Below are 84,617 nucleotides of genomic sequence, written 5' to 3'. Positions count from 1 at the left end.
CGCTGCTTGCCGATCCCGCCGCGCTTTTGCTGGATGAGCCCTTCTCGCGGCTGGACACCGGGTTGCGGGCTGAAATGCGCGCCTTCACCTTCGCCCATATCGCTGAACGGGGTATTCCGGCGCTGATGGTGACGCATGATCCCGAAGATGCGACCGCAGCAGCGGGGCCGGTGCTGCGATTATCTGCCAAAGGGGCTTGAAAATCTGAACAGTTCGGTTCACTTTCGCAAAGTGAACCGAGTCGTTCAGTTTGTGGAGCCCCTGATGCGCCTGACCCTTGCCGCCATCTGCCTTGCCGCCTTGCCCACCCTCGCCGCTGCGGGGGGCGCGCCTTTCGACCTGCCGCGCCTGACCTTCCCCGACCCGGCGCCGCCCGTCACACAATCCTGCACCGATCCGGTGGCCATCGGCGGCGCGACCTGCTCGCAGGGTCTGTGAGCGCCGGTGCTTGCGGGCGCCCGGTCGGCTCGTCTACTCTGGTGTGATGGAAAGCCAGGTAATGCCGCGCGCCCGTAAGGGCCGGAAGTTCGATCAGGTGCTGGAAGGCGCCCGAAACGTGTTTCTTCAACACGGATTCGAGGGTGCCTCGGTCGATGACATCGCCCGCGAGGCGGGGGTTAGCAAGGCGACGCTTTACAGCTATTTCCCCGACAAGCGTCTGCTGTTCATGGAGGTGGCTCAAAGCGAGTGCCGCCGTCAGGCCGATGAGGCGGTGGAGCTGATCGACCAGAACGCCCCTGTCGACAAGGTGCTGACCGAGGCGGCGCGGCGCATGGTCGCCTTCCTCATGTCCGATTTCGCACAGAAGGTGTTCCGCATCTGCGTGGCGGAAAGCGAGCGCTTCCCCGAACTGGGGCATCAGTTCTACCATTCCGGCCCTGTGCTGGTGCGGGAGCGGCTGATGGAATACCTCGCCAAGGCGGTGGAGCGTGGCGAGTTGCAGATCGACGATCTGGCCTTCGCCGCCGACCAGTTCGCGGCGCTGTGCAAGGTGACACTGCACGAACAGACGATCTTCGGCGTCGCCGCCTGCTGTCCGCCGCAGGAGGCCGACAAGGTGGTCTCGGGCGCGGTCGAGATGTTTCTGGCGCGCTACGGGGGGCGTTAGAGCAGCCGGACGCTGCCGCCGGGCGTGGACTTGTCCAGCCTGAAGCGGTCGGAATGGGCAGACAGAAACTTGCCCCAGCTTGCGTGCCCCGTGGCCTTCAATCTGCCCTTCAGCTCCTGCCCGATTTTGGTCAGTGGCAAGGCACCACCCGATGCGCTGTCACGCAGCAAGTTTTCTACATCCTTCAGCAGGGTGGCTTCAGGAATGTTGGCCGGCAGGACATGCGCTGGCTTGGGCGCGGGTGTTTGTGTCGGTCCCGGCGCAGATTTCAACTCCACAAACCCCGTGCAGCTTTTGCGCCAGTTTTCTGGTGCTGTAGCCTCGCCCATGCCATAGACCGGAATGCCGCGCTCGCGCAGGTGGCTGGCGATATGGCTGAAGTCGCCGTCATTGCTTGCCAGAACGATCACATCCGCCAGCCGGTCATGCACCAGCGCCAGGGCCTCGATACACAAAAGCAGATCGGCCGCGTTCTTGCCCCGCCCGGCATGGATCAGCCGGTAACCCGGCGCCGCGTCCCAGCGCGGCAGCCTGGCCGCATCGCCATAGACCCGCTTAACCGTCACCGCACCATGTTTTGCTGCCTGAATGATCAATGGTCCGGCATGGCGGTCGCCAAGATTCTCGCCATCGACCAGCAGAGCAACACGGGCGCGACCGGAGGTATGGGTCGCCATGAGTTCGGGGGACAAGGCATTCATCGGAGACTCGCACTGGTTTCAGCCAGTCAAGTCGCCGATTATGGCCCTGTCATGGCGATGGATCAGGAGCGGTCGCGCGCCAGCAGTTGACCACCCGGACCCGGTTTCACCTCGAACCGGCTGGAGATCTTGCGGATCAGGTCCGACAGTTTGGCGCTGCCATAGGTGCGGGTGTCGAAATCGGGATTGGCCTGCGTGATATACTGGCCGATCTGGCCAAGCGAATACCATTCGCCTTCGGGGTCGATGGCGCGCATCGCGGCAGCGATCAGCGGGATGGCCTTTTGCGGCGATTCCGTCTCGCGCCTGCCGCGCGGAGCGCGCGGTTCGGCCGGCGTATCGGTGGGCGTGGTATCCACAGGCTCCGGCGCGCGGTCTATCCGTGGCTCGGGCGTGTTGTCATCGCTTTCCTCGGCCCCGAGGTTCTCCACATAGATGAACCGCTTGCAGGCCATGCGGAAGGCTTCGGGCGTTTTCTTCTCGCCGATGCCGTAAACATCCAGACCCTGTTCGCGGATGCGCGCGGCCAGACGGGTGAAATCGCTGTCAGAGCTGACCAGCACGAACCCGTCAAACAGGCCCGAATGCAGGAAATCCATCGCCGCGATCACCAGCCCGATATCCGAGGCATTCTTGCCCTTGGTGTTGGAAAACTGCTGATCCGCCACCATGCCCAGCCGCGCGACCTTCTTTGCCCAGCCGCCAAGACGCTGCGCCGACCAGTCGCCATAGATGCGGCGCACGCTGGCTTCGCCCAGGGCGGCGATTTCCTCGAAAATCGCTTCGGCATAGCCGGCGGGCACGTTGTCGGCGTCGATCAGCACACACAGGCGGGGAGTTCTGGTTTCGGGCATCATGGTCCTCTTGTTCTTTTGCAACCATTGTCACAGGTTCGGCGCCTCAGGGGAAGCGGATTTGCCGGTTTCCCTTGCCCAAGGTCGCCATCAGGCGGGAAACACACGGAAAATCCCGCGACCCTGCACCGGGCGAGGGCAGGAGGACAGGATGGAGCAGGGACGCGGAACGCTGGCCGGGATCGGGCTGATGCTGGCGGCAATGGCGGTGCTGCCGTTTCTGGATGTGGTGGCCAAGACACTGGGTCAGCAGGGCATGCCGATCCTGCAAATCGTCTGGGCGCGCATGGCAATGGGCACGCTGATGACCGCGCCCTTCGCCGCGCGGATCGGCGGGATGCGGGGGCTCTGGCCCTCGCGGCCGGGGATGCATGCGCTGCGCACGGCTTTCCTCATCGGGGCGACCTTCTGTTTCTTCTTCGCGCTGAAGTTTCTGCCGATTGCCGATGCGCTGGCCATCTTCTTCGTGCAGCCGCTGGTGGTCACCGCCCTGTCGCCGCTGGTGCTGGGCGAAAGGGTCGGGCCGCGCCGCTGGGCTGCGGTCGCCGTGGGTTTCATCGGTACGCTGGTCATCATCCGTCCCGGCTTTCAGGCGGTCAATCCGGGCATGTTGCTGGCACTTGCCGCAGGGACGAGCCTTGCGCTCTACATGCTGATCACCCGGCGCATGGCGGGGCGCGATCACGCGATGGTCACCACGTTCCAGACCAGCCTGATCGGCGCCATTGCCGTCAGCCTTGCGGTGATCCCGGTCTGGCAGGCGCCCACGCCTGCGCAATGGGCGCTGTTCCTCGCCCTCGGCTTCGTGGCGACCTTCGGCCATTACCTGATCGTCATGGCCTATGACCGGGCTGAGGCGAGCCTGCTGGCCCCCCTGGCCTATACCGAGATGATCATGGCCGTTGCCGTGGGCTGGTGGTTCTTCGGCGATTTCCCGGATCTGTGGACCTTCGTGGGCGTCGGCATCCTGATGGCCTGCGCGCTTTACATCTCGGCCCGCGAGCGTGCCGTGACTAAACCTGCGGAATAAAGACCGGATTTCAACCCCCTGCCGACTTGCCCTGCGGGCTTTGCCTGCCCAGCCTCTGCCCGCGACAGGCAAGGGAAACAGATATGCGCGCAGCGATATGTCGGGACTATGGCGGCCCCGGAGTGGTGAGGATTGAGGATCGGCCCGTGCCGGTGCCCGGACCGGGGCAGGTGCTGATCCGTGTTCTGGCGACGACCGTCAGCGCCGGGGATGCGCGCATCCGCGCGATGCGGATGCCACCGGGGATGGGGGTGCTGGGCCGGGTGCTGTTCGGCCTGCGCCGCCCGCGTCAGCCGGTGCTGGGGGCCGAGTTCTGCGGCAGGGTCGAGACGCTGGGGCCGGGCGCCACGGGCTTTGCGCCAGGCGATCTGGTGGTCGGCATGGCGCGCGGCGGTGTTCATGCCGATTATGCCGTGCTGCCGGCCAACGGCCCGCTGATCCGCAAACCCGGGGCGCTGAGCCTGCATGAGGCCGCTGCGATGGCCTTCGGGGGCACCACGGCGCTGACGTTTCTGCGGGGTGTAACGCGGCTGCGGGCGGGGGAGCGACTGCTGGTGATTGGTGGCGCCGGGGCTGTCGGCACAGCGGCCGTGCAGATCGGTCGCGCGCTGGGGGCCGGGGTCGCGGCCCTGACCCGGCCCGGAAATACCGCGCTGCTGGCCGGGCTGGGGGCCGAGCCGCTGCCGTTTCACCCGGCCGCCCTGATGCACGAGGCACGGCGCTGGGATGTGGTACTGGATACGATGGACCTGCCGCGCCCCACTGCCCGCGCGTTGCTGGAACCAGACGGGCGGCTGCTGATGGTGGCAGCCGGGCTGGGCGGCATGCTGGCGCCCGTGGGCAATGCGCTGCGGCGACAAAAGCTGCATGTCGGGATGGCCGGTGAAACCCGCGCCGATCTGGAAGCCCTGGCCGATCTTGTTGCGCGCGGGCACTTCCGCCCCGTCATCGACTGCGTTCTGCCGTTCGAACGTATCGCCGAGGCACACGCGATTGCGGACAGCGGCGCGAAACGCGGCAGCGTGGTGCTGGATCTGACCATCTGAGCAGGGTGGTTGCCGGAAGGTCACGCTGCGGTTTTCCTCGCCCGGCCCCCTTTTCCCGTGCGCCGGGAAGGTTATCTTGCGCCGGGAAGGGACGGCCCTTCCAGGGAACTACATCGCGGGACGGCCCGCCCGAAAGGAAAGGGCCGCAAGATGCGCAGCTTCCGTGACCGTTTGCGCCATGCGCTGAGTTTCGAAATCCTCGGGCTTCTGATCGTCACGCCACTGGCGATCCTGCTGCTGGACATGCCCGCCGCGCATGTGGGCGTGGTGACGGTGGGCAGCGCCACGCTGGCCGTGATCTGGACCTGGGCTTACAACTGGGGGTTCGACCTGATCCTGCACCACCGGCGCGGCGATACCCGCAAGGGGCCGGGTCTGCGCATCCTGCATGCGGTGCTGTTCGAACTGGGGCTGCTGGCGGTGCTGGCGCCCTTCATCGCCTGGTGGCTGGGCGTCAGCCTGACCGAGGCGCTGCTGCTCGATCTGGGCTTCGCTTTGTTCTACATGGTCTACGCTTGGGCGTTTAACTGGGGCTATGACCGGCTGTTCCCGCTGCCGGAATGGGCCGAGGGGCACTGACCCCTCAGCCCTTCAGCTCGGCGATCAGGCGGATCGGGCCGGGGCTGCCGCGCAGGCGGGCGCGATAGACAGTCAGCGATTCCGCGACCCGCATCACATAGGCGCGGGTCTCGGTGAAGGGGATCATCTCCACCCAGTCCACAACATCCACCGCATCGCTGCGCGGGTCGCCAAATTCGGTGATCCAGCGGCGCGGACGCCCCGGCCCGGCATTGTAGCCCGAGGCGACCAGCGCGATGGATGGCCCGAATTCCTCGACCAGCTTTGCCAGATAGGCCGATCCCAGCGTGGCGTTATAGGCCGGGTCGGAGGTCAGCCGCGCCAGTTCGTAGGGCTGCCCGATCTCGGCTGCCGTGCGTCTGGCGGTTTCCGGCATCAGCTGCATCAGCCCGCGCGCGCCCACCGGGCTTTGCGCCGCCGGGTCAAACTCGCTTTCCCGCCGCGCGATGGCCAGCGCGAAGGCGCGTGATACCGCCAGCCCTTCGGCCGGAACCAGATCAGGTACGGGGAAATAGGCGGCGGGCAGGATCACACCCCGCTCGGCCGCCTGCTTGGCGATCAGCACGGCGACATGCGGTTCGTGGATGGTCAGCGCCAGATCGGCGAGGCTGGCGGTATCCTGCGGGCCCAGACTTTCGGCCAGATGCAGGATGAACCGCTTCCCCAGCGTCCGGTCGCCTGCGTTGAACAGCAGAAGCGCCGCTTCCAGCACGCTGGAGCGGGCAAAGGTCCGGTTGCGCCAGTCGGGTGCTTGCAGGGGCGCCAGAAGCGCCGGGTCGAGCGGTTGGCCGATGCGTTCGGCGGCAAGCTGCCCGTAATAGGCGGTCTGCATCGTGGCCGCACGGGAATAGGCGGTTTTCGAGGCGGGATCGCCCAAAGCCTCCAGCGCGCGGCCCTGCCAGTAAAGCGCGCGTGAGACCGAGATGGGTGTGGCGACATTCTGTTCCAGATGTCGGAAATGCCCCAGGGCGGTCTGTGCATCCCCCAGCCTGCGCAGGGCGATGAAACCCGCGAGGAACTCCAGATCCGCATAATCGCCGCCCGAGGTAAGATAATGCCGGGCCGCGATGCGATAGGCCGATTTCGCATCGCCATCGCGCAGAAGCTTCCGCGCGAGTTGGGCGCGGCGCTTGCCCCAGGCCTCGGGGCGGCCCAGCGTCTCGGCCTTGGCGGATGCGTCGAGCATCAGCGCCGTCGCCTCGGGCCAGAGATCGCGCGCGATGCGCCAGTCCATGCGGGCATGGGCGATCAGCGGATGGGCCGCCATGGCCGGGGGCAGGGCCGCCAGCCGGGCATCGACGCCAGTGTCGCGCGCCATCAGGGCCAGCCGCGCCTCGGCCAGCGCGCGCCAGTCCGGCGAAAGGCGCGGCAACAGCCGCTTTGCTTCGGCGGCGCGGCCGTCCCACAGCAGGCGTTCCAGCCGTTGCGCGTTCAAAGTCGTCAGACCGGGGTAAAGACCCAGCAGCGCCGCCTCGTCCTCGGGCGTCAGCGGCAGGTCGGTCCAGGCACGGCGGGCCTCGGCCTCAGCCTCGGGTGCACGGCCGCTGGCGCGCAACGCGCTGATGACGGCCAGACTGCCGGTGCCGGTTTCGGGCAGGTGGCTGCCGAACCAGGCCAGAACCCGGCCGGGCGTGGTGGACCGCGCCACTGCCTCTTCTCCTTTTTCGCGCAGATAGGGCAGGCCGGGCCAGTCTGGGCGACGGGCGAGAAAGTCCTCATATTCCGTCAGCGTGCCATCCCCGGAGCGCAACCGCTGCCATTCGATGATGTCGCGACCCACGGGGGAGGTACTGGCAGCCAGCCGCATGGCCTCGGGCCAGTTGCGGCGCCCGGCTTCGTTCAGCGCCAGACGCAGGGCGCCGGGCGTGTCGGCTTGCGCCACGGCGGGGGGGGTGGCGACGGGCAGGGCAAGGGCGAGGCTGGCGGCAAGGAGAAGGCGCTTCATGCCCCGAACCTGCCGCAAGCGCGCGGCAGGGGCAATTCACTTCGACGCCAGCGGCGGCGACCGGCGCCCCGGCGCCGCCCAAAATTCTTCGCAAGAATTTTGCCGCCCGCAGGCGGGCGGGGCGCTGCGCTTTGCCTTGGCAATTGCCGCAGGGATCGCTAGAGGAAAGGCGTTCAACCGGGCGAGTCTGCCCCAGCTTCAGGAGATGCGTGTCATGTTCAAAGGGTCCATGCCTGCCCTTGTCACGCCGTTCAAGAACGGCGAGCTGGATGTGGAAACGCTCAAGAAGCTGGTCGAATGGCATATCGCCGAAGGCTCCAACGCGCTGGTTCCGGTGGGGACCACGGGCGAAAGCCCGACGCTGAGCCACGAGGAACATGGCCGGGTCATCGAGATCGTGGTGGAAACCGTTGCGGGCCGCATTCCGGTCATCGCCGGGGCAGGGTCGAATGCAACGGCCGAAGGGATCGGCCTGATCCAGCATGCCGAACGCGCGGGCGCCGATGCGGCGCTGGTGGTGACGCCCTATTACAACAAGCCGACCCAGGCCGGGATGATCGCGCATTTCACCGCGCTGCATGATGCCTCGGCGCTACCGATCATCATCTACAACATTCCGGGCCGCTCCGTCGTGGACATGACCCCCGAGACGATGGGCACGCTTGCCAAACTGCCGCGCATCGTCGGCGTGAAGGATGCCACCGGCAAGATTGAGCGGGTGAGCCAGCAGCGCGCAAGCTGCGGTGCCGATTTCATTCAGCTTTCGGGCGAGGATGCGACGGCACTGGGCTTCAACGCCCATGGCGGCGTGGGCTGCATCTCGGTCACGGCGAACGTGGCGCCGCGTCTGTGCGCGGAGTTCCAGGCAGCGACGCTGGCCGGTGATTATGCCAGGGCCCTGGAGTATCAGGACCGTCTGATGCCGCTGCATGAGGCGATCTTCATCGAGCCGGGTCTGGTGGGGGCCAAATACGGTCTTTCGCTGCTGGGTCTGTGCAGCGAGGAGGTGCGTCTGCCGCTGGTCGGGCTCACCGATGGTACCAAGGCGCGCATCCGTGCGGCGATGGAGCACGCGGGGCTGCTCTAAGAGGGGCTCTGCCCCCGCGCCTGCGGCGCGCCCCCGGGATATTTGGACCAGGATAAAGGCCCTGCACCTGCGGGGCCTTTTTGACGCGAGGGGACACGGATGACCGACAATCTGCGCGGCAGTCTGTTCATGGTGGCGGCCATGCTGGGATTTGCCATTGAGGACATGCTGCTCAAGCGCGTTGCCGGGGCAGGGGTGCCGGTGGGCGAGGTGCTGATGCTGTTCGGTACCGGCGGGATGCTGGCTTTTGCCGCCCTGACCGCGCGGGCCGGGCAGGCGCTGTGGCATCCTGCCGTGGTCGCGCCGCGCATGTTGTGGAAGGCGGGCTTCGAGGTCGGCGGGCGGCTGTTCTATACGCTGGCCATCGCGCTGACGCCACTGTCCAGCGCCAGTGCCATCCTTCAGGCGACGCCGCTGGTGGTGGTGGCCGGGGCCGCGCTGATCTTTGGCGAGCGGGTGGGCTGGCGCCGCTGGTCGGCCATTCTTGTCGGGCTGGCCGGCGTTCTGCTGATCCTGCGGCCGGGGCTGGAGGGGTTCAGCGCCGCCTCGCTTCTTGCGGTTGCCGGGCTTCTGGGCTTTGCCGGGCGCGATCTGGCGACGCGGGCGGCGCCGAAGGTGCTGAGCAATCTGCAACTCGGGATCTACGGCTTTGCCGCCATGGTGCCGACCGGCGCGGGATTGTTGCTGTGGGAGGGCGGCGCGGTGGTTCCGGCCGCGCTGCAATGGGTTGAACTGGCGGGCGCGGTATGCGTAGGGGTCTTTGCCTACTGGGCGCTGACCGTGGCGATGCGCACGGGCGAGGTAAGTGTGGTGACGCCGTTCCGCTATACCCGCCTGCTGTTCGCGCTGGTGCTGGGGATGGTGGTGTTCCACGAGCGTCCCGATGCGGCGACACTGATCGGTTCCGCGATTGTGGTGGCCGCCGGGGTCTTTACCCTGTTGCGCGGCAGGGCCTCCGCGCGTGGCTGATCCGGGGTGTGACCGGGGGTGATCTGGACTTTCATTCCCGGCTCGCCTATCTGATGCCGACCATGGCCCAGAAATCCGATCCCAATTCCAAGCTGATTGCCGAAAACCGCCGGGCGCGTTTCGATTACTTCATCGAGAGCGATCTGGAGGCAGGTATCATGCTGCTGGGGTCCGAGGTGAAATCGCTGCGTCAGGGCGGATCGAACCTTGGCGAAAGCTATGCCTCGGTGGAGGAGGGTGAACTGTGGCTGATCAACAGCTATGTCGCCCCGTATCGCGAGGCAAAGACCTGGGGCCATGAGGAACGCCGCAAGCGCAAGCTGCTGGTGTCGCGGCGCGAACTGGCGCGGCTGTGGAATGCGACCGCGCGCGAGGGTATGACCATCGTGCCGCTCAAATGGTATTTCAACGAACGCGGGCTGGTGAAGGTGAAGCTGGGCATCGCCAAGGGCAAGAAGATGGCCGACAAGCGCGCCACCGAAGCCAAGCGCGACTGGGACCGCCAGAAGCAACGCCTGCTGCGGCACGGCTGAAATTCCCCCTCGATTCCGGTGGCCGCGGTGATTGGCAAGCGGCGGCGGCAGGTGCAGGCTTGCCGCATCGGGCCGCTGTGGCCCGGCTGTAAGGGAACGAGTTCATGGAACTGATCATCAGTCTGATCGCGGGGGCGCTGGGCGGCAATGGCGCGGGCGCCGTGCTGAAGAACCTCAGCCTTGGTCCGCTGGGCAATTCGATCGTGGGGATTCTGGGCGGTGGCCTGGGCAGCCAGCTTCTCGCCGTGCTGGGGGCGGGCGGCATGGCCGGAGCGGGCGGCACTGATCTGGCCTCGATCATCGGCAGCATCGCTTCAGGCGGTGTCGGCGGCGGGGTGCTGCTGGCCATTGTCGGGGCGATCCGCAGCGCGATGGCAAAGTAAGCCCGGCAGCGCCGGGCCGTGGCTTGGCGCTTGCCTCGGAAGGCGGCAATCGGTAAGCCGGTCCTGATTAGACGAGGAGCCGCGCATGACTTCCGCCTTCCGCGACGACCCGAAAACGCTGGTCTCGACCGACTGGCTGGCCGCGCATCTGAAAGACCCCGATCTGCGGGTGCTGGATGCAAGCTGGTATATGCCCGACGCCGGGCGCGATGCGAAAGCCGAATATGACGCCGGTCATATCCCCGGCGCGCGTTTCTTCGATATTGACGAGATTTCCGACCAGCGCTCTGCCCTGCCGCATATGGCGCCGCCGGTCGAGAAATTCATCAGCCGCATGCGCGCCATGGGCGTGGGTGACGGGCATCAGGTTGTGATCTACGACGGCGCCGGGCTGTTTTCGGCCGCGCGCGTCTGGTGGACCTTCCGCCTGATGGGCAAGACAGATGTCGCGGTGCTGGACGGCGGCCTGCCGAAATGGAAGGCCGAGGGGCGCGAGATTGAGGACATGCCGCCGGTGCTGCGCGACCGCCATATCACCGTCAGCCGTCAGGCCGGGCTGGTGAAGGATGTGACGCAGGTGGCCCATGCCAGCAAGCTGGGTGAGGCCGAGATCATCGACGCCCGCTCCGCCCCGCGCTTCCGGGGCGAGGTGGCCGAGCCGCGGCCGGGTCTGCGCTCGGGGCATATCCCCGGATCGAAGAACCTGCCGTTCGGCGAGCTGTTCAATGCCGATGGCACCATGAAGAATGACGCCGATCTGCGGGCGGCTTTCACAGCGGCGGGGGTAGATCTGTCCAAACCGGCGATCACCACCTGCGGCTCCGGGGTGACTGCCGCCATCCTCGCGTTGGGGCTGGAACGGATGGGCCATCGCAACTGGGCGCTCTATGACGGCTCTTGGGCCGAATGGGGCATGTACGACGACCTGCGGGTCGCCAAAGGCTGAGCCCTGCCCGGTTTCCACGGGGCTCTACTTCTCTGGAAGGTGAACGGGATGTTTGACGCATTGAAGGCGCAGCCACAGGACAAGATCCTGCAACTGATCGCCATGTTCCGCGAAGACACGCGGGCGGACAAGATCGACCTTGGCGTCGGGGTCTACAAAGACCCGACCGGGCTGACCCCGGTGATGCGGGCGGTCAAGGCCGCCGAGAAGAAGCTCTGGGAAGCCGAGACGACAAAGACCTATACCGCGCTGGCTGGTGAGCCCGCCTATAACATGGCGATGCGCCGCATGATCCTTGATGGCGTGGTGGCGGAGGATCGTCTGGCTTCGGTCGCGACGCCCGGCGGGACGGGGGCCATCCGGCAGGCGCTGGAACTGGTGAAGCTGGCCGATCCGAAGGCGACGGTCTGGCTGTCGGCGCCGACCTGGCCGAACCATCCGTCGATCATCAAATATCTCGGCATTCCGATGGCCGAATACCGCTATTTCGACGCGGCCAGCGGCGGTGTCGATTTCGCAGGGATGATGGAGGATCTGGGCCGGGTGAAGCCGGGTGATGTGGTGCTGCTGCATGGCTGCTGCCACAACCCGACCGGCGCCAACCTGAGCGCCGATCAATGGGCCGAGGCGGTGGAGCTTCTCGCCGGGCGCGGCGCGCTGCCGCTGGTCGATCTGGCCTATCAGGGCTTCGGCGACGGGCTGGAGGCCGACGCGGCCGCGACGCGGCTGGTGGCCGAAAGCTTCCCCGAGGTGCTGATCGCTGCTTCGTGCAGCAAGAATTTCGGGATCTACCGCGAACGCACCGGCATCCTGATCGCCGTATCGAAGGATGCGGAGGCCACGAAGATCACGCAGGGCAATCTCGCCTTCCTGAACCGCCAGAACTACAGCTTCCCGCCGGATCATGGCGCGCGGGTGGTGACGGTGATCCTTGAGGATGCCGTGCTGACCGCCGACTGGAAGGCCGAGCTGGAGGAGGTGCGGCTGAACATGCTGGGCCTGCGCGAGCAACTGGCGGAAGAACTGCGCAAGGCGACCAATTCCGACCGCTTCGATTTCGTGGCCCACCATCGTGGCATGTTCTCGCGGCTGGGGCTGACCGAGGCGCAGGTGAACCGGCTGCGTGAGGAGCATGGCATCTACATGGTGGGCGACTCGCGCATCAACATCGCAGGGCTGAACGCGAAAACCGTGCCGGTGCTGGCGCGGGCCGTGGCTTCGGTCCTGTGACGGCGGGGGTGACGCAAAAGTTTTCCTGAAAACTTTTGCAAATTTCTTTGCAAGAAATTTGAAAGGCCCGGAGCTTGCTCCGGGCCTTTTCCTTTGCCCGAGGTCGGGCTGGGTGTGGCGGGCCGGGGAGGAGGTCGGCCCGCCGGGACGCTTAGCCGTGATAGGCGCTTTCACCATGCGAGGTGAGGTCGAGGCCCTGACGCTCGCTGTCATTATCCACGCGCAGGCCGACAACCATGTCCACCAGCTTGTAGAGGATGAACGAGATCACGCCGCTCCAGACGATGGTGATGACGACCGACTGGAACTGCACCCAGGTCTGCGCCGCGATCGAGTAGTCATCGCCGTTCACGCCGCCCAGCGTCGCCGCCGAGAAGATGCCGGTGCCGATGGCGCCGACGATACCGCCCACACCGTGAATGCCGAACACGTCAAGGCTGTCATCGTAGCCGAGTTTGATCTTCACCACGGTGACGAAGTAGTAGCAGATGGCAGCAGCGATCACGCCGAGCAGGATGGCGCCCATCGGGCCGACGGTGCCGCAGGCCGGGGTGATGGCCACGAGACCGGCCACCATGCCCGACACACCGCCCAGCATCGAGGCCTTGCCGCGCAGCATGCCTTCCAGCGCAGACCAGGCGACAGCGGCGGCAGCGGTGGCGAGGAAGGTGTTGATCATGGCGAGCGTCGCGCCGCCGTTGGCTTCAAGGTTCGAGCCGACGTTGAAGCCGAACCAGCCGACCCACAGCATCGAGGCGCCGATCATGGTCATCACCATCGAATGCGGGGCCATGTTCTCTTTGCCGTAGCCGACGCGCTTGCCGATCACGAGGCTGCCGACCAGCGCCGCGATCCCGGCGTTGATGTGCACAACGGTGCCGCCCGCAAAGTCGATGGCACCCATATTGAAGATCAGGCCCGCGCCGTCCCACACCATATGGGCGATGGGGAAGTAGCAGAACGTCCCCCACAGCACGCTGAACAGCAGCACGGCGGTGAACTTCACCCGTTCGGCGAAGGCGCCGATGATCAGGGCCGGGGTGATGGCCGCAAAGGTCATCTGGAAGGCGATGAACAGGTATTCCGGGATCACCACGCCGTCGGTGAAGGTGGCCGACATGCTGTCAGGCGTCACACCGGCGAGGAACAGCTTGCCGAGGCCACCCCAGAACGGCGAGGTGCCGCCGCCGAAGGCGAAGGAATAACCGTAGATCACCCAGACCAGCATCATCACGCAGGCGATCAGCGTGGTCTGCATCAGCACCGACAGCATGTTCTTGGTGCGCACGAGGCCGCCGTAGAACAGCGCGAGGCCCGGCAGCGTCATGAACAGCACGAGAACGGTGGAGGTCATCATCCAGGCGACGTCGCCCTTGTCCATCACCTGCGCGACTTCGGCGACGGCTTCGGTGGCCTCGGCCGTGGCTTCCTGTGCCCAGACGGGCAGCGCGGTCACTGCCGCGAGCCCCGCAAGGCCAGAGAGTTTGGTCAAAGTTTTCATGGTCGTTGTTTCCCCTTCCACCCGCATCTCAAAGCGCGTCGTCATTGGTTTCGCCGGTGCGCACGCGCACGGCCTGTTCGACATCCAGAACGAAGATCTTGCCGTCACCGATCTTGTCGGTCCGGGCGGTGGAGCGGATCGTTTCCACCACCTGATCGGCCAGGCTGTCGGAGACCACGATCTCCAGCCGCACTTTCGGCACGAAATTCACGGCATATTCGGCGCCGCGATAGATTTCCGTATGACCCGACTGCGAGCCGAAGCCCTTGATCTCGGTTACCATCATCCCGCGCACCCCGATGGTGGTGAGTGCCTCGCGGACTTCCTCAAGCTTGAACGGCTTGATTGCTGCGATGATCAGTTTCACGTGCGTCCCCTTCTCTGGCAGACGGCCCGCTGCGGGGCCTTGCGCACTCAGAAGGCGGAGAATGCTGCGAGTGCACAAGAAACGACGTCCGCAAGGGGCGGGCAGGAGACGACAAGTTGCACATTTTTTGCACTTTCTCCTGCGACTGCATATTTTTTGTGCGGAAACGAATTGCGAATCGCGGGCGCATGCCCTCCACAACAGGCGTGCGACAGGGTAAGATTCCCCAAAACAAGATCAGAGCAGGCGTGACGGGCATGAGTGGATCGGGAAACAAGGGCAAGACGCTGGTGGCGGATCGGCGCTATGGCGGGGGCGGGGCCAAGCCGCCGCCGAAAAAGCCTGCTGCCGCGAAGAAATCGCCCGCTCCGCGCAAACGCCCGCCCCGCAAGCACGGTCTGATCATGGGGTTCATTCTGGGCATCCTGTCGATGATCTGGCGGGTGGTCTGGGGAATCGGCTGGCGCGTCACCGCCGTCGTCGGGCTGATCCTGTTTGGCGCGGCCTTCTATTTTGAACAGCGCCTGCCGCAGGTATCGGACCTTGTGGATGCCCGCGCGCGCGGATCGGTGACCATGCTGGACCGCGATGGCAAGGTCTTTGCCTGGCGCGGCGAAACCTTCGGCGGCATGATCACCGCCGAAAACGTCTCCAAACACCTGAAGAATGCCGTGGTGGCGACCGAGGACAAGCGGTTCTTCCATCATTTCGGCGTCAGCCCGCGCGGCATTGCCTCGGCCATCCGCATCAACCTTGCCGAAGGCCGTGGCCCGCTGGAGGGCAACGGCGGTTCGACCATCACGCAGCAGGTGGCAAAGCTTCTGTGCCTTGGCGTCGAATATGATGCGAAACAGTGGAAATCCGAAGCCGCCTACGAGGAAGACTGCCGCTCGGGTGGGGTGTGGCGGAAGGTGAAGGAGATTCCCTTCTCGCTGGCGATGGAATGGAAATATTCCAAGGATGACATCCTGACGATCTATTTCAACCGCGCTTATCTGGGTGCGGGTGCGCGTGGGTTCGAAGCGGCAGCGCAGCGGTACTTTGGCAAATCGGCCAATCAGGTGAATCCGGCTGAAGCCGCGATGCTGGCGGGCCTGCTGAAAGCGCCCTCGCGCTATGCCCCGACCAACAATCTGAAACGGGCGCAGGACCGGGCCAATGTCATTATCGGCCTGATGGAAGAGCAGGGCTATCTGACCAGGGCCGAGGCCGATGATGCCCGCGCGCATCCGGCACAGCTTTCGGAGGCTGCGCAAAAGAATGCGGGTGGCTTCTTTGCCGACTGGGTCATGGAATCCGGTCCTGCCTTCCTGACCAAGGAAACCACCGAGGATGTGATCATTCGCACCACGCTGGATCAGAAGATCCAGCGCGACGCGGAAGACGCGCTGCAATTCGTCTTTGAAACCAAGGTGCAGGAAGGCTCCAAAGCGCAGGCCGCCATCGTGGTGATGAGCGCGGATGGTGCCGTGCGCGGCATGGTCGGCGGGCGCAAGATTGCGGCAGCGGGCAGCTTCAACCGGGCGACGCAGGCGCTGCGGCAGACGGGATCGGTGTTCAAGCCCTTTGTCTATGCCGCTGCGCTGGATCTGGGCTACAGCCCGTCGGATTATGTCGAGGATACGCCGCTGACGATGCGGATACCCGGCTCCGGCCCCTGGACGCCCGAGAATTACGACAAGAAGTTCAAGGGTATGATCACGCTGACGCAGGCGCTTGCGGAAAGCCGCAATATCCCGGCGGTGCGCGTGTCCGAGGCGGTGGGCCGCGATGTGGTGCGGCAGGTGGCGCAACAGTTCGGGGTGAAAAGCGATCTGGCGGCGGGTCCGGCGCTGGCGCTGGGGGCTTCGGAAAGCACCTTGCTGGAGATGACGGGCGCCTATGCCGGTATCCTCAACGGCGGCTCGTCGGTGCAGCCCTATGGTCTGGTGGAACTGAAGTTGCAGGGCGATGACACCGAGCTTATCGGCCAGTCGGGCGGTATCGGTGAGCGGGTGATCAGCCAGAATGCGGCGCAGTTGCTGACCTATATGATGACGCAGGTGATCCAGAAGGGCACCGGCGGCCGGGCGCGGCTGGGCGATACACCCGTTGCGGGCAAGACGGGCACCACCAATGCTTCGCGCGATGCGTGGTTCATCGGTTTCTCGGCACATTATGTTGTCGGGGTCTGGATGGGCTATGACGACAATACGCCGCTGAAGGGTGTGACCGGCGGCGGTCTTCCGGCCGAAATCTGGCATGAGGTGATGGCGCGGGTCCACAAGGGCATCCCCGCGACGCCGCTGCCGATGATCGTGCCAGAGCCGCGTCTGCCACCCAGCGCCGGTGCCTCGGCATCATCCGGCGATGTCGGCGGTGTGCCGCAGGGCCAGCAATATGCGCCTCAGCCCCAGCAGGGTGGCCAGCCGCCCGCGCAGGGCAGCGACCCGATTGCCGATGCGCTTCGCGATGTGCTGGGAACGACCTCGGGGCTTTACTGAAACAGCCGCAGCACCAGCGGGGCCACGAAGGCGGTCAGCACCGCGTTCAGCCCCATGCCGAGGCCGGCGAAGGCCCCGGCCACCGGATGCACCTGAAAGGCGCGGGCGGTGCCGATGCCATGGGCAGCGACGCCGGTGGCAAAGCCCCGCGCGCGCCAGTCGCGGATTCCCAGCGCATTCAGCAGCGGTGTGGTGCAGATCGCCCCGATGATGCCGGTCAGGATCACCAGCACGGCGGTCAGCGTGGGTGAGCCGCCCAGCCGCTCGGATATGCCCAGAGCCACCGGCGCGGTGGCGGATTTTGGCGCGAGCGAGGCCAGAACCTCGCCGGTGATGCCGAAGGCCCGTGCGATGGCCACGGCCGATCCGGCGGCGACCACAGATCCGGTGACCAGCGCCGCCAGCAGAGGCAGCGCGGCGCGGCGCACATGGGGCAGGTTGTCCCACAGCGGCAGCGCGAGCGCGACCGTGGCGGGGCCCAGCAGGAAGTGCACGAATTGCGCCCCCTCGAAATAGGTGGGGTAAGGCGTATCGGTCAGCCACAGCAGCCCCGCCAGAAGTGCGACTGCGATCAGCACCGGGTTGGCCCAGGGTTTGCGCCCCGCCGCGCGGAAACAAGCGTCCCCTGCCGCATAGGCCGCGAGCGTTGCCGTCAGCCACAGAAGCGGCCCGCGCGCGAGGTAAGACCAGATCTCGGCGAAATCGGTCATGCTTCCGGTTCCATTTTCATCAGCTTTGCTACAGCGGTAAAGGCCAGCGCCCCGGCGCCGATGGCGAGGATGGTCGAGACGATCAGCACCACGGCCAGTGCCGGGCCATAGCCCGCGAGCGTGCCAAGATGGCCCACGACGCCGGTGCCCGCAGGCACGAACAGCAGCGAGAGGTTGCCAAGTATGCCCTGCGCGAGCGGGCGCACGATCGTGACCAGGCCGGGAAAAACGGCAAAACCGGCAATCAGGATCAGCATTCCCAGCACCGGGCCGGGCAGTGGCAGCCCGGTCACGCGTGTCAGCATTTCACCGGCAAGCTGGGCGCCAAGAAGGGTCAGAAGGGCTGGGATCATGCGGCCTCCGGGGTTTTGTCGGAGACTGAGACAAAGCGCGGATTCAGGGAACGGGCAAGACCGGCTTGCGGAAGGTCAGGCTTGTCGGGCGGTCATAACCTGCATGCGCCGTGGCCTCGGTCTGGGTGAAGCCCATCGCGGTGAAGGCGGCGTGGTTTTCCACCAGTTCCACCCGGCTTTGCAATTCCAGCGTGGGAAAGCCCAGTGCGCGGGCGCGCATCTCCGCGCAGGCGATCAGGCGGCGGGCGAGGCCGCGCCCCCGCTCGGTCTTTGCGGTGGCGACCTTTCCGACGTAAAGCGCATCGGCCTTCGGGGTCAGGACCATGCAGGCCACGGGCGGTGCACCGATCACCCAGACCTCGCCCGTCTTTGCCTGCGCGCCCAGATCCGCTTCGGTCAGCCGGTGCATGGAGGAAGGCGGGTCGATCCGCCCGTCCATATAGGCGAAGGCCGCGCGGATCAGCGCCAGCACCGGCGCCATGTCATCCTCGGGCGCCAGACGGCGCGGCGGCGGCGCAGCAAGGGTGGTCCAGGGCAGATGTTCGTCAGTATGCACCTCGGTTTCCGCCACGAAATCCTGCGGGCGGTCCAGCGTGGCGGCGTGCAGATGCACCTCGCCCGGAAACCGGGCCGAGCGATAGGCCAGCGGGCTGCCGCACTGGCCGCACCGATCCCAGAAGGTGCCGGGGCTGCTGCAATGGCTGGCGCGATCCGGGCCGAACCAGCGCAGGGCCGCCTCTGCCGCGCCCAGATAGCTGGCAAAACCCGCCCCGGTCGCCTTGCGGCAGGACGCGCAATGGCAATGCGCGGTCCAGAGGGGCGGCGCGTCCAGCCGGTAGGTGGTAGCGCCGCAAAGGCAGGCGCCGGTGATCGGGGGCGAAAGGCTCATGCCCCGATCCTCGCCGCAGCCTTGCCTTGCGTCAATTGCCGGAATTCGCGGCGCTTTGGCGCAGGGGAACAGCCAACATCTTGGGGATAACCCCGCTCGTTCCCGCCATATGCGGGGGGCAGAGATTGACTCCACTCCTTGCAACCCCGACGATGCCACCCCCGAAACGGAGATTCCCTTGCGGTTCACCCGCCTCAGACTGAACGGCTTCAAAAGTTTCGTCGATCCGACGGAGCTGGTGATTCACGATGGCCTGACCGGCGTCGTGGGGCCGAACGGCTGTGGCAAGTCGAACCTGCTGGAGGCATTGCGCTGGGTCATGGGGGAAAACCGCCCCACCGCCATGCGCGGCGGCGGGATGGAGGATGTGATCTTCGCTGGCGCGGCCACCCGCCCGGCGCGCCACTTTGCCGAGGTGGCGCTGGTGCTGGACAACAGCGAGCGGCTGGCGCCCTCCGGGTTCAACGATGCCGATGCGCTGGAAATCGTGCGTCGCATCACCAAAGACGCGGGGTCCGCCTACAAGGCCAACGGCAAGGACGTGCGGGCACGCGACATCCAGATGCTGTTCGCCGATGCTTCGACCGGGGCGCAAAGCCCGGCTCTGGTGCGGCAGGGGCAGATTTCGGAGCTGATCAACGCCAAGCCCAAGGCGCGTCGGCGTATTCTGGAAGAGGCGGCGGGGATTTCCGGCCTTTATCAGCGGCGGCACGAGGCCGAACTGCGGCTGAACGCGACCGAGCAGAACCTGACCCGCGTGGATGATGTGCTGGAGCAGCTTGCGGCGCAGCTTGCAACGCTGGCGCGGCAGGCGCGGCAGGCGGCCCGGTATCGTGAGATCGGCGAGGAACTGCGCCGTTCGGAAGGGATGCTGCTGTATCGCCGCTGGCGTGAGGCCGATCTGGCGCGGGCCGAGGCGGAGGATGTGCTGCGCGGGCGGCTTCTGGCCGCGGCTTCGGCTGAAAAGGCCGCGCGCGAGGCGACGAAACGGCGCGAGGCGGCCGAGGATCTGCTGCCGCCCCGGCGCGAGGAGGAAGCCATCGCAGGTGCGGTCTTGCAGCGGCTGGTGGTGCAGCGCGACGCGCTGAATGATCAGGAAGCGCGGGCGCGGCAGGTCATCGAAACCCTGCATGGCCGCATCGCCCAGCTTGCCCGTGACATGGAGCGCGAGGCCGGGCTGAACCGCGATGCGGGCGAAACCATTGCCCGGCTGGACTGGGAGATGGAGGCGCTGGCCCGCGCCCATGACGGCCATGACGAGCGGCTGGCGGAGGCGGTGGAAGTGGCGCGCGAAGCCGGGGCGATCCTGTCGGAACGTGAAGCGCAGCTTGCCGACCGGACCGAGGATGTCGCGCGTCTGGCGGCGCGGCACCAGTCGGCGCAGCGCCTGCTGACCGATACCCGCGCCACACTGGAGCGGGCCGAGGCCGAGGCGGCTCGGGCACGGGAGGCGGTGGCCACAGCGACCGGCGCACTGGAGACGGCGGCAGAGGCGCAGGACAGCGCGGCAGAGACGCAGGAAGAGGCCATCGCGCTGGCCGAGGCGGCGGAAGAGGCGCTGGCCAGCGCCGAGGAAGCCCGCGCCGAAACGCAGACCCGCGAGGCGGAAGCCCGTGCCGCGCGATCTGGTGCTGAGGGCGAGGCCAATGCTTTGCGCGCCGAGGTCGCGGCTTTGGCCCGTCTGGTGGACCGCGAGGCGCAGGCGGGCACGCAATTGCTGGACCGGGTGCAGGTCACGCCAGGTTATGAGGCGGCGCTGGGGGCAGCCTTGGCGGACGACCTGCGCGCGCCGGAACTGGCCGAAGGGGCGCGTTCCGGCTGGGCCTTGCTGCCGGATTACGAAGCGTCGCAACCGCTGCCCGAGGGGGTGGCGCCGCTGTCGGCCCATGTCACCGTGCCCGAGGTGCTCTGCCGCCGGATTGCCCAGATCGGTCTGGCCGACCGGGCGCAGGCGGCGGCTTTGCAGGCACAATTGCGCCCCGGTCAACGGTTGGTCAGCCTGAACGGCGATCTGTGGCGCTGGGACGGGTTCCGGGCGGGGGCGGAGGATGCGCCATCGGCCGCGGCGCTGCGTCTGCAACAGCTTAACCGTCTGGTGCAGTTGAAGCGCGATCTGGAAGAGGTCGCCGCGCGGGCTGAGGGCGCGAAACAGGCGCATGAGGCATTGCAGGCCCGTCTGAGTGATCTCAACCGGGCCGATCAGATGGCGCGCGAGGCCCGGCGTGCCGCCGACCAGCGCGTGACTGAGGCGGGCAGGGCACTGGCGCGGGCCGAGGCTGACCGCTCGCTCGCCGCTGGCAAGCTGGAGGCCGCGCGGCTGGCCGTGACGCGATTTGATGACGAGGCGATGGCCGCGCGGTCGCGCCTGGCCGAGGCCGAAGCCGGGGCAGGCGGGCTGGACGATCTGGAAACCGCGCGCGCGGGTGTCGAGGATTTGCGCATGGCGGTCGAGGCCGCGCGCATCACCATGATGTCCCGCCGTTCCGCGCAGGATGAACTGCGCCGCGAGGGCGAAGCCCGTGTGCGGCGGCGGCAAGAGGTCACCAAGGAAATCTCGGGCTGGCGGAATCGTCTGGATACGGCGGAAAAGCGCAGCGCCGAACTGGCGGAACGCAAGGCCGAGGCGGAGGAGGAACTGGTCGAGGCCAGCGCCGCGCCCGAGGAAATCGCCATCAAGCGCGAGGAACTGGGCGAGGCGATCGACGCCGCCGAGGCTCGTCGCCGCAAGGCCGCCGATGCGCTGGCCGAGGCCGAGGGCAAGCTGCGCGAGGCGCAACTGGCCGAGCGGGACGGGGAGCGGCTGGCAGGTGAGGCCCGCGAGGCCCGCGCCCGCGCCGATGCACGCGCTGATGCGGCCCGCGAAACCGTCGCCTATGCGGCGGAACGTATCCGCGAGGAGATGGATCTTGCGCCCGCCGAATTGCTGGACCGGCTGAAGGCCGACCCGGATGCCATGCCCGCCGCCGAGGTGCTGGAGACTGATGTGAACCGGCTGAAACGCCAGCGCGACTCGCTGGGGGCTGTGAACCTGCGCGCCGAGGAAGATGCAAAGGCGGTGCAGACCGAACATGACCAGCTTCAGCAGGAAAAATCTGATCTGGAAGAAGCGGTGAAGAAACTGCGCGCCGGGATTCAGGGGTTGAACCGCGAAGGCCGCGAACGTCTGCTGACCGCCTTCGAACAGGTCAACGGGTCTTTCGGCACGCTGTTCAATCACCTGTTCGGCGGCGGTGAGGCGCGTCTGGTGCTGGTGGAAAGCGATGACCCGCTGGAAGCCGGGCTGGAAATCATGTGCCAGCCGCCCGGCAAGAAGCTGTCCACGCTCAGCCTTCTGTCGGGGGGCGAACAGACGCTGACCGCGCTGTCGCTGATCTTCGCGGTGTTCCTCGCCAATCCCGCACCGATCTGCGTGCTGGACGAGGTGGACGCGCCTTTGGATGATGCGAACGTCACCCGCTTCTGCGACCTGCTGGACGAGATGACCCGGCGCACCGAGACGCGGTTCCTGATCATCACCCACCACGCCGTGACCATGGCGCGGATGGACCGGCTGTTCGGGGTGACGATGCAGGAACAGGGGGTCAGCCAGTTGGTCAGTGTCGATCTGAAGAAGGCGGAGGCGCTGGTGGCATGACCGGGGCAGAGGTGCAGGCGGCTTTCGCCACCGCAGGGTTTTGTGGTGTCGAAGCGGAAGGCGGCGTGGTCTATGCCCGCGTTACCCCGCAATCGCCCGAGTTCCGGGCCGAGGAAACCGAGGCCGGCTGGCGGCTGGTGTTGCCATGGAACGTGACCCCGCCCGCCGAGGCGATGGCGGCGTGGAATGCCCTGATGGGGGCCGCCCGCATGGAGTTGCATCAGGGTGAGGCGCGGCTGGTCACGGGCTTTCCGGGGCCGCAAGTGCTGATCCGCTGGGCTGCCCTGGCGGCCGAGGCAGAGGTGCATTTCATCCGCTGGCGCCGCGACCGGCGGCCCTGGGAAGGCATGTGATCAGAAGGCGTTGCCAATGACGAACGCCGCCGCCCGGATCACGCCCCAGGATACCAGTCCCAACCACAGGAACGAAACCACCGCCGCACCAAGGCCCGCCAGCACCCAGAGCCCGTCACGCTCCATGATCGCCAGTGCGAGGATGCAGACGCTGAGCGAGGGCAGCAGATTGCCCAGCGGCACCGGCAGCGACAAAAGGATCGCCAGCGCCAGGCAGATCGCCCCCAGCAATCGTTCGGCCAGCGGCGCGGTCAGCAGCGGCCAGCGGTGGCGCAACAGGCTTTCGGCCCGGTGCAGATGCGGCAGGGCGCGTGCCACCAGCTGCCGGACCTGCGCGGTCGCCATGGATCTTTCGGCGATCAGCCGGGGCAGATGCGGCGGCCGCCCCAGCACCATCTGGGCCGAAAGAAAGATGATCGGCAGGCCAAGGATCGTCGCCACGCCCGGCGGGGTCGGCAGGATGTTCGGAAAGGCAAAGACGAACAGCAGTGCAGCACCTGCCCGGTCCTGCATCGCAGCCAGCATGTCGCCAATGCTCAGCCGTGGGTGCGGATGCGCGCTGGCTGTTGCGTGCAGCAGATCGGAAAAGCGCGGCTCGCCGTGGCGGGGCAGGGCGCGCGGGGCGGCTTCGGGCATGGCGGGGCCTCCGGCATCGAATGCTTGCCGGTCTATCCCCGCCCTGTATCAGCCTGACGACAGCCGTGCCGGGGGTGACAGGCCGGGGCCGCTGTGGCACTTTGGCCGGGGATGACTGGCTGGCGGGGGCAATGCCGATGACGGAAGCGGAACAGGGGCAGTTCGATCTGGACGGTTTTCTGCCCTATCTGCTCAATCAGGCGGCGGAGGCGACTTCGAAATCCTTCTATGCAGTTTATCGCGCTGACTACGGCATGACCCGCACGCAATGGCGCGTCATGGCCAATCTGGGCCGCTTCGGCGCCATGACAGCGCGGGACATCTGCCGCATTTCACATATCGAAAAAACCAAGGTCAGCCGCGCGGTCGCGGCGCTGGAGGCCGAGGGCCATCTGGCGCGCAACCCCAGCCCGACCGACCGGCGGGCCGAAATCCTGTCGCTGACCCCGGCCGGGCGCGAGGTGTTCCTGCGGCTGGGTCAGCGCGCGCTGGATTACGACCGCATGCTGCGCGAAAGTCTTGGCACGACCGAGGCGGCCCGGCTGGAGGCGCTGTTGCGCGCCCTGATCGCGCAGGGCAGCGACGTGACGGACGAGGACTGACCGCTGCGCGCTTGCAAGCGGGCGCGACCCCCCCTATGAGGCGGCAATCCCTGACGGACGGAGCGGCGGCATGAATATCCTCATCCTCGGCAGTGGCGGGCGCGAGCATGCGCTGGCCTGGGCGGTCAAGCAGAACCCGAAATGCGACCGGCTGATCGTGGCGCCGGGCAATGCCGGAATTGCGCAGATCGCCGAATGCGCCAGCCTCGATATTCTGAACGGCCGTGACGTAGTGCGCTTTTGCGAGGAAAACGCCATCGACTTCGTGATTGTCGGCCCCGAGGCGCCGCTGGCGGCAGGCGTGGCCGATGCAACCCGCGCGGCGGGCATCCTGACCTTCGGACCCAGCGCCGAGGCGGCGCGGCTGGAAGCCTCGAAAGGGTTCACCAAGGAAATCTGTGATGCCTGCAATGCACCGACCGCCGGTTACGCCCGCTTTACCGAGGCGCAGGCCGCGAAAGACTACATCCGCCGTGTCGGCGCGCCGCTGGTGGTGAAGGCCGATGGCCTTGCCGCGGGCAAGGGTGTCATCATGGGCATGACCGAGGCCGAGGCGCTGGCCGGGATCGACGAGATCTTCGGTGGCGCCTTCGGGGATGCGGGTGCCGAGGTGGTGATCGAGGAGTTCATGGAAGGCGAGGAAGCCAGCTTCTTCATCCTTTCCGACGGCAAGACCGCCCTGCCCATCGGGACCGCGCAGGATCACAAGCGGGTGGGCGATGGCGACACCGGCCCCAATACCGGCGGCATGGGGGCCTATTCCCCGGCCCCGGTGCTGACTGATGCCATTGCTCAGGCGGCGCTGGATGAAATCGTTCTGCCCACCATCCGCGAAATGGCCCGTCGCGGCACGCCCTATCAGGGGGTGCTTTACGCCGGGCTGATGATCAGGGACGGCAAGGCGCGACTGGTGGAATACAACTGCCGCTTTGGCGACCCGGAATGCCAGGTGCTGATGCTGCGGCTTGGCGCGCAGGCGCTGGACCTGCTGCATGCCTGCGCCGAGGAGCGGCTGGCGGAGATGCAGGTGAACTGGGCCGAGGATCACGCGCTGACCGTGGTGATGGCGGCGAAGGGCTATCCCGGCGCCTATGAGAAGGGCAGCGAGATCCGGGGCCTCGCCGCCCTGCCGGAAGACAGCCGCAACATGGTGTTCCACGCCGGAACCGCCGCCCGCGACGGCGCCCTGATCGCCACCGGCGGTCGTGTCCTGAATGTCACCGCAAGAGGTGAGACCCTGACCGAGGCGCAGGCCCGCGCCTATGCCATGGTCGATGCGATTGACTGGCCGGGCGGCTTCTGCCGTCGCGACATCGGCTGGCGGGCGCTGTAAGGGCGCCTTCAGTTCGGACAGCCGAAGGGCACGAAGGTGCTGGCCATGCCTTCATTCATGGTCATCACGGTCAACAGGTCCGCAAGCTCGATTTCCTTGCCGGTTTCCGGGCATAGCTTTGAATTGCCGGTGCAGCCGCCTTCGATGAAGGTGGTATTCCGGGCAAGAAAACTCTCCCGTATTCCATCGCGCCCCACGGCGTGCAGGGCATCGTCGAAGGCTTGCCGGTAAAGGGCACATTTCCGCTCGGTCCATGTCTGCCCGTCCCGACTCGCATCCTGCGCGAACACGGGCTGCGCAAGCAGCGCGGTAAGGGTGACGAGGACGCCCGTGGCAAGGAGGCGTGCCATGTAAGGCAGGCGTTGAGCCAGCCCTCTGAGCCTCCGCGCGGATGGTCTGCACCGCGCTGGTTTGTATCGTCCTTTCACGGATCGACCGGGATCATTGTCGCCTGCATCAGCGCGATGCAGGTTTCGCGACCGTCGCGCAGCGCCACCACCTCGGCGCGGCAGACGGACAGGCGGCGGCCCGCCTTTGCGACTTCGCCGCGCGCGATCAGCCGGTCGCCGATGCAGGGGGACATCAGGTTGATCTTTGCTTCCACCGTCATCACCTCGCGCCCCTCGGGCATCAGGGTCAGCGCGGCATAGCCTGCGGCGGTATCGGCCAGAGCGAAGGTCAGGCCTGCATGGCCCGCGCCGTGCTGCTGGCGGGCGCCCTCGCCAATCGGCGCCTCAAGTACCACCCTTCCGGGGGCGACCTCGGCCACCGTGGCGCCGAAGGTCTGCATCAGGCTTTGCGCGGCAAAGCTGTCGCGAATCCGCTGTTCCATCCGTTCCTCCCCCTGCGCATCAGGCGAGACCCGCCGCCACCATCAGCCGCGCAGCCGCTGCCTCAGCCAGTCGCTCGCGCCCCTCACCCTGAACGGGGATGCGGCCCGGCTCAAGGAACAGCGGCGCGGCCAGAGGTGTGACGCTGCGTAACCGGCGGAGGTCGATCCGGCCCTGCACGCGGGAAAGCCGGTCCTCGATCCGGCCGAAATCGACCAGACCGCGCATCGCCTCCTCTCGCGTGATCTGCAACATCAGGTGATCGGGGTCGAAACGGCGCAACGTGTCGTAAAGGATGTCTGACGAAAAGGTTGCCTGCCGCCCCGATTTGCGCCGCCCCTGATGCTGCCGCTCGATCAGCCCGGCGATGATGGCCGAGGCGCGGAACGTGCGCTTCATCACCGCATTGCCGGCGAGCCACCCCTCCAGCCCGTCCCGCAGGGCCGCGATATCGAACAGCGGCGCTACCTCCAGCACCGGCTCCAGCCCCCAGATCAGCGTCGCGTAATCGGTGCAGACGAAGCCCAGCGGGGCAAGGCCGGTTTCCTCCATCCGCTTCGTCAGAAGGATGCCCAGCGTCGCCTGCGCATTGCGCCCGGCAAAGCCGTAGACGCACAGATGCTCGCGGCCCTCATGCGGGAAGCTCTCACACAGCAGGCTGTCGGGGCCGGGCATGGACGACACCTCGCGCTGCAAGGCCAGCCATTCGGCGGTATGGGCGGGCAGATTAGGCCAGGCGGGTTGTTGCAGCAGGCGCAGGATGCGGTCGGTCAGTCGGGTGGATGTGGCGAATTTGGTGCCATTGAATACTGCGACCTTCGGATCCCGGCCGGGGCTGCGCGATACCTCTACCGTCAGCTCGTTCAACCCCTCGTAGCGCACGATCTCGCCGCCGATCAGGAAGGTATCGCCCGGGGTAAGGCTGGCGGCGAAGCCTTCCTCAACCTCGCCCAGAGGCTGCGCCCGGCCCCGCAGACGGACCTTCAGCACCTCGGTGTCGATGACCGTGCCAAGGTTCTGCCGGATCACCGCCGCCGCGCGGGGATCGCGCAACTGCCAGAGCCCGTCCCGCAGCATCAGCCGTTGCCAGCGGTCATAGGCGCGCAGCGCATAGCCGCCGGTGGCGCAGAATTCGAGACAGGCGTCGAACTCCGGGCGTGAAATCCCCGCATAGGGCCCGGCGCTGATGACCTCGGCATAAAGCGCATCGGCCGCGAAGGGACCGGCGCAGGCCGTGGCGAGGATATGCTGGCACAACACGTCGCGCGGGCCGGGGCCGCGCGGCTCGCCATCCAGATCGCGGGCGCGCACCGCCTCCAGCGCGGCCTGACATTCCACCACTTCCCAGCGGTTCGCGGGCACCAGCAGCGCCTTCGACGGCGCGTTGTAGCGGTGGTTCGCCCTCCCGATGCGCTGTACCAACCGCTTGACGTTCTTCGGCGCGCCGACCTGTATCACAAGATCCACGTCGCCCCAGTCGATCCCCAGATCCAGCGTGCCGGTGCAGACCACCGCCCGCAACTGCCCGGCGACCATCGCCGCCTCGACTTTCTCGCGGCTTTCGCGGGCAAGGCTGCCGTGATGGATGGCGATGGGCAGGCTTTCATCATTCGCGAGCCACAGGTGATGGAAAAAGATCTCGGCCTGCGCGCGGGTATTGTGGAAGATCAGCGTGGTGCGGTGGCGCTTCACCTGTTCCAGAATCGCCGGAATGGCATGCCGTCCTCCACCGCCTGCCCAGGGGGGCGGTGCGCCGGTGTCCAGCATGGCGATATCCGGCTCCGGCCCGGGATCGGCTTCCAGCACCTGCGCCCCGGCGCCCAGAAACTGCGCCAGCGCGTCGGGATCTTCCACGGTGGCCGACAACCCTACCCGCCGCAGCCCCGGCGCGAGCCTTTCCAGCCGTGCCAACCCCAGCATCAGCTGGTCGCCCCGCTTGCTTTCGGCCAGCGCATGAATCTCATCCACCACCACCCGCCGCAATCCGGCGAAGATGCGCGGCGCATCCTCATAGCTCAGCAGCAGCGCAAGACTTTCCGGCGTGGTCAGCAGGATATGCGGCGGATCGGCGCGCTGGCGACGGCGCTGGGTGTAGGTCGTGTCGCCCGTGCGGTCCTCGATACGTATGGGCAGTCCCACCCCCTCGACCGGGCGCCGCAGGTTGCGACGGATGTCGGCTGCCAGAGCCTTGAGCGGAGAAATGTAGAGCGTGTGCAAGCCAGCGCGCGGATCTGCCGCGATTTCGGCCAGTGATGGCAGAAATCCGGCAAGTGTCTTGCCCCCGCCCGTCGGCGCGATCAGCAGGGTTGAGCGATCCTGCCCGCGCTCCAGCATCGCTATCTGATGCGGGTGCAACTGCCAGCCTTGCGTGGCGAACCAGTCAGAGAGGGCAGGGGGCAGGATGCTCATGCCGCCAAGATAGCCGTTTGCCGCCCCGCGACCAGTGCATCCTCTTGCTTCTTGCCTGAAATACTCCGGGGGTCCGGGGGCTGGCCCCCGGTTCCGGCGGTCGCGCCAGGACTGACCTGCGGACCGGGGCGCTGCCCCGGACCCCGGAGTATTTTCACAAGAAGCAGGGCAGGAGCCTTGCGCGAACGCCGATGCGGGCCTAGGGATTTCCCATGAAGATCCTGTTTCTTGGCGATGTGATGGGGCGCGCGGGGCGTGCGGCGATCGTGGAGCGGTTGCCGGGCCTGCGCGCTGAATGGGGGCTCGATTTCGTCGTGGTGAACGGCGAAAATGCCTCGTCGGGCATGGGGCTGACGGCAGAGCATGCGAAGGCTCTGCTGGCGGCGGGGGCGGATTGTCTGACGCTGGGTGACCATGCCTTTGACCAGAAGGACATGCTGCCCTTCATCGAGCAGGAAAACCGCATCCTGCGGCCAATCAATTTCGCCAAACTGGCACCGGGCAAGGGCGCGCGGCTGTTTTCGGATGCGCGCGGGCGCAAGGTGCTGGTGGCGCAGGTTCTGGGGCAGGTTTTCATGAAGCGGCCCTTCGACGACCCGTTTTCCGCCATCGACACGGTGCTGAAGGCGCATCCGCTGGGCGGTCTGGCGCAGGCGATCGTTGTCGATGTGCATTGCGAGGCCACCAGCGAGAAAATGGCGATGGGCCACTGGTGCGACGGACGGGCGAGCCTTGTTGTCGGCACCCATACCCATGTGCCGACGGGTGATGCGCAGATCCTGAGTGGCGGCACCGCCTATCTGACCGATGCGGGTATGTGCGGCGATTACAATTCGGTCATCGGCATGGAGAAGCTGGAGCCGATGCGGCGCTTCGTGACCGGCATGCCGAAGGACCGTTTCAGCCCGGCCAACGGCCCGGCCACGCTGTCGGGTGTGCTGGTCGAGACCGATGACCGCAGCGGCAAGGCGCTGTCGGTGCGGATGATCCGCATCGGGGGCCGTTTGCAGGAGACGCGGCCCTGATCCCGGCGCGCGGACCGGACAGGATTTCGCGACGCGGGCCGGCGAGAGAGAGTTTTCCTTTTTCGGCTGTTTGACAGGATCTGGCAAAACTTTCCTTTGCCAGATGGAGAATAATTATCTACCAAGTCAGTCGAGTATAGCGGAGACATCCATGTTCGGCATCGAACTTGCGCAGGACAGTCAGGCTTTCGTTTCCATCGGCATCCTGCTGGTGATGTTCGTCCTGTTCGTGAAAGAGGTCTTTCCGGTCGAGGTGACGGCAATCGCCGGCGCAGCGGTGATGATCCTGCTGGGCATCCTTCCCTACAAGGAAGCGCTGGGTGTTCTGTCGAACAACGCCCCCTGGACCATCGCGCTGATGTTCATGGTGATGGGCGGGCTGGTGCGCACCGGATCGGTGGAAATGCTGATCGGTTATGCCGAAGCGCATGTCGGCAGCCGGCCGAAGATGACGATCTTCGTGCTTTACGGCTTCATCGCCATTGCCTCGGCCTTCATGAACAATACGCCGCTGGTGGCGGTGATGATTCCGGTGGTCATCCAGATCGCCGGGCGCATTGGCTCCTCCCCGTCAAAGATGTTGATCCCGCTGAGCCATATGACGGTGATGGGGGGGATGATCTCGCTGATCGGCACCTCGACCAATCTTCTGGTCGATGGCGTGGTACATAGCGCGGGCATGCCGCATTTCGGCCTGTTCGAGATTGCGCCGCTGGGGATTGCCGTCGTGATCGTGGGCGGGCTTTATCAGGCGGTTTTCGCCCGGCGGCTGCTGCCGGACCGGCAGTCGATGGCCTCGATGCTGGGTGAACGCAAGCGCATGAAATACTTCACCGAAGTGGCGATCCCCGAGGATTCGGTGCTGATCGGCACGCCGGTGCTGGAGGTGCAGCAGTTCAAGCGGGCAGGTGTCCGGGTGATCGACGTGCTGCGGGGCGACCTGTCGCTGCGCCGCGATCTGGCAGCGGTGGTGCTGGATGCCGGGGACCGGGTGGTGTTGCGCACCGAGATGTCTGAACTGCTGGACATGCAGAACCGCACGGACATGCGCATCGTCGACAAGCTGTCCTCGGTGCAGACAGAGACGGTGGAGGTTCTGATCACGCCGGGCTGCCGCATGATCGGCCGATCACTGGGCGAGATGCGGTTGCGGCGGCGCTATGGTGTCTATGTGCTGGCGGCGCATCGCAAGAGCCAGAACATCGGGCGCCAGCTGGATGAACTGGTGGTGCAGGTGGGCGACACGCTGCTGCTGGAAGGCAGCGCCGAGGACATCAAGCGGCTCGCCGATGACATGGACATGGTCGATGTGTCGAAGCCCAAGCAGCGTGCCTATCGCCGGGGCAAGGCGCCCATCGCCATCGGTGCGCTGGCCGCGGTGGTCATCCTGTCCGCGATGGATTTCGCGCCGATCTATGTGTTGGGCCTGTTTGCCGTGACGATCATCCTCGTGACCCGCTGTGTCGACAGTGACGAGGCACTGGGGTTTGTTGATGGCCGTCTACTGGCGATGATCTTCGCGATGATCGCTGTGGGGCAGGGGCTGGAGGAATCGGGGGCGGTCGCGCTGATCGTGACGCATGTCGAACCGTTCATGCGTGAGTTGCCGCCCTTTGCCATGATCATGGTGGTCTATCTGCTGGGCGTGGTGCTGACCGAGTTCCTGTCGAACAACGCGGTGGCCGTGCTTTACACGCCCATTGCCATTGAACTCGCCCGCCAGCTGGGTGCCGATCCGCGGCCCTTCGCGGTGGCGGTCATGTTCTCGGCCACGCTCGCCTTCGCGACGCCCATCGGTTACCAGACCAACATGATGGTCTATGGCCCCGGCGGCTACAAATTCACTGATTTCACCCGGATCGGGATTCCGCTGAACATCATCACCTGGCTGCTCTGTTCGGCGCTGATCCCGCTGATCTGGCCGCTGTTCCCCTGATCCGCGCCGCCGGGCGGGGGGTTGCCGCAGTCCCCCGCTGTGGTGTAGAGGGGCGCATCATACATACGGGACCGGGAGAAGAGGCCATGGCAGGCCATTCGAAATGGGCGAACATCCAGCATCGCAAGGGCAAGCAGGACAAGCTGCGCTCGAAGATGTTTTCGAAACTGGCGAAGGAAATCACCGTCGCCGCCAAGATGGGCGATCCCGATCCCGACAAGAACCCGCGTCTGCGTCTGGCGGTGAAGGCGGCCAAGGCCGTTTCGATGCCGAAGGACGTGATTGAACGTGCCATCAAGAAGTCGATCGGCGGCGATGCCGAAAGCTATACCGAGATCCGGTATGAGGGGTACGGCGTCAACGGGATTGCGATCATCGTCGAGGCGATGACCGATAACCTGAACCGCACCGCTTCGAACGTGCGCAGCTATTTCACCAAATGCGGCGGCAATCTGGGGCAGACCGGCTCGGTTTCGCACAGCTTTGACCGCGTGGGCGAGATTTCCTATCCCGCTTCGGCCGGATCCGCCGATGACGTGATGATGGCGGCGCTGGACGCCGGGGCCGACGATGTGGAATCGGATGACGAGGGCCACTGGATCTATTGCTCGGTCGAGAGCCTGTCCGAAGTTTCGGACGCGCTGGAAAAGGCGCTGGGGGAATCGACGGAGTCGAAGCTGATCTGGAAGCCGCAGTCGCTGACCGAGGTCGATCTGGAAACTGCGCAAAAGCTGATGCGTCTGATCGACCTGCTGGAAGAGGATGACGACGTGCAGACCGTCACCCACAATTTCGACGTGCCCGAGGATGTGGCGGCGCAACTGGCCTGAACGGGTGGTGGAAACAGAGGGCCCTCGCAGTGATGCGGGGGCCCTTTTCTTATGGCGTGCCGGATGGCGGGGTTGGAATCTGAGTATTTTTGCAAGAAGCAATTGGGTCAGGCTGTGATCAGCGCCTGACGGGCTGCCTGTTGCAGCGCGCGGCTGAGCGGGGCAAGCGCAGGTGCGGTGCGGCGGGCGAACTGCCAGTGCAGCGGGGTATCGAGCGGCGTGTCTGGGATCAGCTCCCGCAGCCGGCCCGTGGCCAGATGCGGCGCGGCTTGCAGAAGGGGCAGCATCCCCCAGCCAAGGCCCGCCAGCGCGCCATCGACAAAACCCTGCGACGAAGCGATGCGATGTGTGGGAAAGGCAATTTCGCTGCCAAGATTTTGCCGTAACCAAAGGGATTGCAGGCGGTCCTTGTCAGAAAATGTCATGCCGGGGGCACGCGCCATGGCGGGCCGTGTCGGGCCCGCGGGCAGATGGCGTGCGATGTAACCGGGGCTGGCAGCGGCGATGTAACGCAGGATGCCAAGCGGCAGCGTATCACAGCCCTGAAGCGGGCCGGGGTGCGAGGTGATGGCGCCCGCCACCTCACCCGTGCGCAGCCAGTCCTGGCTGACGTCCTGATCGTCGATCACGATGTCGAACAGCATTCCTTCAACTGCGGCCAGCGCCGGGATAACCCAGGTGGCGAGGCTGTCGGCATTGACCGCGATCCGCAGCGTGGCGGGTTGCGGGTCGGGCAGGGGCAGCGCGGCTTCGAGCAGCATCACCTCATCGAAGTGGCGGATCAGGCGCAGGCCAGTTTCAGTGGCGATGCAGGGCTGGCCCCGGCGGATCAGCAGGCTGCCGATGCGATCCTCCAGCGCCTTGACCCGTTGCGAAACGGCAGAGGGTGTGATGCCCAGCTGCGCGGCGGCCAGATCGAAGGCGCCCCGTCGGTGGACGGCGGCAAGGGCCGCGAGATTAGGATAGTCTAACATTAGCAGAACTTCATCAGGCACAGAAAGATTAACTGGATTGCGCCCAGGCCGCGCCGTTAAGTCAAGCCGGAAACGGAGGATCATATGGCAGGCGAAACCGATCTGGCGCGGCTTCTGGCGGAAATGGCGCCGAAGCCGGAGGGGCAGGACTGGGGCTATGCGGTGGTGTCAGGTCCATTGCCCGAGGGGCTGGACTGGTTCGCCCTGGTGCGCGAGGCCGAGGGGCTGACCGTCATCGCCCCCATGGTGGCGCTGCGCGCGGCGGGGTTCGCGGCGGAAGGGCCAATGGCGCGCATCACCCTGACCGTGCATTCGGCGCTGGAGGCGGTGGGGCTGACGGCGGCGGTTTCGGGGGCGCTGGCCAAGGCCGGGATCAGCGCCAATATGGTGGCGGGATTTCATCACGACCACATCTTCCTGCCAGCAAAGGATGCTGAAAAGGCGATGGCGGTGCTGCGGGGGCTGAGCCATGCTTGAGGCGGTGGTTGCGGGCTATCTGGTCTCGCTGAGCCTGATCGCGGCCATCGGGGCGCAGAATGCCTTTGTGCTGCGGCAGGGGCTGCGGCGCGAGCATGTGGGCGTGGTGGTGGCGATCTGTGCCGCCTCGGATGCGCTGCTGATCTCTGCCGGGGTCGCGGGGTTTGGCGCCATCGCGGCGGCGCTGCCGTGGTTCGGGGGGGCGATGCGCTGGCTGGGCGTGGCGTTCCTGCTGGTCTATGGCGCCTTGCGGTTCCGCGCCGCGCTGAAGGGGGGCGAGGCACTGGTGCCGAAGGGAAGCGAGCCGGTGCCGCTGCGCCGGGTTGTCACCATGTGCCTGATGTTCACCTGGGCCAATCCGCATGTCTATCTGGATACGCTGGTCTTCATCGGCTCGGTCTCGGCGCAATATGCACCGCACGGGCTTGCGTTCGGGATCGCGGCGGCGGCGGCCTCGCTGAGCTTCTTTGCTGCGCTTGGCTATGGCGCGCGCCTGCTGGCGCCGGTCTTTGCCCGGCCCGCCGCCTGGGTGGTGCTGGAGGCGGCGGTGGGCTGCATCATGTGGGCGCTGGCGGCGGCGCTGGCGCTGGGATGATTGTAGCGGTGACAAAGCCGTCCTTGCGGCGGCCCGGCCCTTGCGGTTGGGTCGAACCATGGATCGGACGCGCGAGATGAAACCCGTCGAGGGTGTGATGTGGATGCTGGCCTCAGGGCTCAGCTTCGTCGGGGTTACCGGGCTGGTGCGCTGGCTCGGCACCGATCTGCCAGCGGCGCAGGGCGCCTTCCTGCGCTTTGCCTTCGGGGTGATGTTCCTGCTGCCGACGCTGGGCCCGGTGCTGCGGGGCGGTTTTGCCCCCGGCGCGATGCGGCTGTTCGCACTGCGGGGGGCCGTGCATACCGTGGCGGTGATCTGCTGGTTCTACGCGATGGCGCGGCTGCCGGTGGCCGAGGTGACGGCGATCGGCTATCTCAACCCGGTGCTGGTCACCGTGGGCGCGGCGGTGTTTCTGGGCGAGAAACTGGCGATGCGCCGCATCCTTGCGGTCTGTGTGGCGATCCTTGGCGCGCTGGTCATCCTGAGACCGGGGATGCGCGAGGTGACGGACGGCCATCTGGCACAGGTGGCGGCGGCCTTCGGCTTTGCCGGGTCTTATCTGGTGGCGAAACGGCTGAGCGGTATGGCCTCCGCCGGGGCAGTGGTGGCGATGATGAGCCTGATGGTCACGCTGGGCCTTGCGCCCTTCGCGCTGGCGGTCTGGGTGCCGGTAACGCCCGTGCAACTGGTGGCACTTGCCGGGGTCGCGGCCTTTGCAACCTCGGGGCATTACTGCATGACGCGCGCTTTCGCGGTGGCGCCGCTGACGGTGACGCAGCCGGTAACCTTTCTGCAACTCCTGTGGGCGACGCTGCTGGGCTATGTCGTGTTTCACGAAACGGTCGATATCTGGGTTCTGGCGGGCGGCGGCGTCATCATCGCAGCGGTCAGTTACATCACCTGGCGCGAGGCCATGCTGAACCGTCGCAGCATCACGCCTTCGGTTCTGGCCACGAAAAGCTGACCCTTCGGTGGCACGGGCTTTGACACCGCCCGTTGCCGCACGCTAGACCGGAACTTGCTGTGAGGCACAGTGGAACCGGCCGGTGAAGGCCGCAAGAGCAGGCGTGCAGATGAAGATTGCGATGATTGGGACGGGCTATGTCGGGCTGGTTTCCGGCGTATGTTTCTCGGATTTCGGGCATGACGTGATTTGCGTCGACAAGGACCCGGCCAAGGTCGAAAAACTGCGCGCAGGCGAGGTGCCGATTTTCGAGCCGGGTCTTGATCAGCTCATGGCCAAAAACGTTGCTGCGGGTCGCCTGTCCTTCACGCTGGATCTGGCGGCGGCGGTGGCCGGGGCGGATGCGGTGTTCATCGCGGTGGGCACACCGACGCGGCGCGGCGACGGTCATGCCGATCTGCGCTATGTGATGGCGGCGGCCGAGGAGATTGGCGCGGCGATGGATGGCTATACCGTCATCGTCACCAAATCCACCGTACCGGTGGGCACCAATCGCAGGGTCGCCGAGGCGGTGGCGAAAACGGCGGGCGGCAAGGAATTCGACGTGGCCTCGAACCCCGAATTTCTGCGCGAAGGCGCGGCCATTGACGATTTCATGCGCCCTGACCGGGTGGTGGTTGGGGTGGAAACCGAACGCGCCCGCAAGGTGATGGCTGACATCTATCGCCCGCTGAGCCTGCGTGATTTCCCGGTGGTCTATACCAATCTCGAATCCGCCGAGATGATCAAATACGCCGCCAACGCCTTTCTGGCGACCAAGATCACCTTCATCAATGAAATTGCCCGCCTGTGCGAGCGGGTGGGGGCCGATGTGAAGGCGGTCAGCAAGGGTATCGGGATGGATGGCCGGATTGGTGCCAAATTCCTGCATGCTGGACCGGGCTATGGTGGAAGCTGTTTCCCCAAGGATACCAAGGCGCTGGCGCGGATCGGGCAGGATCATGCCGTGCCCATGCAGATCACCGAAACGGTCATCCGCGTGAACGAGGAAATCAAGCACCGCATGATCGAGAAGATCGAAGATCTTTGCGACGGTCAGCTGCGCGACAAGGTGATCACTGTTCTGGGCGTCACCTTCAAGCCGAACACCGATGACATGCGCGATGCGCCCTCGCTGACGATCATTCCGGCGCTGGTCGGGGCGGGGGCAAAGGTTCGCGTGGTCGACCCCGAGGGGCGGCGCGAGGGCGAGGCGCTGCTGCCCGGCGTCAAATGGGTCGAAAGCCCCTATGGTGCTGCGCAGGGGGCCGATCTGATCGTGCTTCTGACCGAATGGAACGAGTTCCGCGCGCTGGACATGGGCAAGCTGGCCCGCAAGATGGAGCGCCCGCGCCTCTGTGACCTGCGCAATGTCTATGACCGGGACGAGGTTCTGGCCGCCGGGTTTGAAACCTATGTCGGGGTGGGGCGCTGATCGCGCCCGCCCAATTCCTTTCATTTGAATTAACTCCGGCCCAACCGCCTCGCTAATGCCGCCGGGCTGCCCGGCCCTGCCATGCTTCGTTAAGCCCCGGCTCAGCACCTTGCCCGCATCCTGACCTTGGGTGTGACATGTGGTGTGTGGGGAAGAGGTGCTGGGGTTCAGGGTCATCGGCTCGTTCCGGGCCGCGGCTTCGCAAATGATTGCGGGCATTACCGACATATGCACGCGCCTCGTGGATGGCGTTGCCTATGTCTATACGACGACCCGCGCGGGGGGAGGCATCCTCGCGCTGGAGCTGACGGACAGCGGTGCAGGGTTGCGGCTAATCGACCAGCAGGGTCTGGCCACCGGCGTCTGGATGTCGGCACCGCCAAAACTGTCGCAGGTGAACCTCGACGACGGGCCGATCCTTGTCTGGACAGGCGGCTGGGGCACGCGGCCGGGCGCCTATTGGCTGGACAAGGCAGGCGGCATCGACCGCTGGCTGGGTCTGAAGGATGGTCCCGACGGGATACAAAGCGCGCAGGCCTTCTTCAGCCGCAATGGCCAGACCTTCGCGGCAATCGCCGGGCAGAGTTCGGGGCAGTTGCAGCTTTGGTCACTGGACGGGGCGGGCCGCATGGTGCTGCGCGACGCGGTGGCGCTGGCGGCGGAGGATCAGACGGTCGAGGTGGCGGCGCTGGAGGTGCTGCGCAGCGTCGGCAAGACCTTCCTTGTCTCGCTGTCCAGTCTCTCTGACGGGCTGACGGTCTGGCAGGTCACGGCGGCGGGCACGCTCAAGGCCACCAGCACTGTCGGCGCTTCGGCAGGGATGGGAATTTCCGACCCGTCGGCGCTGGCAGTGGCCGAGGCGGCAGGGCGGCAATGGCTTTTCGTGGCAGGAGCCGGCTCCTCCTCGATTTCGGTCATCAGGGTCGATGCCGACGGAGTGGCGGTTCTGACCGATCATGTCATCGACACGCTGGATACCCGGTTCCAGTCCGTGCAGGCCATCGCCACGGCGGTGGTGGGCGACCGGGTCTTCCTGTTCGCGGGGGGCGGAGACGAAGGGATTTCGGCTTTTGTCCTGATGCCGGACGGGCGGCTTATTCATGCGGGTGTGGTGCTGAAGGACGACCGGCTGGCGCTGGATAATGTGACGGCCATCACGGCTGTAGTGACCGACGGGCGGATCGAGTTGGTCATTGCGGGTGAAGGCCGGGGATTGCATCGCATCAGCGTCGATCCTGGTGTGCTGGCACCCGAAATCATCGGGTCATCGCGCGCAGAGTCCCTGGCGGGCGGAGATACCAACGATCTGATCGCCGGCATGGCGGGGGATGACACGCTCTCGGGGGGCGCCGGGGATGACATTCTGATGGACGGCAAGGGCGCGGACGAGATGTGGGGCGGGCCGGGTGCCGATGTCTTTGTGCTGGCGGCGGATGGTGAGACCGATGTCATCCGCGATTTCACGCTGGGCGTGGACCGGCTGGACCTTTCCGGCTGGGGCCGGATCTATTCGGTCGAGGTGCTGCCGATGAAGGGGCGCACCGGCTGTCTCGTCATCCGCTGGGGAGACGAGGCGCTGTATGTCTACAGCGCGGATGGGCGCAATATCGACCCGGCGACCTTTGCCTCGTCTGATATCTTCGGTCTCTGGCATGTGGTGGCGCCTGCGGTGGTCGCCGGGCGGCGGCTGTCCGGCGCTGCCAGCGCGGAAACGCTGACGGGGGGATCGGGGGACGACACGCTGGAGGGCTCGGGCGGGGGGGACCTGCTGGTCGGTGGCAATGGCCGCGATCTGGTGGATTACGACACGATGTCCCGGGCGGTTCTGGCCGATCTGGGCACGGGGCGCGGTGGCGGCGCGGCGCAGGGGGATCGCTATGACGGGATCGAGGATCTGGCGGGCAGCCGCTTTGCCGATACCTTGCGGGGCAACGACCGGGCCAACCGGCTGGGCGGCGGCGATGGCGATGACCGGCTGGCCGGTGGCGGTGGTGATGACCTGCTGGACGGCGGGGCGGGTGCCGATACGCTGAAGGGTGGTCAGGGTGCCGATACGCTGGTGGGAGGCCCAGGCCGCGATTGCGTCAGCTATCAGGGCGCGCGACAGCCGGTTGTGATCCATCTGGCGCTGGCAGGCGTGAATGCCGGTGCGGCGCTGGGCGATGTGCTGCGCGGGATCGAGGATGTCAAAGGCGGTCGCCGCGCCGATGTGATCACGGGGAACGACGGGGCAAACGCCCTGACCGGCGGGGGTGGGGCCGATCTGCTGGATGGCGGTGACGGCAATGACTGGCTCATGGGCGGTTCCGGGGCTGACACGCTGATCGGGAATGATGGCGACGACCGGCTGCTCGGCGGTAAGGGGCAGGACTGGGCCGTCTATGCCGGGCGGGCGCAGGTACGGGTCGATCTGGCCCTCACCGGCTGGCAGAACACCGGCGGTCGCGGCCGCGACTTGCTGGAGGGGATCGAGAACCTGAGAGGGGGCTGGCGCGACGACCGGCTGCGTGGCGATGGCAGGGCGAACCGGATTTCGGGCGACGGTGGCGATGACCTGATCGACGGGCGGGGTGGCAATGACAAGCTGTCCGGCGATGGGGGCAATGATACGCTGATCGGCGGCGCCGGGTTCGACTGGGCGTTCTTTGCCGGGTCTGTCCCGGTGAAAGTCGATCTTGCCATCTGGGGGGCGCAGGAAACCGGGCAGGGACGCGATCTTTTGTCCGGGGTCGAGGGCGTGCGGGGCGGCTCTGCCGGGGACCGGCTGTTGGGGGATGCGGCGGCGAACCGGCTCGACGGCATGGCGGGGCAGGATACGCTGGCGGGGCGCGCGGGCAATGACCGCCTGCGGGGCGGTGCGGGCGATGATGTGCTGATCGGTGGCCCCGGCAATGACCGGCTGCAAGGCGGCGCCGGAGTGGATGTGGCGGTCTATGCCGGCACGCGCGGGGTGCAGGTCTCGCTTGCGCAGAAGGGCGCGCAGGATATCGCGGGCCATGGCATCGACCGTCTGTCTGGTATCGAAGGGCTGCGCGGTGGCGGTGGCGCGGACAGGCTGACCGGCAATGCAGGGGACAACCTGCTTTACGGTGCCGCAGGGGAGGACCGGCTGACCGGAGGGGCGGGCGATGACCTGCTGAATGGTGGCAAGGGGGCGGATACACTGACCGGCGGGGCCGGGAATGATACGCTCATCGGTGGCAAGGGTTTTGACTGGGCAGTATTTAACACCCGCCGCGATGTGACGGTGAACCTGTCACTGGTCAGACCGCAGGCCACGGCGGAGGGGATGGATCTGCTGCGCCAGATCGAAGGGGTGCGTGGCGGCGCCGGCGATGACCGGCTGAGCGGGAACGGGGCTGCGAACTGGCTGATTGGTGGCGGGGGCGATGATCTGCTGATTGGCGGTGGCGGGCGCGATACGCTGGAGGGCAGCGCGGGAAATGACATTCTGATCGGCGGCTCGGGCGCCGACCGCTTTGTCTTCAGGGGCGGTAAGGACAGTATCCGCGATTTCGACGGGCGCGAGGGGGACCGGCTGTGGCTGGACGACAGTGCACTGAGCATGATCCGGGGCAAGACTGCGGGGCAGATCGTGGCGCGCTGGGGCCATGATCTTGGATCAGCGGTCGAGCTGGATTTCGGCCATGCGGGTAATCTTCACATTGAGGGGATCAGCACGTTGTCTGCGCTGCGCAACTGGATCGAGGTGATCTGAGCCGTAAAAAAGGGTGGGGGCGGAACCGCCCCCCAATTGACGTTATCGCGACGGTCAGGTCTTGAAGACGCGATAGATCGCCGGGATTACCAGAACCGTCAGCAGGGTCGAACTGAGCAGCCCGAACAGCAACGAGATTGCAAGCCCCTGAAAAATCGGGTCCGCGAGGATCACCACCGCCCCGATCATCGCCGCGATGGCGGTCAGCAGGATCGGCTTGAACCGGATGGCGCCCGCCTGGATCAGCAACTCCACCGGCCCTACATCGGACGGCCCATGGCGAATGAAATCCACCAGCAGGATCGAGTTGCGCACGATGATCCCCGCCAGCGCAATGAAGCCGATCATCGAGGTCGCGCTGAATGGTGCGTTGAAGATCAGATGCCCCGCCATGATGCCAAGGAAGGTCAGCGGGATCGGCGTCAGGATCACCAGCGGCAGGCGGAAGCTGCCGAATTGCGCCACGACAAGGATATAGATGCCCAGCAGCGCCACCGCGAAGGCCGCCCCCATGTCGCGGAAGGTGACGAAGGTGACCTCCCACTCGCCATCCCACAGCAGGGTGACGTGGCTTTCATCCTCGGGTTGGCCATGCAGGCTGATCTCGGGCTTCATGCCCTCGGGCCAGTCCATGTTCTCCGCCGCATCGGCGACGGCGAGCATGCCGTAAAGCGGCGCCTCGTAATCCCCGGCGAGTTCTGCCGTCACCATCTCGGCGGCGCGGCCATTGTGGCGGAAGATCGGGAAGCTGGCCTGTTCCTCGCGGATGCGGACCACATCGCCCAGTTCGACCACGCCGCGCGCGCCGGGCAGGGTGTTGGCGGGGATGGGCGTGGACAGAAAGCGTTCGTCCAGCATCCGGTCGGATTTGTCCCGCGCGATCACGATGGGCAGCGCCTGCCGCCCCTCGCCGCGATGCGAATAACCCACGGTTTGCCCGGCATTCAGCAGTGCCAGCGTGTCGAAGACATCGCTTTCCTGCACCGAGAAGAACTTCAGATCATCGGTCGAGATCGTGGCCCGCAGCCGCCGCGCGGCGGTGCCATAGCTGTCGTCGACATCGACGATATAGGGCACCTGTTCAAAGGCGGCGCGGATCTTCGCGGCGGCTTCGCGGCGGATTTCCGGCGTCGGGCCATAGACCTCGGCCAGCAGGGTCGCCATGACCGGCGGGCCGGGCGGCGGTTCCACCGTTTTCAGCACCGTGCCCGCGGGCATGTCGATTCCGGCGAGCTTCTGGCGGATGTCCAGCGCGATGTCATGGCTGGTGCGGTCGCGGTCGCCCTTGGGCGCGAGCAGAATCTGCACCTCGCCCAGCTCCGGCGAATTGCGCACATAGGCGTGGCGCACCAACCCGTTGAAGTTGAAGGGGGCCGCTGTCCCGGCATGGGTCTCGACCGAGATCACCTCGGGCAGGCCCATGACCACGCGCGCCACATCCTGCGCCACGCGGTCGGTCGCCTCGTGGCTGCTGCCTTCCGGCAGGTCGATGGTGACCGACAGCTCCGACTTGTTGTCGAAGGGCAGAAGCTTCACCGTCACATCCTTGGTGTAAAGGAGTGCGAGCGAGCCGAAGGACAGCGCCGCGGTGACCAGCAGGAAGGTCAGGCTGCGCGCCTTGGTTTTGAGCAGAGGCCGCGCCACGCTGGCGAAAGCCGCGCCCAGCCTGCCGCCGGGGGTGCCATGGCCACCTGCGTCATGGCCATGCACCGGCGCCTTGCCGGCGATCCTGACCATCAGCCAAGGGGTGATGATGACGGCGACGAAGAAGGAGAAGATCATCGCGGCCGAGGCATTGGCCGGGATGGGCGACATATAGGGCCCCATCAGTCCGCTGACGAACAGCATGGGCAGCAGCGCCGCGACCACGGTCAGCGTGGCGACGATGGTGGGATTACCCACCTCGGCCACCGCGTCGATGGCGGCTTGCGGGCGCGAGCGACCATCCCCCATGCCCCAGTGGCGGGCGATGTTTTCAATCACCACGATGGCGTCATCGACAAGGATACCGATGGAGAAGATCAGCGCGAAAAGGCTGACGCGGTTCAGCGTGTAGCCCATGATCCATGCGGCAAACAGCGTGAGCAGGATCGTCACCGGAATGACGATGGCCACCACGATGCTTTCGCGCCAGCCGATTGCCAGCAGCACCAGCCCGATGATCGAGAGGGTGGCAAGGCCAAGGTGGAACAGCAGTTCGTTGGCCTTTTCATTGGCCGTCTCGCCATAGTCGCGGGTGACGGTGACCTGCATATCCTCGGGGATCAGGCGGCCTTCAAGGCTTTCGACGCGATGCAGGATCGCCTCGGCCACCACCACGGCATTGGCGCCCGCGCGTTTCGCCACGGCGAGCGTCACGGCGGGCGCGCGGTTCAGGCTGCCGTCGGCGTTGCGGGTGATGTGGCTGACCAGCGTGTCGCCAGTATCCGGCACATAGGCCACATCCGCCACATCGGCCACATAGACCGGGCGGCCGTCGCGGGTGGTCAGCAGCAGATTCGCCACCTCGGCGGGGGCGGTGAGGGTNCCCGCCACAAGGTCGATCTCCTGCCCCTGATCGCGCAGCTTGCCGGTGTTCATGGCCCGGTTCGCCTGCTGCACCTTGCCGACAAGCTGTTGCAGCGTCACGCCATACAGCGCAAGCCGTTCGGGATCGGGGGCGATACGGATGGCCTCGGTCGCCTCGCCCACAAGGTAGGTCAGGCCCACGTCCTCGGTCTTGGCGACCTCGGAGCGCAGTTCGCGCGCGATGCGGGTCAGGTCGGCGGGGGTCATATCGGCGCCCGGTTTGGGCGAGAGCGTCAGCGACACGATGGCCACATCATCAATGCCGCGCCCCACCACCAGCGGTTCGGGGATGCCGACCGGGATGCGATCCATGTTGGCGCGCAGCTTTTCATGCACGCGCAGGATGGCGGAATCCGACGGCGTGCCGGTCAGGAACCGCGCCGTCACCATGGCGCCATCGTCGCGGGTCTGCGAATAGACGTGTTCGACCCCGTTGATGCCCTTTACGATGGTTTCCAGCGGTTCGGTGACCAGCTTCACCCCGTCCTCGGCCTTCAGGCCCTGCGCGGTGACCAGAATGTCGATCATCGGCACCGAAATCTGTGGCTCTTCCTCGCGCGGCAGCGAGATGAGCGCGACAAGCCCCACCGCCAACGCGGCAAGGATGAACAGCGGCGTCAGCGCCGAGCCGATGAAGGCCCGCGTGAGGCCCCCGGCAATCCCGAGTTTCTGGCTCATTCCGCGGCTCCGATCTCGTCGCCCTCATGCAGGCCCGAGAGAATCTCGATCATCTCGGTGCCGTCGATCCGGTGATGCTGGCCGGGAACGACCGTGCGGTCCTCGGTGCCTTCGGCGGTTTTCACCGTCACGAAATCAAGGCCCGATCTGGTGGCGATGGCATCGGCAGGCACCAGAAGCGCCATGCGCTTGCCCACCGGCAGGCGCACCACGACACGGGCGTCGACAAAGCTGTCCGGCAGGCCCGCGACCTCGACATCGGCCACCACACGGCCATTCTCGATCAGCGGATAGATGCGGGCCAGCGTGCCCTGCGATTCGCCTGCGGGTGTTTCGATGGTGATGGCGGCGCCCTGTTCGAGATGTGCTGCATGGCGCTCTGGCACGGCGATGCGCAGGAAGAACCCGCCGCCGCCGATGGTGGCCACTGCCTCGCCCGGCATGACCACGGCCCCCGCCGCCTGCGGCACCGACAGCACGCGCCCCGCCACCGGGGCGGTTACGGTGCCTTCGGCCTGCTGTTGTTGCAGCACGCGGGCCTGCGCTGTCTGCGCATCAATCTGGCCCTTCACCACATCGACCTGCGTACGCAGCGCATCCAGCCGTTGCGCGGTGGTGACACCGCGCTTCAGCAGATCCTCGCCGCGCTGCAATTCGGTTTGGGCGTTGGAAAGCTGGGCGTTCAGCGCCTCGATCTGCGCCTGCACGGCGGCAAGCTGGAAGTTCAGCTTGTCATCGACGATGCGGCCCAGCGGCTGACCGGCCTCGACCAGATCGCCCTCGGTCACGGTCAGTTCGACCAGCGTGCCACCGATGCGGGCGCGGGCGGGCAGGCGGTCCTTGGCCTCGATCCGGCCATAGACGGGTTTCCATTCGGTGACCTCAACCGGGACAAGCGGTTGGGCGGTGGCGGCGAGGGGGCTGGCCAGAAGCGTGGCGAGCAGGAAAGAGCGCAGCAGCATTGGAGCCTCGGATTTCACATTCATAAAAATGAATATAACAAGCCGGCTCCGATTACAACTGCCTTGTGCCGAAATTTAGCGGGCCGGAACCTCGTCCATGCAGGCCGCGCAAAGCGCAGAGGCGGGATCGGCCAGCGCGTCGATCACGTCAAAGTGGTGGCGGCCCGGATCGGCCGTCCAGGGACAATTCCATTCCTCCGACAGAACGCGTGCCTGCCACAGGAAGGCAGGGCGTTCCTGCGCCCCGACCCAGACATGCGCCCCGACCCCGGCACGACGGGGCAGGAAGGCCGGGCTTTCGGCCTGCGCCTCTGCCGCATCCAGATGCAGGGTTTGGTTCATCGTGGTCGCCAGCAGCGGCGCAAGATCGGCCAGGGGCGAGATCGGCACGACGCGCACAAGCCCGGGCAGAGCAATGTCGGCGCAGCCCATGCGGGCTGACAGATGCCCTCCGGCGGAATGCCCGGTCACCACCATCGGCAGGCCAGGCAGCCGCGCGGCGATGGCGGTGCAGGCGCTGGCCACCTCTTGCGTCATGGAGGAAATCCGCGCCTCGGGGGCGAGCGTGTAAGAGGGCATGGCGCAGGCCCAGCCGCGAGCCAGCGCACCCGCCGCCAGATGCGACCAGCTTTCGCGGCCAAAAGCCATCCAGTAGCCACCATGGACAAAGACCAGAATGCCGCGCGGTGCGGTCTCGGGCAGGAACAGGTCGAACTGCTGGCGCGGGGCAGGGCCATAGGTCAGGCCACATTCCGCACGCGCGCCCAGTGCCGCGCGGAAGTTGCTGGCGGCAGCCTCCCACCGGGGCGGGAAGGCATCTGCCCCTGCAATGAAGGCCCCATTCGCATAGGCGCGGTCTGGATCGGTCATGGTTCGTTCCTCTGCCTGTCCCCTCCTCTGTGCCGGTAAAGCCGCGCCGCGCCAAGCCTTTTCTGGGAGGACTTGCCGGGACGCGCGGATCAGCGCAGGGTACCAGCACCTGAAACGGAGCGATCATGGCGGACGATGATAGCCGCAAGCTGGCGGCCGCGCTGGCCGAAGCAGAACGCGCGGGCATCCCGCGGTTCTGGGTGTTTCCGTTGGCGTGGCATCTGGCGCAGCGGCTGGGCTGGCAGGTTCGCCTGCTGCTTTATGCGACCTTCAGGCAGAACCTGCTTGTCTTCAGCCTGCCCTTTGGTGTGCTTTGGGGCCTTTCGATGCACTTCGCCACTTGGGGCCCGCACGGCAGGGTGCCGGGTGAGCAACTGGCGCTCGCGTTTATCGCCGCGCTGTTGTTCGGCACCGCGATGGCCGGGTTTACCGCCTTCACCCGCGGCCGCAAGGAACTCAGCCGCTGGGAAGACCTCTGACCGCTTATCCCAGCGCGTAGCCCGCGCCGCGCACCGTGCGCAGCGGGTCGTCGCCGCCGAACTGACACAACGACTTGCGCAGCCGGCCGATATGCACATCCACCGTCCGCGTGTCGACATAGATGTCGCGGCCCCAGACCCGGTCCAGCAGCGCCTCACGGCTCCAGACCCGGCCGGGCTTTTCCATGAAGGTGGTCAGGAGGCGGAACTCGGTCGGGCCGAGCTTCAGCACCTTCTCGCCGCGATAGACCCGGTGGGTTTCAGGGTCCAGCCGGATGTCATCATATTCCAGCACCACCCCGGCGGTGGAGGGGCGGACGCGGCGCAGCTGCGCCCGTGCCCGCGCCATCAGCTCCAGCACCGAATAGGGTTTGATGACGTAATCGTCGGCGCCGGTTTCCAGTCCGCGCACGCGATCCACCTCTTCGGCGCGGGCCGAAAGCAGGATGATCGGGATCGACCGGGTTTCCGGTCGGATCTTCAGACGGCGGCAGACCTCGATCCCCGAAAGGTTGGGCATCATCCAGTCGAGAATGATGATGTCGGGCTGCGCCTCGTCCACCAGCATCATCGCCTCTTCGCCATCGGCGGCCTGCACCACGCGAAAGCCTTCTGCTTCAAGGTTATAGGCCAGAACCTCGCGCTGCGCGGGTTCGTCCTCGACCAGAAGAACGGCGGGCTGATCCTGTCCTGCCATGGCTCAGCCTGCCTCGGTTCCGATGGCGGGGATCGCGCTGTCCTTGGGACGCTCGTCATCGGGCATTGCGCCGGTCACCAGATAGATCACCTGTTCCGCGATGCCGGTGGCATGGTCGCCCACACGCTCGATGTTCTTGGCGATGAAATGCAGGTGCATGCAGGCCGTGATGTTGCGGGTGTCTTCCAGCATATGCGTCAGGAACTCGCGGAAGATGGCATTGTACATCTGGTCCACTTCCTGATCGCGCAGCCGCACATCCTGCGCCATATGGGCGTCACGCATGATATAGGCGTCCAGCGCATCCTTCAGCAGCAGAACCACGGTCCTGGTCATCCGCCGGATCGAGCCGGTCGCCCCGGCGACGATGGCCATTTCATTCAGCACCGGCACGCGCTTGGCGAGGTTCTTGGCATAGTCGCCGCAGCGTTCGAGGTTGGCCGCGATGCGCATGACCGTCAGCACGGTGCGCAGGTCCGATGCGGTGGGCGAGCGCAGGGCGATCAGCCGCGCGCATTCCTCGTGGATACGCTCTTCCAGTTCGTCGATCACTTTGTCGCCCCGGCGCACGCGGGCGGCCAGTTCGATGTCGCGGGTGTCCAGCGCTTCGGCCGCGTCCAGCATCGCGGCTTCCACCAGCCCGCCCATCTTCATGACCATGGCCTGCACGCCTTCAAGATCACGGTCGAAGGACGAAACGATATGTTTTTCGGTGTTCATGGCGCGCTCCGTCAGCCGATCCGGCCGGTGATGTAGGATTCGGTCCGCGGGTCTTGCGGGTTGGTGAAGATCTGGCCCGTCTCGCCGTATTCCACCAGATGTCCGAGGTGGAAGAAGGCCGTGCGCTGGCTGACACGGGCGGCCTGCTGCATCGAGTGGGTGACGATGACGACCGAGAACTGGCTGCGCAGTTCGTCGATCAGCTCCTCGACCTGGGCGGTGGCGATGGGGTCCAGCGCGGAACAGGGTTCATCCATCAAGAGCACCTCGGGCGAGGTGGCGATGGCGCGCGCGATGCACAGGCGCTGTTGCTGGCCGCCGGAGAGGCCGGTGCCGGGGGCATGCAGGCGGTCCTTCACCTCGTTCCACAGTGCCGCCTTCTTCAGCGAGGTTTCCACCACCTGATCCAGCTCGGCCTTGGATTTGGTCAGTCCGTGGATCTTGGGTCCATAGGCCACGTTGTCATAGATCGACTTGGGGAAGGGGTTCGGCTTCTGGAACACCATGCCGACGCGGGCGCGCAGGGTGACCGGATCGACGGATTTGTCGTAGATATCCTCGCCGTCCAGCTTGATCTCGCCCAGCACGCGGGCGATGGACACGGTGTCGTTCATCCGGTTCAGACAGCGCAGGAAGGTCGACTTGCCGCAGCCCGAGGGGCCGATGAAGGCGGTGACGGTGCCGCCGAGGATGTCGATGTCGACATCCTTCAGCGCGTGGTTCTCGCCATAATAGACCTGCACGCCCCGCGCGGTCATCTTGGCGGTGTCGGAGGACACGGTTCTGTCGGCAATACGCATATCGTTCATTTGTTCAGCCCCTTACCAGCGGCGTTCGAAACGGCGGCGCAGCAGGATGGCGACCGCGTTCATCAGAAGAAGGAAAACCAGCAGCACGATGATGGCACCGGAGGCGCGTTCCACGAAGGCCGGATCGGCGCGCTGGGTGAAGTTGTAGACCTGCACGGGCAGGGCGGAAGCCGGATCGAAGAAACCTTCCGGCGGCGCATCCGGGAATTCGCGCACGAAGGCAACCATGCCGATCAGCAGCAGCGGCGCGGTTTCCCCCAGCGCCTGCGCCAGACCGATGATGGTGCCGGTCAGGATGCCGGGCATGGCCAGCGGCAGGACGTGGTGGGTGATCGCCTGCATCTTAGAGGCCCCGACCCCCAGCGCCGCATCGCGGATCGAGGGTGGCACCGCCTTCAGTGCCGCGCGGGTGGCGATGATGATGGTCGGCAGCGTCATCAGCGTCAGCACTAGGCCGCCGACAATGGGCGCCGATTGCGGCAGCCCCATGAAGTTGATGAAGATGGCGAGACCCAGGATACCGAAGACGATCGACGGCACCGCGGCAAGGTTCGAGATGTTCACCTCGATCAGGTCGGTCCATTTGTTCTTCGGTGCAAATTCCTCAAGATAGATCGAGGCGGCAACGCCGATGGGCAGGGCCAGCACCAGCACGATCAGCATCATGTAGGCCGAGCCGAGGATCGCGACGCCAAGGCCCGCCGCCTCGGGGCGCAGTTCGGAGGCATCGCCGCCGAACAGGAAGCCGGGGTTGAAGGACAGGCTCATCAGCCCGGCCTCGCGCATCTTCAGCGCCAGTTCAAGCTGCTCGGGCGAAATGTTGCTGTCCAGTTTGGCGCTGTCCATGGTGACGCGGCCCTTGAAGAACCCGTCCACGCGGCCATTCGCCAGCAGTTTCACACCTACCGTCTGTCCGACCAGCGCGGGATCGGCCAGCACCTGATTGCGCAGGTTGGCGGCGGCCTCCTGCGACAGCAGGCCGGAAATCTGCTTGGCCGTCAGCCCGTCGGTGGCAATGCCCTTTTCGGCCAGCGCGGTGGCCAGGGCTTTTTCGATCACCTTGGCATAGCCGATGGTGGTGACCTTCTTCATCACCTCGATGTCGCCGGTGCCGGATTTGTCCAGCACAGTCGCATCCAGCGCCACCGGCATGGTGATGAAGGTCTGGCGGAAGGCGCCAAGGCCGTTGCCCAGCACCGAGGTCAGCAGGATGACCAGCGCGAGGATCGACACCGCGATGGCGGCCGCGCCGTAGAAGCGGAAGCGCGCTTCGGCGGCATTGCGGCGGCGGGTGCGGGCGTCGGTCACATGCAGCGACTTGCGCGGCTGTGCGCCGGACCGGCCGGTTTGCGACGTTGCGTCGGTCATTCGTATTGCTCCCGGTATTTCCGCACGATCACCAGCGCGACAACGTTGAGCGCGAGGGTGAAGCAGAACAAGGTCAGGCCAAGGGCGAAGGCCACCAGCGTTTCAGGGCTGGCGAATTCGGTATCGCCTGTCAGCTGGCTCACGATCTTCACCGTCACGGTGGTCATCGCCTCGAAGGGGTTCACGTCCAGCTTGGCGGCGGCCCCGGCACCCATGACCACGATCATGGTTTCCCCGATGGCGCGGCTGGCGGCCAGCAGAATGGCGCCGACGATGCCGGGCAGGGCGGCGGGCAGTATCACCTGTTTCACCGTTTCCGACCTGGTGGCGCCAAGGCCGAACGAGCCATCCCGCATCGACTGCGGCACGGCGTTGATGATGTCGTCCGACAGGGACGAGACGAAGGGGATCAGCATGATGCCCATGACCAGACCCGCCGTCATCACCGAGGACGAGGACGAACCAAGCCCCATCGGCTGTGCGAACCAGTCGCGCAGGAAGGGGCCGACGGTGATCAGGGCGAACAGGCCGTAGACGATGGTCGGAATGCCGGCGAGGATCTCGATGGCGGGTTTGGCGAAGGCGCGCACCTTCTTGCCGGCATATTCCGACAGGTAGATGGCGGCCATCAGCCCCACCGGAACCGAAACCAGCAGCGCGATGAACGAGACGTAAAGCGTGCCCCAGACCAGCGGCCAGAGCCCAAGCTCGGACCCGCCACCGAAGCGCGGGCTCCAGGTAAGCGAGAAGAAGAAATCACGGAAGTCGTAAAGTTTGAAGAAATGAACGCTTTCGACAACCAGCGAGGCCACAATGCCGAAGGTGGTGGCAACCGCGATCAGCGAACAGCCCGCCAGCAGCACCAGCGTGAACTGTTCCACCAGATTACGGGCGCGCTGGCGCGGGTCGATGCGCCACAGCGCGAAGCCCAGCCCCGCAAGGGCCGCCAGCAGCACGGCCAGAGCCATGCCAAGGCGCAGGGTGCCCGACAGGCTGCGGTATTCCTTGGCGGCTTCCAGCACCGAAGGTGCGACGTTGGAGCCCAGTGCCACGCCAACCTCTGCCAGACGGCCGCGCATATCGGTCAGATCGGCGCGCAGGGCGGCAAGGCCCGTTTCGTCCAGCCCCGCGTTGCGCGCGACCGCATCCAGCCCGTCAGCGATGCGCCGGACATCGGCCATCACCAGTTGCGTGCTGCCATAGCTTGCCACATCCGCCGCGGGGATCATCCCGGCGACGTGGGAATTCAGGGCGGTGGGCTGCACAAAGGCCCAGGTGACCAGCAGCAGAAGCGCGGGCACCGCAGTAAACAGAAAAACCGACCAGCCATAATAGCCGGGCAGCGAATGCAGCGTGCGAGGGTCTCCTCCGACGGCGGAAAGGGCCCGCTGCCGCCCGAGGATGAACCCGAGGACCGCGAGGCCCAGTACGATGAGGGTAATAAGGCCGATGCTCATGTCGCTTTCGCCTGGCAAGAGAAAGGGGTGGCGCGGGAGCGGCGCCACCCCTGGGGTCAGATCAGTTCAGCGGACCCATCGGGGTTTCGTTGGCCACCGCTTCCTGGGTTTTCGCCAGTTCCGGGTCCGACACGAGGCCGTAAGCTGCCAGCGGGCCTTCCGGGCCAGCCATGTCGTCCGACACGAAGAACTCCAGATATTCCTTCAGGCCGGGGATCACGCCGATATGGGCTTTCTTCACATAGAAGAACAGCGGACGCGACACCGGGTAGTCGCCCGAGGCGATGGTTTCGGTCGAGGGAACCACGCCATCCATCGTCGCCACTTTCAGCTTGTCGGTGTTGTTCTGGTAGAACGACAGGCCGAACACGCCGATGGCGTTCTTGTTGGCGGCGATGCGGGCCAGCGTTTCGGTGTAGTCGCCGTCGATGTCGACCGACAGACCATCGGTGCGCAGCGCGAGGCAGGCTTTCTTGCCGTCCTCTTCGCCCTTGGCGGCCACGAGGGCCTCTTCGGCGCCCGAAGCCTTGCAGCCTGCTTCCAGAACCTTCACGTCAAACACTTCACGGGTGCCGTGCTTGGTGCCGGGGATGAAGGCCAGAATGTCCTGCGCCGGGAAGCTGGCGTTCACGTCAGCCCAGGTTTTCGCGGTGTTCGGGACCAGCTTGCCATCCTTCACGACTTCGGCGGCCAGCGCGTTGTACCAGTCGGTCGGGGTGAAGGCGAAGTCCGGGCCCGCAATGTCGCTGGCGAAGACGATGCCGTCATAGCCGATGCGGACTTCCATGATTTCGTCGACGCCGTTGGTCTTGCAGAGGTCGATGTCCGACTGCTTGATGCGCGACGAGGAGTTGGCGATGTCGATGGTGTTTTCGCCCACGCCTTCGCACAGTTTCTTGCGGCCAGCGCCCGAACCGCCACCTTCGACGACCGGGGTCGGGAAGTCGAAGTTTTCGCCGAAGGCTTCGGCAACGATGGTGGCATAGGGCAGCACGGTCGAGGAACCGGCGATCTGGATATTGTCGCGGGCCATGGCGGCGGTGGCCGACACGGCGGCAATGGCGAGGGTGGAGGCGGTGAGTTTCATCAGGGTCATGTCCTGGCTCCTTGTTGGTCCCGTGGACCGCTTGCGGGACGCCGCTCGCGTCCTTGAGGCCGGGGGTAGCGGAGCCGTGTGACTGCTATGTAAGAGTTGTGTGACAGTTTTATGAAAGCACCTGTGCCGCGGGCTTTCTGCTGCAAAACCCGGGTGTCGCCTGCTGCGCCCTGTGTGGTCCGGCACGGGGGATCTGCGGAGAAAACGCCCGGATCGGCGGGAAGGATGCTGCTGCTGCCTAAAATTTGTGCATTTTCTTTGGGTAACGGCTGTGGTGGCGCCAGCGAACGGGCTGCATGGCGACTCAGCCGGTCACGGGCCTTGTGACGAATCGCGACAAGGCTTTACCGTTTGGTCAAAACAAATCACCCAGGGAGTTTCACATGACCAAGGTAATGTTCGGTGCCACCCGGCGCGGCCTGATGCTGGGCGCGGGGGCGGCGGCTATGGGGCTGGCACTGCCGCGCCTCGCCTTCGCGCAGGACACGATCAAGATTGCGGGCATCTATACGGTGCCGGTGGAGCAGCAATGGGTCAGTCGCATCCATATTGCTGCCGAGGCCGCCAAGGCGGCGGGCGGGGTGGATTACACCTATACCGAAAACGTGGCGAACACGGATTATCCGCGCGTCATGCGCGAATATTGCGAAAGCGGTGTCAATCTGATCGTGGGCGAGATATTCGGCGCCGAGGCCGAGGCGCGTGAGGTCTGCGCCGAATACCCGGATGTGAAATTCCTCCTCGGCTCCAGCTTCATGCCGGACGAGGCGGTGCCGAACCTTGCCGTGTTCGACAACTATATTCAGGACGCCTCTTACCTGTCGGGCATCATTGCCGGCGCGATGACCCAGACCGGCAGCATCGGCATGGTCGGCGGCTTCCCCATCCCCGAGGTGAACCGCCTGATGAACGCCTTCATGGGGGGGGTGAAGGAAACCCGGCCGGATGCAAAATTCCAGGTCAGTTTCATCGGCTCATGGTTTGATCCGCCCAAGGCGAAGGAAACCGCCTTTGCGATGATCGACGGCGGCGCCGACCTTCTTTATGCCGAACGGTTCGGCGTGTCGGACGCGGCGAAAGAGAAAGGGGTTCTGGCCATTGGCAACGTGATCGACACGCAGGCCGATTACCCGGAGACCGTCGTGGCCTCGGCGCTGTGGCATTTCGAGCCCACGCTGAACGCCGCGCTGGAGGCGATCAGGGCGGGCAGTTTCAAGGCCGATAACTACGGGGTCTACAGCTTCATGAAGGCGGGCGGCTGTTCGCTGGCGCCGCTTGGCACGTTTGAAGGCAAGGTGCCCGAGGCCGCGATGAAGCTGGTGGCCGAGAAGGAAGCCGCGATCAAGGATGGTTCCTTCACCGTGGCCATTGATGACAACGAGCCGAAATCGTCGTGAGCGATCCCCGCGATGTGGTGATGCGGCTGGACCGCATCACCAAGCGCTTTGGCGCGTTGACGGCGAATGACGCGATCAGCCTCACGCTGCGGCGGGGCGAGGTTGTGGCGCTGCTGGGCGAAAACGGCGCGGGCAAGACCACGCTGATGAACATCCTGTTCGGGCATTATGTGGCCGATGACGGGCGGGTGGAGGTGTTTGGCGAGCCGCTGCCGCCGGGCAATCCGCGTGCCGCGCTGGCGGCGGGCGTGGGCATGGTGCATCAGCATTTCACGCTGGCCGACAATCTGACCGTGCTCGACAACATTCGTCTTGGCACCGAAAGCCTGTTCTCGCGTGGTGCCTCGCGTGCGACAGCGCGGGCGCGGGTTGAGGCGCTCAGCCGCGATTTCGGGCTGGCGGTGCACCCGGATGCGCGGGTTGGCAGCCTGACCGTGGGCGAACGTCAGCGGGTCGAGATCCTGAAGGCGCTGTACCGCAATGCGCGAATCCTGATCCTGGATGAACCCACCGCTGTCCTGACGCCGCAGGAGGCAGAGGCACTGTTCGCCACGCTGCGCTGCGCCATCGCACAGGGTCTGTCCATCCTGTTCATCAGCCACAAGCTGCATGAGGTCATGGCCATTGCCGACCGCTGTGTGGTCTTGCGCCATGGCAAGGTGGTGGGAGAGGTGGCGACGGCAGAAACCTCGGGTGCCGAACTGGCCGCGATGATGGTAGGCGGCGAAATCGCGCTGCCCGAGGCGCGGCCTGCCACCGCGGGCAAGGTGCTGATGCGGCTGGACGGGGTGACGACGCCGGACAAGGGGGCTGCGCCGGGGCTGAAGCGGGTGACGCTGGATCTGCGGGCGGGCGAGATCGTGGGGCTGGCAGGCGTATCGGGCAATGGGCAGGCGGCGCTGGCCGATCTGATTTCGGGGCTGATCCTGCCCGGCTCGGGCAGCGTGACGATGGATGGCCCGCTGGCCCGCTGGTCCCCGCGCGAGGCGATCCGTCAGGGCATCGCCCGCATCCCGGAAGACCGCCACAAAACGGGGACCATCGCCGATTTCACCCTGACCGAAAACGCCGTGCTGGAAGGTTACTGGCAAACGGGTTTCAGCAAGGCCGGGCTGATGGACTGGCGCGCGGCGGAACGTTTTGCCGAAGGCATCATCGCCGCCTATGACGTGCGCTGCCCCGGTCCTGCCGCGCGCATCCGGCTGCTTTCGGGGGGGAATATGCAGAAACTGATCCTCGGCCGCGTGCTGGAGCCGGGGCCGAAGATCATTCTGGCCAACCAGCCGGTGCGCGGTCTTGATGTCGGCGCCATCGCCTATGTGCAATCGCGGCTGATCGCGGCGCGCGACGGTGGTGCAGCGGTTCTGCTGATTTCCGAGGATCTGGACGAGATCATGGGACTGGCCGATTTGATACATGTGATGTCCGAGGGGCGGCTGTCGCCCGGTTTTGCGCGGGGCAGCAAGACTGCGGCGGAGCTGGGGCTGTGGATGGCCGGGCAGGGGTTCGACCATGCGGCTTGATCCCATCGCCGCGCCACCGCTGTCGCGCCAGATCGGCCTGCCCGCGCTGGCGCTGGTCGCAACCCTGCTGGTCGCCATGGCTCTGGCGCTGATCGCGGGGGCTGACCCGCTGGCGACGCTGGGTCTGATCGCCAAGGGCGCCTTCGGGTCGAAATTCGCGGCCCTTGAGACGCTGAACCGCGCGACGCCGCTGATCTTCACCGGGCTTGCCGTCGCCGTCGCGTTCCGCGCGAAGCTGTGGAACATCGGCGCCGAGGCGCAGCTTTACGCGGGCGCCATCGTCGCCGTGCTGCTGGGCACCGGGGCACTGGGCGCGCCGCTGGTGCTGCCGGTTTCCGCACTGGCCGCGATGCTGGCGGGCGCGCTGGTGCTGCTGGGGCCGGTCGTGCTGAAAACCCGGCTGGGCGTGGATGAGGTGGTGACGACGCTGCTTCTGAACTTCGTCATGCTTCTGTTCGTCAGCTACCTGCTGGAAGGCCCGATGAAAGACCCGATGGGCATGGGCTGGCCCAAATCTCCGGCCCTGATCAAGGAGGCGCGGCTGCCCCGCATCGTCGACGGGTTGCGGCTGCACTGGGGCTTTGCACTGGCGCTTATCGCGGCGGTGGTGGTCTGGGTGATCCAGAGCCGCACGACGCTGGGGTTCGAGATTCGCGCCGTTGGCCAGAACCGTGAGGCCGCGCGTTTTGCCGGGATGCCGGTGAATGTGGTTCTGGTGAAGACTGCCCTTCTGTCCGGCGGTCTTGCCGCACTGGCAGGCTGGTCCGAGGTGGCGGGGCTGAAGGGGCATCTGTCCTCCGACCTGTCGCCGGGCTTCGGCTATACCGGCATCATCGTCGCCATGCTGGCGCTGCTGCATCCCTTGGGCGTGGTGCTTTCGGCGCTGTTCGTCGCCGCGATTTTCGTGGGGTCCGACAGCATGAGCCGTGCCGCAGGCGTGCCCACTTATATTGCCGACATGCTGCTGGCCACGGCGCTGTTGTTCATGGTGCTGGCGCTGATGCTGACACGCTATCGGGTGGTGTGGAAATGAGCGATCTTTTCGACATCCTGCTGTCGGTCAGCTTCTGGGCCGCCGCCATTCGCATCGCCTCGCCCCTCATCTTCGCCACGATGGGCGAACTGATCTGCGAACGCGCGGGCGTGCTGAACCTTGGAATTGAAGGGATCATGGTCATCGGTGCCTTTGCAGGCTGGATGGCGGTCTATCTGGGAGCGCCCCTGTGGCTGGGGGTGACGGCGGCGATGGCGGCGGGGATGCTGTTTGGCCTGTTGCATGCCACTCTGACCGTGCCTTTCGGCTTGTCGCAGCATGTCGTGGGGCTGGGGGTCACGATGCTGGCGACCTCTACCAGCTATTTCGCCTATCGGCTGGCGCTGCCCGAGGTGACCAGCCCGCCCAAGATCACTCCCTTCGCGCCCATGGACCTGCCGGTCCTGTCCGACATCCCTTTCCTTGGCCCGGTGCTGTTCCAGCAGACCGCGCTGACCTGGGCCGCGCTGATCTGCGCCGGGCTGGTGGGCTTTGTTCTGTTCCGCACGCCGCTGGGCCTTGCGGTGCGCGCGGCGGGCGAAAACCCCGCGGCGGTCGAGGCGCAGGGGCTTTCCGTCACCGGGCTGCGCATGGGCGCGGTCATCGTGGGATCGGGCCTGATGGCCGTGGGCGGCAGTTTCCTGACGCTGTCGGCCTTTTCGTCCTTCTTCTTTGAAATGGTCAACGGGCGCGGCTGGATCTGCATCGCTTTGGTGGTGTTCGGTGCCTGGAGGCCCGGCAAGGCGGTGCTGGGCGCGCTGTTGTTCGCAGCCTTCGATGCGCTGCAAATCCGCCTGCAACAGACACCCTTGGGCGCGCATTTGCCCTATCAGGTGTTTCTGATGGCGCCTTACCTTCTGTCCATCCTCGCGCTGATCCTGATGTCGCGCCGGGCCGAGGTGCCGGCCGCGCTGATGGTGGCATATCGTAAAGGGGAACGCTGATGTTCGACATTCTGGTCAAGGGCGGCATGTTGCCTGACGGGACAGTGGCCGATATCGGCATCACCGGCGATCGCATCGCCGCCGTTGGGAGGCTGGAGGCTGAGGCGGGGCGGGTGATCGACGCTACCGGCGATCTGGTCAGCCCGCCCTTCGTGGACCCGCATTTCCACATGGATGCGACGCTCAGCTACGGGCTGCCACGGGTCAATGCCTCGGGCACGCTGCTGGAAGGCATCAGCCTTTGGGGCGAGTTGCGCGAGATTGCGACCGTCGAGGAAATGGTTGATCGCGCCGTGCGCTATTGCGACTGGGCGGTCAGCATGGGCCTTCTGGCGATCCGCACCCATGTCGATACCACGCCCGACCATCTGCGCGGGGTGGAGGCGATGCTGGAGGTGAAGCGCCGCGTCGCCCCCTATCTGGACCTGCAACTGGTGGCCTTTCCGCAGGACGGGCTTTACCGCGCCCCGAACGGGCGGGCGAATCTGGTCCGCGCGCTTGATATGGGTTGCGATGTGGTGGGCGGCATCCCGCATTTTGAACGCACCATGCAGAACGGCGCCGACAGCGTGCGGGATCTGGCGCGCATCGCCGCCGAACGCGGGCTGATGCTGGATATTCATTGCGACGAGACCGACGACCCTCATAGCCGCCATGTGGAAACCATGGCGGCCGAGGTCACACGGCACGGGCTGGGCGCGCGGGCGGCGGGCAGCCATCTGACCTCGATGCATTCGATGGACAATTACTATGTGTCCAAGCTGCTGCCGCTGATCGCGGAAAGCGGGATGACGGCGATTCCCAACCCCCTGATCAACATCACCCTGCAAGGGCGGCACGACACTTTCCCCAAGCGGCGCGGGCTGACCCGTGTGAAAGAGATGCAGGCCATGGGCATCACCGTTGGCTGGGGACAGGATTGCGTGCTGGACCCGTGGTATAGCCTCGGCACCGCCGATATGCTGGATGTGGCCTTCATGGGGCTGCATGTCGCGCAGATGACCCACCCGGCCGAGATGGCGCGCTGCTTCACTATGGTCACGGAACATAACGCGGCGATCATGGGGTTGGAGGGCTACGGCCTGCGCCCCGGCTGCACAGCCTCGCTGGTGGTGCTGGACGCCGCCACCCCGACCGAGGCACTCCGCCTGCGCCCGGATCGGCTTTGCGTCATCTCCAAAGGCAAGGTCGTGTCCGAGCAGACCCGCAACGACGCGCGACTGGGCCTGCCGGGCCGCCCCGCGACGGTGCGCCGGAGGCTTTGAGGGGGCTGACTTTGTGAGGGGCGATACGGCTCTGCGCGGCGCAGGGGGGCAATTCGATCCGGCTGCGGCAAATGCTGCATTCCGCACGAATATCCGCTATCCGGCTCCGGCGGCCAGTCGTTTGGCCAATACCAAACTCAGGATCATTGCCATCAGCAGAAAGATGGCGCCGACGCCCCAGGCAACGGATGTGGAGTATATGTCGGCCAGGGCTCCTGCCATGACCAGCCCTGTCGCGGCTCCGAGTTGTTGGACGAGGGACCGGAGTGACAGCATGGTGGACCTCTGCCGATCCTCCACGCAGCGGTGCAGGATGCTGCTCGCGGGCGTTTCGCTGGCCCCGAGGATCACGGAATAGAGGACAAAGACGCCGACAAACCCGGTGATGCCACCCTGCATCGCCAAGGCCAGCTGAACGACCGCAAGGCATGCGAAAATCGCCGCCAGCGTGACGGCGTGGCGGCGTCTGAATATCCGGCTGATATGGAGTGACAGCGACGCACCGAAAGCGATCGCGAAAAAGTAGCCCGCAGTCAGGGCACCGATGACGGTGTTCGCGTAGCCTTCGTCCAGCATCGGCCAGGCATGGGTCGGCCAGATCACCTCGACCGGATTTGTCGCCATCAGGAATAACGACAGTACCGTCAGAAGCATTGAAACTGTCGGATGCTTCAGGGCCAGAAGACCGGCCCCGGCTATCACCGACGGGACGTTGACGAGGCCCTGTACGACCGCCTGTGGGTTCAGCGGACGCGGTTCTTCGGTGATGGCGAACAGGGTGTAGATCAGGACGCCGACCATCGCGGCGAAGCTTGCTGCATAAGACACGTCATAGGTGCTGATCCCATACTTCAGCGCTGCCATGCCGAACGCATCTGGCAGCAGACCGCCAAAAATGGCACCGACGGCGAGGCCCATGGCGTTGGCCCAGTGCGCCTTTGCGAGCGCGGGCTGGATATCAACGTCTGGTGCGGCGGCTGTGAAGGTTTCGACAAACCAGGCATCAAGTGTGCCCGACCGGAGCGCGCGCCCGAAGCCGATGAGGGCAAACGAAAGAGCCAGGACGCCGAAGTCGCTCGACGACAGAAAGAGCGCGAGCGAAATCAAACTGGCCACGACCGCCGCGAGGAAAACCGGCTTGCGACCGATGTTGTCGGCCAATCCGCCGAACGGCAGTTCCATCACGATGGTGGTGAGCGAGTAGATGCTGAAGAGCAACGAAATCTGGAGGAGGTCCATGCCCCGATCTGTCAGCGCAAGCGCGGCGACGGCCACCGTGAGGCCCATTGCAAAACGGTCAAGAAACTGATGTATCTGAAACACCCGGATGTGGCGTCGCGCCGTGTCCGTCAAGCCATTCAGGGAGAACTCGGTTTCTGTCGCCATGGCGGCAGCATCCGCCTTTGCACAGCGTTGTGCAATGGCTTGCCGGACAGACGGTGACCGGGCATTGCGCGGGCCAGGTCACCAGGACGAGCGAAGGAAACGGCGGCTTCGTCCCGCAATACCTGCGCGCCGGGCGTCAGCCTCGCACGGCCATCCCGGCCAGCCGCAGACAGACCCGTGTCGCGGCGGCCATGTCCTGCACGCTGATCCATTCCAGCGGGCCGTGAATTTCCTGCATGCCGGTAAAGATATTGGGGCAGGGCACGCCCATCTCGGTCAGGCGGGAGCCGTCGGTGCCGCCGCGGATCGGGACGCTGACCGGGGCGATGCCCTCGGCCTCGCAGGCGGCGCGGGCGAGGTCGACCGGCGTCATGTCCTTTTCCAGCCAGTAGCGCATGTTGCGATATTGGGCGCGGATTTCGCAGGCCACAGCCGCGCGCGGTTCGGTCGCGGCCAGCGCATCACAAGCCTGACGCAGCAGGGCGCCTTTGGCCTCTAGCCCGTCCAGTTCAAAATCGCGCAGGATGAAGCGCAACTCTGCCTCGGCGGCGGTGCCGGTAATCTCGTAAAGATGCAGGAAACCTTCGCGCCCGTCTGTCAGTTCGGGCACCAGCGCCTGTTGCGGCAGCAGGTTCACCAGCTTCGCCGCCAGATGCAGCGCATTGACCAGCTTGCCCTTGGCATAACCCGGATGCGCGGAAACCCCGGTGATCTTCACCACCGCCCCGTCTGCCGAAAAGCTTTCATATTCCACCTCGCCCACCTGTCCGCCATCCAGCGTATAGGCGAAATCGGCGCCCAGATCGGCGGGCAGACTCTTGTCAACGCCCCGGCCGATTTCCTCGTCCGGGGTGAAGGCCAGCCGCAGCTTCGGATGCGGGATCGACGGATCGGCCAGAAGATGCCGCGCCATCGTCATCAGGATCGCCACACCCGCCTTGTCATCGGCGCCCAGCAGCGTGGTGCCGCTGGCGGTGATGATGTCATGGCCAAGCTTGTCGCCCAGATAGGGCGAGACCTCGGGCGACAGCACCAGCCCCGGCGCATCGGCAAAGCTGATCGTGCCGCCGTTGTAACGGCGGTGCACCACCGGCTTCACGCCGGTCGCATTGAAGGCGGGCGCGGTGTCGACATGGGCCAGAAAGCCCACCACCGGACCGTCCGCAGTGGCGGGCACCGTGGCCAGCACCGCGCCATAATCGGTGATCTGCACATCAGCCGCGCCGATGCCCGTCAGCTCCTCCGCCAGTAGGCGCGCCATGTCGAGCTGGATCGTCGTGCTGGGCGAGGCGGTGCCGCGCTCGTCGCTCTGGCTGTCGATGGCGGCATAACGCACAAGGCGGGTTTCCAGTTCGGTGTCGAATTCTGCGGTCATGGGGCCTCCGGCTTTCGGGGGCATGAGGCGCGCGGTACGCGGGCCTGTCAAGGCGCTGGCGGCAATGTGATGCGCAGGGTGGCAGGCTGACGAAACAGACGCTTGCGCGCCAAGGGCCAGCCCGTAGACTGAGGAAAACCCACCAAGGAGTTCTTCAGGTGTTTTCTTTCAAGGGGATTGCGGTTGCGGCTCTGGCCGTGCTGGGCCTGTCCGGTGTGGCGGCTGCTGCGCCGTGCAGCAATACCGGGGCCGATTACGAAAGCTGGAAGCCCGTCATGGCGCAGGAGGCGGCAGCGGCCGGGGTCGGTGACAAGGGGATCGCCGCGCTGATGGGGTCGAGCTATGCCAGCAAGACCATCGCCGCCGACCGCAATCAGAAAAGCTTCAAATACTCGCTGCAAAAGTTCATGCAGGTGCGCGGCGCCGATACGATCGTGGCGCAGGGCCGCAAGCGCAAGACGCAGAATGCCAGTTTCTATCAGGCGCTGGAGCAACGCTATGGCGTGCCTGCCGGCCCGCTGCTGGCCATTCACGGGATGGAGACGGGCTTCGGCGGTTTCATGGGGGACAGCAATGTCGTCTCGGCCATCGCGACCCTGGCATATGACTGCCGCCGCAGCGAGTATTTCACCGACCACCTGATCGCCGCGCTGATGCTGGTGGATCGCGGCGTGATCTCGCCGAAAACGGTGGGCGCGAAGCATGGCGAGGTGGGCCACACCCAGTTCCTGCCGGGCAACGTGCTGCGCTATGGCGTGGACGGTGACGGCGACGGTCGGGTGGACCTGACCAAACAGGCCGACGCCCTGGCTTCGACCGCCAATTTCCTCGCCCAGAAGGGCTGGCGCCCCGGCGCGGGCTATCAGGAGGGAGAGCCGAACTTCGCCGTGATCAAGCAATGGAACGCCGCGACCGTGTACCAGCAGGCCATCGCGATCATGGGCGCGAAAATCGACCGCTAGGCGCAAAGATTCCTCTTGCGCCCGCCCGGTGGCTGCTCTAATCAGCCGCCACCGGCCATGGCCCGTTCGTCTATCGGTTAGGACGTCAGGTTTTCAACCTGAAAAGAGGGGTTCGACTCCCCTACGGGCTGCCACTTTAATCTGCAAGTTTCTGATTTTGCTGCGAAATTACAGATCGCCGAAATCCTGCGACTTAACTGCTCCAGCGAAAATCCGGTATCTTCGGTCCCGCCGCAGGGCGAAAGCGATCAGGCATTCGTGAGCAAAAAGCTGGCGCGGTTTCATCGCTCGGGCTGGCCGGGCAACACAACGGCCAGTGTTTCGCGAACTCGCGGTAGCAAGTAGCAAAATGACGTGTGCCCTTGTCTGCTTCCCATCGGCTTACCCGCAGCACGGTTACAGCAAGGAAATCGGTCCGTCCTGCCCCTGGCAGCCAGGCGACGTGCTGCGCCCGTGTCAGACGGCCGGGTTTTCCCCTTTGGCGTCACACATGTTGATAAACTGCGGATGCGCATCCATCCCTGCCACCATCGCTTCTACCTCGGTGCGGGTCAGGCCGATATCGTGGATCAGGTGGTCGTCGGGTTTGGCCAGCAGACGGGCGAGCGACCGGCGCGCGGCGTGGTGGTCGCGCCAGCGGCGCAGGGCAGCGAGGATGGGCATGGCGGTCTCCTTTCCGGCAGGCTCCCATGCTGGTTGACTTCAATCAAACGAATAGGCTTTATGCTTGATATCATCTGAATTGATATTATGACCCCGCTCGACTCCGATCTTCTGCGCAGCTTCCTGACCCTCGTCGAAGAGGGCAGCGTCACCGGCGCCGCCGCGCGGCTGGGGCGCACGCAATCGGCGGTCAGCATGCAGTTGAAGCGGCTGGAGGATCACGCAGGCCACAGCCTGTTCCTGCGGGCGCCGCGCGGGCTGGTGCTGACCCCGGCGGGCCAGCGCCTGCTGCCCCATGCGCGGACTGCCGTCGCGGCGGTGGCGCGCGCGGCCGAGGTGATGGAGGACCGTGCCGAAACCGCGCCGCTCCGGCTGGGTCTGCCGCCGGAATATGTGGAGCAGTTGCTGCCGCGTCTGGTGCCCGCCATGGCCAATCTGCATCCCGAGGCGCAACTGACCCTGCGCAGCGATTATTCCATCCCCGGCCTGGCCGCGCTGGAGGCGGGAGAGCTGGATTTCATGATCTACTTCGACACGGTGGTGCAGCCGGGGCAGGGCGAGTTGCTGGCGATGGACCCGACGGTCTGGGTAACCTCGCGCCAGCATGCGCAGCACCTGCGCCGCCCCTTGCCAATTGCCAGCTATCTGGAGTCGGACTGGTGCCAGAGCCATATGATCGGGTCACTGGAACGGCGGGGCATCGAGTGGCGTTCGGTGTTCGAATGCGACACGACGCACGGGTTCTGGACGGTGGTGCGGCAGGGATTCGCGGTGGTGGCGCTGGCCCGCAGCGCCATCCCGCCGGATTGCCGCGAACTGACCGAGGCTGAGGGCTTTCCGCTGGTCGATGCCTCTTGCGTGATGCTGCGGCGGCGCGCGGGGGTGGAGGGGCCGGCGGCCGACAGCCTTGCCATCCTGTTGCGCCAGATCTTTGCCACCCTGCCGGAAGGAACCGCCCATGCCGCGCGCCCGTGATCTTGGAGTAACCATCGGCCGCTTCGCCCCCGGCCCGCTGAACGCCATCACCGATGTTCCGGGCGTGCGGATCGGCCATGTGACGCTGATCGAGGGCGACCGCACGCGCACCGGCGCCACTGCGATCCTGCCGCATGGCGGTAACCTGTTCCGTGACCGGGTTTCTGCCGGGTTTGCCGTGCTGAACGGCTTTGGAAAATTCGCGGGATCGACCCAGGTGCAGGAGTTGGGAGAGCTGGAAACCCCGGTCCTGCTGACCAACACGCTGGCGGTAGGGCGCGCGATGGAGGCGCTGGTCGCGCATGTACTGGCGCTGCCGGGGAATGAAACGGTCACTTCGATCAATGCCGTGGTGGGCGAGACGAATGATTCCGGGCTGAACGACATTCGTGCGGCCCGCCCGACCGTGGCCGAGATGCGGCAGGCGCTGGAGGCCGCCAGTTCTGGCCCGGTGGAGGAAGGTGCCGTGGGGGCCGGGACGGGCTGCATCGCCTTCGGGCTCAAGGGCGGGATCGGCACCGCGTCGCGCCGGGTCGACGGGTATATGCTGGGTGTGCTGGTGCAGGCCAATTACGGCGGGACCCTGCGGCTGGACGGTCGGGCCGCGCCGGAAACCTCTGAGGCGGATACCGACGGCTCCATCGTGATCGTGATGGCCACAGATGCGCCGCTGTGCCCACGCAACCTGACACGGCTGGCAACCCGCAGTTTCGCGGGGCTGGCGCGCACCGGATCTGCGCTGTCGAACGGTTCGGGCGATTACGCGCTGGCCTTCGCCACCACGCGGGGCCTGATGCCGAACGAGATGATGTCGCCGCTGTTCGAGGCTGCCATCGAGACGACGGAAGAGGCGATTCTGAATGCGCTTCTGATGGCGGGCGATATGCGGGGCTGGGATGCGGCGACGCGCCAGCCCCGGCAGGTCCGGGGCCTGCGGCTTTAGGCGGCGCGGCGCATGGCGGCTGTGGCGATACCCATGGCGACAAGCGCGCCGCCGCCCGCTTGGGTCAGGCCGCGCATCACTGCCGGGCGCGCGATCCGCTGGCGTAGCCGGTCGGCCAGCAGGGCATAAGCCAGCACGTTCAGCGTGGCGAGGGTGACGAAGGTTGTCACCAGAACGGCGAATTGCGGCGCCAGAGGCTGCCCGGTCACGATGAACTGCGGCACGAAGGCGATGAAGAAAACAATGGATTTCGGGTTCAGCGCGGTAACGGCTGCGGCATGGCCAAAGACCTGCGCGGGCTGCGCCGCGCTGTGCGCTGCTACCGTGCCAAGGGTTGCATCGGGGGCGCTGCGGAACAGCTTGATGCCCAGCCAGACCAGATAAGCGGCCCCGATCCATTTGAGCGCGGTGAACAGCTTGGCGGAGGCCAGCACCAGGGCCCCCAGCCCGGCAAGCGAGGCGCTCATCGCGATGAGGTCGCCAAGGGCCACACCTGCGGCGGTGGCCAGTGCCACGCGGCGCCCCTGGCTCAGCGCATAGCTCAGCACCAGAAAGACGGTCGGTCCCGGTATCATCAGCAGAACGGTCGAGGCGGCGACAAAGGTCAGCCAAAGCTGGAAGGACAAGGGCGGCTCCTGTGTGCAGAGGGGGAAGTCAGCCATGGCGCACCGGCGCTGTAAAGCTCTTTCCCTTGCCGCCCGCCGATGCCATGCTCAGCGGATGGATACGACCTTGCACAGCCCCTTCGGCCCTCTCTCTCTGCGCGAGCGCGACGGTATTCTGGTGGCGCTGGACTGGCGGCCGGGGCAGGATACCGCTACGCCGCTGGTGGCCGAGGGCTTGCGCCAGCTTGCCGAATATTTCGATGGCAAGCGCGTGATCTTCGATCTGCCTCTGGACTGGGGGCAGGGGATTCATGCGCAGGTGCGCCGTGCCATGGCTGCCATTCCGCTGGGCGAAACCCGCACCTATGGGGAGATTGCTCTTGAGATCGGGGCTCCCGCGCAGGCGGTTGGACAGGCCTGCGGCGCCAATCCTCTGCCGATCCTCATTCCCTGCCACCGGGTTCTGGGCCGCAACACGCTGGGCGGCTTTTCTGCCCCCGGCGGGGTGGAAACCAAGGTGGCGCTGCTGCGCTTCGAAGGGGCCGCCGGATTGCTGATCTGATCGCCCGTACCGTCACAAATCTGTCGCAAACCTGATTGAAGCCACTTCCGCCCCGGCCTAAGCCAAGGCAGGGAAACGGAGGCAGGCGTGAGCATTGGCGTTCTTCTGGCGGTTCTGGGCGCCGCCTTTCTGCATGCGCTGTGGAATGCGCTGATCAAGCTGGGCACCTCGAAGATCGGGGCCATGGTCATCCTGTCTGTGGCGGAAATCCCCATTGGGCTGGCCATCGCCCTGCCGCGCCCCGCCATCGCGGCGGAGGCCTGGCCCTGGGTGATCGGGGCTGCCTGCACGCATTTCTTCTACAAGACCTTTCTGACCCTGGCCTATGACCGGGGCGATCTGTCGCGCGTCTATCCTATCGCGCGGGGGGCGGCACCGATGATCGTGGCGCTGGTGGGGGCGGTGGCCTTGTCGGATCAGGTGACCGGCCCGCAATATGCGGGCATCGCGCTCCTGGCGGGGGGAATTGGCCTGATGGCGCGGGGCGTCTTTACAGATGGCGAAAGCCGCCGGTTGCTGCCCTTCGCCTTTGGCTCTGCCATGGCGACGGCGACCTACACGCTGCTCGACGGGCTGGGCGCGCGGATTTCGGGCGATGCGATCAGCTATGTCGCCTGGGTCTTCGTGGCAGACGGGCTGATCTTCACGTTGGGCAGCCTTGCGCTGCGCGGCACCGCCGTCCTGCCCCGTGCGCCCCGCGCCTGGGTGGTGGGCAGCTTTGCGTCGCTGGCTTCTTACGGGTCATATGCCATCTCGATCTGGGCCATGACGGTGGCGCCCATCGCCGTGGTGGCGGCGTTGCGCGAAACCTCGATCCTGTTTGCAGTGCTGATCGGATGGCTGGCCTTTGGCGAGCGGATGACCCGCGACAAGGCGATTGCCGCGCTGATGATCGTGGCCGGGGTGATCGTGACGCGGCTTTAGGAAATCCGGCGCGCGCCGCGTTCCGGGATGATCTGCTGCGCGATACCCGCGAAGGTCAGGTAAAGCGAGGTCAGCAGCAATCCGTAATGCGCCCAGCTGGCCGGGTGAAAATCGACCCAGGCCGCCCAGCCGGCAAAGAAGGTCCATGCCAGCGACATCGGCAAGGTGATCTCGCGCCAGCGCTGCGTCCGGGTGGGGTGGACGAATTTCAGGTTGGTGAACATCGCAATGGTCAGCGCGATGACGAAGACGAGGATGGTGCCCTCGCCCGGACGCACCGCAAACATCACCAGAACGAACATGTTCCAGCAGGCGGGGAAGCCGGCGAAGGAGTAATCTTTCGTCTTCATCCGCGTATCGACGAAATAGACGACCGAGCCATAGGTGATGACGATGATCGCCAGCCAGCCGGTCCAGCCCGGCAGCAGCCCGGATTTGAACAGGGCGAAAGCAGGGATGAACACATAGGTCAGGTAGTCGATGATCAGATCCAGCAGCACCCCGTCATAGGTGGGCCAGTTGTGCTTCACGTCGTATTTGCGCGCCAGTGGGCCATCGACCCCGTCGACGAACAGCGCCACCACCAGCCACAGGAACATGAGATCCCATTTGCCATCGACGGCAGCCAGCATGGCCAGCATGGCCAGAACGGCGCCGGTGGCGGTGAACAGATGGACGAGCAGGGCCTGAATACGTAATGACATTCGACCATTTCACCCATCGGGCCGCGAAAATCAACCGCAACTGCGGCCGGAGAGGCCATTGCCTGCCTGGTTTCACGGAGGGCGCGATGATGCGCCGCGCGCCGCAGGAACCGGCCCGGCCCGGATAGTGCGGACGCTGAAAGGGAACCTGTCGCGCGCCAGTGACGTTGATTGTCCAGAAACCCAAGCAAGGGAAAACATGATGACCGACAACAACATGCGCGAGGTCTCGCCTCGGACGACCCATATTCATACCTCTGAAAACCGTGGTTTTGCCACCGGCTTCATGCTGTTCGTACTCGGCGGCGTGGTGGCAGTTCTGGCTATTCTCTGGTTCGCTCTGGGCGAGCCGACGAGCAGCCCTTCCACCGCTCCGGCATCGCAGGGCGGGGATGTGAACCTGACCATTGAGAATCCGGCTCCCGCGGAAGTACCCGCTCCGGCCGAGAACGCCGCCCCGGCTGAAAATGCTGCTCCGGCGACCGAAGCTCCTGCCGGGAACTAAGGTTGCGGGCAGAGCCAGCAAAAGGCCCTGTCAGGCCGCGCCCTCTGCGATGGGTGCGGCCTGACGCGCATCATAACGGGCGCGCGATTCCCAGACGGCAGGCTGATGCGTCGTCGCCCAGTCGCGCAAAGGCTCCAGCCGCGAAATCAGACCCGTGCCCAGATCCGTGACCGCATATTCCACCTGAGGCGGCGACAGGGGCAGAACGGTGCGGGTGATCAGCCCGTCCCGCTCCAGCTGGCGCAGGGTCACCGACAGCATGCGTTGCGAAATCCCGTCAACGACCCGCCGCAAGGCGTTGAACCGGCAGGGGCCATTCGAGAGTTCCAGAAGCACCAGCAAGGACCAGGCATCGCCGATCCGGTCCAGCACATCCCGGATCGGGCAGGGCTGGTTGCTAAGGTCGCGTGGCGGCATGGCGGTTCCCCCGGTGTTACCATGTGACGAAAGAATGCGTCTTCCCGCAGACCGGATCGGGCCGTATCTGGTTACTTATCGTAACCTGAATGCAAGGAAACAGGCAATGAAGATCTTTCTGATTGGCGCAAGCGGCATGATCGGGTCGCGTATTCTGGCAGAAGCCGTAGCGCGCGGGCATGAGGTGATCGCAGGGGCGCGGCGGCCAGAACGCATTGCGGCTTCGGCGCAGGTGCATCCCGTGGCGGTGGATACCGCTGATCCCGAAGGACTGGCCGCGCAGGCCGCGCAGGCGGATGTGATTGTCGCCGCCGCCTCGCCGCGCAGCACCGGCGATGCGGTGGCCGAGATGGGCCAGATCGGTGCGGCGGTGATGCAGGCGGCAAAGGCAAGTGGCAAGCGTCTGGTGCTGGTTGGCGGTGCCGGATCGCTCAACCTGCCTGATGGCAGCCCGCTGCTGCCGCATCTGCCGCAGGAATACAAGGCCGAGGCGACCGGCATGAAGGCCGTGCGCGACCGTCTGCGCGACTCGGATCTTGACTGGACGTTCTTCGCCCCCGCGGGGCTGATCCAGCCGGGCGAGCGGACAGGCAGCTTCCGACTGGGCACCGATACGCTGATTTCCGACGCCGAGGGCAACAGCCGCATTAGCGCCGAGGATTATGCCGTGGCTTTGGTGGACGAGCTGGAAACCCCCGCCCACCGGCGCGGCATGATGACGATCGGCTACTGAGCCTCAGCGCGGGGGCAGTTCCGCGATGACGGCGCGGGCGGCGGCAGCCGGATCGTCGGCCTGCCACACCGGGCGGCCTACGACGATGTGATCGGCGCCGTCGCCGATGGCTTGCGCCGGGGTCGCCACGCGCTTCTGGTCGCCCAGCGCGGCCCCAGCGGGGCGCACCCCCGGCGTCACGATCAGCCGCCCCGCCGCCTGCGGCAGCGCGCGGATCATCGCGGCCTCCTGCGGGCTGGCGATCACGCCATCCGCCCCGGCCTCCAGCGCGCGGGCGGCGCGTTCCAGCGTGATTTCGTGGATGTCGCCCGGCACGATCAGGTTCGCATCCAGATCGGCCCGGTCGAGCGAGGTCAGCACCGTCACCGCAAGGATTTTCGTGTTGCTGCCGCGCCGCCCCTCGGCCGCTGCGCGCACCACCTGCGGGTCGCCATGCACGGTCAGGAAATCGAGGTCATATTGCGCGATGCCGCGCACCGCCGCCTCGACCGTGGCGCCGATGTCGAACAGTTTCATATCCAGAAACACCCGCTTGCCGCGTTCCTGTTTCAACTCGTTCGCCAGCGCGAAGCCGCCGCCGGTCAGCATCCCCAGCCCGACCTTGTAAAAGGAAACCGCATCGCCAAGGCGATCAGCCAGCGCGAGGCCCTGCACGACATTCGGCACGTCAAGCGCCACGATCAGACGGTCGTCGCTCATCGGATACTCCTTTTTCGGGGTGGTCCGGGGCGGTTTGCCGCCAAGGCGGCGGGGTGTCAACAGGTGGCTGGGCGGCACCGGCAGGAGAATGCTAAGGAAGGCGGGGCAGGAGGCGCAGATGCTGGCAGTTTTCGATATCGGTGGCACGAAGATCCGCGCGGCAGCCTCGTCCGCGCCGGGGCGGCTTGGTCCTGTACAGGATATGCGCACCCCGCGCGAGGATCTGGCAGGGTTCACCGCCACGCTGGCCGGAGCCATCGCCTCGATGGGGCCGGGGGTGCAGGGCATCGCCATTTCCATCGCGGGCTGTGTCGATCCGGTGTCGGGGCGAATGAAGGTCGCCAATATCCCCTGTCTGGATGGCCGCGTCCCGGCTGAGGATCTGGGCGCGGCACTGGGCCTGCCGGTCTGGATCGGCAATGATGCCGATTGCTTTGCCCTGGCCGAGGCCGCCGAGGGCGCGGGGCGCGGCCATCGCACGGTCTTCGGCGTGATCCTTGGCACTGGCGTCGGTGGCGGGCTGGTGATCGACGGACGGCTTGTGACCGGGGCCGGAGGGTTTGCCGGGGAATGGGGCCACGGGCCTGTGCAGGATCGTATGCCGCTGGGCCATGCCCTGCCACGCTTCACCTGTGGTTGCGGGCAGGAGGGGTGTCTGGACGCCATCGGCGGCGCGCGCGGGATCGAACGCCTGCACCGGCACCTGCATGGCCAGGCGCTGCCCGCCGAGGCGATCACGACCGGCTGGCAGGCGGGTGATGCGGCGAGTTCGGAAACCGTGGCAGTGTGGCTGGAGGTGATGGCCGGGCCACTGGCCATGGTGTTGAACGTGGTCGGCGCGACTTCTGTGCCGGTTGGCGGTGGGCTGGCGCGGGCGCCGGGGCTGGTGGCGGCGCTGGATGCCGCCGTTTCGGCGCGGCGGCTCTGGCAGGCGACGGGTCCGGTTGTGGTGCCTGCGGTGCTGCCCGGTGATCCGGGGCTGGTGGGGGCAGCCCATGCCGGCTGGCAGGAGCTGGCGCCATGCTGATCGAAGTCTGCGCCGCTACGCCCGAAAGCATCGCCGCCGCCTTCGCGGGCGGGGCCGGGCGGATCGAGCTGTGCTCCGCGCTGGAACTGGGCGGCCTCACGCCCTCCGCCGGGCTGATGCGTCAGGCGGCGGGGTGCGGCCTGCCGGTCTTCGCCATGATCCGCCCCCGCGCCGGGGATTTCTGCTGGAGCACGGCAGAGCTTGACCTGATGTGCGACGACATCGCCACGGCCCGCACCGCAGGCATGGCAGGGGTAGTGCTGGGTGCCTCGCGCCCCGATGGGCGGCTGCACGGCGCGGCGCTGGCGCGGCTGGTGTCGGCGGCGGATGGCATGGGGCTGACCCTTCACCGCTGCTTTGATCTGACGCCGGACCGGGCCGAGGCCGTGGAAATGGCAGTCGCTCTTGGCTTCCACCGCATCCTGACTTCCGGCCATGCCCTGCGGGCCGAGGACGGGCTGGCCGCACTGGCCGAGGTGCAAAGCCTTGCCGCGGGGCGGTTGTCGATCATGGCGGGCTCGGGGGTGACGGCGGCCAATGCCGCGCGTTTCACGGCATTGGGGCTGCGTGAACTGCACGCTTCCTGTGCCGCGCCGCGTCCTGCGCCTGCCGCAGCCATTGCTTTCGGCTTTACCGCGCCTGAAATCCGCGAAACCCGCGCCGATCTGGTGGCCGCTCTTGTACGCGCTGCCGCATTGACAAGCTGAGCCCGCCGGGGTTCGATTCCGCCAAACCCGAGACGAGGCACGCCATGCAGATCAACATGACCTTCGACCGCCCCGAAGAAGGGCCGGGTTCCGGCCCGATCACCGTGGGCTGGTTCCTGACCAGCGACAAGGGCGCCGTGCTTTACGACCCGCCCGAACGTGTCAGCTTTCGCCAGACCAACCGCACGCATGCCAAATCGGCCAGCCGCTGCCCCGGCGTGATCCAGCTGGAAAGCCGCTATTTCATGGTGAAATGCCCTTTCGACATGCAACTGGGCTTTGGTCGCGATGAGAAAGGCAAGCCGCATCTGATCAACCGTGCGGGCACGGCCTCGCCCATCCGGCCCAGCAAGCTGAACGAAGTGCTGACCCTGGTGAACGAGGCGGAATGGCGCTACCCCGACCGTCCGACGATCCAGATGATCCTGCCCTATTGCTTCATTGCCGACGAGCTGGTCTATGTGACGCAGCTTTCAGCCTTCATGCATTACCGCCGCGATCCGCTGCCGGGCACGATCTTCGGCGGGCGCTTCCCGCTGAACATCTGGCCGCGCCCGCTGATGTGGGCTTTCGAATGGCACGAGCCGCAGAAGGACATCATCCTCAAGCGCGGTGAGCCGCTGTTCTATGTGCAGTTCGAGGGCAATGGCCCCGACCGCCCGGTGCAGGTGGTTGAGGCTGAGCGTACGCCGGAATTGCAGAAATACATGGAACAGATCGGCGGCGCAGTGAACTACGTCAATCAGACCTTTGGCCTGTTCAAGGCGGCCGAGGCGTTGCGCCCGGCGAAGCTGCTGACCCCCAAGACCCGCGAATGACCTGGCGGTCGTCGCTGGAGGTCTGTGATCCGCAGACCGGCGATTGCCGGGTGATACTGCGCAGCGACAGGCTGATCGAGGCCCCGAACTGGCACCCGGAGGGCTGGTTCCTGGTCAATGGCGACGGCGGATTGTGGCGAGCTTCCGCCACCGGGCTGGAGCAGATCGTCACGCCCGGGGGGCTGCGCTGCAACAATGACCACGGCTTTCTGCCTGATGGCAGCATCGTCTTTACGGCGCATACAGACGAGGGACCGGGTATCTACCGGCTGTCCGGGGGCGGGGTGCAACAGATTGTGGAGCGGCGCCCTTCGTGGTGGCACGGGGCCCATGCGCGCCGTGTCGCCTGCGCGGTGGCGCGGGGCGACCGGGTGTTGCGTATCGCCGAAACCGATCTGGACAGCGGTACAGAGCGTGTACTGACCGAAGGCCCCGGCACGCAGGACGGGCCGGATTATTCCGCCTGCGGGCGCCATATCTGGTTCAATTCCACCGCCACGGGCCATGCGCAGATCTGGCGGATGGCGGCTGACGGGCGTGATGCCGTGCCGGTGTTCCGCGATGACCGGGTGAACTGGTTCCCGCACCCTTCGCCCTGCGGGCGGCATGTGGTCTATCTGTCCTATCCACCGGGGACCGGGGGGCACCCGCGCGACCTTGACGTTTCGCTGTGGATCATGCGCCCCGATGGCAGCGACCGGCGGCGGCTGGTCGATCTGTTCGGCGGGCAGGGCAGTCTCAACGTGCCATGCTGGGCGCCGGATGGCCACGCCTTCGCCTTTATGCGCTACGCACCTGCAAGCGGCGGGGCCGGAACATAGGCCGGGGGCGGCAGCGGCTCGCCCCAGACCGAGACATGCACCTCCGCCCCCTCCGGCCCGGCCAGATGCTCGGGGGTCAGGCCCACGATGCGCAGCCGCAGACCGTCGGGTGCCGCCAGCCAGGGTGCCAGCGTGGTCGCCGCGCGCGGACCCAGATGGCCCAGCGTCACCTGCCGCCGATGCGGGATCAGCCCCAATATGTGCCGCCGCACCGAGGCGGTGACCATCAGCCGCCCGTCGTCAGCCGGGTGCAGATGCACGGTGTCGTTCAGGCACAGGCCACTGCGTCCGACATGAAGGGCCAGGCCATGCACGCGGGTCTTGTGCAGGATCGGGATGGGGCGCGTGATGCTCGACATGGGGCTCTTCTCTGGTTGCGGCGGGCAGCATCGCGGTGAAGCACGGGGCTCTGCAAGGTGCTGCGGCATGCACGCGGGGGCTGTGCGCCGGATGTCGCCGGAACCTGCCGCGCGCATCGGCAAGGAAATGACCATTGCGCCGGGCCTGCGGAATCCCGCTTGCGGAAATCTTTGCGCCGGAAGGCCGCAGCCGTCTTGCGCAGCGCGGCGCATGTGCCCATCTGATGCCTGAGGCCGGCGTGGACATGCCTTCCGAGGGTGTTCGCAAGCGGCGCTTTTGAAAGGAGAATTGCCGATGAACATGGAAAAGTTCACGGAACGGTCGCGCGGTTTCCTGCAAGCGGCCCAGACGATTGCAATGCGCGAAAGCCATCAGCGTGTACTGCCTGAGCATTTGCTCAAGGCTCTGATGGATGATGAACAGGGTCTTGCCTCTAACCTGATCCGCCGCGCCGGTGGCGCGCCCGAACGGGTGAACGAGGCGGTCAATGCCACTATCGCCAAGCAGCCCAAGGTTTCGGGCGGCGAGGGCCAGACCTATATCGACCCCTCGCTGGTGCGTGTGCTGGACGAGGCTGAACAGGTCGCCAAAAAGGCGGGCGATGCCTTCGTGCCGGTGGAGCGGATTCTGACCGCGCTGGCGCTTGTGAATACCCGCGCCAAGGATGCGCTGACGGCGGGCGCCGTTACGGCGCAGAATCTCAACGCCGCGATCAATGACATCCGCAAGGGCCGCACCGCCGACAGCGCCTCGTCCGAGGATACGATGGAAGCGCTGAAGAAATATGCGCGCGACCTGACCGAGGCCGCTGCCGAGGGCAAGATCGACCCGATCATCGGCCGCGACGAGGAAATCCGCCGCGCCATGCAGGTTCTGTCGCGCCGCACCAAGAACAACCCGGTGCTGATCGGGGAGCCGGGTGTGGGTAAAACTGCGATTGCCGAGGGCCTCGCGCTGCGCATCGTCGATGGCGACGTGCCGGAATCCCTGCGCAACAAGAAGCTGATGGCGCTGGATATGGGCGCGCTGATCGCCGGGGCGAAATATCGCGGCGAGTTCGAGGAACGTCTGAAAGCCATCCTCAAGGAAATCGAGGCGGCCGCGGGCGAGGTGATCCTGTTCATCGACGAGATGCACACGCTGGTCGGCGCGGGCAAATCGGACGGTGCGATGGATGCGGCGAACCTGATCAAACCCGCGCTGGCGCGGGGCGAGCTGCACTGCATCGGCGCAACCACGCTGGATGAATACCGCAAATATGTCGAGAAAGACCCGGCGCTTGCCCGGCGCTTCCAGCCTGTCATGGTCGAGGAGCCGACGGTGGAAGACACCATCTCGATCCTGCGCGGCATCAAGGAGAAGTATGAACTGCACCACGGCGTGCGGATCAGCGACTCGGCCCTCGTGGCGGCGGCGACGCTCAGCCATCGCTACATCACCGACCGTTTCCTGCCCGACAAGGCCATCGACCTTGTGGACGAGGCGGCAAGCCGTCTGCGCATGGAAGTGGACAGCAAGCCCGAGGAACTGGACCAGCTCGATCGTCAGATCCTGCAACTTCAGATCGAGGCCGAGGCGCTGAAGAAAGAGGATGACGCGGCGTCGAAGGACCGGCTGGAAAAGCTGGAGATGGAGCTTGCCGACCTGCAAGAGAAATCGGCCGGGCTGACCGCCAAATGGCAGGCAGAACGCGACAAGCTGGAAGCCTCGCGCGAGTTGAAGGAACAGCTTGACCGCGCGCGGGCCGAACTGGATCAGGCGAAACGCGAAGGCAATCTGGGCCGCGCGGGTGAGTTGTCCTACGGCATCATTCCGGGGCTGGAGAAGAAACTGGCCGAGGCCGAAGCCCGCGAGGGCGAGGCGCTTGTCAGCGAGGCCGTGCGCCCCGAACAGATCGCCGAAGTGGTGGAACGCTGGACCGGCATCCCGACCTCCAAGATGCTGGAGGGCGAACGCGAAAAGCTGCTGCGCATGGAAGAAGAGCTTGGCAAGCGCGTGATCGGCCAGAAACAGGCGGTGATCGCGGTGGCCAATGCGGTGCGTCGCGCGCGCGCGGGTCTGAACGACGAAAACCGCCCGCTCGGCAGCTTCCTGTTCCTCGGTCCGACCGGGGTGGGCAAGACCGAACTGACCAAGGCCGTCGCCGAATATCTGTTCGACGATGAAAACGCGATGGTGCGGATCGACATGAGCGAATTCATGGAGAAACACTCCGTCGCGCGGCTGATCGGCGCGCCGCCCGGCTATGTCGGCTATGACGAGGGCGGGGTGCTGACCGAGGCGGTGCGGCGCCGGCCCTATCAGGTGGTGCTGTTCGACGAGGTGGAGAAAGCCCACCCCGACGTGTTCAACGTGCTGTTGCAGGTGCTGGATGACGGCATCCTGACCGACGGGCAGGGCCGGACGGTGGACTTCAAGCAGACGCTGATCATCCTGACCTCGAACCTCGGGGCGCGGTCTCTCAGCGAACTGCCGGAAGGCGCCGACCCGACCGAGGCGCGGCGGCAGGTGGAAGAGGCGGTCCGGGCGCATTTCCGGCCCGAATTCCTCAACCGTCTGGACGAGCAGATCATCTTCGACCGGCTGAACCGGGCGGATATGGGCGGTATCGTCGAGATCCAGTTGCGGCGTCTGGAAAAACGGCTGGCGCAGCGCAAGATCGCGCTGGAGCTGGACGCGGATGCGAAAGCCTGGCTGGCGGACGAGGGTTACGACCCGGTGTTCGGCGCCCGGCCGCTGAAGCGGGTGATCCAGCGCAACCTGCAAGATCCGCTGGCCGAGATGATCCTGGCGGGCGAGGTGCTGGACGGCTCGACCGTCAGCGCGACGGCGGGGCCGGAGGGGCTGATCCTTGGCGAAAGGGTCATCGCTTCGCGGCGCGAGAAACCGGCCGAAGTGCGGGTGCATTGATGAAAGGGGGCCTTCGGGCCCCCTTTCCCATAAGGGCGACCCGGCGGATGCCGCTCCCGGCAGGGCGGGCCGGCCTAGGTCGCCCCCTCCTGCTGACCGGGTGGCGGCGCGGGGGTGTCAAGCGGGACCACATCCACCGCGTGCCGGCTGTCCTGCCCGCCTGCGGTGCGGATGGCGCCCAGAACCGGCGCGACATCGGCATAGTCGCGGCCTACGGCGACGGTGATGTAATCGTCACCGGGATATTTGGCATTGGTCGGGTCATATTCGACCCAGCCCATCGCCGCACCGCACCAGGCCCGCACCCAGGCGTGCATGGCATCCACCCCTTGCAGGCGCGGCTGACCCGGCGGCGGATCGGTGCGCAGGAAGCCCGAGATATAGGCGGCGGGAATACCGATCCCGCGCAGCGCGCCGATCATTACCTGCGCGAAATCCTGACAGACGCCATGCCGGTTGGCGAAGGCCAGGGCGGGGGCGGTATTGGCATCGGTCGCGCCCGCATCAAAGCGCATTTCGGCATGCAGGGCCTCGCCAAGGGCGACAACCGTGGCCAGCGTGGTCTCGCGCAGATGCGCGCGGGCGAAATCGACCGCCGCCGCATCGGGCGGGATGCGGGGCGAGGGCGCGCGAAAGTGATGAGGTGCGGCGGGGCCGATATCGGCCAGTGCCGCGAGGTCCGCCGCCAGCGCGGCGGGCGAGGGTGAGGTGTCGGCCAGCGGGGCGGGCACTCCGCGCTCCACTTCTGCTGTCAGGTCGAACCGGCAGGTGGCGACGGGGTCGTGCCAAGCGACTGCCGTGGTGGCATTGCCGAAGAAATCTATCCCGTCGCGCCGTTCATCAGGCGGGGGGGTGATTGTCAGCGCGCTGGTCAGAACCTGCTGATCCGGGCCGTTGCCGGGCATCAGGCGCAAGATGTTGCGCACATGGTCCGAGGCGCCGGGATAGTCATAGTCGATGACAAGGCGGATGGCATAACGCATTTGCATCACCGCAGATAACGCGCGGTCAGAAGGTCGGAGACCTCGTAAAGCCGTCCGCGCAGGGCGATCAGGGTTTCGGTCGTCAAGGTTTCCGGCTGGGCCACCCGCAAATCGGTGTCAAGCATCAGCAGCGCGCGGTCGAGGGCCGAGCCGCGATCCTCGGTCGGGTCATGCGGCAGCTGGGAAACATGCTGGCGCATCTGCACCACCTGCGACAGCACGGCGCGGGGGTTGTTATCATCCAGCATCAGCAGATCCAGCACCGTGCCGTGCGCCGGGCCGAAGCGATAGCGCCGCTGGTGGGTCATCACGCTGTCGCCGACCTCGATGGCGATTTCCAGCGCGCCGGGGGCGGCCGCGGGATCAGCGAAGGTGGTCAGCAGCATGAGCATGGCATCGGCGCGTTCCTGCGCCCGGCCCAGCGACAGGAAGCGCCAGCCCATGAAGTGATACATGTTTTCATGCACCAGGCCGGAAAAGCCCGAGATTTTGCGCAGCAGAACCGTCATCGCATGCGCCGCATCGGCGCCGGGGCCGACCTTGCGGGTCAGCCGGCCCGCTGATTTGAACAGATCGTTCAGCGCCGACCAGGCATCGGGCGAGAAACGGTCGCGCACCTTGGCGGCGCTGTCGCGGGCGGTGCCGATCAGGCCGGGCAGCGCCTCCGGAACCGGCTGATCAAGGCCAAGGCCCAGACCCGCAAGATAGCCTTCCAGCAGTTGCAGCCGGGGGCCGGCAGGATCGGCGGTTTCGGCCAGCCGCAGGTGATAGGCGCGGATCAGGCGGATCGCACCCTCGGCCCGCTCGACATAGCGGCCCAGCCAGTAAAGGTTTTCCGCCGCGCGCGAAGGCAGGGCACCCGCCGTGGCGCGCGGCACGATTTCAGGCGGGACCAGCGTGTCATCAGGCACGGGCGCATCCGCCACCACCCAGACATCTGCGACCGATCCCCCCGCCTGCATGGCCAGCGCCTTGGTATCGGCGGTCTTGCCGATCCGGGCATAGCCGCCGGGCATGAAGGTCCAGCCATCGGGCGTCCGGGCAGCAAAGACCCGCAGCGTCATTGGCCGGGGCACGAGGCGGCCTTCGTGCAGGGCCGGGGTTGTCGAAAGTGTCACCGCCTCCTGCCCGACCAGATCGGCGCCCTCGCGTGCCAGCCGCTCGGCCAGCGCCTCGGTCTCCGCCGGGCCCAGAGCGGTTTCCGCCCCGGTTGCGAAGGGCAGAGCGGCATCCAGCGCCGGGCCGATCATCAGCCGCGCCGCGTTTTCCAGCACGAAATCCCGCTCGGCCGGCTGGCCGCACCACCATGTCGCAATATTCGGCAGGCTGAGCGGTGCGCCGGTCAGCACCTCGCTGATACGGGGCAGGAAGGCCATCATGGCCCGCACCTCCAGCACGCCGGATCCCAGCGCATTCACCAGCCCGAGCCCGCCTGCCCGCAGCGCCTCGATCATGCCCGGAGTACCGATCTGCGAGCTTTCGTTCAGCTCCAGCGGATCGGCAAATTCGCTGTCGATCCGTCGCCAGAGCGCGCCCACCGGCTCCAGCCCGGTGACGGTGCGCACCATGGCCTGACCGTCGCGCACAATCAGATCCTCACCTTCCAGCAGCATGAGGCCGAGGTAGCGGGCGATGTAGGTATGTTCGTAATAGGTGTCGTTGCTGGGGCCGGGGCTGAGAATCGCGGCGCGGCGGCCGGGGCCGGCCTGTGCCTCCAGCGCAGCGCGGAAGGCGCGGAAGAAGCCGGCCAGTCGCAGCACATGGCTGCGCGGCACGAAATCGGAAAACATCCGCGTGGTGGCCATGCGGTTTTCCAGGGCGAACCCGGCGCCCGAGGGCGCCTGCGTCCGGTCGCCCAGCACGAAGAACGACCCGTCGGGGGAGCGTCCGATCTCGAAGGCCAGATGGTGCAGGAAATGGCCCGAGCGGGGCGGAACGCCCACCAGAGGGCGCAGCCAGTGCGGATTGCGCGCCACCAGATCGGCGGGCAGATGGCCGTCCCGCACCAGCCTGCCGGGGCCGTAAAGGTCGGCCATCACGGCCTCAAGCAGTTCGGCGCGCTGTGTCAGCCCGGTGCAGATCTGCCCCCAGTCGGTTTCGGACAGCAGCACCGGAAGATGGCTCAGCGGCCATTCCCGTTCCTGCCCCGGATCATTGGCGTAAAGCCGGAAATAGACCCCGGCATCGCGCAGATACTGATCCCCGCGCGCTGTGCGTTCCGCGATTTCCTCGGCCGGGCGGGCGCCCAGCCAGTCGAGAAGCGGCGCCCAGACCGGGCGCGGGCTGCCATCCGCTGCAAACAATTCGTCCGCAGCGCCGGGCAGCGGTGCGTAGCCACCTGTCAGGTCGGTCGGGGGAGGCAGGTCAGCCAAGGTCGCACTCTCACATTCTGCACAGGGTCAGATTACACCCAAGGCCCGCGCCGCAGGTCCAGCGTCATCGGAAACTCGGGATGCGGCTGTTCGGTTGCAGGGGTATAGGCGCCCGGCGCATGGCCATGCGCCTCGAACCGCGCCAGACGGCGGGCCTCGGCCTCATACCCATTGACCGGGAAGGTATCGTAGTTCCGTCCGCCCGGATGCGCGACGTGATAGACGCAGCCACCCACGGCGCGGCCCGTCCAGTGGTCATAGAGGTCGAAGGTCAGCGGCGCATTCACCGGCAGGACCGGGTGCAGGGCCGCTGCCGGTTGCCAGGCTTTGAAGCGCACGCCGCCCACGCTTTCGCCGCTGGTGCCGGTGCGGGCCAGCGGCACGGGACGGCCGTTGCACATCACGCGGAAGCGGTCTTGCGTCAGCGTCGTCATCTTCACCTGCAAGCGTTCGACCGAACTGTCGGTATAGCGCACCGTGCCGCCGATGGCGCCGGTCTCGCCCAGAACATGCCACGGCTCCAGCGCCTGCCGCAATTCCAGATGCACCGCGCCGAAGTCACTGGCGACCTCGACCTGCCCGCAGAAGGGGAAGCGGAACTCGGCCTGCGCCTGATACCATACCGGATCAAGCTTGAAGCCATGTTCCGCCAGATCATCCAGCAGGCTGAGAAAATCCTGCCAGATGAAATGCGGCAGCATGAAGCGGTCATGCAGCACGGTGCCCCAGCGCACCGGCTTGCTCTTCACCGGCGCTTTCCAGCAGCGCGCGATGATGGCGCGGATCAAAAGTTGCTGAGCAAGGTTCATGCGCGGATGAGGCGGCATTTCAAAGCCGCGGAATTCCACCAACCCCAGCCGCCCGGTCGGGCCGTCGGGGGAATAGAGCTTGTCGATACAGATTTCCGCCCGGTGGGTGTTGCCGGTCACGTCGATCAGGATGTTTCGCAGCAGCCGGTCCACCAGCCAGGGCGGCGGCAGCGGCCCGCCCGCAATCGGATCGCCAATCTGGCTCAGCGCGATTTCCAGCTCGTAAAGGCTGTCGTGCCGGGCCTCGTCGATGCGCGGCGCCTGGCTGGTCGGGCCGATGAACAGGCCCGAGAACAGATAGCTCAGCGACGGGTGGCGCTGCCAGATCAGGATCAGCGATTTCAGCAGGTCGGGACGGCGCAGGAAGGGGCTGTCGTCCATCGTCGCGCCGCCGACAACCACATGGTTGCCACCGCCGGTGCCGGTATGGCGTCCGTCGATCATGAACTTGTCGGCGCCAAGGCGGCTTTGCCGGGCTTCCTCATAGATCGCCTCGGTGGTGGCGACGCAATCCTCCCAGCTGTGGGCAGGATGGATGTTCACTTCGATCACGCCGGGGTCGGGGGCGACGCGGATCACGTTCAGACGCGGATCATGCGGCGGGGCATAGCCTTCGATATGAACCGGCAGGTTCAGGTCGGCCGCCGTCGCCTCGGCGGTGGCCAGCAGTTCGAGGTAATCCTCCAGGGTCTCGCAGGGAGGCATGAACAGACACAGCCGCCCGTCGCGCGGCTCGATGGCGATGGCGGTGCGTACCCAGCCTTGCGCCGGCTCGACGCCTCCTTGCAGTGCGATGCGCTGGCGACGCGGCTCTGCCGGCTTCACCGCGCCCGGTTGTTGATGCCCGTCAGAAACCGGGGGCAGGGTCGCGGCCATCTCGGCCTCTTCCGCCGCGAGCCTGTCAATCTCGGCCTGCACCTCGGCGCGCCGCGCGGCAAGTGTCGCATGGAAATCGGGCAGGGGCGCCAGCGGGATCGAGGTATCGGCCGGATAGCTGTAGGGATATTGTGCTGGCGGGATATAGGGCAGCCCCGCCAGCGGCAGGCGATAGCCCACCGGGCTGTCGCCGGGGATCAGAAACAGATGCCCGCGCCGGGGTTTCCACATCTCGGACCGCCAGCGCGGACCCTGCGCCTGCGCCTGCCAGCGCTGAAGCGGCAGCACAAAGCCCGACGGCTCGGTCAACCCGCGCGAAAAGACCCGCGCGAAACGCGAGCGTTCCTCGGCATCCTTCAGCTTGCTGTTTTCCGGGCTGACATTCGGCGGCAGATTGGCTTCTTTCAGAATCCATTCCGCCGGATCTTCATAGGCCGGCTGCGCGTGTTCGGGGGAAATCCCCAGCTTTTCGGCGAAGCCTTCCATGAAGCGCCCGGCCTCATCGGCGCCGACGCGGTAATCCTGCGCCTCGCGGGCCACCAGATCGGGGTTTTGCCAAACGGGCTTGCCGTCGCGCCGCCAGTAAAGCGAGAAGGTCCAGCGCGGCAGGCTTTCACCCGGATACCACTTGCCTTGCCCGTAATGCAGGAAACCGCCCGGCGCGAAGCGGCTGCGCAGGCGGCGGATCAGCGTGTCGGCACGGTCGCGTTTCGTCGGCCCGACGGCGGCGGTATTCCATTCGGCGGATTCGAAATCGTCGATCGAGACGAAGGTGGGTTCCCCCCCCATGGTCAGCCGCACATCGCCCTCGGCCAGCGCCGCATCGACCTTGCGGCCAAGCTCGTTCAGCCGGTCCCATGCCTCGTCGCTGAAGGGCTTGGTGATGCGCGGATGCTCGGCCACGCGCCGCACCTGCATATCGAAGTCGAAACTCACCTCGGGCGTGCCCAGCGCCGAGAAGCCGCCCGAGATCGGCGCGGCATTGCGGTAGTGCGGGGTCGCGGCCAGCGGGATATGGCTTTCGCCGGTCAGAAGACCGCTCGTCGGGTCCAGCCCGATCCAGCCCGCGCCGGGGATATAGACCTCGACCCAGGCATGCAGATCGGTGAAATCGACCTCGGTGCCCGACGGGCCGTCCAGCGATTTCACATCCGGCGCCAACTGGATCAGATAGCCTGAGACGAAACGCGCGGCAAAGCCCAGATGGCGCAGGGCCTGCACCAGAAGCCAGCTCGAATCGCGGCAGGAGCCGGATTTGACATGCAGCGTTTCCTCCGGCGTCTGCACGCCCGGCTCCATGCGGATCGTATAGTTGACGACCCCGCTGATCTGCGCGTTCAGCGCCACCAGAAAATCGGTGGTCCGCGCCTGGTCGCGCGGCACGCCCGCCAGAAACGCCTCCAGCAGCGGGCCGGCGGGTTCAGGCGTGCGGTAGATCACCAGATCCTCGGCCAGATCGCGCGGATACTCGAATGGCCAGAACTCGGCACTGTCCTCCACGAAGAAATCGAAGGGGTTATAGACCGACATGTCGGCCACCAGATCGACCTCGATGCGGAACTCGGTCACCGGCTCGGGGAAGACGAAGCGTGCAAGCCAGTTGCCGTAGGGGTCTTGCTGGTGGTTCACGAAATGCCCGCCGGGCGAGACCTTGAGACTATGGGACAGAACCTTGGTGCGTGACTGCGGCGCGGGGCGCAGGCGGATGATCTGCGGGCCCAGCGTGACCGGGCGGTCGTATTTGTAATGGGTCAGATGGTGGATGCTGGCATGAATCGCCATGAAAAGCCCCCGTTCGTCGCGTTTGCCCCCAACCTAACGCGGCGCCATCCGGGGGCGAGGGGCTGGGCCTATCCTGCAAGCTTTGGCGGCAATGTCACGCAAAAGCGCCGCCTTGTTGGGCGGCGCCTGACGTCATGCCTGAATTTTGGGCAGGTCAGCCCAGCGGGGCCAGCAGTGCCTTCAGCGCTGCCGCCGCATCCGGGGCCTTCCAGATTTCCTCGCCCACGCCGAAGAAATCGGTGACAGGACCGAATTGCGCCACCAGTTCGGCGGTCAGCGCGCCTTCGGCCACCACCGGCACCTCGATCATCTCGGACCACCACTGGAACAGGTCCAGGTCCACGCGGCTGCCATCGCCCAGAGGTGTTTCGCCCACCGGGCCGAAGCTGACGTAATCAGCGCCTGCCTCGGCCGCGCTGATGCCCTCGTGCCGGGTGGTGCCGCAGAAGGCGCCGATGATGGCATCGTCGCCCAGATCCTTGCGCAGTTTCCGCACATTGCGTGACCCGTCGGTCAGGTGCACCCCGTCGAGGCCCAACCGTTCGACCAGCAGCACATGGTTCTCGATCACCAGCGCCACATCGCGGGCATGGGCCACTTCGCGCAGCGCATCGGCGGCCCGCGCCACCCGGTCCTCGTCGCGCGAGGCGAGCGCAAGACGCACGCAGGCCACTTCCTCGGCGTCCAGCACGGCGGCCAGCCTGTCGGGGAAAATGTCGAGGTCAAACTCGGGCGGGGTGACAAGGTAAAGTTGCGGGCGGTCGGCTTCGGCCATCGGGGCCTCCTGTTGCGGGATTCGCGCCGTTTAGCGCGTTTTCCGGGCTTTGGCTACTTTCGACGGCAGCTCTGCCACGCAATCCAGTGCAAGCCGCATCAGCGCCCCGCGCAAACCATCATCGGCCGCTGTTTCCGGGCTGCATTCCGCCATGACCGACATGGGCCGTCCGCCCATCATCATCTGCGCGACGCCGGGCAGGGCCAGCGCGGCGGCCATCCGATCCTTGCCCACGCGGAACATCGCACCGCCGCTGTAGGCGCCGCAGACCATGTTCCCGGCAAGCATGAAGGCAATGCCGCCGAACATCTTCTGTTCGCGGAAGGGGTGGTCCGCCAGATCATCGCGCAGCATTTGCGCCATTCCCTCGTCATAGGCCATGGCGCTCTCCTTGTTTTGCCGGGGGTTTGAGCGTAGACGGACGCCGCGACAAATCCAGAGGAAACGCATGACAGATCCCGTCCTCATCCTCGTGCGGCCCCAGATGGGCGAGAACATCGGCGCGGCAGCGCGGGCGATGCTGAACTTCGGGCTGACGCGGATGCGCATTGTCGGGCCGCGCGACGGCTGGCCGAACCCGAAGGCCGTGGCCATGGCCAGCGGGGCGGGGCGGG

At 66.1% G+C, this 84,617-nt stretch carries 78 protein-coding genes, 1 tRNA gene and 3 pseudogenes; 45 read left to right on the top strand and 37 right to left on the bottom strand.

Going from position 1 to position 84,617, the window contains the following annotated elements:
* The 3 genes and pseudogenes from AO684_RS21810 to AO684_RS10060 form a co-directional block, all read left to right on the top strand.
* A pseudogene (locus AO684_RS21810) lies at window positions 1-200 on the top strand (ABC transporter ATP-binding protein); the annotation flags it as partial.
* 64 nt (window positions 201-264) lie between these two features.
* A complete protein-coding gene (locus AO684_RS21805; RefSeq protein ID WP_161806006.1) occupies window positions 265-438 on the top strand; it encodes a hypothetical protein in 174 nt (57 codons plus the stop codon).
* A gap of 61 nt (window positions 439-499) precedes the next feature.
* The gene (locus AO684_RS10060) at window positions 500-1,108 is read left to right on the top strand and encodes a TetR/AcrR family transcriptional regulator (protein ID WP_369814587.1); all 609 of its coding nucleotides are present in this window, start codon (window positions 500-502) and stop codon (window positions 1,106-1,108) included.
* Here the strand turns inward: AO684_RS10060 and AO684_RS10055 are convergent.
* Entirely contained in the window at window positions 1,105-1,809 is a 705-nt protein-coding gene (locus AO684_RS10055) for an NYN domain-containing protein (protein ID WP_054302604.1), read from the bottom strand. The genes AO684_RS10060 and AO684_RS10055 overlap by 4 nt on opposite strands.
* 62 nt (window positions 1,810-1,871) lie before the next feature.
* Entirely contained in the window at window positions 1,872-2,663 is a 792-nt protein-coding gene (locus AO684_RS10050) for an NYN domain-containing protein (protein WP_054302629.1), read from the bottom strand.
* Window positions 2,664-2,814: 151 nt separating this feature from the next.
* On the opposite strand from AO684_RS10050, the gene AO684_RS10045 reads away from it, so the two are divergent.
* The 3 genes from AO684_RS10045 (at window position 2,815) to AO684_RS10035 (ending at window position 5,318) form a co-directional block, all read left to right on the top strand.
* Complete coding sequence (locus AO684_RS10045) at window positions 2,815-3,693, top strand: DMT family transporter (protein ID WP_054302603.1); 879 nt, start codon at window positions 2,815-2,817, stop codon at window positions 3,691-3,693.
* An 83-nt stretch (window positions 3,694-3,776) separates the two neighbouring features.
* A complete protein-coding gene (locus tag AO684_RS10040; protein ID WP_082400868.1) occupies window positions 3,777-4,739 on the top strand; it encodes an NAD(P)-dependent alcohol dehydrogenase in 963 nt (320 codons plus the stop codon).
* Between the two features lie 150 nt (window positions 4,740-4,889).
* Window positions 4,890-5,318, top strand: coding sequence for a PACE efflux transporter (locus AO684_RS10035; RefSeq protein ID WP_054302601.1), 429 nt, complete (start codon window positions 4,890-4,892; stop codon window positions 5,316-5,318).
* A 4-nt stretch (window positions 5,319-5,322) separates the two neighbouring features.
* Here AO684_RS10035 and AO684_RS10030 read toward each other — a convergent pair whose 3' ends face one another.
* The gene (locus AO684_RS10030) at window positions 5,323-7,263 is read right to left on the bottom strand and encodes a lytic transglycosylase domain-containing protein (RefSeq protein WP_054302600.1); all 1,941 of its coding nucleotides are present in this window, start codon (window positions 7,261-7,263) and stop codon (window positions 5,323-5,325) included.
* A 214-nt stretch (window positions 7,264-7,477) separates the two neighbouring features.
* Here AO684_RS10030 and dapA point away from each other — a divergent pair, with 214 nt between their 5' ends.
* The 6 genes from dapA (at window position 7,478) to AO684_RS10000 (ending at window position 12,411) form a co-directional block, all read left to right on the top strand.
* On the top strand, window positions 7,478-8,350 hold the full coding sequence (dapA, locus tag AO684_RS10025) for a 4-hydroxy-tetrahydrodipicolinate synthase (RefSeq protein WP_054302628.1): 873 nt from the start codon (window positions 7,478-7,480) through the stop codon (window positions 8,348-8,350).
* A gap of 99 nt (window positions 8,351-8,449) precedes the next feature.
* A complete protein-coding gene (locus AO684_RS10020; RefSeq protein WP_054302599.1) occupies window positions 8,450-9,319 on the top strand; it encodes a DMT family transporter in 870 nt (289 codons plus the stop codon).
* Between the two features lie 62 nt (window positions 9,320-9,381).
* Complete coding sequence (gene smpB, locus AO684_RS10015) at window positions 9,382-9,852, top strand: SsrA-binding protein SmpB (RefSeq protein ID WP_054302627.1); 471 nt, start codon at window positions 9,382-9,384, stop codon at window positions 9,850-9,852.
* A gap of 104 nt (window positions 9,853-9,956) precedes the next feature.
* A complete protein-coding gene (locus AO684_RS10010; protein WP_054302598.1) occupies window positions 9,957-10,235 on the top strand; it encodes a hypothetical protein in 279 nt (92 codons plus the stop codon).
* An 85-nt stretch (window positions 10,236-10,320) separates the two neighbouring features.
* Window positions 10,321-11,181, top strand: coding sequence for a 3-mercaptopyruvate sulfurtransferase (gene sseA / locus AO684_RS10005; RefSeq protein WP_054302597.1), 861 nt, complete (start codon window positions 10,321-10,323; stop codon window positions 11,179-11,181).
* Window positions 11,182-11,229: 48 nt separating this feature from the next.
* Window positions 11,230-12,411: an amino acid aminotransferase gene (locus tag AO684_RS10000; protein WP_054302596.1), complete on the top strand. Its 1,182-nt coding sequence runs from the start codon at window positions 11,230-11,232 to the stop codon at window positions 12,409-12,411.
* Window positions 12,412-12,562: 151 nt separating this feature from the next.
* On the opposite strand, the gene AO684_RS09995 is transcribed toward AO684_RS10000, so the two are convergent.
* Complete coding sequence (locus AO684_RS09995) at window positions 12,563-13,912, bottom strand: ammonium transporter (RefSeq protein ID WP_054302626.1); 1,350 nt, start codon at window positions 13,910-13,912, stop codon at window positions 12,563-12,565.
* A gap of 28 nt (window positions 13,913-13,940) precedes the next feature.
* Window positions 13,941-14,279, bottom strand: a complete 339-nt coding sequence (locus AO684_RS09990; RefSeq protein WP_054302595.1) for a P-II family nitrogen regulator — start codon at window positions 14,277-14,279, stop codon at window positions 13,941-13,943.
* Between the two features lie 257 nt (window positions 14,280-14,536).
* Between AO684_RS09990 and AO684_RS09985 the strand changes: the two genes are divergently transcribed.
* On the top strand, window positions 14,537-16,762 hold the full coding sequence (locus AO684_RS09985) for a transglycosylase domain-containing protein (RefSeq protein ID WP_054302594.1): 2,226 nt from the start codon (window positions 14,537-14,539) through the stop codon (window positions 16,760-16,762).
* On the opposite strand, the gene AO684_RS09980 is transcribed toward AO684_RS09985, so the two are convergent.
* The 4 genes and pseudogenes from AO684_RS09980 to AO684_RS22230 form a co-directional block, all read right to left on the bottom strand.
* Window positions 16,756-17,472 (bottom strand): LrgB family protein, encoded by a 717-nt coding sequence (locus AO684_RS09980; RefSeq protein ID WP_054302593.1) that lies wholly within the window; start codon window positions 17,470-17,472, stop codon window positions 16,756-16,758. The two genes, AO684_RS09985 and AO684_RS09980, sit on opposite strands and share 7 nt — an antisense overlap.
* Complete coding sequence (locus AO684_RS09975) at window positions 17,469-17,825, bottom strand: CidA/LrgA family protein (protein ID WP_054302592.1); 357 nt, start codon at window positions 17,823-17,825, stop codon at window positions 17,469-17,471. The genes AO684_RS09980 and AO684_RS09975 overlap by 4 nt, the downstream gene beginning before the upstream one ends.
* A 43-nt stretch (window positions 17,826-17,868) precedes the next feature.
* Entirely contained in the window at window positions 17,869-18,306 is a 438-nt protein-coding gene (locus AO684_RS22235; RefSeq protein WP_054302625.1) for an N-acetyltransferase, read from the bottom strand.
* A 78-nt stretch (window positions 18,307-18,384) separates the two neighbouring features.
* A pseudogene (locus AO684_RS22230) lies at window positions 18,385-18,714 on the bottom strand (GFA family protein); the annotation flags it as partial.
* Between the two features lie 178 nt (window positions 18,715-18,892).
* Here AO684_RS22230 and smc point away from each other — a divergent pair.
* Window positions 18,893-22,348, top strand: coding sequence for a chromosome segregation protein SMC (smc, locus tag AO684_RS09965; RefSeq protein ID WP_054302591.1), 3,456 nt, complete (start codon window positions 18,893-18,895; stop codon window positions 22,346-22,348).
* Window positions 22,345-22,701, top strand: a complete 357-nt coding sequence (locus tag AO684_RS09960; protein ID WP_054302590.1) for a hypothetical protein — start codon at window positions 22,345-22,347, stop codon at window positions 22,699-22,701. Before smc ends, AO684_RS09960 begins: the two co-directional genes overlap by 4 nt.
* Here the strand turns inward: AO684_RS09960 and AO684_RS09955 are convergent, their stop codons facing one another.
* Window positions 22,702-23,337, bottom strand: a complete 636-nt coding sequence (locus AO684_RS09955; RefSeq protein ID WP_054302589.1) for an exopolysaccharide biosynthesis protein — start codon at window positions 23,335-23,337, stop codon at window positions 22,702-22,704.
* Between the two features lie 131 nt (window positions 23,338-23,468).
* Here AO684_RS09955 and AO684_RS09950 point away from each other — a divergent pair, with 131 nt between their 5' ends.
* Both AO684_RS09950 and purD read left to right on the top strand, forming a co-directional pair.
* Window positions 23,469-23,939, top strand: coding sequence for a MarR family winged helix-turn-helix transcriptional regulator (locus AO684_RS09950; protein WP_235451255.1), 471 nt, complete (start codon window positions 23,469-23,471; stop codon window positions 23,937-23,939).
* Between the two features lie 70 nt (window positions 23,940-24,009).
* A complete protein-coding gene (purD, locus tag AO684_RS09945) occupies window positions 24,010-25,272 on the top strand; it encodes a phosphoribosylamine--glycine ligase (protein WP_054302588.1) in 1,263 nt (420 codons plus the stop codon).
* Window positions 25,273-25,280: 8 nt separating this feature from the next.
* Here purD and AO684_RS09940 read toward each other — a convergent pair whose 3' ends face one another.
* From AO684_RS09940 to AO684_RS09930, 3 genes are all read right to left on the bottom strand, one after another.
* Entirely contained in the window at window positions 25,281-25,622 is a 342-nt protein-coding gene (locus AO684_RS09940) for a hypothetical protein (RefSeq protein ID WP_054302587.1), read from the bottom strand.
* 74 nt (window positions 25,623-25,696) lie between these two features.
* A complete protein-coding gene (locus tag AO684_RS09935; RefSeq protein ID WP_054302586.1) occupies window positions 25,697-26,104 on the bottom strand; it encodes a PaaI family thioesterase in 408 nt (135 codons plus the stop codon).
* 19 nt (window positions 26,105-26,123) lie between these two features.
* Window positions 26,124-28,511, bottom strand: coding sequence for a ligase-associated DNA damage response DEXH box helicase (locus tag AO684_RS09930; RefSeq protein ID WP_054302585.1), 2,388 nt, complete (start codon window positions 28,509-28,511; stop codon window positions 26,124-26,126).
* Window positions 28,512-28,723: 212 nt separating this feature from the next.
* On the opposite strand from AO684_RS09930, the gene AO684_RS09925 reads away from it, so the two are divergent.
* The 3 genes from AO684_RS09925 to AO684_RS09915 all read left to right on the top strand — a co-directional run bounded on the left by AO684_RS09925 (window position 28,724) and on the right by AO684_RS09915 (window position 32,302).
* Complete coding sequence (locus tag AO684_RS09925) at window positions 28,724-29,536, top strand: TIGR00282 family metallophosphoesterase (RefSeq protein ID WP_054302584.1); 813 nt, start codon at window positions 28,724-28,726, stop codon at window positions 29,534-29,536.
* 151 nt (window positions 29,537-29,687) lie between these two features.
* On the top strand, window positions 29,688-31,472 hold the full coding sequence (locus AO684_RS09920; protein ID WP_054302583.1) for an SLC13 family permease: 1,785 nt from the start codon (window positions 29,688-29,690) through the stop codon (window positions 31,470-31,472).
* A gap of 86 nt (window positions 31,473-31,558) precedes the next feature.
* Entirely contained in the window at window positions 31,559-32,302 is a 744-nt protein-coding gene (locus AO684_RS09915) for a YebC/PmpR family DNA-binding transcriptional regulator (protein WP_054302582.1), read from the top strand.
* Between the two features lie 107 nt (window positions 32,303-32,409).
* Here the strand turns inward: AO684_RS09915 and AO684_RS09910 are convergent, their stop codons facing one another.
* Window positions 32,410-33,276, bottom strand: a complete 867-nt coding sequence (locus AO684_RS09910) for a LysR family transcriptional regulator ArgP (protein WP_054302581.1) — start codon at window positions 33,274-33,276, stop codon at window positions 32,410-32,412.
* Between the two features lie 84 nt (window positions 33,277-33,360).
* Between AO684_RS09910 and AO684_RS09905 the strand changes: the two genes are divergently transcribed.
* From AO684_RS09905 to AO684_RS09885, 5 genes are all read left to right on the top strand, one after another.
* Window positions 33,361-33,753 carry an ACT domain-containing protein gene (locus AO684_RS09905; RefSeq protein WP_054302580.1) on the top strand — a complete coding sequence of 131 codons (393 nt, stop codon included), beginning with the start codon at window positions 33,361-33,363 and terminating at the stop codon, window positions 33,751-33,753.
* Window positions 33,746-34,348, top strand: coding sequence for a LysE/ArgO family amino acid transporter (locus tag AO684_RS09900; RefSeq protein WP_054302579.1), 603 nt, complete (start codon window positions 33,746-33,748; stop codon window positions 34,346-34,348). Before AO684_RS09905 ends, AO684_RS09900 begins: the two co-directional genes overlap by 8 nt.
* 58 nt (window positions 34,349-34,406) lie before the next feature.
* Window positions 34,407-35,312, top strand: a complete 906-nt coding sequence (locus tag AO684_RS09895) for a DMT family transporter (protein ID WP_369814586.1) — start codon at window positions 34,407-34,409, stop codon at window positions 35,310-35,312.
* A gap of 109 nt (window positions 35,313-35,421) precedes the next feature.
* Window positions 35,422-36,726: a UDP-glucose/GDP-mannose dehydrogenase family protein gene (locus tag AO684_RS09890; protein WP_054302578.1), complete on the top strand. Its 1,305-nt coding sequence runs from the start codon at window positions 35,422-35,424 to the stop codon at window positions 36,724-36,726.
* A 205-nt stretch (window positions 36,727-36,931) separates the two neighbouring features.
* Window positions 36,932-40,444 (top strand): calcium-binding protein, encoded by a 3,513-nt coding sequence (locus AO684_RS09885; protein ID WP_152968391.1) that lies wholly within the window; start codon window positions 36,932-36,934, stop codon window positions 40,442-40,444.
* A gap of 54 nt (window positions 40,445-40,498) precedes the next feature.
* Here AO684_RS09885 and AO684_RS09880 read toward each other — a convergent pair.
* From AO684_RS09880 to AO684_RS09870, 4 genes and pseudogenes are all read right to left on the bottom strand, one after another.
* Window positions 40,499-42,970: pseudogene (locus AO684_RS09880) on the bottom strand (efflux RND transporter permease subunit); the annotation flags it as partial.
* A 1-nt stretch (window position 42,971) separates the two neighbouring features.
* Window positions 42,972-43,690, bottom strand: a 719-nt coding sequence (locus tag AO684_RS22225; protein ID WP_235451256.1) for an efflux RND transporter permease subunit, incomplete at its 3' end; no start/stop codon positions are given.
* Complete coding sequence (locus AO684_RS09875; RefSeq protein ID WP_369814590.1) at window positions 43,687-44,649, bottom strand: efflux RND transporter periplasmic adaptor subunit; 963 nt, start codon at window positions 44,647-44,649, stop codon at window positions 43,687-43,689. The genes AO684_RS22225 and AO684_RS09875, both read right to left, overlap by 4 nt.
* A gap of 78 nt (window positions 44,650-44,727) precedes the next feature.
* Complete coding sequence (locus AO684_RS09870; RefSeq protein WP_054302574.1) at window positions 44,728-45,522, bottom strand: alpha/beta hydrolase; 795 nt, start codon at window positions 45,520-45,522, stop codon at window positions 44,728-44,730.
* A gap of 125 nt (window positions 45,523-45,647) precedes the next feature.
* On the opposite strand from AO684_RS09870, the gene AO684_RS09865 reads away from it, so the two are divergent.
* Window positions 45,648-46,001: a DUF6404 family protein gene (locus AO684_RS09865; protein WP_054302573.1), complete on the top strand. Its 354-nt coding sequence runs from the start codon at window positions 45,648-45,650 to the stop codon at window positions 45,999-46,001.
* Window positions 46,002-46,005: 4 nt separating this feature from the next.
* Here AO684_RS09865 and phoB read toward each other — a convergent pair whose 3' ends face one another.
* From phoB to AO684_RS09835, 6 genes are all read right to left on the bottom strand, one after another.
* Complete coding sequence (gene phoB, locus AO684_RS09860) at window positions 46,006-46,698, bottom strand: phosphate regulon transcriptional regulator PhoB (RefSeq protein WP_054302572.1); 693 nt, start codon at window positions 46,696-46,698, stop codon at window positions 46,006-46,008.
* A 3-nt stretch (window positions 46,699-46,701) separates the two neighbouring features.
* On the bottom strand, window positions 46,702-47,418 hold the full coding sequence (phoU, locus tag AO684_RS09855) for a phosphate signaling complex protein PhoU (RefSeq protein ID WP_054302571.1): 717 nt from the start codon (window positions 47,416-47,418) through the stop codon (window positions 46,702-46,704).
* Window positions 47,419-47,429: 11 nt separating this feature from the next.
* Window positions 47,430-48,227: a phosphate ABC transporter ATP-binding protein PstB gene (pstB, locus tag AO684_RS09850; protein WP_054302570.1), complete on the bottom strand. Its 798-nt coding sequence runs from the start codon at window positions 48,225-48,227 to the stop codon at window positions 47,430-47,432.
* Between the two features lie 12 nt (window positions 48,228-48,239).
* Window positions 48,240-49,595, bottom strand: coding sequence for a phosphate ABC transporter permease PstA (gene pstA, locus AO684_RS09845; protein WP_054302569.1), 1,356 nt, complete (start codon window positions 49,593-49,595; stop codon window positions 48,240-48,242).
* Window positions 49,592-51,052, bottom strand: a complete 1,461-nt coding sequence (gene pstC / locus AO684_RS09840; RefSeq protein WP_054302568.1) for a phosphate ABC transporter permease subunit PstC — start codon at window positions 51,050-51,052, stop codon at window positions 49,592-49,594. Before pstC ends, pstA begins: the two co-directional genes overlap by 4 nt.
* 61 nt (window positions 51,053-51,113) lie before the next feature.
* The gene (locus tag AO684_RS09835; RefSeq protein WP_054302567.1) at window positions 51,114-52,148 is read right to left on the bottom strand and encodes a substrate-binding domain-containing protein; all 1,035 of its coding nucleotides are present in this window, start codon (window positions 52,146-52,148) and stop codon (window positions 51,114-51,116) included.
* Window positions 52,149-52,531: 383 nt separating this feature from the next.
* Here AO684_RS09835 and AO684_RS09830 point away from each other — a divergent pair, with 383 nt between their 5' ends.
* The 5 genes from AO684_RS09830 to AO684_RS09810 are packed head-to-tail and all read left to right on the top strand — an operon-like array spanning window position 52,532 to window position 58,310.
* Window positions 52,532-53,545, top strand: coding sequence for a BMP family protein (locus AO684_RS09830; protein ID WP_054302566.1), 1,014 nt, complete (start codon window positions 52,532-52,534; stop codon window positions 53,543-53,545).
* Window positions 53,542-55,068 carry an ABC transporter ATP-binding protein gene (locus tag AO684_RS09825; protein ID WP_152968390.1) on the top strand — a complete coding sequence of 509 codons (1,527 nt, stop codon included), beginning with the start codon at window positions 53,542-53,544 and terminating at the stop codon, window positions 55,066-55,068. Before AO684_RS09830 ends, AO684_RS09825 begins: the two co-directional genes overlap by 4 nt.
* A complete protein-coding gene (locus tag AO684_RS09820) occupies window positions 55,058-56,101 on the top strand; it encodes an ABC transporter permease (RefSeq protein ID WP_054302565.1) in 1,044 nt (347 codons plus the stop codon). Before AO684_RS09825 ends, AO684_RS09820 begins: the two co-directional genes overlap by 11 nt.
* Window positions 56,098-57,045, top strand: a complete 948-nt coding sequence (locus AO684_RS09815; RefSeq protein WP_054302564.1) for an ABC transporter permease — start codon at window positions 56,098-56,100, stop codon at window positions 57,043-57,045. The genes AO684_RS09820 and AO684_RS09815 overlap by 4 nt, the downstream gene beginning before the upstream one ends.
* Window positions 57,045-58,310, top strand: a complete 1,266-nt coding sequence (locus tag AO684_RS09810; protein ID WP_054302563.1) for an amidohydrolase family protein — start codon at window positions 57,045-57,047, stop codon at window positions 58,308-58,310. The genes AO684_RS09815 and AO684_RS09810 overlap by 1 nt, the downstream gene beginning before the upstream one ends.
* Before the next feature lie 96 nt (window positions 58,311-58,406).
* Here AO684_RS09810 and AO684_RS09805 read toward each other — a convergent pair whose 3' ends face one another.
* Window positions 58,407-59,696, bottom strand: coding sequence for an MFS transporter (locus AO684_RS09805; RefSeq protein WP_054302562.1), 1,290 nt, complete (start codon window positions 59,694-59,696; stop codon window positions 58,407-58,409).
* Window positions 59,697-59,832: 136 nt separating this feature from the next.
* Window positions 59,833-61,071 (bottom strand): peptidase T, encoded by a 1,239-nt coding sequence (gene pepT / locus AO684_RS09800; protein ID WP_054302561.1) that lies wholly within the window; start codon window positions 61,069-61,071, stop codon window positions 59,833-59,835.
* 176 nt (window positions 61,072-61,247) lie between these two features.
* On the opposite strand from pepT, the gene AO684_RS09795 reads away from it, so the two are divergent.
* Window positions 61,248-62,033 (top strand): lytic transglycosylase domain-containing protein, encoded by a 786-nt coding sequence (locus tag AO684_RS09795; RefSeq protein WP_369814589.1) that lies wholly within the window; start codon window positions 61,248-61,250, stop codon window positions 62,031-62,033.
* A gap of 59 nt (window positions 62,034-62,092) precedes the next feature.
* Window positions 62,093-62,167, top strand: a tRNA-Glu gene (locus tag AO684_RS09790).
* Between the two features lie 322 nt (window positions 62,168-62,489).
* On the opposite strand, the gene AO684_RS09785 is transcribed toward AO684_RS09790, so the two are convergent.
* On the bottom strand, window positions 62,490-62,696 hold the full coding sequence (locus tag AO684_RS09785) for a DUF1127 domain-containing protein (RefSeq protein ID WP_054302559.1): 207 nt from the start codon (window positions 62,694-62,696) through the stop codon (window positions 62,490-62,492).
* Window positions 62,697-62,783: 87 nt separating this feature from the next.
* Between AO684_RS09785 and AO684_RS09780 the strand changes: the two genes are divergently transcribed.
* Both AO684_RS09780 and AO684_RS09775 read left to right on the top strand, forming a co-directional pair.
* Complete coding sequence (locus AO684_RS09780) at window positions 62,784-63,671, top strand: LysR family transcriptional regulator (RefSeq protein WP_054302558.1); 888 nt, start codon at window positions 62,784-62,786, stop codon at window positions 63,669-63,671.
* A complete protein-coding gene (locus tag AO684_RS09775) occupies window positions 63,655-64,614 on the top strand; it encodes a P1 family peptidase (protein ID WP_054302557.1) in 960 nt (319 codons plus the stop codon). Before AO684_RS09780 ends, AO684_RS09775 begins: the two co-directional genes overlap by 17 nt.
* On the opposite strand, the gene AO684_RS09770 is transcribed toward AO684_RS09775, so the two are convergent.
* Entirely contained in the window at window positions 64,611-65,240 is a 630-nt protein-coding gene (locus AO684_RS09770; RefSeq protein WP_054302556.1) for a LysE family translocator, read from the bottom strand. The two genes, AO684_RS09775 and AO684_RS09770, sit on opposite strands and share 4 nt — an antisense overlap.
* Window positions 65,241-65,334: 94 nt before the next feature.
* Between AO684_RS09770 and AO684_RS09765 the strand changes: the two genes are divergently transcribed.
* The gene (locus AO684_RS09765) at window positions 65,335-65,781 is read left to right on the top strand and encodes a methylated-DNA--[protein]-cysteine S-methyltransferase (RefSeq protein WP_054302555.1); all 447 of its coding nucleotides are present in this window, start codon (window positions 65,335-65,337) and stop codon (window positions 65,779-65,781) included.
* Between the two features lie 87 nt (window positions 65,782-65,868).
* Window positions 65,869-66,705, top strand: a complete 837-nt coding sequence (locus AO684_RS09760) for a DMT family transporter (RefSeq protein WP_054302554.1) — start codon at window positions 65,869-65,871, stop codon at window positions 66,703-66,705.
* On the opposite strand, the gene AO684_RS09755 is transcribed toward AO684_RS09760, so the two are convergent.
* Window positions 66,702-67,409, bottom strand: coding sequence for a phosphatidylcholine/phosphatidylserine synthase (locus tag AO684_RS09755; RefSeq protein WP_054302553.1), 708 nt, complete (start codon window positions 67,407-67,409; stop codon window positions 66,702-66,704). The two genes, AO684_RS09760 and AO684_RS09755, sit on opposite strands and share 4 nt — an antisense overlap.
* Before the next feature lie 202 nt (window positions 67,410-67,611).
* Here AO684_RS09755 and AO684_RS21995 point away from each other — a divergent pair, with 202 nt between their 5' ends.
* Complete coding sequence (locus AO684_RS21995; protein ID WP_200907800.1) at window positions 67,612-67,914, top strand: hypothetical protein; 303 nt, start codon at window positions 67,612-67,614, stop codon at window positions 67,912-67,914.
* A gap of 30 nt (window positions 67,915-67,944) precedes the next feature.
* Here the strand turns inward: AO684_RS21995 and AO684_RS09745 are convergent, their stop codons facing one another.
* Entirely contained in the window at window positions 67,945-68,331 is a 387-nt protein-coding gene (locus AO684_RS09745) for a helix-turn-helix domain-containing protein (RefSeq protein ID WP_054302551.1), read from the bottom strand.
* A gap of 106 nt (window positions 68,332-68,437) precedes the next feature.
* Here AO684_RS09745 and AO684_RS09740 point away from each other — a divergent pair, with 106 nt between their 5' ends.
* Entirely contained in the window at window positions 68,438-69,064 is a 627-nt protein-coding gene (locus AO684_RS09740) for an NAD(P)-dependent oxidoreductase (RefSeq protein WP_054302550.1), read from the top strand.
* Window positions 69,065-69,067: 3 nt separating this feature from the next.
* Here the strand turns inward: AO684_RS09740 and pyrF are convergent, their stop codons facing one another.
* Window positions 69,068-69,763 carry an orotidine-5'-phosphate decarboxylase gene (pyrF, locus tag AO684_RS09735; protein ID WP_054302549.1) on the bottom strand — a complete coding sequence of 232 codons (696 nt, stop codon included), beginning with the start codon at window positions 69,761-69,763 and terminating at the stop codon, window positions 69,068-69,070.
* Window positions 69,764-69,881: 118 nt separating this feature from the next.
* Between pyrF and AO684_RS09730 the strand changes: the two genes are divergently transcribed.
* Genes AO684_RS09730 through AO684_RS09715 form a run of 4 tightly spaced genes read left to right on the top strand, consistent with a single transcriptional unit; the run spans window position 69,882 to window position 73,136 of the window.
* Window positions 69,882-70,790, top strand: a complete 909-nt coding sequence (locus AO684_RS09730; protein ID WP_054302548.1) for an ROK family protein — start codon at window positions 69,882-69,884, stop codon at window positions 70,788-70,790.
* The gene (locus tag AO684_RS09725) at window positions 70,784-71,497 is read left to right on the top strand and encodes a copper homeostasis protein CutC (RefSeq protein WP_054302547.1); all 714 of its coding nucleotides are present in this window, start codon (window positions 70,784-70,786) and stop codon (window positions 71,495-71,497) included. The genes AO684_RS09730 and AO684_RS09725 overlap by 7 nt, the downstream gene beginning before the upstream one ends.
* A gap of 44 nt (window positions 71,498-71,541) precedes the next feature.
* The gene (locus AO684_RS09720) at window positions 71,542-72,315 is read left to right on the top strand and encodes a hypothetical protein (protein ID WP_054302546.1); all 774 of its coding nucleotides are present in this window, start codon (window positions 71,542-71,544) and stop codon (window positions 72,313-72,315) included.
* A complete protein-coding gene (locus tag AO684_RS09715; protein WP_054302545.1) occupies window positions 72,312-73,136 on the top strand; it encodes a hypothetical protein in 825 nt (274 codons plus the stop codon). Before AO684_RS09720 ends, AO684_RS09715 begins: the two co-directional genes overlap by 4 nt.
* Here AO684_RS09715 and AO684_RS09710 read toward each other — a convergent pair.
* A complete protein-coding gene (locus AO684_RS09710; RefSeq protein WP_054302544.1) occupies window positions 73,103-73,495 on the bottom strand; it encodes a hypothetical protein in 393 nt (130 codons plus the stop codon). The genes AO684_RS09715 and AO684_RS09710 overlap by 34 nt on opposite strands.
* 295 nt (window positions 73,496-73,790) lie before the next feature.
* Here AO684_RS09710 and clpB point away from each other — a divergent pair, with 295 nt between their 5' ends.
* Window positions 73,791-76,406, top strand: a complete 2,616-nt coding sequence (gene clpB / locus AO684_RS09705; protein WP_054302543.1) for an ATP-dependent chaperone ClpB — start codon at window positions 73,791-73,793, stop codon at window positions 76,404-76,406.
* A 74-nt stretch (window positions 76,407-76,480) separates the two neighbouring features.
* Here the strand turns inward: clpB and AO684_RS09700 are convergent, their stop codons facing one another.
* The 5 genes from AO684_RS09700 to AO684_RS09680 form a co-directional block, all read right to left on the bottom strand.
* The gene (locus tag AO684_RS09700) at window positions 76,481-77,389 is read right to left on the bottom strand and encodes a transglutaminase family protein (protein WP_054302542.1); all 909 of its coding nucleotides are present in this window, start codon (window positions 77,387-77,389) and stop codon (window positions 76,481-76,483) included.
* A 5-nt stretch (window positions 77,390-77,394) separates the two neighbouring features.
* Window positions 77,395-79,761 (bottom strand): circularly permuted type 2 ATP-grasp protein, encoded by a 2,367-nt coding sequence (locus AO684_RS09695; RefSeq protein WP_054302541.1) that lies wholly within the window; start codon window positions 79,759-79,761, stop codon window positions 77,395-77,397.
* 32 nt (window positions 79,762-79,793) lie between these two features.
* Window positions 79,794-83,228, bottom strand: coding sequence for a DUF2126 domain-containing protein (locus tag AO684_RS09690; protein WP_054302540.1), 3,435 nt, complete (start codon window positions 83,226-83,228; stop codon window positions 79,794-79,796).
* A 154-nt stretch (window positions 83,229-83,382) separates the two neighbouring features.
* A complete protein-coding gene (locus AO684_RS09685; protein WP_054302539.1) occupies window positions 83,383-84,003 on the bottom strand; it encodes a thiamine phosphate synthase in 621 nt (206 codons plus the stop codon).
* Between the two features lie 30 nt (window positions 84,004-84,033).
* Window positions 84,034-84,384, bottom strand: a complete 351-nt coding sequence (locus tag AO684_RS09680; RefSeq protein ID WP_054302538.1) for a TfoX/Sxy family protein — start codon at window positions 84,382-84,384, stop codon at window positions 84,034-84,036.
* A 67-nt stretch (window positions 84,385-84,451) separates the two neighbouring features.
* Here AO684_RS09680 and AO684_RS22220 point away from each other — a divergent pair.
* Window positions 84,452-84,617, top strand: a 166-nt coding sequence (locus tag AO684_RS22220; protein ID WP_369814588.1) for a TrmH family RNA methyltransferase, incomplete at its 3' end; no start/stop codon positions are given.

Source organism: Gemmobacter sp. LW-1, from assembly GCF_001303875.1.
GTDB classification, from domain to species: domain Bacteria; phylum Pseudomonadota; class Alphaproteobacteria; order Rhodobacterales; family Rhodobacteraceae; genus Gemmobacter; species Gemmobacter caeni.
Note: the sequence above shows the minus strand (reverse complement) of the source record. Positions and strands in the feature narration are given on the sequence as shown.

Excerpts from the sequence above, each read along its gene's own strand:
- pstC (WP_054302568.1), bottom strand. The coding sequence starts at position 51,052 with ATGAGCATCGGCCTTATTACCCTCATCGTACTGGGCCTCGCGGTCCTC.
- AO684_RS09820 (WP_054302565.1), top strand. The coding sequence starts at position 55,058 with ATGCGGCTTGATCCCATCGCCGCGCCACCGCTGTCGCGCCAGATCGGC.
- AO684_RS09740 (WP_054302550.1), top strand. The coding sequence starts at position 68,438 with ATGAAGATCTTTCTGATTGGCGCAAGCGGCATGATCGGGTCGCGTATT.
- AO684_RS10060 (WP_369814587.1), top strand. The coding sequence starts at position 500 with ATGCCGCGCGCCCGTAAGGGCCGGAAGTTCGATCAGGTGCTGGAAGGC.
- AO684_RS10000 (WP_054302596.1), top strand. The coding sequence starts at position 11,230 with ATGTTTGACGCATTGAAGGCGCAGCCACAGGACAAGATCCTGCAACTG.
- AO684_RS10055 (WP_054302604.1), bottom strand. The coding sequence starts at position 1,809 with ATGAATGCCTTGTCCCCCGAACTCATGGCGACCCATACCTCCGGTCGC.
- pstA (WP_054302569.1), bottom strand. The coding sequence starts at position 49,595 with ATGACCGACGCAACGTCGCAAACCGGCCGGTCCGGCGCACAGCCGCGC.
- AO684_RS09950 (WP_235451255.1), top strand. The coding sequence starts at position 23,469 with ATGCCGATGACGGAAGCGGAACAGGGGCAGTTCGATCTGGACGGTTTT.
- pstB (WP_054302570.1), bottom strand. The coding sequence starts at position 48,227 with ATGAACGATATGCGTATTGCCGACAGAACCGTGTCCTCCGACACCGCC.
- AO684_RS21805 (WP_161806006.1), top strand. The coding sequence starts at position 265 with ATGCGCCTGACCCTTGCCGCCATCTGCCTTGCCGCCTTGCCCACCCTC.
- pepT (WP_054302561.1), bottom strand. The coding sequence starts at position 61,071 with ATGACCGCAGAATTCGACACCGAACTGGAAACCCGCCTTGTGCGTTAT.
- AO684_RS09830 (WP_054302566.1), top strand. The coding sequence starts at position 52,532 with ATGACCAAGGTAATGTTCGGTGCCACCCGGCGCGGCCTGATGCTGGGC.
- AO684_RS09865 (WP_054302573.1), top strand. The coding sequence starts at position 45,648 with ATGGCGGACGATGATAGCCGCAAGCTGGCGGCCGCGCTGGCCGAAGCA.
- AO684_RS09925 (WP_054302584.1), top strand. The coding sequence starts at position 28,724 with ATGAAGATCCTGTTTCTTGGCGATGTGATGGGGCGCGCGGGGCGTGCG.
- AO684_RS10010 (WP_054302598.1), top strand. The coding sequence starts at position 9,957 with ATGGAACTGATCATCAGTCTGATCGCGGGGGCGCTGGGCGGCAATGGC.
- AO684_RS09960 (WP_054302590.1), top strand. The coding sequence starts at position 22,345 with ATGACCGGGGCAGAGGTGCAGGCGGCTTTCGCCACCGCAGGGTTTTGT.
- AO684_RS09745 (WP_054302551.1), bottom strand. The coding sequence starts at position 68,331 with ATGCCGCCACGCGACCTTAGCAACCAGCCCTGCCCGATCCGGGATGTG.
- AO684_RS21995 (WP_200907800.1), top strand. The coding sequence starts at position 67,612 with ATGACCGACAACAACATGCGCGAGGTCTCGCCTCGGACGACCCATATT.
- AO684_RS09995 (WP_054302626.1), bottom strand. The coding sequence starts at position 13,912 with ATGAAAACTTTGACCAAACTCTCTGGCCTTGCGGGGCTCGCGGCAGTG.
- AO684_RS09870 (WP_054302574.1), bottom strand. The coding sequence starts at position 45,522 with ATGACCGATCCAGACCGCGCCTATGCGAATGGGGCCTTCATTGCAGGG.
- clpB (WP_054302543.1), top strand. The coding sequence starts at position 73,791 with ATGAACATGGAAAAGTTCACGGAACGGTCGCGCGGTTTCCTGCAAGCG.
- AO684_RS09975 (WP_054302592.1), bottom strand. The coding sequence starts at position 17,825 with ATGATCCCAGCCCTTCTGACCCTTCTTGGCGCCCAGCTTGCCGGTGAA.
- AO684_RS09835 (WP_054302567.1), bottom strand. The coding sequence starts at position 52,148 with ATGACCCTGATGAAACTCACCGCCTCCACCCTCGCCATTGCCGCCGTG.
- AO684_RS09930 (WP_054302585.1), bottom strand. The coding sequence starts at position 28,511 with ATGAGCATCCTGCCCCCTGCCCTCTCTGACTGGTTCGCCACGCAAGGC.
- sseA (WP_054302597.1), top strand. The coding sequence starts at position 10,321 with ATGACTTCCGCCTTCCGCGACGACCCGAAAACGCTGGTCTCGACCGAC.
- AO684_RS10035 (WP_054302601.1), top strand. The coding sequence starts at position 4,890 with ATGCGCAGCTTCCGTGACCGTTTGCGCCATGCGCTGAGTTTCGAAATC.
- AO684_RS09720 (WP_054302546.1), top strand. The coding sequence starts at position 71,542 with ATGCAGATCAACATGACCTTCGACCGCCCCGAAGAAGGGCCGGGTTCC.
- pyrF (WP_054302549.1), bottom strand. The coding sequence starts at position 69,763 with ATGAGCGACGACCGTCTGATCGTGGCGCTTGACGTGCCGAATGTCGTG.
- AO684_RS09885 (WP_152968391.1), top strand. The coding sequence starts at position 36,932 with ATGATTGCGGGCATTACCGACATATGCACGCGCCTCGTGGATGGCGTT.
- AO684_RS09935 (WP_054302586.1), bottom strand. The coding sequence starts at position 26,104 with ATGGAACAGCGGATTCGCGACAGCTTTGCCGCGCAAAGCCTGATGCAG.
- AO684_RS09920 (WP_054302583.1), top strand. The coding sequence starts at position 29,688 with ATGTTCGGCATCGAACTTGCGCAGGACAGTCAGGCTTTCGTTTCCATC.
- purD (WP_054302588.1), top strand. The coding sequence starts at position 24,010 with ATGAATATCCTCATCCTCGGCAGTGGCGGGCGCGAGCATGCGCTGGCC.
- smpB (WP_054302627.1), top strand. The coding sequence starts at position 9,382 with ATGGCCCAGAAATCCGATCCCAATTCCAAGCTGATTGCCGAAAACCGC.
- AO684_RS09895 (WP_369814586.1), top strand. The coding sequence starts at position 34,407 with ATGGATCGGACGCGCGAGATGAAACCCGTCGAGGGTGTGATGTGGATG.
- AO684_RS09810 (WP_054302563.1), top strand. The coding sequence starts at position 57,045 with ATGTTCGACATTCTGGTCAAGGGCGGCATGTTGCCTGACGGGACAGTG.
- AO684_RS22235 (WP_054302625.1), bottom strand. The coding sequence starts at position 18,306 with ATGGCGCCGGTGCTGGCGCTGATCCGCGCGGCCTTCGCCTATATGGAC.
- AO684_RS09985 (WP_054302594.1), top strand. The coding sequence starts at position 14,537 with ATGAGTGGATCGGGAAACAAGGGCAAGACGCTGGTGGCGGATCGGCGC.
- AO684_RS09815 (WP_054302564.1), top strand. The coding sequence starts at position 56,098 with ATGAGCGATCTTTTCGACATCCTGCTGTCGGTCAGCTTCTGGGCCGCC.
- AO684_RS09765 (WP_054302555.1), top strand. The coding sequence starts at position 65,335 with ATGGATACGACCTTGCACAGCCCCTTCGGCCCTCTCTCTCTGCGCGAG.
- AO684_RS09730 (WP_054302548.1), top strand. The coding sequence starts at position 69,882 with ATGCTGGCAGTTTTCGATATCGGTGGCACGAAGATCCGCGCGGCAGCC.
- AO684_RS09685 (WP_054302539.1), bottom strand. The coding sequence starts at position 84,003 with ATGGCCGAAGCCGACCGCCCGCAACTTTACCTTGTCACCCCGCCCGAG.
- AO684_RS09700 (WP_054302542.1), bottom strand. The coding sequence starts at position 77,389 with ATGCGTTATGCCATCCGCCTTGTCATCGACTATGACTATCCCGGCGCC.
- AO684_RS09910 (WP_054302581.1), bottom strand. The coding sequence starts at position 33,276 with ATGTTAGACTATCCTAATCTCGCGGCCCTTGCCGCCGTCCACCGACGG.
- AO684_RS09940 (WP_054302587.1), bottom strand. The coding sequence starts at position 25,622 with ATGGCACGCCTCCTTGCCACGGGCGTCCTCGTCACCCTTACCGCGCTG.
- AO684_RS09905 (WP_054302580.1), top strand. The coding sequence starts at position 33,361 with ATGGCAGGCGAAACCGATCTGGCGCGGCTTCTGGCGGAAATGGCGCCG.
- AO684_RS09710 (WP_054302544.1), bottom strand. The coding sequence starts at position 73,495 with ATGTCGAGCATCACGCGCCCCATCCCGATCCTGCACAAGACCCGCGTG.
- dapA (WP_054302628.1), top strand. The coding sequence starts at position 7,478 with ATGTTCAAAGGGTCCATGCCTGCCCTTGTCACGCCGTTCAAGAACGGC.
- phoB (WP_054302572.1), bottom strand. The coding sequence starts at position 46,698 with ATGGCAGGACAGGATCAGCCCGCCGTTCTTCTGGTCGAGGACGAACCC.
- AO684_RS09805 (WP_054302562.1), bottom strand. The coding sequence starts at position 59,696 with ATGGCGACAGAAACCGAGTTCTCCCTGAATGGCTTGACGGACACGGCG.
- AO684_RS10030 (WP_054302600.1), bottom strand. The coding sequence starts at position 7,263 with ATGAAGCGCCTTCTCCTTGCCGCCAGCCTCGCCCTTGCCCTGCCCGTC.
- AO684_RS09775 (WP_054302557.1), top strand. The coding sequence starts at position 63,655 with ATGCCGCGCGCCCGTGATCTTGGAGTAACCATCGGCCGCTTCGCCCCC.
- AO684_RS09890 (WP_054302578.1), top strand. The coding sequence starts at position 35,422 with ATGAAGATTGCGATGATTGGGACGGGCTATGTCGGGCTGGTTTCCGGC.
- AO684_RS09955 (WP_054302589.1), bottom strand. The coding sequence starts at position 23,337 with ATGCCCGAAGCCGCCCCGCGCGCCCTGCCCCGCCACGGCGAGCCGCGC.
- AO684_RS10045 (WP_054302603.1), top strand. The coding sequence starts at position 2,815 with ATGGAGCAGGGACGCGGAACGCTGGCCGGGATCGGGCTGATGCTGGCG.
- AO684_RS10040 (WP_082400868.1), top strand. The coding sequence starts at position 3,777 with ATGCGCGCAGCGATATGTCGGGACTATGGCGGCCCCGGAGTGGTGAGG.
- AO684_RS10020 (WP_054302599.1), top strand. The coding sequence starts at position 8,450 with ATGACCGACAATCTGCGCGGCAGTCTGTTCATGGTGGCGGCCATGCTG.
- AO684_RS09680 (WP_054302538.1), bottom strand. The coding sequence starts at position 84,384 with ATGGCCTATGACGAGGGAATGGCGCAAATGCTGCGCGATGATCTGGCG.
- AO684_RS09755 (WP_054302553.1), bottom strand. The coding sequence starts at position 67,409 with ATGTCATTACGTATTCAGGCCCTGCTCGTCCATCTGTTCACCGCCACC.
- phoU (WP_054302571.1), bottom strand. The coding sequence starts at position 47,418 with ATGAACACCGAAAAACATATCGTTTCGTCCTTCGACCGTGATCTTGAA.
- AO684_RS10050 (WP_054302629.1), bottom strand. The coding sequence starts at position 2,663 with ATGCCCGAAACCAGAACTCCCCGCCTGTGTGTGCTGATCGACGCCGAC.
- AO684_RS09915 (WP_054302582.1), top strand. The coding sequence starts at position 31,559 with ATGGCAGGCCATTCGAAATGGGCGAACATCCAGCATCGCAAGGGCAAG.
- AO684_RS09725 (WP_054302547.1), top strand. The coding sequence starts at position 70,784 with ATGCTGATCGAAGTCTGCGCCGCTACGCCCGAAAGCATCGCCGCCGCC.
- AO684_RS09900 (WP_054302579.1), top strand. The coding sequence starts at position 33,746 with ATGCTTGAGGCGGTGGTTGCGGGCTATCTGGTCTCGCTGAGCCTGATC.
- AO684_RS09785 (WP_054302559.1), bottom strand. The coding sequence starts at position 62,696 with ATGCCCATCCTCGCTGCCCTGCGCCGCTGGCGCGACCACCACGCCGCG.
- AO684_RS09690 (WP_054302540.1), bottom strand. The coding sequence starts at position 83,228 with ATGGCGATTCATGCCAGCATCCACCATCTGACCCATTACAAATACGAC.
- AO684_RS09715 (WP_054302545.1), top strand. The coding sequence starts at position 72,312 with ATGACCTGGCGGTCGTCGCTGGAGGTCTGTGATCCGCAGACCGGCGAT.
- AO684_RS09780 (WP_054302558.1), top strand. The coding sequence starts at position 62,784 with ATGACCCCGCTCGACTCCGATCTTCTGCGCAGCTTCCTGACCCTCGTC.
- AO684_RS09980 (WP_054302593.1), bottom strand. The coding sequence starts at position 17,472 with ATGACCGATTTCGCCGAGATCTGGTCTTACCTCGCGCGCGGGCCGCTT.